A 109,135-nucleotide genomic window follows, 5' to 3' on the forward strand; every position below is an offset into this window, starting at 1 on the left:
CCCCCAGATGGCGGACGGCCGCGCCCACGGCCGGCGCCTGCCGGGCCTGATGGTGCACGCCTGGCGGATCGACCCACGCGAGTACGCCCGTCATGAGGCGCGGAGCGGCCGCCGGTACGCGTTCGAGCGGGTGGCCGACGTGGGACGCGTCCGCTCTCGGCCTGCGCGTCGTCATGATCGCGGACGCGAACGCGGCGCCCCGCGACCGGGAGCACAACGCCACGCTGCACACCGTCTACCGCTCCTTCGGCGACGTCCGTCCCGCCGCCGACGTTCTCGCCATGATCAACGCGGGCTAGGCGCGGTTTTGTCAGCAGGCGCGCAATCGGAGGGGCGCGCAGTGTCTGTTTTGTGAGCAGCGGTGGCGGGCGGGTCTACCTAGGCTCTGCCAGGACGGCCGGGGCCTGGACCCCGGGATTCGCCGCGGCGCTGGGGGACGCCCGCAGGAAGGACGGCCATGAGCCCGCACCCCCTCACCCCCCGCCGACGGCGGCGCCTGGCCGCCGGGGTGGCGCTGACCTGCGCCGCACTGGCGGTGCCGGCGGCCGCGTCGGCGCCGTCCGCGCGGGCCGACGCGCTGCGTCCCGACCGGATCACCGTCACCGTGGACGGCGCGCCCGCCTACCGGCTCGACGGCGACCTGCGCTCCGGCGGGATCACCGTCACCGAGGCCACGCCCGACTACAACACCAACAAGGTGCAGGGGCAGGGGACGCTGAGCGGCGCGAACGGCGGGACGGCGACCGTCCGGTTCGGGCTGTCGCGCACCCTCGCGGGCCTGTCGGGCACCTTCAGCCTCGATGACGCCGGAGTGCAGATCTCCGCGACCGTCATCAGCGGCGTGCAGACGCCCTCGGACGGCACGGTGACCTGGCAGGGCCAGGGGACCGTGAAGCTCGGCGGAAAGACGAGCACCCGGACGGTCGGCTTCACCGTCCAGGACCGTCACCCCGACCCGGGCGACCACGCGATCCACCTCGTCCACGCGGGGCAGGCGCGGGTGGCGATCCTCCGGCTGCCCGACGGCTACGACGGCACGCCCCTCCCGGCCCTGTTCCACTTCCCGGGCCTGTTCGAGACGCCGCTGTTCGCCGAGTTCTACGGGCGCATGGCCGACTACGCCAAGACCCGCGGCTTCATCATGATCACCCCGGAGCACTACGGCACGGGCTGGCAGGGCGTCGCCGGCGGCCAGCCGGGCGCCGACGTCGACGACCCGGGCTTCGTGTCCGCGCTCCAGGACGTCCTCGTCCAGCGCTTCAACGCCGACCCGCGCCGGCTCTACGCCTCCGGCATGAGCAACGGCGGGTTCTTCACCAGCAAGCTGGCCTGCGAGAACAAGCGGTTCGCCGCCTACGCGCCGGTCTCCGGCCAGCTCGGGGACCAGGCCGCCTGCCACCCCGGCCGCACCGTCCCCGTCCTGATGATCCACGGCGACGCCGACCCGATCGTCCCGTACTCCACCGCGACGGCCGCCGCCCCGTTCTGGGCCCGCAACAACGGCTGCGCGGCCACCACGACCGACACCGACCTGCCCGACACGCACCCGGACGACGGCACCACCGTCACCAGGCACGACTACGACGGCTGCCCCGCCGGCGCCCCGGTGATCCTCTACCAGATCAAGGGCGGCGGCCATAACTGGCCCGGCGGCACGCCCTACCTGGGGCCGCTGCTCGGCGGCACCACCGAGGACATCGACGCCAACGCCGTCATCTGGGACTTCGTCTCCCGCTTCCGTCTCGGCTGAGCCGGCCGCCGCCGACGGGCCGGAGACGGGCGAGCACGTCGCGGCGGCCCCGGGCGGTCAACCCGATCCCGGTGGCGGCGTCGATCCCGATCACGCCGGTGAGCAGGCCCAGGACGGCGCGGGCCGGGCCCTCCAGGACGAGATCGGGATCGGCGGCGCGTCCGGCGCGGGCCCGGACCTCCCCTCCGCCGATCTCGATCACGGCCTCCTCGCCGGACGCGACGAGCTGGACGACCGCCGGCGGGGCGCCGGGGTCGGCGTCGGCGGCGAACCAGGCGGGGGCGTAGGCGAGCCAGTGCGCCTGGAACGCGTCGTCCGGGCGTTCGGCCTCCATGAGGCGCAGCCCCCACAGCCCGAGCGCCTTCAACACCGGCTCCAGCGCCAGACCGTCGCCGGTCAGGGCGTAGAGGACGGTCGCGACGGGCGGAGGCGCGTCCCCGCGGCTGATCAGCCCGGCGTCCTCCAGCTCCTTCAGGCGGGTCGACAGGAGGTTGGTCGCGACGCCGGGCAGCCCGTTCTTCAGATCGGTGAACCGGCACGGGCCCCGCAGGAGCAGCTCGCGGACGATCAGCAGCGTCCAGCGGTCGCCCACGACGTCGAGGGCCCGGGCGATCGAGCAGTACTGGCCATAGCTTCGCACCCGCCGAGCCTAACGCCGCGCGGTTTACTATAGAAACCATCGAGTTGAAAAATTAAACTGGCACGATGACCTACGAAGAGACCGGCGTCGGCCGGACGATCGACCGGCTCCTGCGCGCGCACCCCGGCCTCGACGCCACCGCCGACGGCGCGCTGGACGACCTCGACCAGTTCCACATCGGCGGCGCCGACGCGGTCGACCTGCTCATCGGAAGCCTCGCCCTCGCCGAGGGGGAGACCGTCCTGGACGTCGGCTCGGGCTTCGGCGGCCCGGCCAGGCAGATCGCCCGCCGCACCGGCAACCACGTCACCGGCATCGACATCACCCCCGCCTACGTCGGCGCCGCCCGCGACCTGACCGCCGGATCGGGGGTCCGCGACCTCGTCCGGTTCCAGGTCGGCGACATCGCCGCGTTCCATCCCGACCCGCTGTTCCAAGCCGCGATCACCGTGCACGTCCAGATGAACGTCCAGGACAAGACGGCCTGGTTCGCGCACATCGCCCGCTGCCTCGCGCCCGGTGCGCGCCTGGCCGTCTGGGAAGCGTGCGGGCCGGGTGAGGCCGGCCTGCCCTGGCCGATGCCGTGGTCGCTCGACGGCACCGACAGCTTCGTCGTCACCGCCGACTCGCTCCACGCATCGATCGAGCAGGCCGGCTTCACCACCACCGAATGGACCGACGAAACGGCCTGGGTCCGGAGCTGGATGGCCGAGACGTTCGCCGACGGCCTGCCCGCCGGCCCGGTGCTGCCGATGCTCCTGCACGACGGCTACACCCGCGTCATCAACTACGCCACCGCACTCACCGACGGCCCCCTCCGGATCTGGCGAGGATCCTTCGTCAGAGCCGGCTGAGAGTGCCCGTCCCGGCGGCCTCGACCAGCCGCTTCGCGGCCACCATCGCCCCGTCCGTGGGGATCGTGCGGGCCAGGGCCTGGGCCCGTGCCCGGGTCTCCGGGGCCAGGGCCGTCCCGAGTGCGGCCGACAGCGACTCGAAGGTCGGCACCGGACCGTTGTGCGCCGCGCCGACGCCCAGTTCGGCCACCCGCGCGGCCCAGTACGGCTGGTCCGCGATCCGGGGCACCACGACCTGCGGCGCACCGGCCCGGGCGGCCGTCCCCGTGGTGCCGGCACCGCCGTGGTGCACGACGGCCGCGACCCGGCGGAACAGGGCCTGCTGGTTGACCTCCCCGACCACGAAGCAGTCGTCCCCGTCGTCGACCGGGGCCAGACCAGCCCACCCGCTGGCCAGGAGCACGCGCCGGCCCCGCGCCCGGCACGCCTCGGTGGCCACCCGGGCGATGCCCTCCGGGGCATGCGCGGCCATGCTGCCGAAACCGACGTACACCGGTGGTTCCCCGGCGTCCAGGAACGCCTCCAGCCCGGCCGGGAGCGGGCGCTCGTCGGGCAGGACCCACGCCCCGGTCTGGACGAGGTCGAAGTCCGTCATGCCCTGCGAGGGGCACAGCACCGCGTCCGCCGCCAGCCACGGCCGGCCGGCGAAGACGTGGTCGCGGACATCGTCCACCGGCGGCAGGCCGATCGCCGCCCGATGGTCATTGAGCGCCTCGCCGTACAGCGCGTTCACCCGCTGGGCGTCCGCCTTCCACAGCACCCGGTTGTCGGTCTCGCCCTCCGGAAGCGGCTTGCCCGGCCGCGACCCCGGCGGGAAGTGCCGCGACGGCAGCCCGAATATGTGGAAGCAGGCGAACACGTAATGGATGCCGAGCTTCTCGGCCACGTCCCGCGCGCCGGCCGGCATCAGCCCGGTCGCCAGCAGCGCGTCGCATCCCTCGGCCGCCGCGGAGAGCGTCTCGAAGCGCGCGGCGACCAGCTCGGGAGCGAGCCGGAAGGCGTCCTGCGCCGACGGCGGCTTTGGACCGGCGACCACCGAGCGCACCGTGGGGCCCAACGGCACCAGCGGCACGCCGGCCCGCGCCAGCAGGTCCGCGAACTCCTCGTCCGGCGGCGCGCAGACCCGCACCTCCGCACCGAGTTCCCGCAACCGCATCGCGAGCCCCGCCAAAGGCTCGACGTCCCCGCGCGACCCCCACGTCGACAGCACAAAACGCATATCGCTGATCCCCCGTTCCTGCCGCTTCCGGTCTCGGCCGCCAATGGTGAGCCATCACCCGGGTCTTGCCGCAAGCCCCCAGGGGCGCTGTAACCTGAAAGTGGCAGGGAGCGGCCTCTCCCTGCTTCTGCTTTTCCAGGCCCGCGCAGCGAAGCCGAGGCAACCCCCGACGGCGCCTCCGCCGAGAAGAGGGCCCTCAGAGCCAGGCTCCGTCCGCCCCCTGGCCGCACCGCCCGCCCACATAAGAGGCCATAACCAAATGTGTAGGTAGCACCACATGTGGTGAGGGTCGGTGTGGTGTAGGTGGGTGTGTATCTGAAGGGCGGCCCAAAACCGGGCCGAGCCCGGTCGGCGGGGCTCCCAACACCGCGTGCTGACCGACGGCCACGGCATTCCGCTCGCCTTGTCGTTGACCGGCGGGAACCGCAACGATGTCACCCAGTTGATGCCGCAACTGGAGGCGGTGCCACCCGTCCACGGCCGGGCCGCACCGCCGAAAAGCTGGGCGGCTGCTGGCCGACCGCGGCTACGACCACGACAAGTACCGGCTCCTGGTGTGGGCCAAGGGCATCAAGCCGGTCATCGCCCGCCCCGGCACCCACACGGGAGCGGGCTGGGCGTCCACCGCTACGTCGTTAAGCGCACCATCGGGCTGCTGCACTGGTTCCGCCGCCTCGATGGGCCAAGCGATGGAGACGAACCGGTGGTGTGGGGGGTGGGTTTACGCGGCCCAGTTGGCGGTGGTGTCGGGTGGGCCGATCGTGCCCGGTGGCCCGCTACCCGTCCGGGATCTTGATCGGGCGTCCGGCGGTGGGAGCAGCCGGTACACATATCGCCCGTCGAGGTCTTTGCTGATGCCGATCTGGTTTGGGCTGGTGTGTTTGAAGCGGTTGTGCCATCCGCAGGTGAGGGCGAGTTGGTCGATGTCGGTGGGGCTGTTTCCCAGGGCCCAGCCGTTGACGTGGTCGACCTCGCACAACGTCCCGGGGATCTCGCACTCCCGCACCGCGCACGTCGGATACAGGGTTTCCAGGACCTGCCGTTGGGCAGCGCTGGCGAACCGCTCCCGATACCCCAGGTACAGCGGTGTGTGCCCCCGCCCGAGCAGGAGGGGTGACACTCCTGCCGATAGGGCGATGCGGCGGGCTTGGGCGGCGGGGATCGGTGTCCCGTCGGTGAGACGGGCGGGAGCGTTGCCGCCGGTGAGGGTGTCCAGGTCGCAGATGACGGTGACCTTGGTGGCCTTGTGCCCGCCGGACAGGACGCTGGACAGGGCGGCGGCGGTGCGTTCGCCGACGTCGCGGGTGTCCTCGGGCCCGGCTGGCTTGGCCAGCGGAGCCAGAGTCCCGTCCCAGATTGCGGCGTCTTCGGCGTTCAGCCAGCCCTTGATGTACCGGCCGCCGTCCAGGGAGCCGGTACTGGTGATCCACGACTTGGCGTACCCGCGCTTGGCGTCCTCGCCGGGTGCGGTGTCGGTGCCGTCGCGTTCGGCGATGACGTCGCAGATACGGCGGCCGAACACCCCCACCTTCGCCGCCGAGAACCCTTGGTCGACGAACCCCAGCAGGGTGGTCTCGGCTTCGGCGCAGTCGCCGTCCTCCAGCCTGGCCACACTCTGCGCAACCGTGGCCGCATACCCATACGACAACTCCCCGGCCGCCAACCGCTCCGCGACCTGCGGGAGGCGGTGCCGCTGCCGGGCCAGGATCAGGCGTTCGGTGGTGCGGTTCTCCCGCATGCCAAGCCGGGACCGCAGCCATGCCCGGGTGGAGGGGTACCCCCACCGCTTCTGTTCACCTGTGACATCGACGCGGCGGATGAAACCGGCGAGTGCGCTTTCCTGGATATCGCAGGTGGCGGCCAGCGTCTCGGTGAGTTCCAGGCATGCTGCTGCTGATTCGGGGACGTCTCGAGTGGCGAGTTCAGCGGCGATCGCTGAGACCGCGTTCACCAATTGCATGGTGGACGCGGCCTCCAGGTCGACCGTCACTGATTGCATAGGTAAAGCGTACCCTAAGTGGCTGGCATTCGCGGCTTGAAAGGGATCGTATTCTGTGGCTCCGGGGATAGGTATGGCTGGGTATACCTCCGGCGCCTCAGGCCTGTGCAACCGTTTGTTACTTGTTTTGCTGACCCTTCGTGTTGAGTGGGCGTGCTGGGGTCGGTGCTTTGTCCCCAATGGAGTGGAGCGCATGGTGCGCGTCTATCTTTTGCTCGTCTCGCGCGAGGCACGCGAGCCTGTTCCGCCGGTCGGTCTGCGGGCGACGCGGCGTGCGGTGCGCGAGGCGTTTCCCGTGCCGCAGGACGTGATCGCGGCGGTCGAGTGGTCGGCCCCGGACGGTCAGGTCGCGATGTTCGGCTGGTCGAACGAGCCGGGGCACGAGCTGCTTCCCGAGACCGTGGTGCAGGGGGCGGGGCACCGGCTCGGATACTGCGGCTATCTAGCGGAGCCGAAGCGGGACGGTGACCTCCTGCTCACCGAGCCCGACCTCGGTGCGGCGGTGAGTCCCGTGGCGTGAGGGTCGTGGGCAGCCGGGCTTTGCTGGTTCATCTGGTGGCGCGGGCGGTGGAGACCGGGTTGGAGGACCCGGAGGTCGATATCCCGGTGCGCGGACGAGCGTCCGGCAGCAGCCTCTGCCGGAGGCGCGGAAGACGCCGGGGCGCGCGAAGGACCGGCGGAGGTTGATCGGGCCGCTCGCCGAGGCGCTGGTGGACGCGGCGGCGCCGCTTGGGCGGCATCCCGAACCGGTTGAGCTGGTGCTGTCGGGCGGACGGGACAGCCGGCTGATGGCGGCGGTGCTGAAGGCCGCCGGAGTCCCGTTCACCGGCGCCACCCATGGGTTCGCGGACGACCCGGACGTCGTCCTCGCCCGGCGGGTGGCGGAGGAACTCGGGATCGAGCACCACGTGGACCTGACCGTCCCCGAAGGGCACAAGGAGTCGGTGACCGTGCGCGCGGACGCACGACATCGTGCGGATGTGCGAGGGGATGAACTCGGCGTACGAGAGCGTCAACAGGTACCGGCCTTTCGATCCGGTGCCGAGGACGTCCGGGTCCGACGGTGAGACGTTGCGCGGCGGCTTTCTGTACGACCAGGACGACGTCAGCGCGGACGGCCTCCGCGGATGTTCGGCTCATCTTCTTCGCGGTGGAGCGGCTGATGACCGGGGAGGCGAATGCCGAGCTTTATTTGTACTATCGCACCGGCCGGTGGATCGTCGGGTCGCACACCGCCACGCTCATGAACGCGCCCTATTACCACCCGTTCTTCGACAACAGGGTGGTGCGGGAGGCGCTCGGTCTCGCACCGGAATGGCGGCGCAGCGAATTTCCCTTCTACCTGCTGATCCGGGAACTCGCGGGGCTGGCGGACGTCCTTCGACGACGGCTACGCGGTCGCGGACGCGCTGCGCGATGCGCCGAAGCGGTGGGCGAAGCGTCCTGATGCGGGGGGGGGGGGGGGAGTGGCGGCGGCCCCTGCCGGAGCTTCCGCCGGTAGTGATCCCGATCCCGGGCTGAAAGGCGTCATGCCGGGGCGTGCCGCCGCCACCCGGTCAGGACGGTGCCGGTGACGACGAGGGCCAGGCCGCATCCGGCGGCGATCAGCGGAAGGCCCGTCGGGATGCCCAGGTAGGTGGTGATGCCGAGGATGCGCGACAGGCCCCAGGGGAGCAGCGCCATCTGGTCGTTCCAGATCGTGAGTGCGCGCTCCAGGCCGATGGCCGCGATCAGGCCGCCGAGCACCGCCAGGGGCGCGCCGGCGCTGATCAGCGTCACGCCCGTCGCGCGCCGCCGCGACAGGGCGCCCCGCGAGGTGAGGAGCGCGACCGCGAGTACCCAGAGGAACGCCGCGAACGCGACGGTGATGTAGAACGAGCGCAGCGCGGGCGCGGTCCAGAAGTCGTACCAGTAACGGCCCGGGCCGCGTCCTACCAGCGCGAGCAGCAGGATCGCGGTGCGCAGCAGCGCGGCGCCGCCGACCGCGGCGCTCAGCGCGAAACGGTCGCGGCCGTGCGTGAGCCACCGCAGCGCGGCGGCGAACACCGCCCAGGCGCCGAGGGTGAGGACGAGATGTGCCGGCGCCGCGAACCAGGTGTGAACCGCCCGGCTGAGGACGAGCATGGCGGCGGGCAGGAGCCAGACGAGCGTCCGGTCGACCCGTCCCGCCGGGGCGACCGTGCCGGCCAGCCACGGTCGCGTCATTCCCAGCCAAAGGGCGCGCAGTGCCGCCGAACCGGGCGCGCCGTGCAGCAGCCGCTGTCCCGGGGATGTGCCCAGCACGGCGGCGGCCACCAGAGCGAGCAGCAATCCTCGGGCCAGCCATGCCATCGCGATGTCGCGGTCCGCGCGGTGCATGCCGATGTTCGCGGCGGTGAAGTTGTACGCCGGTAGCGCGACGTTGCCGCCGTACCGCCGCTGGTGCGCCCGGGCATCTTCACGGAATTGCTTCTCGGCCGCCTTCCATTGGGCTTTCGCCTTGGCCGAACCGGTGTCGAGCCATTGGACGTGCCGCAGCGTCATGGCGCGGTACGAGGAGAGCGTGGTGAACAGGTCCACCTCGTAGGCCATCGTGTCGGCGAACTGCTGCCGCAGCCGAGGATCACGCCAGGACGAGGCGGGCGTCGCGTCGATGAGCGCCCGCATCCGGCGGGCCAGCGCCACCGCGTCCCGGCCCTCGGTGATCGCCTCGCCGATCCTCGGCCTGGCGACCCGGTAGATCGTGTCGAGCGCCGCGGAGTCCCCGGTGACGATGTCCCACTCGAAGATCCACATCATCGGCGGCGGTTCCAGCCCGAGGGCCCTGACCCGGTGGCCGGCGTAGGGGCCGATGTAGAGGCCGTCTGTCACCATGCGCCGGGACGACGCCATGACCTGCGCGATCGCCGACACGGTCGCGGGATCGGCGGAGAACGTCTGCCGGATCCAATCGCGCGTGGCCGCCGCTGTGTCGAGGTCCGGGTCCCAGGCGAGCCGCGCGGTCAGGTAGACGTTGACGTCCCACATCTGCCAGAACCCGGTGCGCAGGTAGAGGGTCATCGGGCCCGCGCGCAGTGGGCCGCCGTCCTGCGTCCAGTCCCATACGCCGACGATGTTCGGGTTCGCGGCGAGCAGCGTCCGCAGGGCCCGCTGTTGGAGGTCGCCGAGGTCGTTCGGCAGCGCCCCGAACCCTTCGAATTCGCGCCGCGCCTGGAATTCCACGATGCGCCGCTGCCGCCCGGTCGAAAGCGTCGTGTTGAGAGGAAGTTCGCTGTAGAAGTCGCCGAGGCCGTATTTGGTCGAGACGATCAGATGGTCGTCGTCGATGCCGTCCAGCACTTGGTGATAGGACGCGGGATCGGTGTGCATGTCGCCGACCGCGCCGACCCCGACGCTCCACGTGCGGAAGATCAGGTCGCGGTCGTCGGCGTCCGCCTGGGCGAGCAGCGCGGTGAGCATCGCGCGCACCTGCGGGACGGTCGTCACCCTGATCTCGGAGCGGTAGTCCCAGCCGGCGAGCTTGTAGGTGCCGCCGCCCTCGCCGATCCGCACCATCGCCCCGTCCGCGTACGGCAGGGCCGTGAACAGTTCGTGCAGACCAGCGCGGTAGACCGACCACAGCCTGGGGCTGGAGGTGTCGATATCGCCGAGGTAGCGCTTCAACGGCGGAGAGAGCGCCAGCATGTCGGTCTGGAAGAACACTTTCATGCCCATGTCGTGGGCGTACTGCCAGATCGGCCCGAAAACCGAGCGCATCGCCCGCGCCCGAGCGATATGCGCATCGCCTTCGCGGTAAACGGCGTGGCCGTTGCCCACGCCGTCGAAGGTGACGTATTCCAGGAAACCCGGTACGACGACGCCGTTGTACCCGTACGCCAACGCGTGGTCCACGAACTGGCGGAACTGTGCTCCGATGCGTCCGGCGGCCTCGGCGTCCACCCAGGGGGCGTGCCCCAGCAGCGCCGGACCGACCGCATCTGTGTTCAGCCCGTAGTCCGTGCCCTTCGCGAATTCGGCGCTATCGGCCTCCAGGCCCACCGATCCGTGGTCGGTCAGCCGCAGCGGCAGTCGCGGTGCGACGACACGGCCATTCTCGGCCGCGGAAAGCACGGCCGTGCCGGAACGGATCCGGTCGGCGACCGCGTACAGGCCGTTGGCCGCTCCGGCGATGTCCGCCGCGTCCAGCACATACCCGTGACCGCGGCTTCGCAGCCGGAACGCCTGATCAGCACCGCCGGACACAGCGCCGGGCAGCGACCGGGCCAAGCGCACGTCCAGCACCGCCCCGCCGGCCGATCTCTTCTCGACGACGCGGGGCTTCGGGCGCCCGCGTCCCTCCAGTGCCGATGCCACGGACTGGGCCGCGAGCAGTATCCGCCTGCGTTCGAGCGCGGTTCCCGACGCCGGCAGCGACACGGTGTCCAACTCCGGCGCCGCGACCAGGCCGGCCACCGGCGCGGCCCGCGTCGCCTCCGCCGGCACCGCCGCAGGGGCGGACTCCAGCCCCAGCGCACCGTTCACGCCCGCCGCGACCAGGACGCCCGCGACGAGCACGACCAGCGCCGCGACCGCGAAGGGCCATCGCCGCGTCCGCGCGCCACCACCCTCGTCCGGCACGGCGCAATCGTAGATCAACCCGGCACGTTCCTTCTCCGCTCCGCCATTGTCGCCGGAAAGCGATCGGGTCGCGTCTTCCCGGGCGTTGTGGCGAGCCGGTGTGCCTCCGGTCGGATTCGAACCGACACTTCGACTCTTTTAAGGAGTTGGCCTCTACCGTTGGGCTACGGAGGCGGGCGGTGATGTCACGGACCGGAGCGAGAGCCGGCCGGGCGGGTGCGGGCGGATCAGGCCGCCCCGGCCGAATGGCTGCGTCGCGTAATCGCGCAATGGCCGGCCGTGGCCGGATCGCGCTTTCCCGGGATTCCTCGTTCGAGCATGGAAACCACAGTGCCCTAGAACGCGCTTAGCTTCCGTATATTTTCTGTATAAGGTAAAAGTGCACACGGGGGACCGGCTGGGGACGCGGGCGAATGCCCGGCTCCGCCGTCGCCGGTCGATCGGGGGGCCGCCAATGGAGTTCCGGGTGCTGGGCCCGCTGGAGGTCGTCGCGCACGGCCGGCGGCTGCATTCGGGCGGTCCCCGGCAGCAGGCCGTCCTGAGCGCGCTCCTGCTCGAAGCGAACCGGGTGGTGCCGGTCGACCGCCTGGTCGACGCGGTGTGGTGGGGGACGCCGCCGCCCTCGGCGACGGCCAACGTCCGCGGGTACGTCGCCGGGCTCCGCCGCGTCCTGCGCAGGACGGGGCGGCCGTCGGAGCGGCTGGTCACCCGCGCGCCCGGCTACCTGCTGAGGGTCGAGCCGGGTGAACTGGACCTCCACTGCTTCGAGGAGCTGTTCGCCCGGGGGGAGGCGGCGCTGCACGGCGGGACGCGGCACCGGGCCGCGCGGGACTTCGAGGCCGCGCTGCGCCTGTGGCGCGGGCAGCCGCTGGAGGCCATGCGGCTGGGCGGCGCGTTGCAGGCCGAGGTGCGGCGGCTCGAGGAACGCCGCCTCCTGCTCATGGAGCGGTACGCCGACACCTGCCTGCTGCTGGGACGCTCCGACGCGCTCCTCCCGGACCTGCGGCGCCTGGCCGCCCGGCACCCGCTGCACGAGGGGCTGTGGGAACGCCTCATGCTCGCCCTCTACCGCGTGGGCCGCCCGGCCGACGCGATCGAGGCGTACGCGCTGGTGCGCGGCCGTCTCGCCGACGAGCTGGGCATCGACCCCGGCGTGCGGCTGCGGCGGCTCGCGCAGCGGATCCTGAACGCCGACCCCGGCCTGGACGGCGCCGTCCAGGGCGAACCCGGCCCAAGGGAGGAACCCCGTCCGCGCGGGGCGGACGTGTCGTGCCACCTCCCGATGGACATCGCCGAGTTCACCGGCCGGGCGGACGAACTGCGCCGGCTCGGCGAGCTCGCCGATTCCGCCCGCGGCGGCACCGCGCCGACCGCGGTCGTCATCGAGGGCATGGCCGGGGTGGGCAAGACCCGGCTGGCCGTCCGCGCCGCGCACCAGATCGCGCGCCGGGGCCGGTTCGGCGAGGTCCGGCTCTTCGCCGACCTGCACGCGGCGGACCCGCGGCACCGCCCCGCCGACCCGGCCGACGTCCTGGAGACGTTCCTGCGGCTGCTCGGGGTCCCCGCCGCGGCCGTCCCGGACGGGACGGAGGGCCGGGCCGCGCTCTTCCGCGCCCGCCTGCACGGGCGGCGGGCGCTGCTCGTGCTGGACGACGCCGCCGACGAGGAGCAGGTGCGGCCGCTGCTGCCGGGCGACCCGTCCTGCCTGGCGCTGCTGACCAGCCGGCGCAGGCTGGCCGGGCTGGACGGCGTGCACCGGCTGGACCTCGGCGTCCTGCGGCCGGCGGAGGCCGCCGGCCTGCTCAGGAAGGTCGTCGGTGCGGACCGGGTCGACGCCGATCCGGACGCCGCCGCGCGGATCGCCGCGCGCTGCGGCGGGCTGCCGGTCGCGTTGACGCTGGCGGCGCGGCGGCTGCAGACGCGTCCCGCGTGGTCGCCGGCGGGGTTCGCCGAGCGCCTCGGCGACGACCGGCGGGCCCTCGACGAGTTGAGCCTTCGCGACCGCTCCGTCAGCGCGACGTTCGCGCCGTCGTACCTGGCCTTGCCCGAGGAGCGGCGGCGCGTGTTCCGGCTGCTCGGGCTGCATCCCGGTTCGACGTTCACCGCCGCCTCCGCGGCGGCGCTGGCGGGCGTCCCGGTGGCGGACGCCGAGGAGGCGCTGGAGTTCCTGCTGGACGAGCATCTCCTCGAACACGCGCCGGAGGGCCGCTACCGGTTCCACCCGCTCCTGCGCGCCTACGCCCGGCAGGTCGCCGAGGCGGAGGAGGAGCCGGCCGAACGCGCGGCGGCGGTGGGCCGCGTCGTCACCTGGTCCGTGCGCGCCGCCGAACGGCGGCCCGGCGCCGACCCGCGCCGGCTCCCGATCGGCGCCGGCACTCCGGGACGGGCCGGCCGCGCGGGCCGTCCGGACCCGGTCGCCTGACGGCGGCGGCGAACTCCGGGCGAGCCCTGCCGGCGACGGTGACTCAGGCGGTCACCTTGTCGAGGAAGGCGTGGAGGTTGCCCTGGGTGCGGGCGATCTTCTCCTCGACGGTGAGGGACTCGTCGAGGTCGCCGCCCACCGCCGCCTGCTTCTTGCCGCGCAGGTAGAGCGGGCAGGCGAGGTCGGCGCAGAAGTACTGCCCGACCGTGTTGCCCTGGCGCCCGGCCTCGCCCGTCCGCCGCGCCGTCATCAGGGCGACGCCGCCGCTGGAGTGCGTCGTCAGGCACAGCGAGCACATGCTGCGGGAGGTGAAGCCGCGGAACGTGCCGGACGATCCGCGCAGCGCGATCCCGACGAGGCGGCCGTCGCGCTCGGCGACCAGGTACGCCCGCCCGGCCGCCCCCGGATCGCGCCAGCCGAGGAAGTCGAGGTCGTCCCAGGGGCGTTCCGCGAGGTCGCGGGGGAGGCCGAGGCGCTTGGCCTCGCCCTTGGAGCAGTTGACGAAGGACGTGCGGATGTCCCGTTCGGTCAGGGGTCTCATGCTCGCGACGCTAGTTTCCCTAGAGCTATTAGGCAAATAGTTAATCATCCTAGGGTGGTCGGGCGCCGGGGTCCGGGCGGTCGCGCCGGGACGGGCGGGCGGCCCGGCGGGATAAGATTGTGAGGATAGCTAACAATCTCCGCGGGGCGATGGGGAGGAACGCGAACTGCTGCCGGACGACGCGCGGCCGAGGGGCCTGGAGGCCCTGCGCCGCATGAAGAGGTCGTTGCTCGCCTGGGATCTCGGCCTGGCGCGCCTGCAGGCCGCGCGGCGGATGCTGGTCAGCCTCCCGGCCGGGATGGCGGCCGGGTACGGCGTCGCGGAGGCGCTCGGCGAGCCGGCGTTCATCGGGCTCATGCTCGGCACGCTGCCCGCCATGCTGACCTCGCTGCTGATCGCCGACAACGGGGTGGGCCGGGCGACGGTCCGGTCCGCGGTCGTCTACGTGCCGTTCGTCATGGCGCTCTACCTGAGCATGACGCTGCACCCGCACCGGTTCCTGGGGCTGGCGGCGCTCGTCCCCGTGCTCTTCACGCAGTTCTACGCGGCGCGCTTCGCGCCGTGGGGCAACGACGCAGGCGCCGTGCTGTTCGCGGGGTACCTGAGCGGCCTGCTGCTGCCGATGCCGCTGACGGAGTTCAGGCCCATGGCGGCGATCGCCGCGGCCGGGCTCGCCGCGTCCATCGCCGCCCGGCTCGCGCTGGCCCGTCCCGCGCCCGCCAAGGCGCTGGCCCGGATCCAGCGGGCGTTCCTGGCGTGCGCCGCCGACGTGACCGGCGCCGCCGCCGACCTGCTGGACGCCCCGGACACCGGCTCCGGCCGCGAGCGGGCGCTGCGGCGGCTGCGGCGCAGGCAGGCCCGGCTGAACGAGTGCGCCCTGGTCGCCGACGGCCTGCTGGCCCGGCCCGGCACCACCGGGGAGGCCGAGCGCCTGCACCGGCTGCTGTTCGAGACCGAGCTGGTGGTGCAGGCCGTCGCGAGGGCCGTCCGCGAGCTGGACGACCACGATCCGCCGGGCGACCTGCGCCGCCACGTCACCGCCGCGCTCCGCTCCCACTCCGCCGGCGGCCTGGGGGAGGAGTACGCGGCCCATGACCTGGTGGGCTGGCTGGACCGGCGGCGGGCGAGCGGCCCGCCCGCCGATGTGGGCACCTCCTCGCTGGTCCACCACCTGGCGGTGCTGCTGACCGACCTGTCGCGGACGTCCCGGACCTGGGTGGACGCCGGGCGGGCCGCGCCGGGCAAGGGCGAGGAGGCGCCGTTCCAGTCGCCGGTCGTGCTGAGCGCCGGCCAGGCGGTGCTCGGGTCCGGGCCGGTCGCCGAGCAGATCCTGGCCTCCGGCGGCCCCGGCGGGGGGTGGCGCCGCCTGCGGGTGTCCCCGCACCTGCGGACCGCGCTGCAGGTGGCCGTCGCGATCTCGATCGCGGTCCCGGTCGGCGACCTGATCAGCGGCCGGCGCTTCTACTGGGCCGCGATCGGCGTCATGATCATCTTCACCGGGACCAACACCACCCACGAGCGGGTCCGCAAGACCGGGCAGCGCGCGCTCGGCACCGTCGCCGGCGGGGTGCTCGGCGTCGCGTCCTTCGAGCTGCTCGGCGCCGACCACCCGTGGATCAGCCTGCTGCTGGTGATCGCCGGGCTGACCGTGGGCGCCTACTCGATCGCCTCGCACTACACCTGGTGGGTGATCGGCCTCGTCGTCGCGCTCGTCCAGCTGTACGCGTTCACCACCGACTTCCACACCTCGCTGATCGTCCTCCGGCTCGCCGAGAACATGGTGGGGGCGCTCACCGCCGTGCTGGTCGGGCTCGTCCTGCTGCCGATCGGCACCCGCAGGATGATCGACGAGGCGGTCCGCGCGCATCTGGCCGCCGTCCGCGACCTGATCGCGGACGCGGGCGCGCAGCCGTGGGCGGGCGGGGACGTCCGGCTGAGCAGCGCCTCGCGCGCCGTCGACCAGGCCCTGTTCCGGCTGAACACGATCATGCGGCCGATCGTGCGCCGGCCGACCGGCGGCGCTGGCCGCGCCGACGCCGAGACGCTGATGGCGCTGACCACGATCACCGGGTACGTCCGCGAGATCGCCGCCGCCCCGCCGGCCGTGCCCGCGCAGGCCGAACGGATCCTGCACGCGGTCACCACCCGGATGGCGCTCTCCCTGGACGCGCTGATCGGCGCGTTCGCCGGGGAGACCGGCGGCGTGTGGCGCCGCTCGGGCGAGGCCATCGACCGCCTCGACCAGGCCCTGGTGCACGATCCGGACGCCCTCGTCCTGCGCAACCGCCTGCAGTTCCTCGCCCTCACCGACGACGCGCTCGCCACCCTCGCCGAGCGGCGGGGCATGCGGGTCATGGGCATGGAGTACGCGAAGGTGGCGCCCGAACGCCGCCTCCAGCTCGCCTCGCTCCGCTCCCGCCGCCGTCTCACCGGCATCCGCTGACCGCCGCCGGGGTCAGGCGGGCGGGCGGCCGGTCAGGCGGGCGGTGAGGGCGCCGGCCGTCCGCCGGACGCCGGCGGCGAGCGCGGGCCAGGTCTCGGGGGGATGCCGGTCGCGGCGGAAGGTGATCGTGACGGCGGCGGCCGGGTGCCCGGTGTGGTCGAACGCGCAGGCGGCGATGCTGGCGAAGCCCTCGGTGATGTAGCCGTCCTCGGACGACCAGCCGCGCCGGGCGTCCTCGGCGAGGACGCGGCGCAGCTCGCCGAGCGAGCCGGGGCCCTGCCCGGTGCGGTTCACGAAGCGGCCCGGGAACAGGGCCCTGACCTGGGCGGGCGGCAGGTGCGCCAGGAGGGACAGGCCGCTGGCGGTGAGCTGGGCGGGCATCCGGACGCCGACGTCGGTGACGAGGGTCGCGTGCCGGGGCGGCTGCTCCTTGAGCAGGTACAGCGTCTCCGCGCCGTGCAGCACGCCGAGCTGGGCGATCTCGCCGACCCGGTCGACGAGGCGGCGCAGCAGCGGGCGGGCGAGCCGTTCGAGCGGCTCGTGGCGCAGGTAGGCCGAGCCGATCTCGAAGGCGGCGACGCCGAGGCCCCAGCGGCGCTCCTCGGGGATGGCCGTGACGAAGCCGTCCTCGGCCATCGCCGTGAGCAGGTGGTACGTGCTGGAGCGCGGCAGGTCCAGGGCGCGGGCGATCGCGGCGGCGGGCAGCGGGCCGGGCGCGGCGGCCAGCAGGCGCAGCACCGCCAGCGCGCGGCGGACGGCCGGGACCTGGCTCATACCGCCAGTGTCTCGTATCCGAGACAGAAACGGCGGTCCGGCCCTGCCCCCGGCGGCCCCTGCCGGGTGGAATCGTGGGTATGGGTTTCGTCATGGCAGACAACAGTGTTCGGGTCGGTCCGGATCCGCTGTCGTTCGAGCAGGTCGCGGCGGTGGCGCGGGACGGCGCGGCGGTCTCGCTGACGGACGAGGCGCTGAAGCTGATCGGGGAGTCGCGGGCGCACATCGAGGAGCTGTCGTCGCGCCCGCTGCCGGTCTACGGGGTCTCGACGGGGTTCGGGGCGCTCGCGACCCGGCACATCCCGCCGGAGATGCGCGCGCAGTTGCAGCTCAACATCGTCCGGTCGCACGCCGCCGGGTCCGGGATGGAGGTCGAGCGGGAGGTCGTCCGGGCGCTGATGCTGCTGCGCCTGCACACCCTCGCGACCGGGCGGACGGGCGTGCAGCCCGTCACCGCGCGGACGCTCGCCGGCCTGCTGAACGCGGGGATCACGCCGCAGGTGTTCGAGCACGGCAGCCTCGGCTGCTCCGGCGACCTCGCGCCGCTCGCGCACGTCGCGCTCGCGCTGATCGGCGAGGGGCAGGTGCGGGACGCGTCCGGCGAGCTGAGGCCGGCGGCCGACGTGCTCGCCGAGCACGGCATCGCGCCGGTCAAGCTCGGCGCCAAGGAGGGCCTCGCCCTCCTGAACGGGACCGACGGCATGCTCGGCATGCTCGTCCTCGCCGTCCGCGACCTGCACAGGCTGCTCACCGCCGCCGACCTGGCCGCCGCGATGTCGGTCGAGGCGCTGCTCGGCACGGACCGGGTGTTCGCCGCCGACCTGCAGGAGCTGCGGCCGCATCCGGGGCAGGCCGCGTCGGCCGCCAACCTGCGGGCCCTGCTGGCCGCCTCCGAGATCATGGAGTCGCACCGCGGCCCCGACTGCACGCGCGTCCAGGACGCCTACTCGCTGCGCTGCTCGCCGCAGGTCAACGGCGCCGCCCGCGACACCCTCGCGCACGCCGAGCTGGTCGCCGGCCGGGAGCTGGCGTCCGCCGTCGACAACCCGGTGGTGCTGCCGGACGGCCGGGTCGAGTCCAACGGCAACTTCCACGGCGCCCCCATCGCCTACGTGCTCGACTTCCTCGCCATCCCGACCGCGGACGTCGCGTCGATGTCGGAGCGCCGCACCGACCGGATGCTCGACAAGGGCCGCTCGTCCGGGCTGCCCGCCTTCCTCGCCGACGACCCCGGCGTCGACTCCGGCCACATGATCGCCCAGTACACGCAGGCCGCGATCGTCTCCGAGCTGAAGCGGCTCGCCGCCCCCGCGTCCGCCGACTCCATCCCGAGCTCGGCGATGCAGGAGGACCACGTGTCCATGGGCTGGAACTCCGCCCGCAAGCTGCGCCGCGCCGTCGACGGCCTGACGCAGGTGGTCGCGATCGAGATCCTCACCGCCGCGCGGGCCCTCGACCTGCGCAGCCCACTGCGCCCGGGGCCCGCGACCGCCGCCGTCGTCGCGAAGCTGCGGGAGGCCGTCCCGCCGCCCGGCCCGGACCGCTACCTCGCGCCCGAGATCGCCGCCGCGACCGCCATGGTCCGGGACGGCTCGCTCGTCGCCGCCGCCGAAGCCGTCACCGGCCCCCTCTCCTAAGGAGCCCGCACATGTCCGGTCCCCGTCCCGTCCGCGCGCCGCGCGGCACGAAGCTCACCGCCGCGAAGGGCTGGCCGCAGGAGGCCGCCCTGCGCATGATCCAGAACAACCTCGACCCGGAGGTCGCCGAGCACCCCGACGAGCTCGTCGTCTACGGCGGGTCGGGGCGGGCGGCCCGCAGCTGGGACGCCTTCGACGGCATCGTCCGGTCCCTCGCGGACCTGGAGGGCGACGAGACGCTGCTCGTCCAGTCGGGCAAGCCGGTCGGGATCTTCCGGACGCACGAGTGGGCGCCGCGCGTGCTGATCGCCAACTCCAACCTGGTGCCGCAGTGGGCGACCTGGGAGGAGTTCCGCCGGCTGGAGTCGCTCGGGCTGACGATGTTCGGCCAGATGACCGCCGGGTCGTGGATCTACATCGGCACGCAGGGCATCCTGCAGGGCACCTACGAGACGTTCGCGGCCGTCGCGGAGAAGCGGTTCGACGGGACGCTCGCCGGGACGATCACGCTGACCGCCGGGCTCGGCGGGATGGGCGGCGCGCAGCCGCTCGCCGTCACGATGAACGGCGGCGTCGCGATCTGCGTCGAGTGCGACCCGTCCCGCATCGAGCGGCGCGTCGAGCACCGGTACTGCGACGTGAAGGCCGACTCCCTGGACGACGCGCTGCGCCTCGCGGAGGAGGCGCGGGACGCCCGGCGGCCGCTGTCGATCGCGGTGCTCGGGAACGCCGCCGACATCGTCCCCGAGCTGCTGCGGCGCGGCGCGCCGATCGACATCGTCACCGACCAGACCAGCGCGCACGACCCGCTGATGTACCTGCCGAGGGGCGTCGCGTTCGACGACATGGCCGCCGAGCGCGACAAGGACCGCGACGGGTTCATCGCCAAGGCCCGCGCGTCGATGGCCCGGCACGTCGAGGCGATGGTCGGGTTCCAGGACGCGGGCGCCGAGGTCTTCGACTACGGCAACTCGATCCGCGGCGAGGCGCAACTCGCCGGGTACGCGCGGGCGTTCGAGTTCCCCGGGTTCGTCCCGGCCTACATCCGGCCGCTGTTCTGCGAGGGCAAGGGCCCGTTCCGGTGGGCGGCGCTGTCCGGCGACCCGAAGGACATCGCGCGCACCGACCAGGCGATCCTCGACCTGTTCCCCGAGAACGAGCCGCTGACCCGGTGGATCCGGATGGCGCAGGAGAAGGTGCACTTCCAGGGCCTGCCGTCCCGGATCTGCTGGCTCGGCTACGGCGAGCGCGACAAGGCCGGCGAGGTCTTCAACGACCTCGTCGCGCGCGGCGAGATCAGCGCGCCGATCGTGCTCGGCCGCGACCACCTCGACTGCGGTTCCGTCGCCAGCCCGTACCGGGAGACCGAGGGCATGAAGGACGGCTCCGACGCCATCGCCGACTGGCCGCTGCTGAACGCGCTGCTCAACACCTCGTCCGGCGCGACGTGGGTGTCCATCCACCACGGCGGCGGCGTCGGCATCGGCCGCTCCATCCACGCCGGGCAGGTCTGCGTCGCCGACGGCACGGCCCTCGCAGGCGAGAAGCTCCAGCGCGTCCTGACCAACGACCCCGGCACCGGCGTCATGCGCCACGTCGACGCCGGCTACGACCGCGCCGCCGAGGTCGCCGCCGACCGCGGCGTCCGCATCCCCATGCAGGGCTGATGAGCTTCGAGGAGATGTGGGCGGACCTGCTGCCCATCGGGCGGGACACCGATGGCGGCGGGTACCACCGGTTCGCGTGGACGCCGCCGGAGCTGGAGTGCCGCGCCTGGTTCGCCGGCGAGGCGCGCCGCCGCGAGTTGCCGGTGGAGCACGACCGCAACGGCAACATGATCGCCTGGTGGTACCCCGAGGACGGCGCGCGTGATCAGGCCGTGCTGACGGGGAGCCACCTCGACTCGGTGCCCGGCGGCGGGGCGTTCGACGGGCCGCTCGGGATCGTGTCGGCGTTCGCCGCCGTCGACCTGCTGCGCGAGCGCGGTGTCGTGCTGCGGCGGCCCGTCGGGATCGCGGCGTTCGCCGAGGAGGAGGGCGCCCGGTTCGGGGTGGCCTGCCTCGGGTCGCGGTTGCTGGCCGGGGCGATCGACCCGGCGCGGGCGCGAGGGCTCACCGACGGGGACGGGCGTACCTTCGCCGAGGTGCTGCATGGCGCAGGGCTCGATCCCGATGCGATCGGGCCGGATGAGGAGTTGCTCGGACGCGTCGGGTGCTACGTCGAACTGCACGTCGAACAGGGACGGGCGCTCCGCGAGCCGGTCGGCGTGGCCGGCTCGATCGTCCCGCACGGGCGCTGGCGGATCGCGTTCGCGGGCGAGGGCAACCACGCCGGCACGACCGCGCTCGCCGACCGCCGCGACCCGATGATCCCGTTCGCCGGGATGGTCCTCGCCGCCCGCGACGCCGCCGAACGCAACGGGACGGTGGCGACGGTCGGGAAGGTCCGGGTCGTCCCGGGCGGGGTGAACGCGATCGCCTCGTCCGTCACCGCCTGGCTCGACGCGCGCGGGCCCGCCGACGGCGCCGTCCGCAGGACCGTGGCGGAGGTCGGCGCGGCGGCGCGCGCGGCCGCCCGCCCGCACCGGGTGACGGTGGAGCTGGCCGAGGAGTCCTACACCGAGATCGTCGACTTCAACCTGGCCCTGCGCGACCGGGTGGCCGGGACGCTGGGCGGCGCGCCCGTCCTGCCGACCGGCGCCGGGCACGACGCGGGCGTCCTGTCGGCCCGGCTGCCGACCGCGATGCTGTTCGTCCGCAACCCCACCGGCGTGTCGCACGCCCCCGCCGAACACGCCGAGACCGCCGACTGCCTCGCCGGGGTGGACGCCCTCGCGGCGGTACTGGACGACCTGGCCTGCGGGTAGGGATCCCGATATGCAATGGCATGCCCAGTTCGCCTGGCTCGGAGACGCGGTGGCGGCCGACGTCCTCATCGAGGCCGACGGCGAGCGGATCACGCGCCTCACCCCCGGCGTCCCCGCCCCGCCGCACGCCCAGCACCTGCCCGGCCTGACGCTGCCGGGCCTCGCGAACGCGCACTCCCACGCGTTCCACCGCGCCCTCCGCTCCCGCGTCCAGGAGAACCGGGGCACCTTCTGGACGTGGCGCGAGCAGATGTACAAGGTCGCCGACCGCCTCGACCCCGACTCCTACCGGGCGCTGGCCCGGGCCGTGTTCGCGGAGATGGCGCTCGCCGGGATCAGCTGCGTCGGCGAGTTCCACTACCTGCACCACCGTCCCGGCGGCGCGCCCTATGACGCGCCGAACGCGATGGGCGAGGCGCTGATCGCGGCGGCCTCCGACGCCGGTATCCGGATCACCCTCCTGGACACCTGCTACCTCACCGGCGGCATCGGGCAGCCGCTCAAGGGCCCGCAGCTGCGGTTCGGCGACGGCACCGCCGGCAACTGGGCCCGCCGCGTCGACAGCCTCTACGAGCAGACCGACAAGGCGGGCCGGCTGCACGCCCGCGTCGGCGCCGCGATCCACTCGGTCCGCGCCGTGCCGCGCGAGCAGGTGCGGGCCGTCGCGTCCTGGGCCAAGGAGCACCGCGCGCCGCTGCACGTCCACCTGTCGGAGCAGCCCGCCGAGAACACCGCGTGCCTCGACGCCTACGGCGTGACGCCCGCGCGGCTGCTCGCCGAGGCGGGCGCGCTCGGCCCGCTGACCACCGCCGTCCACGCCACCCACCTCACCGACGACGACATCGGGCTCCTCGGCGCCACCACGACCGGCGTCTGCATGTGCCCGACCACCGAACGCGACCTCGCCGACGGCATCGGGCCCGCCCGCGGCCTCGCCGACGCCGGCGCGCCCATCTGCCTCGGCTCCGACCAGCACGCCGCCATCGACCTGTTCGAGGAGGCCCGCGCCGTCGAGCTGGACGAACGCCTCCGCACCCGCGTCCGCGGCCACTGGACCGCCGGCGAGCTGCTCGCCGCCGCCACCTCCGCCGGGCACTATGCGCTCGGCTGGCCGGAGGCGGGGCGCCTCGAACCCGGCGCGTACTGCGACCTCGTCACGGTCGCGCTCGACTCCGTCCGCACCGCCGGCGCCGGCGCGGCGCACGCCGCCGAGGCCGCCGTCTTCGCCGCCACCGCCGCCGACGTCCGGTACGTCGTCGTGTCCGGCCGCCAGATCGTGCACGACGCCCGCCACCTGCTGGTGGACGACGTGCCCGCCGCCCTGGCCACGGCCATCGAGTCCGCCACCCGCGAGGAGCCCGGTTGAGCACCGCCATCACCGACATCGGGGAACTGGTCACCAACGATCCCGGCCGGGGCGACGGGCCGCTCGGCATCGTCCGGGACGCCGCGCTGGTGATCGAGGACGGCGCCGTCGCGTGGACGGGCCCCACCGCCGAGGTCCCCGCCGCCGACGAGGTGTTCGACGCCGGCGGACGCGCCGTCCTCCCCGGCTTCGTGGACTCCCACGCCCACCTCGTCTTCGCCGGTGAACGCGCCGAGGAGTTCGCCGCCCGCATGAGCGGACGCCCCTACGCCGCCGGCGGCATCCGTACCACCGTCGAACGGACCCGCGCCGCGTCCGACGACGCCCTGCGCGCCAACCTCCGCCGCCTGGTGGACGAGATGGCGCGGCAAGGCACGACGACCGTCGAATGCAAGTCCGGGTACGGCCTCACGGTCGACCAGGAGGAACGCGCCGTCCGCATCGCCGCCGAGATCGCGGACGAGGTGACGTACCTGGGCGCCCACGTCGTCCCGTCCGAATACGGCGACGACACCGCCGCCTACACCCGGCTGGCCGCGACCGACATGCTCGCGGCCTGCGCGCCCCACGCCCGCTGGGTCGACGTGTTCTGCGAGCGGGGCGCCTTCGACGCCGACCAGGCCCGCGAGGTCCTGCAGGCCGGGATCAAGGCCGGGCTGACGCCCCGGCTGCACGCCAACCAGCTCACGGAGGGCCCCGGCGTCCGCCTCGCCGTCGAGCTCGACGCCGCGTCCGCCGACCACTGCACGTTCCTCAGCGACGAGGACGTGGACGCGCTCGCCTCGTCCCGCACCGTCGCGACCCTGCTGCCGGGCGTCGAGTTCTCCACCCGGCAGCCCTATCCGGACGCCCGCCGCCTCCTCGACGCCGGCGCCGCCGTAGCCCTCGCCACCGACTGCAACCCCGGCTCCTGCTACAGCTCCAGCATGGCGTTCTGCGTCGCCGTGGCCGTCCGCGACATGCACATGACGCCGGCCGAAGCCGTGTGGGCCGCCACGGCCGGCGGTGCCCGCGCCCTACGCCGCACCGACGTCGGCCACCTCGCCGTCGGCGCGCGCGCGGACGTCCATGTGCTGGACGCCCCGTCCCACATCCACCTCGCCTACCGTCCCGGCGTCCCTCAGACCTTCGCCGTGTGGAAACAGGGCCACCGGGTAAACGCTCCCGAGTAACCGACCCCGGGAGGCAACGGAATGGCCGAGTTCCTGACGGACATCAAGACCCTGCGCGAGCGCGCCCGCCAGGAGATCGAGAAGGGCCCGATCACCGAGGCGTACGGCGCCGACGTCACGCGGGTGATCCAGGTGTGCAACGAGGCCCTCGCCACCGAGATCGTCTGCACGCTGCGCTACAAGCGCCACTACTACACCGCCACCGGCATCCACGCCGAGGCCGTCGCCGGCGAGTTCCTCCAGCACGCCGCCGAGGAGCAGCAGCACGCCGACATGCTCGCGGAGCGGATCGTCCAGCTCGGCGGCGAGCCCGACTTCGCCCCCGACACCCTCACCACCCGCTCGCACGCCGAGTACGACGCCAGCCGCGACCTCGTCGCGATGATCAAGGAGGACCTGGTCGCCGAGCGCATCGCGATCGCGTCCTACACCGAGATCGTCCAGTGGATCGGCGACGGCGACCCCACCACCAAGCGCGTCTTCGAACGCATCCTGGAGCAGGAGGAGGAGCACGCCGACGACCTGCGCGGCATGCTCGAACGCCTGCCGGCCACCGAGAGGCGCTAGGCGGGCAGGTAGCGGCGGTTGACCCTGATCAGGGGCTTCCGGTCGCGGGAGATGTAGTCGGTGGAGAGGACTTCGGCGGCGAAGAGGACGTGGTCGCCCACCTCGATGCGGCGGCGCGTCTCGCATTCGAGGGCCGTGACGCCCGACTCGGGGATCAGCGCGCCGGACAGCTCGCCGCGGTGGTGCGGCTCGCTCGCCAGGAGGATGCGGGCGCCGGGGCGGCCCTCGGCGGCGAACCGGCCGGCGAGGGCGCGCTGTTTCGCGCCGAGGACCGTCGCGGCCCAGCGGTCCGTGCGCGACAGCACCTCGGCCAGGTAGGACGAGGACGCCACGCCGGCCAGCACCATCGGCGGCTCCAGCGACACCGACATGAACGAGGTCACCGTCGTGCCGAGGTCGTCGCGGCCGTCCCGGACGGTCAGCACGACGACCCCGGTGGCGAACCCCGCGACCGCATCGACGAAATCGGTGCCGGTCAGCGGATCTCCCAGGAGCCGGGCAGGGTGAGCGGGCCGGCGGACGGGAGGCCGAGGCGGGCGGCGAGGCCGCCGAGCGAGCCCCAGCCGTCGAACCGGGCGGACGCGGCGGCGCGGTCCTCGCTGGACTCCGGCGGGCGCAGCCGCTCCAGCGGCGACGTGTGCGGGTAGGAGCGGACCGGCGCGTCGGCGGGCAGCCCGGCCTTCTTGCGGGCCAGGTCCAGCGCCCTGTCGATGCCGCCCAGCTCGTCGACGAGGCCGCGCTCGCGGGCGTCGGCGCCCGTCCAGACCCGGCCGCGGGCCAGCTCGTGGACGCGCTCGCGGGACAGGTCGCGGCCCTCGGCGACCTTCGCGGTGAAGTCGTCGTAGATCTTGTCGAGGGAGGCGTTGACGCGCTCCCACTCGGAGTCGCTGAAGTCCTTGGTGGCGCTGAACATGCGGGCGTGCTCGCCGTCGGCGACCGAGCCGAGGCCGATGCCGATGCGGTCCAGCAGGTCGTTCACCACGGCCTTGCCGACGACGACGCCGATCGACCCGGTGATGGTGCCGGGCTGCGCGACGATCGTGTCGGCGGCCATCGCGACGTAGTAGCCGCCGGACGCGGCGACGTTCCCCATCGACACGACCACCGGCTTGCCGGCGCGGCGGGCCAGCACCACCTCGCGCCAGATCGCGTCGGACGCGACGGCGGACCCGCCGGGGCTGTTGACGCGGAACACGATCGCCTTGACCCGGTCGTCCTTCACGGCGGCGCGGAACGCGGCGCCGACCGTGTCCGAGCCCATCGCGGGGCCCGAGTTCGGCAGCGGGCCGCCGCGGCCGCTGCGGCCGAGCCGGATCGGGCCCTGCCCGTTGATCAGCGCGACGACGTCCTGGCGGCCGGGCTGCGGGATGCGGCGGGTCAGGCCGTGCGTGCGGTTGTAGCGGGAGACGTAGCGCAGCTGCGCCCCCGCGCCGAACTCCTTGCGCAGGAAGGCGTACACCTCGTCGCGGTAGCCGAGGTGGTCGACCAGGCCCTCGTCCAGGGCCTCGCCCGCCAGCAGCGGGCCGCGGTTCGTCAGGTCGCGGACCTTGTCCTCGGGCAGGTCGCGGGCGGCGGCGATGCCCGCGGTGATCTGCTCGCCGAGGGAGGTGACGAGCCGCTGCGACGACTCCTCGTGCTCGGGCGTGTACGTCTTCTCCATGAACGTGTTCGCCATGGTCTTGTACTCGTAGCGTTTGGCGAACCGGGGCTGCACGCCCGCCTTCTCCAGCGCGCCCGCGAAGAACGGCTCCTCCAGCGCGACGCCGGTCAGGCCGACCTCGCCGGTCGGCTGCAGGTAGACCTTGTCGAACCCGGTGGCGAGGTAGAACGGGACGGTGCCGTGGCCGCCCTCGCCGAACGTCTCGGCCCAGGCGATGGTGAGCTTGCCGGCGTCCCGCAGCGCCTGGACGGCCTCGCGCAGCTCCTGCGCGAGCGCCAGCCCGACCCCGCCGGTCACCTTCACCACCAGCGCCTTCACCCGGTGGTCGGAGCGGGCGCGGCGCAGCCCGTCCAGCACGTCGCGCAGGCTCGTCCGGCGCATGGACAGGATCGCCGAGACGGGGTCCGCGGGCGCGGTCTCCACGATGCCCTCGGTGAGGTCCAGCTCCAGGATCAGCGGTGCCGTCCGCCGGTCCCGGGCCTGCTTGATGACGTTGACGACTGTGCCGGGATCCACCATGGCACCAGCCTATGCGTTCGCTCGCGGGGCCCTCGTACGCCCCGGGTCCAGCGTGCTCTCCGCCGCGAGGACGAGGCTGGCGGCGCGTGAAGACGGGGCCGGCGGCGCGCAAGGACGGAGTTAGCGGCGCGCGAAGGCCTTGTTCGGGAGCACGCTGGCGGACGCCTGCGCGACGGGGCGGCCCTGCGCGTCGCTGATGACCGCGTTGGCGACCATGCGGGTGCGTCCGGGGTGCACGCACGTCCCGGCGACGGTGTAGGTCTCGCCGGCGCGGACGCCGCGCAGGTAGTCGACGTTCAGGCTGAGGGTGAGCATCGGCATGAAGTGCTCGCAGGTGCTGCTGCCCGCGAGGCAGACCGCGTTGTCGAGGATCATGGCGATGTAGCCGCCGTGGACGGTGCCGCCGGGGTTGCACAGCTTCTCGGTGGGCGTCCAGGAGATGCCGACGCGGCCGGGCTCGGCGGACGTGATGACCTGCCCGATGTGGTCGTTGATGTCGGAGATCTGGGGGAAGTGTCCGTCGGCCATCGCGCGGATCAGCTCCGCGCCCGTGAGCGTGTCCCACATCCGGGCCGTGTCCTCGGCCGCCGCCGGTCCCGCGTCGACGCTCAACTCGTTCTCCCTGATGATTCGACGTCCAGACACCGAATGATATTCGGGGTGGGGTGCGGGCGGCACTGTGCCCTTCGTCACCGGGCACGCCAGCCGGTCTCGTGCTCAGCCGGTCTTATGGAGCGTGCCGCTCGTGGTCCCGATGCCCGTGGAGGTGTACTCCAGCCCGCCGGACACCTGCTTCAGCGACACCGGCCCGCCCGTGCAGAACCCCTCGCTCCCGGTGCTGCGTATCGCCGTCTCGTCGAAGTCGACCTGCGCGCCGGACACGGCGGAGACCGTCAGCCGGGTCTGGCAGCCCCAACGGTCGTAGTCGGCCGTCCCGCCGTCACCGCCCCCGGTCAGGTGCATCGTCACCTTCGTGCTGACGTCGCCGATGGTGATGCCGCCCTTCTGCGTCAGCGTGCCCTCCCAGGTCCCGCCGAACGCCGCCGGCAGCGACCGGCCGCCGGACGAGGCCCCGCCGGACGGCGTCCCGCCGCCCGACGCCCCGTCCGTCGGCGTGGCCGGGGCACTGGTCTGCCCGATGGTCCGGCCGGACGAGTCGTCCGACGGCTTGCCGTCGCCGTCGCCCTTGTAGATCAGCCCTGCCACGCCCCCGATCAGGACGAGCGCCCCGAGGGCGGCCACGGCCATGCGCACGCGCCTCCCGGAGACGCGGCCCCCGCCGTCCGGGCCCGGGGGCGGCGAAGTGGTGAGAAGCGGCGGATGGGGCTGCGTCGGGTCGCGCGGCGGGAGCGGGTTCGTGGACGGCCCGGACGCCCCGCCGCCCGGATACGGGCCGGGCGGAGGCGGAACCGGGACGGGCGGCCCGGGGTACGGCTGCGGCTGCGTGACGTCCCGCCGCGACAGCGGCGCCTGAGGCGGCGACGGGTCGATGAGCCGCATCGCGAGGTCGCGGGAGGACGGCCGGCGGTCCGGGTCCTTGGCGAGGCATTCGGCGAGCAGCGGGCGCAGCGCGTCCGGCACCCCGGTGAGGTCGGGGTCGGCGGTGGCGATCCGGTGCATCATGGCCTCGACCGTCACGGCGCCGCCGAACGGCGGCCGCCCGGTCGCCGCGAACACCATGGTCCCCGCCCACGCGAACACGTCCGACTTCACCGTCGGCGGATGGTCGCGCAGCCACTCGGGGGCGAAGTAGGCGGGGGTGCCGACCATCTGCGTGCGGGTCTCGGCGTCGATCGCGCGGGCGATCCCGAAGTCGACGACGCGCGGGCCGTCCGGGCCGAGCAGCACGTTCGCGGGCTTGAGGTCGCGGTGCACGATCCCGGCGGCGTGGATGGCGGCCAGCGCGCTCGCGGTGTTCACCGCCAGCCGCTGCACGTCGCCGCCGCGCAGCGGGCCGCGGTCGGCGACGCGCTCCTGCAGCGACGGCCCGTCGACGAACTCGCTGGCGACGTAGGGGAGCGGGCCCTCGGCGGAGGAGTCGAGGACGGCGGCGGTGGCGAACGGCGCGACCAGCCGCGCCGCGTCCATCTCCCGGGCGAAGCGGGCGCGGGCCCGCTCGTCGGCGTTCTTCAGGACCTTCACCGCGGCGCGCTCCCCGGACGGCCCCTCGCCGAGGTAGACGACGCCCTGGCCGCCCTCGCCGAGGCGTCCGGTCAGCCGGTAGCGGCCGATCTCGCGGGGATCGCCGGGGGCGAGGGGCAGAGCGGGCATCTTCGGTTCCTCCGGGCATGGTCGCCTGCGTCGGCCCCCCGAACGACGACACCACCGTACTTCGGTCACCGAGCGGATATCGTCGGCTCATGGGCGATGGGGACGGCTGGGCCGAGTGCGACCAGGGGCACACGCACTGGGGACGCTTCGGCGCGGCGGGCCTGCTGGCCTACCACCGCGACGCGGACGGCCAGATGTGGATCCTCCTCCAGCAGCGCGCCTGGTGGGGTCTCGGCGGCGGCACGTGGGGCATGTTCGGCGGCGCGACGCACAGCCATGAGGACGGCGTGACGGGCGCGCTGCGGGAGACCGCGGAGGAGTGCACGCTCGACACCGGGCTCGTGCGCGTGCGCGGTACCCGGGTCGAGGACCACGGCGGCTGGGCCTTCACCTCCGTGATCGGGGCGCTGGACGAGAAGGTCGAGGTGAAGCCCGCGTCGCGGGAGACGCGCCGCGCCGAGTGGGTCCGCCTGGAGGAGGTGGACGACCGCAAGCTGTTCGCGCCGTTCGAGCGGTCGTGGCCCCCGCTGCGGGAGGCGATGAAGGGCCTGGTCCTGGTCGTGGACGGCGCCAACGTCGTCGGGTCCCGGCCGGACGGCTGGTGGAAGGACCGGGCGGGCGCCAACGCCCGGCTCCGCGACTCGCTGAAGGCCCTCAACGAGGGCGTCCGCGGCCTGCCGCCGGGCCCGGTCGCGTTCGACCTCTGCTTCCCGGAGATCGTGCTGGTCGTCGAGGGGGCGGCGCGTCCCGTCGCGGACGAGCCGGTGGACGGCGTGCGGGTGGTCGCGGCGCCCGGCAGCGGCGACGACCACATCGTGGACCTCGTCCGGCGGCCGGAGCCCGACACCGAGTACCTGGTCGTGACCGCCGACCGGGAGCTGCGCGCCCGCTGCGCGGAGGCCGGCGCGTCCGTCACCGGTCCCCGCTGGCTCCTCGATCGGGTCGCCCGTCGCTGACCCGGTGCCCGGCGTCGCGCAGGGCCCGCGCCGCGTCCTCCAGCCGGTGGTCGGGGACCAGGACCAGGTCGGCGTGGAAGGTGGACGCCACGAACACCGGCACCCCGGCGGCGGCGAGCGGCCCGACGACCGCGGCGAGCATGCCGGGCAGGTCGAGGCCGTGGCCGGCGTCGCCGTAGAAGCCGACCCAGCGCTCCGCCTCGGCGAACGGCGACGCCTCCCGCACGACGGTGAGGCCCTCGGGGGCGCGGACCAGCGCGATCCACTCGTCGTCCTCGGGGAACGTCGCGTTCGGCAGGTGCTCCACCATGAACTCGGACGGGACGATGTGCAGGTGCTGCGCGGCGCTCATGGCGCCACTCTATTCAGGGCGGCACCGGGCGGGCGTCGCTCCGGGACGGGCGTTCCCCGGGACGGGCGTCACTCCGGGACGAGCCAGACGGCGCCGAGCGGCGGCACGCGCAGCGTCGCCGAGGCGGGCAGGCCGTGCCACGGTTCGGCGGTCGCCTCGACGCGGCCCAAGTTCCCTACGCCGCTGCCGCCGTACTCGTAGGCGTCGGTGTTGACGACCTCCCGCCAGCGGCCTTCCCGGGGCAGCCCCACCCGGTAGTCCTCGTGCGGGTTGCCGGCGAAGTTGACGACGCACGCCACCACGGGCCGTTCGTCACCGTCCTTGGACGCCCCGTAGCGAAGGTAGGACAGCGTGTTGCCGCCCGCGTCGTTGCCGTCGATCCAGCGGAACCCCTCGTGGTCGCTGTCGCGCGACCACAGCGCCGGCTCGGCGCGGTAGGCGTGGTTGATGTCGCGGACGAGCTTCTGCAGCCCGACGTGCAGGGCGCCCTCGGCGGCGTTGTCCAGCAGCCACCAGTCGAGCGGGCGCTCCTCCGCCCATTCGGCGCCCTGGCCGAACTCCTGGCCCATGAACAGCAGCTGCTTGCCGGGATGCGACCACATGTAGGCGAGCAGGGTGCGCAGCCCGGCGAACTGCTGCCAGGTGTCGCCCGGCATCTTGCTCAGCAGCGAGCCCTTGCCGTGGACGACCTCGTCATGCGACAGCGGCAGGACGTAGTTCTCCGAGAACGCGTACACCAGCGAGAACGTGATCTCGTTGTGGTGGTAGTTCCGGAACACGGGCTCGTGGCGGAGGTACTCGAGCGTGTCGTGCATCCAGCCCATGTTCCATTTGAAGCCGAAGCCGAGGCCGCCGAGATGGGTCGGGCGGGACACGCCCGGCCAGGCCGTCGACTCCTCCGCGACGGTGAGGACGCCCGGGTTGCGCTTGTAGACCGTCGCGTTCATCTCCTGGAGGAACGAGATGGCCTCCAGGTTCTCGCGCCCGCCGTAGATGTTGGGCGTCCACTCGCCCTCCTTGCGCGAGTAGTCCAGGTAGAGCATCGATGCGACCGCGTCCACGCGCAGGCCGTCGATGTGGAACTCCTCCAGCCAGAACGACGCGTTGGCCACCAGGAAGTTGCGGACCTCGGCGCGCCCGAAGTTGAACACCAGCGTGCCCCAGTCGGGATGCTCGCCGCGCCGCGGATCCTCGTGCTCGTACAGCGCGGTGCCGTCGAAGCGCGCCAGCGCCCACTCGTCCTTGGGGAAGTGCGCCGGCACCCAGTCGATGATGACGCCGATACCGGCCTGGTGCAGCTTGTCGACGAGGTAACGGAAGTCGTCCGGGGTGCCGAAGCGGGACGTCGGCGCGTAGTAGGACGTCACCTGGTAGCCCCAGGACGGGCCGTAGGGGTGTTCCGCCACCGGAAGGAACTCCACATGGGTGAACCCCATGTCCTTCACGTACGCGGTCAGTTCCTCGGCGAGTTCGCGGTAGCCGAGCCCGGGACGCCACGAACCGAGGTGCACCTCGTACACGCTCATCGGCTCGTGCAGCCACTCGTGCTCCTTGCGGCCGTCCATCCACTCGGCGTCGTCCCACTCGTAGGACGAGGTGTAGACGCGCGACGCTGTCGCCGGGGGACGCTCGGTGTACTGCGCCATCGGGTCGGCCTTGGCGCGCCACCGGCCGTCCGCGCCGAGGATCTCGAACTTGTAGCGCGTGCCGTCGCCGACGCCGGGGACGAACAGCTCCCAGACACCGGTGGAACCGAGCGACCGCATCGGATGCGCGCGGCCGTCCCAGTGGTTGAAGTCGCCCACCACGCGCACGCCGCGCGCCGTCGGCGCCCACACCGCGAAACCGGTTCCGGACACGGTGCCGAACGCCGACGCGTAGGTCCGTACGCGCGCCCCCAGCGCGCGCCACAGCTCCTCGTGCCGGCCTTCGCTGATCAGGTGCATGTCGAGCTCGCCGAGCGTCGGCAGATGCCGGTACGGGTCGTCCTGCACGGTCTCGGCGCCGTCCCCGTACGTCACGGCCAGCCGGTAGTCGGGGACCGCGAGGGGCGCCTTGCCCTTGTCGGCGCCGGCCAGCGACGCCGACTTCGGCAGCGTCCCGGCGAACACGCCCTGGTGGAAGTGGCGCAGCGGGTGCCGGTCCCCGTTCGGGAGCACGACCTCGACCTTCTCGGCCAGCGGCCGCAGCGCCCGCACGGTGACCCCGTCCCGGCCCGGATGCGCCCCGAGGACGCCGTGCGGATCGTGGTGGTCGCCTCCGACGAGCCGGTCGATCTCCGCGCGCGTCACCCGTGCCATGGCGTCATGGCCTCCTCGTCTGGGGTCCCGGGACCCGGGGGGCGGCCCCCGGAATGAACACTGATGCCGTTTCCCAGTAGGAGTGCCCGGAGATCGGCCGGACTCACATGGCGGAAGGAGCTGTTTCGGCGAGATCTGCGACCGCACGGACGGCACGACTCTTTGTCGGGGGTCGCGACGAATGTGCCGTCCATGCGGTCACGTCTACCTGGCCCCAGGGGTGACGGTGACCCCGCCGCCCTGGGCTCCACTCCTGTGTCACCTGAGCGACACAGGTACCTTCCGTACCGGAGCGTCCCGGCCCGGTCCGCCCCCGCCCGCGGACCGGGCCGCTCCGCTCCCCGCCGCGCCTCGTCACGGCCGCCCTCACGCGTCACCGCGCGGCTGCTCGCGGAGCAGCCCGCGCAGCCCCGCCGGATCGTCCGCGGCCACCGTCATCGCGCATCCCGCCTGCAGTTGCGCGTCGGTCAGATCGCCGCTCCGGGTCGCGTACCAGCGCCCGGCGTCGCTGCGCCAGACCTGCCAGCCCGGAAACTCCCCCTCGATGGCCGTCTTCAGATCCTCGAAGTCGCCCATCAAGGTCGTCCTTTCCCTGAGGCGCTCTTCTGTATACAAAAGTCTTACTCGGTCTGAGAGGTGTCAAGCTGTCCGTAAGCGGACCGTGCCCCCGCGGATAGCGTCCGGCTAGGTATGAGTGACGGTGAGGAGGCGGCGAAATCGAACACCGCGTCGAACGACCGGGGGGCGCGCCTGAACGAAGGGGAGGTGACGCCGGTGCCGGACCGTCCCGCCTACCTGCGCATCGCCGACACGCTGCGAGAGGGGATCCGGGACGGCGGCCTTCCGCCGGGGACCCGGCTGCCGACCATGGCGGAGCTGTGCGCCGAGCACGGCGTCTCGGAGATCGTCGTGCGCCAGGCGATCGCGCTGCTGCGCACCGAGGGTCTCGTCGAGACCCGCCGCGGCGGCGGCACCGTGGTCCGGCTCGTGCCGCCGGCCCGCCGGGTCGCGATGGAGCGCTACCGCGCGGTCACCCGGCCGCTCGCGGTTCCCGAGACCACCTTCACCCGCGACCAGAAGATCAGCTGGCAGGAGTACCGGCTCGACAAGGAGTACTCCCGGGTCCGCGCCGACGACGCCCTCGGCGCGCTGTTCGAGCTGCCCACCGGCACCGAGCTGCTGCGCCGCCGGTTCGTGTTCCACGCCCGCGGCGAGCCGCAGCAGATCTCCGTCAACTACCTGCCCTGGGACCTGGTCGGCGGCACCCCCGTCGCCGACCCCGCGCGCGAGCCGTGGCCCGGCGGCACGCTCGCGCAGCTGGCCTACCTCGGCCACCCGCCGACCCGCGTCGAGGAGTCCGTCCGCTCCCGCATGCCGACCCCCGAGGAGGCCGAGGCGCTCCGGATGGGCGGCGGCGTCCCCGTCATCGCCATCACCCGCCGGCTGCTGTCGCGCGCCGCGGTCATGGAGGTCTGCCGCGACATCGTGCTGCCCGCCGACCGCGTCGTCCTGGACTACGCCATCGACCTGTGACGGCTCCCGCGCCCGCCCGCGCCCGCCCCGCCCGGCGCGGGCGGCGCGGTCAGCCGGCGAGGTGCGCCAGCGATTTCAGCGGCACCGGCAGCCAGGACGGCCGGTTGCGCGCCTCGTAGCGCACCTCGTAGACCGCCTTGTCGAACTCGAACGCCCGCACCAGCGCCGCGTGCGCGGCCGGATCGGGGCCGCCCGCCGCCGCGTACCCGGCGCAGAACGCGGCCCGGTTGCGCTGCGCCCACGCGCGGGCGCGCAGCTCCAGCACGTCCGCCGTCTCGGGCGCGAGGTTCCCGTCCGCCGCGAGCATGAACCGCGCGGCGTACTCGAACGAGCGCAGCATCCCGGCGACGTCGCGCAGCGGGTGCGCGGGCGCGCGCCGCTCGGCGGCCGGACGGGCCGGCTCGCCCTCGAAGTCCAGCAGCACCCAGCCGGTGTCGGTGCGCAGCACCTGCCCGAGGTGGTAGTCGCCGTGCACCCGCTGGAACGGCAGCTCCCCGGCCGACGCGGCCACCTCGTCGAACACCGCGCGGATGGCGGCGGCGTGCGGGCGCAGCCCGGGGACGGCCGCGGCGACCGCGTCCAGCTGGTCGTGCATCCCGGCGGCCAGCTCGCGCAGCCGCTCGGGCGGCTCGGTCGTCACCCCGAACGCGCGGCCGAGGTCGCGGTGCACCTGCGCGGTCGCGGCGCCGAGCCGCTCGGCCTCGGCGGCGAAGTCGCCGCCCGCGGCGCCCGCGTCGTCCGGTGTGAACGCGGGCGGCGGGCCGGGCGGGACGGGCTGGGCGAACCAGTCGCGCACGCTGGTGATCGCCAGCTGCCAGCCGTCGGTGGCGCTGCGCAGGTACTGCGACAGCAGCGCCAGCGTGATGGGCTCGCCGCCCGCCCCGTCCCCGCCGGGCGCCAGCTCGATCCAGCCGTGCACGGCCGGGACGTGGTCGCAGCCGGCGCGGGTCAGCGCGAGGTTGACCTCCAGGTCGGGGTTCACGCCCGGGGACAGCCGGCGGAACAGCTTGCACATGTACGCGTCGCCGAAGACCAGCGAGGTGTTGCTCTGCTCGGCGGTGGACGGCGTGCCGTCGAGGTCGGTGCGGATGCCGGTGCCGGGCGCGCGGCGGAACCGCAGCGGCCCGATGACCGATTCGCCGGCCATGTGGGACAGCAGCGGGCGGGTCAGCTCGGGGTCGTGGGCGGCGTCGTAGGCGTGCCCGGTGATCCCGGTGGTCCCGGCGAGCAGGCCGATCTCGTGCGGGCGCAGCCGCTCGGGCAGGTCGCGGCGGACGCCGAGGAGGAGCTGGTAGTGCTCGGTGGCGCCGTTCTGGCGGACGTCGAGGACCAGGTGGTGCAGGCCCGGGTCACCGGTCTGCAGTTCGGTGGCGGTGCCGATGGACAGCTCCTCGATCGGGCTGTCCTTGCCGCCGAACCAGCGCTGCCGGGGGAGCCAGCCGGCGAGCAGCCGGACGAGGGACGGGTCGCCGGCGCGTCCTGGACCGTCCGGCACGGCTACCTCACCCCTTCGCGGCCCGGCTCGTCGGGCGGGGGCGGAAGCAGGAACCAGTAGAAGCCGTGGCCGGGCAGGGTGAGCAGGTAGGGCAGTTCGCCGATGGCGGGGAACTGCACGCCGCCCATGCACTCGATCGGCGCCGAGCCGCGGAACCGCCGCAGGTCCAGCTCCACCGGCTGCGGGAAGCGCGACAGGTTGTTCACGCACAGGACCGTGTCCGTGCCGCCCCACTGGTTGGTGTCCCCGCCGTTGATCTCGCGGGTGAAGGCGAGGACGGAGGGGTTGGAGGCGGAGAGTTCGACGTAGGAGCCGACGCCGAAGACGGGGTGGCGTTGCCGGATCTCGATCATTTTGCGGGTCCAGTGCAGGAGTGATCCGGGGTTGTTGGTCTGTGCTTCGACGTTGACGGCCTGGTAGCCGTAGATGGGGTCCATGATGACGGGGAGGTAGAGGCGGGCGGGGTCGCATTGGGAGAAGCCGGCGTTGCGGTCGGGGGTCCATTGCATGGGGGTGCGGACGGCGTCGCGGTCGCCGAGCCAGATGTTGTCGCCCATGCCGATTTCGTCGCCGTAGTACAGGACGGGTGAGCCGGGGAGGGAGAGCAGGAGGGCGGTGAACAACTCCAACTGGTTGCGGTCGTTGTCCAGGAGGGGTGCCAGGCGGCGGCGGATGCCGATGTTGGCTTTCATGCGGGGGTCTTTGGCGTATTCGGTGTACATGTAGTCGCGTTCTTCGTCGGTGACCATCTCCAGGGTGAGTTCGTCGTGGTTGCGCAGGAAGATGCCCCATTGGCAGGATTCGGGGATTTTGGGGGTTTGGGCCATGATTTCGGAGATGGGGTAGCGTTGTTCGCGGCGGACGGCCATGAAGATGCGGGGCATGACAGGGAAGTGGAAGGCCATGTGGCATTCGTCGCCGCCGGCGCCGGGGTCGCCGAAGTATTCGACGACGTCGGCGGGCCATTGGTTGGCTTCGGCGAGTAGGACGCGGTCGGGGTAGAGGCGGTCGACTTCGGCGCGGACGCGTTTGAGGTAGGCGTGGGTTTCGGGGAGGTTCTCGCAGTTGGTGCCTTCGCGGGCGTACAGGTAGGGGACGGCGTCGAGGCGGAAGCCGTCGATGCCCAGGTCGAGCCAGAAGCGCAGGACTTCGAGCATGGCGTCCTGGACGGCGGGGTTGTCGTAGTTGAGGTCGGGTTGGTGGGAGAAGAAGCGGTGCCAGTAGTACTGGCCGCGGACCGGGTCATAGGTCCAGTTCGACTGCTCGGTGTCGACGAAGATGACGCGGGCGTCGGGGTATTTCTCGTCGGTATCCTCCCACATGTAGAAGTCGCCGAACGGTCCGTCGGGGTCGGTCCGGGACGCCTGGAACCAGGAATGCTGGTCCGAGGTGTGGTTCATCACCAGGTCCGCGATGACGCGGATCCCTCGCGCGTGCGCCTGTTCGATCAGCTCGACGAAATCGCCGAGTTCCCCGAAGTCGGGCAGGATCCTCGTGTACTCGGAGATGTCGTAGCCGCCGTCTTTGAGCGGTGACTGGTAGATGGGCAGCAGCCACAGGCACTCGACGCCGAGCCATTCCAGGTGGTCGAGTTTGGAGATGAGGCCGCGCAGGTCTCCGTAGCCGTCGTTGTTGGAGTCGGCGAACCCGCGCACCGACACCTCGTAGAACACGGCCGTCTTGAACCAGTGCGGGTCGCGCGGCGTCTCCGGGCTGAACGCGTCGGGGACGGGTTCGGACGACGCGGGAACGGCGTCGGGCGGGATCTCGGTGACGGGTTCCTCCCTCGGCACCGGTCCGGGCGTCGGGCCGGGTGTCGGGGAGGGTGCCTGCGGTTCGTTCGGTCCACTCAACTCTCGCTGCTCCGGAACGTGAAGATGTGCGCCGGTCGGGTCTGCGGGTCCAGGTAGACGTAGTTGGCCTTGCGCCAGGTGTACGTCGCACCGTCCAGTTCGTCGTGGACGGCGAAGGGTCGGTCGGGGTCGTTGGGGAGGCCGAGTGCGGTGAGGTCGAGGTGGACGGTGGCCTCGCGCGGTTGGTGGGGGTTGAGGTTGACCACCGCGAGCACCACGTCGTCCATGTGGCGTTTGGAGAAGGCGAGCAGTTCCGGCTGGTCGATGTCGTGGAAGCTCAGGTTCCGCAGGAGTTGGAGTGCGGGGTGGGAGTTGCGGAGCGTGTTGAGCCGGGTGATGAGGGGGGCGATGGTGGTGTTGTCGCGGTCGGCGGCTTCCCAGTCGCGGGGGCGGTACTGGTATTTCTCGGAGTCGCGGTATTCCTCGCTGCCGGGGCGGACAGGGGTGTTCTCGCAGAGTTCGTAGCCGGAGTAGATGCCCCAGGTGGGGGAGAGGAGGGCGGCGAGGATGGCGCGGATTTCAAAGGCGGGCCGGCCGCCGTGCTGGAGGTATTCGTTGAGGATGTCGGGGGTGTTGGTGAAGGCGTTGGGCCGCATGTAGGCGGCGGCGTCACCGGCGAGTTCGGTGAAGTAGTCGCGGAGTTCGTCGGCGGAGTTGCGCCAGGTGAAGTAGGTGTAGGACTGGTGGAATCCGATTTTGGCCAGGGTGTGCATCATGGCGGGGCGGGTGAAGGCCTCGGCGAGGAAGAGGACGTCGGGGTCGGTGGTGTGGATGTCGGCCAGGAGGCGTTCCCAGAAGTCGACGGGTTTGGTGTGGGGGTTGTCGACGCGGAAGATCCGGACGCCGTGGTCCATCCAGTGCCGGATGACCCGTTTGACTTCGGTGTAGAGGCCGTTGGGGTCGTTGTCGAAGTTGAGGGGGTAGATGTCCTGGTATTTCTTGGGCGGGTTCTCGGCGTAGGCGATGGTGCCGTCGGCGCGGGTGGTGAACCATTCGGGGTGGGTGTGGACCCAGGGGTGGTCGGGGGAGCATTGCAGGGCCAGGTCGAGGGCGATTTCGATGCCGTGGTCGGCGGCGTAGGCGACGAAGGCGTCGAAGTCGGCGATGGTGCCCAGGTCGGGGTGGACGGCGTCGTGGCCGCCGTCGGGGGAGCCGATGGCCCAGGGGGAGCCGGGATCGTAGGGGCCGGCGTCCAGGGTGTTGTTGGGGCCTTTGCGGTGGGTGGTGCCGATGGGGTGGATGGGGGGCAGGTAGACCACGTCGAAGCCCATGTCGGCGATCGCGGGCAGGCGTTTCATCGCGGTGCGGAACGTTCCGGAGATGGGCCCGCGTCGCCCCAGCGGGTCGAAGGTGGCGCCCTCGGAGCGGGGGAAGAACTCATACCAGGCGCCGTACAGGGCGCGTTGGCGGTGCACCACCAGGGGATGCCAGTCCGACACCGTCAGCAGATCCCGCAACGGATACCGCTCCAGCACGTCCGCCACATCGGGATCGGCCGCCGCCTCCATCCGGTCGCCGACCGGGATCGTCTCGTCGCCGAGCCGCTTGGCCAGCCGCGTCAGGGTCGAGCGGTCCTTGCTGGGCACCGCCTCGGCCGCGCGGGCGAACAACTGCGCGCCTTCGGTGAGCATGAGTTCGACGTCCTGGCCGCGCGGGATCTTGATCTGCGCGTCGTGCCGCCAGTGCGCGATCGGATCGCCCCACGCCTCGACCCGGAACGACCACTCGCCCAACTGCGTCGGCGTCACCCGCGCGGCCCACCGGTCCAGACCCGTACCGACCTCGCTCATCGGCGCACCGGGCTGCTCGGTCCCGTCCGGCGAACGCAGCACCACCGCCGCACCCAGCATCTCGTGCCCCTCACGGAACACCGTCGCCGACACCTCGACCGTCTCGCCCACCACGGCCTTGGCCGGCCACCGGCCACCCCCGACCACCGGCGCCACATCCAGGATCGGGATGCGCCCGAGCCTCGGAATACCGGTCATATTGGACGTTCCGGACCCGACTTGCATGTGCCACCCCTACCCGTTCGAGACCTCCGAAACGTCCATGCCCGGGATGCGGTGCCACTCGTCATCCAGTTTCCGATAACTTTGCGCGACCGTCCGGGCGCCGCTCCGCGACCGCCCCGTAACGATCTTTCCCAGGCGCCCGCCGGTGAGAGGCGATCGTGACCAGGGGTTTCCTACGCGGCGCGAACTCGGCGCGGCGGCGGATCGTTGGACCGGCGTGCCCGATGATGTGCCGATGGAGGTGGTGCGCCCGCTGGCGCTCTGGGCGGTGATCGCGGTGGCGGTGGTCCTGCTGCGGCGGCCGGTCGCGCGGCGGACCGGGTGGGCTCCGCTGCCGGCGCTGGCGCTGCTCGCGTGGACGGGCCTCGTGCTGGCGATCACGCTGCCGGCGGACGTCGCGCCGGGCGCGGGCGGCCGGCTGGAGCACTGCGTCGCGACCCCGGTGTCCGACATCGCCTGGTCGCTGCGCGTCTTCGGGTCGCGCGGCCTGGAGGACGTCATGAATGTGGCGTTATGGATACCTTTGGGTTTCCTCGGCGTCCTGCTGACGGGCCGCCCCGCCGCCGCGACCGCAGCCTTCTCGGCGGGGTTCGTTCTGGTCGAGTTCTTGCAAACTCTCGATCCGGGCCGCGAATGCGATCCCGGCGACATGGCGTACAACTCGCTCGGCGTGGCCGCGGGAGCCCTTGCGGCGTCGGCGTTCCTGCGCGTCCGGGCGCTCGTGGCCGACCGGTCCGCGAGGTGACGAAACCCCTCCCGGCTGTCGCGCCATCGCATCGCATTGCATAGCGTGACGTTGCGTGAAGGCAATCCGACGATTCACGGTCCGCACCGTCCTTCCAGAGCCGCTCCGGCAGCTCGAGGAGCTCGTCCTCAATCTGCGCTGGTCGTGGCACCACGAGACGCTTGACCTGTTCCGCGCCGTGGACCCTGCGCTGTGGGAGGCCGTCCACCACGACCCGGTCCGGCTGCTCGGCGAGGTCGCGCCCGAACGGCTGGCGCAGCTCGCCGAGGACCGGCGCTTCCTCCGCCGGCTCCAGGACACGGCCGAGGACCTGCACGAGTACCTGACCGCACCGCGCTGGTACCAGTCGCTGACCGGCGCCCCGTCGTCCATCGCCTACTTCTCGCCGGAGTACGGGATCACCGCGGCGCTGCCGCAGTACTCCGGCGGCCTCGGCATCCTGGCCGGCGACCACCTGAAGACCGCCAGCGACCTCGGCGTGCCGATCATCGCGGTCGGCCTGCTGTACCGGCACGGGTACTTCTCCCAGTCGCTGTCGCCGGACGGCTGGCAGCTGGAGCGCTACCCGCCGATCGACCCCAACGGGCTGCCGCTGACGCTGCTGCGCGAAGCCGACGGCAGCCCGGTCCGCGTCGCGATCGGCCTGCCCCCGGCGGGGGGACGCGGCACCGGCGCCGGCGAGCAGGGCGGCGCCGGGAGCGGCGAGCTGCACGCGCAGGTGTGGCTGGCCAGGGTCGGCCGCGTCCCGCAACTGCTGCTGGACTCCGACATCGAGGACAACGACCCCGCCGCGCGCGACGTCACCGACCGGCTGTACGGCGGCGGCGGCGACCACCGGCTGCTGCAGGAGATGCTGCTCGGCATCGGCGGCGTCCGCGCCATCCGCGCGTACTGCCGCATCGCCGGGCACCCGGCCCCCGAGGTGTTCCACACCAACGAGGGCCACGCCGGGTTCCTCGGCCTGGAACGCATCCGCGAACTGGTGTCCGAGCACGCCCTGACGTTCGACGAGGCGCTGGAGGCGACGCGCGCGGGCACGGTGTTCACCACCCACACCCCGGTGCCGGCCGGCATCGACCGGTTCCCGCGCGACCTGATCGCCCGCTACTTCGGCGGCGCCAACGAGGACCCGTACGTCCCCGTCGAACGGGTCCTCGCGCTCGGCGCCGAGGACTATCCCGGCGGCGACCGCACGGTGTTCAACATGGCCGTCATGGGGATGCGGCTCGCGCAGCGCGTCAACGGCGTCAGCGAGCTGCACGGCGAGGTCAGCCGCGAGATGTTCGGCGGCCTGTGGGGCGGCTTCGACACCGCCGAGGTCCCGATCGGCTCCATCACCAACGGCGTGCACGCCGGCACCTGGGTGGCGCGGGAGGTCCTCGAGCTGGCCGCCCGCGAGATCCCGGCGCTGATGGCGTCCGGGCGCGGCTGGGAGGAGGTCCGCGACGTCCCCGAGAGCGAGATCTGGCGGATCCGCGGGCTGCTGCGCGAACGGCTCGTGCTGGACGCGCGGCGCCGGCTGCGCGAGTCGTGGCGGCAGCGCGGCGCCAGCGAGGCCGAGATCTCCTGGATCGACGACGCCCTCGACCCGAACGCGCTGACCTTCGGGTTCGCGCGGCGCGTCCCGTCCTACAAGCGGCTCACGCTGATGATGAGCGACCCCGACCGGCTGCGCCGGATCCTGCTCGACCCCGACCGCCCGGTGCAGATCGTCATCGCCGGGAAGGCGCACCCGGCCGACGAGGGCGGCAAGCGGCTCATCCAGGAGATCGTCCGGTTCACCGGCGAGGAGGACGTCCGGCACCGCATCGTGTTCCTGCCCGACTACGACATGGCGCTCGGGCGGCTCATGGTGCAGGGCTGCGACGTGTGGATGAACAACCCGCTGCGGCCGCTGGAGGCGTGCGGCACGTCCGGGATGAAGGCGGCCCTGAACGGCGGGCTGAACCTGTCCATCCGGGACGGCTGGTGGGACGAGTGGTACGACGGCCAGAACGGCTGGGCGATCCCGTCCGCCGACGGCCTGGCCGCCCCCGACCGGCGGGACGCGCTGGAGGCCGCCGCGCTGTACGAGCTGATCGAGGACCACGTCGCGGTCACCTTCTACGACCGCGACTCGGCCGGCCTGCCGCGCCGCTGGCTGGAGATGGTCAAGCACACCATCGCCACGCTCGGCCCGAAGGTGCTGGCGAGCCGGATGGTCCGCGACTACGTGCAGGACCTGTACACGCCGGCCGCCGCGTCGGAACGCGAGATGGTCGCCGACAAGTACGCGGGCGCCCGCGCGCTGGCCGGCTGGAAGCAGCGGGTCGCCAAGGCGTGGCCGGGCGTCGCCGTCGAGCACGTGGAGTCCAACGGCGGGGAGAGCCCGCAGGTCGGCGCGCGGCTCACGGTGAAGGTCGTCGTCGCGCTCGGCGGCCTCGATCCCGACGACGTCGCCGTCGAGGCCGCCTACGGCCGCGTCGACGACGCCGACGCGCTGATCGACCCGGCGTACGTGGAGCTGGGCGGCGCCGAGCCGGCGGGCGACGGGCGGCTGCGCTACACCGGCGAGGTCCCGCTCGGGCGCAGCGGCGCGTTCGGGTACGGCGTCCGGGTCGTCCCGAACCATCCGATGCTGTCCGGACGGGCCGAGATGGGGCTGGTGGCGCTGCCGCCCGCGCCGCCCGGCATGACGAACGGCGACCTGCGCTAGGCGGCGGCGTCGTCGTCCTCGTCGTCGGGTGGCGGGTCGGGCAGCCGCCACCCGGCGACGAGGACGGGCAGCAGCATGTGCGTCTCGAACAGCGCGACCACGCCCACCACGACGGCCGCCATCGGGACGCGGTCGGTGCCGCTCGCCATCACCGCGACCACCACGGCGACGAGCACCCCGAGCATGATCCGGTGCGCGGCGGTGAAGGCGCGCAGCCGGTCGGCGACCTGCCGCTCGTCCAGCCGGTGCTCGGCCAGCGACATCGTCCCGCGGGTGGCGATGTTCAGCAGCGCCACCACCGGCAGCGTGACCACCACCGACACGGCCAGCAGCGTGATCGTCACGACCATGGCGGTGTCGCTCGGCGCCAGGTGCCACGACACGACCGTGCCCGCCCAGATCATGGCGAGCCCCGCCAGGCCGGCCGCGGCGAGCCCGCGCCGCCGGCGCCGGGTCGTGTACCAGGACGGCAGCACGTCCGACTGCAGCACCTCTTCCCGGTGGCGCGACCACCGTTCCCACATTCCGCGAGCTCCTCTTTCCGGGACGGGCATCAGGCGCTCCCCAGCCGGGGGAACGGCGCCAGCGAGAACACGACCTCGACCGGCACCTCGAAGAACGCGGCGATCCGCAGCGCGAGGTGCAGGCTCGGGCTGTACTCGCCGCGCTCCAGGTAGCCGATCGTCTGGTAGTGGACGCCCAGCGCCGTCGCCAGCTCGCGGCGCGACACGCCGCGTTCGGCGCGCAGCACCGCGATCCGGTTGTGGACGTGCTCCTTGTCCGCCCTGCCGCCCGCCCTGCCGTCCGCCACCGGCACAGTCTCCCGCACCCGTGGATCAGAACGCGCCCTGGGCGGCGCGGCGCTCCCGGCGCGCCGCCAGCCGCGCCCCGGACTCGCGCCGCGTCGCGCGCAGCAGCAGCCACGGCGCGACCAGCAGGCCCGCGACGGCCCACGCGCCGAGCATCCCCGCCGTCTCCAGCGGGCGCCAGCTCCCGCCGATCTCCCCGGCGAGCATCGCGTCCGGCAGGAACGCCGACCGGAGCCCGAGCCCCTCCCAGTACAGCGGGAACGCCTGGGCGATCCACTGCACCTGCGCCGGCAGCGACGTCACCGGGAACAGCACCCCGGACACGACCATCAGCCCCATCACCGGCAGCGACAGGATGCTCGCGGCGTTGCGCGGCCCCGGCAGCAGCGTGCCGAGCGCCGCGCCGAAGGGGACGACCGCGAGGGTCCCGAGCGCCAGCACCCACAGCAGCGTCAGCCACCGGCCCGGGTCGGACGGCAGGTCGAGGCCCGCGAAGGCCACGCCCGCCACCAGCATCAGCACCACGTACGTGACGATCTGCAGCAGCACCGAGACGGCCCGCCCGACCAGGTAGGCGGCGACGCCGCCGGGCACGGTGCGCAGGCGCAGCAGCGTGCCCTCCTCCCGGTCCGCCGCGATCATCATGGCGAGGTTCATCAGCCCGGTCGAGAACACGCAGAACGCGACGAAGCCCGCCGCGAGCAGCACGGCCTCCGACACGCGCGTCCCCTCCGCGTCGTGGCCGCCCTGCCAGCGCACCATCAGCACGAAGACGCCGACCGTCCCGGCCAGCCCGGTGAGCAGCTCCCGCCGGTTCCGCAGGGAGTGCACGTGCTCCGCCCAGCCCCGCCGGGCCCCGATCCCGATCACCCTGGCGTTCACGCCGCCGTCCTCTCCTCGACCTCGACCGCGGCCGCGGCCTCCGCGCCGGCGCCCGCCTCCACGCCGGCGTCCGCGCCGGCGACCAGGTTCAGGTAGCTCTGCTCCAGCGTCGGCCGCCGGATCTCCAGGCCCGGGACCGGGCCGCCGAACCGCCGGTGCAGCTCGTACGCCAGCCGCGACGGGTCCGGCGTGCGCTCGGTGCGGGGCGCGCCGTCCTCCAGCCACCGCACCTCCGACGCGGCCTGCACGATCGACGCCAGCCCGGACGGGGTGCCGCTCACCGTGACCTCGCCCCGCACGAGGATCGCGATCCGGTCCGCGAGCCGCTCGGCCTCGGCGAGGTCGTGCGTGGTCAGCAGGATCGTCATGCCGTCCTCGCGGGCGAGCCGCCCGACCAGCTCGTGGAACTCGCGGCGCGCCTGCGGGTCGAACCCGGCCGTGGGCTCGTCGAGGAACAGCACCTCGGGGCGGCCCACGATGCCGAGCGCGACGTCCAGCCGGCGGCGCTGCCCGCCCGACAGCCGCGCGACCATCTGCCCGGCCTGCGCCGTCAGTCCCATGACCGCCAGCAGCTCGTCGGGGTCGCGCGGCCGGTCGTAGAAGCCCGCGATGTGCGCCAGCAGCTGCCGGACGCCCCACCGCGGGTGGTCCTGCCAGTCCTGCAGGACGATCCCGAGCCGCGCCCGCCACGCCGCGCCGCCCGTGCCGGGATCCTCGCCGAGCACCCGCGCCTCGCCGGACGACCGGCGCCTGAACCCCTCCAGGATCTCGATGGTCGTGGTCTTGCCCGCGCCGTTCGGGCCGAGCAGCGCGGCCACCTCGCCCGCGCGGACCTCCAGGTCCACGCCGCGCAGCACCTCGGTGCGGCCGTAGCGCATCCGCAGGTCGCGCGTCCGGATCACCGGCTCGTCCATGCGCCCCCCGTTCGTATGGAAACTTCGTTCGTTGATAGTAGAAGTACTACATCTCATCGCAGAGCCGCAAGACGGGGAACCTGGCAGGATGGAGCCGTGCGCGCACCAGCCCCCGCCCGGGACCGCGCCGCGACCGCGCTCCGGTGGCCGCCGCGCGGCCGGTTCGCCGACGCGCTGCTGGCCGCCGCCTGCTTCGCCGTCCTGACCGTGATCGCCCTGATCGCGACCTACGCGCTGGGTCGCGGCACCATGTCGTTCTACGGCTGGGCGCTGCTGCTGATCGCCTGCGGCGCGCTGGCCTTCCGCCGCAGCCACCCCCGCACCGTCGCGCTCGTCACTTTCGTGGCCTGCGGCGTCTACTACCCGGTCACCTCACCGGACGGCCCGATCATCATGACCTTCGTCATCGCGCTCTACACCGCGGCGGTCGAAGGCCACATCGCGGCGGCGTCCGCGCTCGCCGCGGTGGCGATGGCCGCCACCCTCTACGGCAACGACACCGACAAGGTCAACCACCTCGCCGACGCCGCCACCTTCCTGCTCGCCGGCTGGTTCGTCGCCGTCATCGCCATCGGCGGCTTCGCCCGCAACCGGCGCGCCTACCTGCGCGAGGCCGAGCACCGCCTCGCCGCCGCCGAGCGCTCCCGCGAGGAGGAGGCCCGGCGCCGCGCCATCGAGGAGCGCCTCCGCATCGCCCGCGAACTGCACGACGCGCTCGGCCACAACATCTCGCTGATCCACGTCCAGGCCACTGCCGCGCTGCACGTCCTGCCCCGCGAGCCCGGCCGCGCCGAGGACGCGCTCGCCGCGATCAAGGACGCCAGCAAGGACACCCTCCGCGAACTGCGCGCGACCCTCGGCGTGCTCCGCCAGGTCGACGCCCCCTCGGCGGACGCCCGGCCCGGTCTCGCCCGGCTGGACGATCTGACCGGCGGCATCACCGCCGCCGGCCTCACCGTCCGCACCGAGACCGAGGGCACCCCCCGCCCGCTGCTTCCCGCCGCCGACCACGCCGCGTACCGCATCGTCCAGGAGGCCCTCACCAACGTGACCCGCCACTCCGGCGCGGCGTCCGCCGTCGTCCGCGTCCGCTACGGCGCCGGGGACGTCACCGTGACCGTGGACGACGACGGCGCCGGCGCCGCGTCCGCCCCGGGTGAAGGCAGCGGCATCCGCGGCATGCGCGACCGCGCCGAGACCCTGGGCGGCACCCTGGAAGCCGGCCCCCGTGCCACCGGCGGCTTCCGGGTCCAGGCCCGCCTGCCCGGCTGAGGTCCCGGTCAGTTCTGCCGGGCGTAGAGGTGGAGTGCGAGCGGCGCGCACACCGCGGTGAGGACGGCCGTCGCGACGAGCGACCAGGCGACGGGACCGCCGGTCCCGCCCGTGTCGTTCATCAGGGCGCGGGCCGCGGTCGCGACGTGGCTGAGCGGGTTGACGTCGACGAAGGCCCGGAGCCAGCCGGGCATCGTCCCGGGCTCGACGAAGATGTTGCTGGCGAACGAGAGCGGCATGAGCACGATGTTGGCGATGCTGATGACGACCGCCGGGTCGCGCGTGAGCAGGGCGACCACCGCCCACAGCAGCGACAGCGACAGCCCGAACGCGACGATCAGGGCCACCGCCGCCAGCACGCCCACCGCGCCGCCGCCGGGCCGGTACCCCATGACCAGTCCCAGCCCCACCACGATGGCGGAGGCGAACAGGTAGCGGACGGCGTCGCTCAGCAGACCGCCGAGCACGAACGCGCCGCGCCATACCGGCAGCGACCGGAAGCGGTCGAAGGCCCCCGTCGTCACGTCCTGCGCCAGGCGGGCACCGCCGTACATGGTGACGATGGCGATGCTCATGCTGAGCGTGCCGGGCAGCAGGAGCTTGAGGTAGCTGCCGGACGAGCCGCTGATGGCGCCGCCGAACAGGTACGTGAACAGCACCGTGAACAGGACCGGGATCGCGATCGAGTCCACCAGCTGCTTCGGGTCGTGTTTGAGCTTCAGCATGGCGCGCCGCCCGAACGTCGCGGACGCGGCGAGCGCCCCGGCGCGGCGGCGGGGTCCGCCCCCTTTCAGCAGTACGTCGATCGGGTCGGTTTTCGCGGGGGCGACGGCCTGAGCGCTCATGCGCTCACCTCCTCGTGATCGGTGGTGCGGCCGGTCAGGGCGAGGAACGCCTCGTCCAGGCTGGGCTGGCCGAGCGCGACCTCGGCGACCCCCACGCGGGCGTCGGCGAGCAGCGTCATGGCGCGCCCGACCAGCCGCGCCGTGTCGCTCGCCCCGGTGACGAGCATCGACAGGGCGAGCGGGTCGGCCGCGAGGCGCACGGTCCCGTCCAGGGCGCCGGCCAGGACGTCCCGCGCCCGGGCGCGCTGCCCGCCGTCGAGCAGCCGGACGTGCAGGGTGCCCGTGCCGACCCGCGCCTTGAGCTGGGCACTGGTGCCCTCGGCGACGATCCGGCCGTGGTCGATGACGGCGATCTGGTCCGCGAGCTGGTCGGCCTCTTCGAGGTACTGGGTCGTGAGCAGCACCGTCGTGCCCGCGTCGGCGATCCGGCGGACCGTCTCCCACACCCGGCCCCGGCTGCGCGGGTCGAGCCCCGTCGTCGGCTCGTCCAGGAACAGCAGGTCGGGCGGCACGATCAGGCCCGCCGCGATGTCCAGCCTGCGGCGCATCCCGCCCGAGTAGCCGCCGACCGGGCGGTCGGCCGCGCCGGTCAGCTCGAAGGCGGTGAGCAGATCGTCGGCCCGCCCCCGGCAGGCCGCGCGGGAGAGGCCGTGCAGCCTGCCGAGGACGGTCAGGTTCTCGCGCCCGGTCAGATCCTCGTCCAGGGCGGCGAACTGGCCGGTCACCGCCACCCGGGCGCGGATCGCCTGCCGCTCGCGCACCAGGTCGTGCCCGAGAACACGGGCGGTGCCGCCGTCGGGCCGGGTCAGGGTGGCCAGGATCCGGATCGTCGTGGTCTTGCCCGCGCCGTTTGGGCCGAGGAACCCGAACACCTGACCGCGCCGGACGGTGAGGTCGATCCCGTCGAGCGCCCGGTTCCCGCCGTAGACCTTGACCAGGCCGCGCGCCTCGATCGCCGGGCCGTCCCCGCCCGCGCCGTTCTTTGACATGCTGTAAGAGTTGGCTATCTCTTACGGTTTGTCAAGGTTCTGTGCGGGCGGTGATATCTTCACCGGAATGGACGACAAGGCCGCCGCACCGGCCAGACCCCGGCGGTCCGACGCCCGGCGCAGCATCGACGCCATCCTCGAAGCGGCCCGCACCGTCCTCGGCGAGCGGTACGACGCGAGCATGGAGGAGATCGCCACCGCGGCCGGCGTCACCCGCCAGACCGTCTACGCGCACTTCCCGTCGCGCGACGCCCTGATCGCCGCCCTCATCGAGGCCGGGGCCGCCGAGTACTCCGCGCTGCTCGACGCCGCCGACCTCGACACCGCTCCGCCCGCCGACGCGCTCGCGAGGTTCCTCGACGCCGGCTGGCGGTTCCTGAGCCGCTACCCCCTGCTCCTCGACCCGACGCTCACCGGGATCCCGCGGCCGAAGACCAACGACCCCCACGACGTCGTCCCCCCGCGCCTCGAACGGCTCATCGGCCGGGGCCAGCGCGCGGGCGACTTCGACCCGGCGCTCTCCGCCGCCTGGCTCACCGCCGCCGTCATCGGGCTCCAGCACACCGCCGCCGCGGAACTCTCCGCAGGCCGCCTCACCGCCCAGGAAGCAGCGGCCCTCTGCCTCCAAAGCAGCCTCCGCCTCTGCGGCACCGGCAAGTAGCCGACCCCGCCCACCGGCGACCTCCCGGCCCGAGCCTCCAGCGCACTGCGCGCTTGAGGCGTCAGCCCGGCGAACAAGAACACCGGCTCACGGCGTCACCTCGAACCAGACGTTGGACGAACCGCTGCATCCCGGAAGGACGCCCCACCGATCTGCCAGCCCGGCCACCACCAGCAGCCCCCGTCCGAGCCGCCGTCGTCCTGGATCGCCACTCGCAGCCGGCCGGACGACACCAGCACCGTCACCCACACCCCGCCGCCCGGCTCGCCGCTGGCGCTGTACCGGACGGCGTTGGTGACGATCTCGCAGACCATCAGGTCCACGTCCCGCAGGTCGAAGCGGTCCGCCGAGCGGGACAACATCCGTCGAACCTGCGCCCGGACGACCCGCACGTCCAGCACCTCGGACGACGAGATGCGCTCGGTGCGCACCTCATCCCAGACGATCACCGCCCGGCCTCCGCGATCTGCCGGGCCGCCAGCAGCACCGAGGCCACCGGCATCCGGCACGTCGCGTCCCAGACGTAGGCCCACCCGCCGCCGTGCTCCTGGACGGCGAACACCGCCATTGACCGCCGCCGCGCCGCGACCGGAACCGAGAGCACCGGCTCGGCCGTCCCGTCCAGATACAGCACCGACCCCCGCCCCAGCCCGCGCAGCGCCCACATCAGCCGAACAAGCAGCCAAAGACGCTCCCTCGTCACGCCCCGCCGTGCATTTCCGACTCCCGGAAACGGGGATTTCGGTACATTGCTCACAGGTCCGACCTCCATTGTCGGGCCGAGGCCCCGGGACCGGTGTTCGCAGCACCGGCCGGGGCCGCCTTGTTCTGCATAGGGGACGAGAGGCGGCGATCTCTCCGTGCCCTGCGGCTTCGCAAGCGACCAACGTGCGTCCTCGCGGTCACGATGATCGGCAATTGAGCGGGACGTCTGAATACCGTTCGCAGGACGTCCGGGTCGTTTCCGGGTTGCATTGGGGGAACGTTCCATACGTCCGGTCGTTGTGGGCAACGACGCACTACGACAGGCCATGAGCAATGCGAGACTGACAGAGCAGGAACTCGCGGAAGCGTGTCAAGTGGATGTGAAGACGGTGGGTCGATGGGCGGCCGACGAGGGACGTATGCCGCATCCCCGGCACCGCTGGGCCGCATCGGACGTTCTTGGGGTGGAGGAGAGCATGCTCTGGCCTGATGCCGTCAGGAAGAACCTGAAGACCGGGGTGGACCGCGAGGTCATCGCGGTCTATCCCTACCGGTCCGCGTGTCCGAAGTCGGTCTGGCGCCGTCTCATCGGCGATGCCGACAAGGAGTTGACCTTCGCCGGTTACACGAACTATTTCCTGTGGCTGGAGATTCCCAACCTGCGGGCCGCGCTCCGCCGCAAGGCCGAGCGCGGTTGTCGCGTGCGCTTCCTGATCGGCGATCCGGACAGCGAGGTCACGCGCCGGCGTGAGGAACTCGAAGCCGTGCCGCTCACGGTCGGAACCCGCATCAAGATCACTTTGGACGAGTTGTCCAAACTGGCGGACTCGCCGGGGATCGAAGCGCGCCACAGCGATGATCACGTGGCCATGAGCGTCTTCGTGTTCGATGACGAAATGCTGGTGACGCCGCACCTGGCCCATCTGGTGGGGCATGACTCGCCGATGTTCCACATCCAGCGATGCCAGGAGGACGGGATGTTCGACCGATTCGCCGGCCATGTCGCCGAACTATGGAACGCCGGTCGCCCGGTAACGGACCCCGACAACCACTGACGGTGCGCCAAATAGACTTGTTTTTGACCACTTGAGGGCGCCCGCGCAGAGTCCCAGCGAGTTAACGCGGATCCTGCGCGAGGCGGCGCAAGGCTTCGCCTAGCAACCGGTCCAGAAAGGTGCGGTTGACCATGCAGAGGGACAAGGCGGCTATTGCTCACGTCACCTGGCGTAAGAGCAGTTACAGCAGCGGCAATGGCCAATGTGTCGAAGTCGCCTCCATAGGCGATGGCGTGGCGGTCAGGGATAGCAAGGACGCCGACGGGCCCGTGTTGACGGTCTCCATCGACGGCTGGGCCGCGGTTGCCCATACGATCAAGGCCGGCGTGTACGACCTTTAGTTCTGTGAGCGTGTGAGGACTTGCGCGGGGTAAGCGCCGGCTCGGATCCTGCGATCAGCTGTCGCCGTAGGCGAGGAAGGTGACGGTGGCGTCGCGGCCGATGCCGACCAGTGCGCAGTCGAGCGTGTGGCCGGTTACCGGGTTGGAGCCGAAGGTGTCGTTGAATTCGCCGTGCTCCCAGTTCCACGCCTCGTAGTGCACGTTGGTCCACCACTGAGCGTCCGGCTGTAACAGCGAGACGAGGCGCTCGGACGGTGGTCGCGCGGTCTCCGGAGTCCATGGTCCTGTGGGGCCGCCATAGGCCATGTCTTGAGTGGAGATGTGCACCAGGAAGGCCGGCATCTGTTCTGCGGTGGCCGGTACGGCGCTCAACGCCCTGGTGATCTCATCCAGCGTGGAAGTTGCGAAGTTCACGAAAGGGCCTCTGTCGAATGCGGGGTCGAAGAGGACCGGGTGCAGGAGTTCGGCCGGGGTGAGGGTGGGGTCGTCACCGACGTGGATGCGCAGAAAATCGTCGCCGTCGGTGATGAGGGGAGCGAGCAACTCGCGGATCTGGATTTGCGTGTTCAGTTCAAGCCTCGGCGGTCACTGCAGGGCTGATGCGTTCTCGCATCGTGGGATGACCGGCGGGTGACCTGCGGCACCGTCGTGGGCCCGGCGCTGGCGGGCTGGGCAACGAAATGACACCCGACTTGGCCCACGATGATGGCATCCCAGCAGGCGCGAGCCGTTGACCTGTTGGTTTGTTGATGTAGGCGTGCGGATCTGCACACTGAGAAAATTCCAACCTGAGTCCGCAGGTCACGGGCCGGTTGCGTCCCGCGCGGCGTGAGCGACGACAAGAGAGCTCCTGGTAGATCGAGACTTGCGACGATCTTGACCACCAGGAGCTCCGATGCTGTTCTATCGCGCTGCCCTCGATCTGTCTCGCTCGGCCCGCAGGTTCGTGGCCGATCTGATCCGCAGGCATCGGCGCCGGGTCGGGTCACGCTGGCGGCGGTTGCCGCCAGGCCGCCAAGCGCTGCTGGTCCTGGTGCACCTGCGCCGCAACGAGACCTTCGCCGGCCTGGCGGCGGCGTTCGGCGTCGGTGCCGCGACCGCGCACCGCTACGTCACCGAGGTGATCGAACTGCTCGCCGACCTGGCTCCCGACCTGCGGCAGGCCATGCGGATCGCACAGGGCAAGGCGTACGTCATCCTGGACGGCACGCTGGTGGCCACCGACCGGCTGTCGGGCGCAGGCGCCCGGCTCCACTACTCAGGCAAACACCGCCGCCATGGCGTGAACGTCCAGTTCCTCACCGATCCGCACGGCGAACTGATCTGGGCGTCGCCGGCCCTACCGGGGTCCACCCACGATCTGACCGCAGCCCGCGAGCACGGCATCATCGACGCTCTGACGGACCGGGCGATCGCCTGCTCCGCCGACAGGGGGTTCCTCGGCGCCGGCGGCGCGGTCGGTACCCCCTACAAGCGCAAGAAGCATCGCAAGCTGGGAAACGTAAGAAGCTGTTCAACCGGCACCACGCCAAGGTCCGCGCCTTGGGCGAGCGAGGCGCCGCTGCTCTCAAGGGCTGGCACATCTTGCGGAAGGCCCGCTGCTCACCCAGCCGCCTAACCGCCATCGTGCAGGCCATCCTCACCCTCCATCACCAGGACCGATGAGGATGGAATCAGCTCACTAATCGTGGGCTGGCGGGCTCGGGGAGCGCGTGTGCGCGGTTGGCGGTTGTGATGCGCTGGGGATTTACACGATCATTGCTGCCCATGTCCGCATTCGACCCTCCCGAAGGCCTGAGTGGTCGTCTGATCACGCCGGAACTCTCGGTGTTCGATGACTCACCTCCAACCGAGCCGGTGTTGTGGATCACCGACGACCTGCTGGATGTGGATGAGGCGGGTCGGCTCTGGGCCAGTCTTCTTCGTCACCATCGCGAGACCGGCCAGTGGCCGCTACTGCTGGGGGCCCGCGATCGCAGTGGCAGGCCGTGGCACACGGGCGAGCTCAACAACCCTCTCGCGCAGGGCAGGGTGGAGGGGGTCGACGTAGAGGCCTATCTCGCCGAAGAATGGACCGAGGCGTTCGACGACGAGGAGCCCTCCCCCTTCGACGCGTGGCCCGGCCCGGCTCCTGCGAGTGAGCCTGGACCCGACCCCGATCAGTGGGCCGTCGAGGTGGCGACCAGCCCGTCCGGTATCCGCGACATGCTCACCTGGCTCGACCAGGGTCCCTATCTCGGCCTCGTGCACGCCCGCGACGGCGCCGAGGCCGTCCTCGCGTCCGGCTGGCCGGCGGACGTGATCCACGAGGCGCTCACCGCGGTGCTGCGCACCTGGCAGGAGCGGTACGGCGTGCGCGTCTGCTCCCTTGGCGGCGCCAGCCTCAACGTCACCGTCGCCTGGCCGCCCCAGAGCCTCGAACACGCCCGCCGCGTCGCCGCCGAGCACCACGCCTTCTGCCCCGATCTCAGACAAGAGTTCTTCGACTTCGAGGAGTATGCGGAGGCCATCGTGGGCGCCCCGGTCTGGTCATTCTGGTGGGACTGAAGTCGCCCTCTGACGTGCGGATGACGGCTTGGACTCGGCGCAGCCCGCCTACGCAACGCCTCGCACTGATCACCTGACCGGTCGGTGCACACTAAATTGAGCCAACTCCAGTCGTGGGATGACCGGCGGGTGAGCTGCGGCACCGTCGCGGGCTCGGCGCCGGCGGGCTGGGCAACGAAATGACAGTAACGAACGAGCGCGACCTCAGATGATCAAGGTTGCCTAGACCAGTCGATCATGAACTGGGTCGCGCTCGCATGCCATCTTCCCTGCTCGACAACCTCGTGCGCCACTGCCAGGACGTCGTCCTGCCCGGGAGGCCGGCGCCAGATGTCGTCGGCCTTCCCGTACTGGCCGAGGTGCTGGACCGGGTTCCTGACCAGCGCGATCGCTGGCCCAGGTCTGCCGATGGGCGCGCTCGTGCGATCCGGTGATCTGGGCCGCACTGGGGTTCACTCTCACCAGTGGCGGGCAGGCACGGCTGCCGGTGGCCACCACGCTTGGCCGGATCCTGGCCGGCGTGGACGGCGACGCCCTCGATGATGCCCTGGGCAGCTACCTCATCGCGCTCCTGAACAGCGAAGACATCGGGAACGGGCGCCCTGGACTGGCCGTGGACGGCAAATCGGTGCGTGGTGCCCGCCGCTCTGACGGGAACCGCCCGCACTTGGGCGCCGCCGCCACCCACGAGGGTGTCGTGCTCGCTCAGCGCCAAGTCGCCGCCAAGAGCGGCGAGACCAGCTGTTTCACCGACCTGCTGGGACCATTGAACCTGCACGGCACGGTGGTCACCGCCGACGCACTGCACACCGTCCGCGAGCACGCCGACTGGCTGGTGGAGCACAAGCACGCCGACTACATCATGGTCACAAAGGGGAATCAGAAACACCTCCACGCCCAGCTCAAGCGGCTGCCCTGGCGTGAGGTCCCGCTGGGCGAGCGGACCCGCGACCACAGCCACGGGCGGGACGAGATCCGCCGACTGAAGGTCTGCACCGTGAGCGGGCTGCTGTTCCCGCACGCCGCCCAGGCGATCCAGATCAAGCGCCGCCGCGCCAACATCGCGACCGGCAAGACCACCATCACCACCGTGTACGCGATCACCAGCCTGGCAGCCGAGCAGACCGGCCCGGCCGAACTGGCCCGCGACATCCGCGGCCACTGGCAGCTCGAGGCTCTGCACCACGTCCGCGACGTCACCTTCGCCGAAGACGCCTCCCGTGTCCGCACAGGTCAAGCACCACGTGTCATGGCCAGCCTGCGCAACCTGGCCATCGCCCTTCAACACGCAATGGGCTGGACCAACCACGCTGACCGCTGCCGCATAGCAACCGGTGTCCACGATCAAGGTGGAAGTCCCCGCGCCCTGACGACGCCTTTCAGCTACTCGGTCTCGCCATGTGAGAATGCATCAGCCCTGGGGGTCACTGGTTGGGGTTTGTGGGGGTGGGGGTTGATTCGCTTGGTCGTAGGCGTGTTGTGACGCTGACACGTCGCTGAGGTGTGCGATCGACCATTCCTCCAGCGCGCGCAGCGGCTCGCGCAGAGTGCGGCCCGCTTCGGTTAGCGCGTACTCGACGCGGACCGGGACCTCGGGGTGGACGGTGCGGCGCACGAGCCCGTCCCGTTCGAGCCCCCGGAGCGTCTGGGTGAGCATCTTCTGCGAGATGCCCTCAATGCGTCGGCGCAACTCCGAGAAGCGAACCTCGCCGTCCCAGAGGGCGCCCACTATGAGCACGGTCCAGCGATCGCCGATGCGATCCAGGATGCGGCGGGTCGGGCAGTCCGCGCGGTAGGGGCTGCCGTGGAGGACCGACTCGGCCGGGGTGGTTACCACCAAGTGCCTTCTTCCCGTTGGAGAGCTGCTCTCATAACGTAACCGCTGTGCGTCGCCAGACGCTCCTCGTTCAGGAGAAAGGCACCTCATGTCTCGCATTACCGTCATCGGCGGCACCGGCTATGCAGGTTCTGCCATCGTCGCGGAGGCCGCTGCCCGTGGTCACCAGGTCACCGCACTGAGCCGCTCGCTCCCCGACGCGCCGATCCCGAACGTGACCTATGTCCAAGGCGACGCCACCGACGAAGCAACGCTCTCTGCACCTATCGAGGACGCGGACGTCGTCGTGGCCGCGGTCGCCCCACGCGGTTCGGTGGCCCGCACCTGGCGTGACGTCCACCGCACCATCGCGCGTGCGGCCGATGCCGCGGGCGTACCCCTGTTCATCGTCGGCGGCTTCTCGTCGCTGCGCCCCGCACCCGGGGCCGATCGCTTCGTCACGGACCTCAGCGACATCCCCGCCGAGTTCCACGACGAGATCCGCGCCGGGGCGGCGTTCATCATCGAGGACCTCCCGGCCGCGCCCGCGACACTCGACTGGGTCTTCGTGAGCCCGGCGCTCAGGTTCGGCGCGCATATGCCCGGCGAACGACTCGGCCGTTACCGGCTCGGCGACGACGTCGCGGTTCAGCCCGCGGACGGCGGCGCGATCTCCGCCGCGGACTACGCCCTCGGGCTCGTCGATCTGATCGAGAAAGGCGACCACCACAGGGCGCACGTCAACCTCGGCCACTAGTCGGAGGGGTCGGTGGCCAGGGCTTCGTAGGCGGGGAGCAGGGCGTCCGTCAGGGGGCGGCGGCGGATCTTGACCGGGGGCGGTGTCGCCACCTGGAGGATGAAGCCCGGGGGGACCGGGGGAGCGGGCGGGCGGTCGCGGAGGCGGGCGAGGCCGGACGGGGTCGTCCAGAAGTCGGTGGCCGACAGGGGCTCGTCCTCCATCGCGAACGGGTCGGGGGCGGCGGCGGGGCCGCGGCGCAGGGCGGTGAGGAGCTGGTCGCGGCTGCGGCCGTTCCATTCGAGGATGAGGAACGGGTCGTCGTCGAACGCCTCGGCGAGCAGGTAGAGGACGGCGGCGGCGTGCTTGCACGGGTCGCCCCAGTCGGGGCAGTCGCACATCAGGTGCAGGTCGGAGGCCGTGTTGGGGAAGAGGGCGAGGCCCAGTTCGGCGAAGACCCATTCGATTTCCGGGGGCATTTCGCCGGCGAGGAGGCGGGCGCGGAAGACGGCGCGGGATGCCAGTTCCTTCTCGACGGCACGCCAGTTCCTGGGCTCTATTCCTTCGATGCCGAGGGCCACCTCATAGGGCTCGGGGAGTGAGCCCCTGACTTTCGCGGTGACCTCGTAAGGGGTGACGCGGAGGTCGTAGACCTGGCCTTTTCGGGCGTAGGTGCGCCCGCGGGACAGGCGGCCCTGGTCGGCGAAGGATTCCAGGAGGTCGATGAAGCGGCGCGACCACCATTGCGCGCCGATCGAGCCGCGCTTGGTGCGGGCCTTGATTCCCTCGTCGTCCATCAGTCGCTCACCGCCTCGGGGGACAGCCGCAGGACGTCGCGGAGTTCGGCGACGGACAGCTCGGTCAGCCATTCCTCGCCGGTGCCGACGATCGATTCGGCGAGGGCCTTCTTGCGCTCGATCATCTCGTCGACGCGCTCCTCCATCGTGCCGACGCAGATGAACTTGCGGACCTGCACGTTGCGGGTCTGGCCGATGCGGAACGCCCGGTCGGTGGCCTGGTCCTCGACGGCGGGGTTCCACCAGCGGTCGACGTGCACGACGTGGTTGGCGGCGGTCAGCGTGAGGCCGGTGCCGGCGGCCTTGAGGGAGAGCAGGAAGATCGCCGGTTCCCCGTCGCTCTGGAAGTGCTGGACGAGGTCGTCGCGGGCCTGCTTGGACGTGCCGCCGTGCAGCCAGAGGACGGGACGTTCGAGCCGGGCCGCGAGGTACGGCTGGAGCATCGAGCCGAACTCGGCGTACTGGGTGAACACGAGCGCCTTCTCGCCCTGGTCGAGGACCTCGGCGCAGATCTCCTCGAGCCGTTCGAGCTTGCCGGAGCGGCCCGGCAGGCGGGAGCCGTCCTTCAGCAGGTGCGCGGGATGGTTGCAGACCTGCTTGAGCTTGGCCATCGTCGCCAGGACGAGCCCGCGCCGCTTCTTGTCGTCGGCCTCGGCGATCTGCTCCAGCATGTCGTCCACGGTCGCCTGGTAGAGGGACGCCTGCTCGGTGGTGAGGTTGCAGTAGACCTTGATCTCCTGCTTCTCCGGCAGGTCCGAGATGATCGACTTGTCGGTCTTGAGGCGGCGCAGGATGAACGGCTGCGTGGCGCGCTTGAGGGCGAGCGCGGCCTGCTCGTCGCCCTCCTTCTCGATCGGGACGGCGAACCGCTGCCGGAACGCGGCGCGCGGCCCGAGCAGCCCCGGGTTGGCGAACTCCATGATCGACCAGAGTTCGGTGAGGTGGTTCTCGACGGGGGTGCCGGTGAGGGCGATCCGGTTGCGGGCGGGGATGCTCCGCACCGCCCTGGCCTGCCGCGTGCCGCTGTTCTTCAGGGCCTGCGCCTCGTCGCAGACGACCCGCTCCCATTCGACGGGCGCGAGCATTTCGGCGTCGCGGGTGGCCGTCCCGTAGGTGGTCAGGACGAGGTCGGCGTTGCCGGCCGCTTCGATGAGGTCGTCGCCGCGGTGCCGGCTCGTCCCGTGGTGGACGTAGACGCGCAGCTTCGGGGCGAACCGCGCCGCCTCCCGCTGCCAGTTCCCGACCAGCGACATCGGCAGGATCGCCAAGGTGGGGCCGGGCCGGGCGCCGTTCTCCCGTTCATGGACGAGAAGGGACAGAACGGAGATCGTCTTGCCAAGCCCCATATCGTCCGCAAGAAGGGCGCCCAGCCCCAGATCGTCCATGAAGGTCAGCCAGGCCAGGCCGCGTTCCTGGTAGGGGCGCAGTTCGGCGTCCAGGTCGTCCGGCGTGCGCATCGGGGTGAGGCGGCGGTCGGCCTCGCCGGACAGCAGGTCGCCGAAGGTGCCGTCGGCGTCGACGGCGGTCAGCGGGAGGGCGTCGTCGCCCGCGTGGACGATCGCGCGGATCGCCTCGGCCGCGGCCATCCGGCCCTGGCGCGGGTGCCGCAGGAAGTCGAGCGCGGCCTCCAGCTGCTCCTCGTCCAGCTCGACCCACTGGCCGCGCAGCCGGACGAGCGGCGTCTTCAGCCGGGCCAGTTCCTCCAGCTCGGCCTCGTCGATGCTCGCGTCGCCGATGGCCAGGTCCCACCGGAAGTCGACCATGCCCTTGAGGTCGAAGCCGGACGGCGCGGCGGCGCCCGAGGAGGCCTCGGGGTCGTCGGCGCGGGTCGTCAGCTTCATGCCGAGCTTGGCCTTGCCCGCCCACTGGGGGAGCAGGACGCCGAACCCGGCGGCGGCCAGCATCGGCGCCGCCCGGCGCAGGAAGCGGAACGCGCCGGCGGTGTCGAGGATCAGCTCGGCGGGCGCCGGGCCGTCGAGCGCGGGCGCCATGTCGGGGAACAGGCGGAGCGCCCGGCCGAGGCCGGTGAGGAGCGTCTCCTCCGCGTCCTGGACGGAGGTCGCCTCCCCGTCCCACACCATCGCGGCGGGCACGTAGAGGCTGGGGTCCTCGGTGCCCTGGAGGGCGAACTCGACCCGCCAGGTGTCGCCGGGCTCGTCCTGCTCGTCCTTATCCTCCCCTTCGGGGAACGGGTCGGCGGTGAACTCCGCGGCGCCCGGTTCGGCGAGCCGGAAGCAGACGCGCAGCGGCCCGGACGGGCGGCGCGCGGCGGCGGCCCACGCGTCCAGCTCGGCGACGAGCTCGTCCGGGTCGTCGCCGGGTTCCCGGGCGACCTCGGCGGACGGGCCGGTCAGCGCCTCCGCCCAGCGTTCGGCGAGCGGCAGCCGGTCGGGGACCTTGCCGCGCCGGGGCGGCAGCAGCGGGTGCGGGACGACGCCCCGGACCGCGGTGTCGACCAGCCCGGACAGCGCCTCCCGCAGCACCTGCGCGGCGGGCCGCCCCCCGTCGGCCGCGCGGCACGCGGCGGGCATCGCGCGGGCCAGCGCGCGGAACCGGGCCGGGTCGTCCAGGACGGGCCGCCAGCGCGCGACGAGGTCGCCGTCCTCGCGCAGCAGCGCCGGGAGCACCTGGCCGCGCCCGGCGAGGTGCACGGCCTCCTCCGCCAGGACGCACAGGAACCGCAGGTCGGAGCCGGGGACGACGTCGCCGCTGTGCTCGGCGGCCTGGAGCAGCGCCATCGCGGGGAACGGCTCCAGCACCAGCGCCGGCACCCGCCACGGCCGCAGTTCGGGCTCCCCGGGCACCGGCTCGGGGCCGAGCTCGGCGGACGGCAGCGGATGGTCGCCGTGGGTCGGCAGCGCCATCGTCAGCTCGACGCGGAACGCGGTGCGCAGGAGCGGCTCGTAGGACGTCCCGGCGAAGTCGCGGGTCGCGAACGGGTGGACGTCGGGATCGTGCTGGTACGGGCCGGTGCGTTCGGCCCAGAGACAGAGCGCGCCGGCGTGCCAGGTGGCGTGGGCGACGAGCATGGTCCCCGAAGTTACCAGCCGTCCCGGACGGTCCGGCGACGCGCGCGAACGGCGCCGCTGGTTAGGCTCGGGGCGTCGGTCGACCGGAGGATCTTGGAGGCGTTCGTGGGCGAGTTCGTGCGGGTGGAGGCCGAGGACGGCGTCGCGACGATCAGGCTGGACCGTCCGAAGATGAACGCCCTCGACGCGCGGATGCAGCGGGAGCTGATCGGCGCGGCCCGGCAGGTCACCGAGGACGACCAGGTCGGCGCGGTGGTGCTGTACGGCGGGGAGCGGGTGTTCGCGGCGGGCGCCGACATCAAGGAGATGGCGCCGATGTCCTACGCGGAGATGGCGGCGGGCCACTCGCGGCTGCTGCAGGACTTCACCAGGGCGCTCGCGGCGATCCCGAAGCCGGTGATCGCGGCGATCACCGGGTACGCGCTGGGCGGCGGGCTGGAGGTCGCGCTCACCGCGGACCTGCGGGTCGCGGGCGAGGGCGCGAAGGTCGGGCAGCCGGAGATCCAGCTCGGCATCATCCCGGGCGCGGGCGGCACGCAGCGGCTCGCGCGGCTGGTCGGCCCGTCCAAGGCCAAGGACCTCATCTTCTCCGGGCGGCACGTCAAGGCGGACGAGGCGCTCGCCATGGGGCTGGTGGACCGGGTCGTCCCCGACGCCGACGTCTACACGGCCGCGAAGGAGTGGGCGGCGACGTTCGTGGGCGGGCCCGCCATCGCGCTGCGCGCCGCCAAGCAGGCCATCGACTCCGGCCTGGAGGTCGACCTCGCCACCGGGCTGGAGATCGAACGGGTGCAGTTCGCCGCGCTGTTCGCCACCGAGGACCAGAAGAACGGCATGAAGTCCTTCATGGAGGAGGGGCCGGGCAAGGCGAAGTTCACGGGCCGCTGAGCGCGCCCTCCTGTGTCGCGGCGCGTTCCTGCGCGTCCACGACGTCGGCGGCGTAGCGCTCGGTCCAGCGGCCCAGGGCGTTCAGGGGTTCCAGCATCCCGCGTCCCGGGCCGGTCAGCTCGTACTCGACGCGCGGCGGCGCCTCGGCATAGCGGCGGCGGACGACCAGCCCGTTGTGCTCGAGGCGCCGGAGCGTCTCGGTCAGCACCTTGTGGCTGATGCCGCCGATGCGGTCCTGGAGTTCGCCGGGACGCAGCGGGCCGTGCTGAAGCGTCCACAGCACGACGCCGGTCCACGTGCCGGACAGCAGGTCGAGGCCGAGCCGCGTCTGGCAGTCGGCGATGAACTCGGGATCGTCCATTCTGCCCCTCCCGATACGCACCCGATGGTGCGGAACGAACCGCTTAGCGTCCCGTCCGACGGTAATCGACACGGGAGGTCGTCATGCGGATCGGTGTGCTGGGTGCGGGCAACATGGCGGACGCGCTCGCCACGCAATGGGCGCGCAAGGGACACGACGTCCGGATCGGGGCGCGGACGCCGGAGAAGGCGGTCGCGCTGGCGGGACGCATCGGCCACGGCGCGGAAGGCGGGACGTTGCGGACGGCGGCCGAGTTCGGGGACGCGGTCCTGCTGGCCGTCACCCATGAAGGTGTCGAGGACGCGTTGCGCCAAGCGGGGCCCCTCGCGGGACGCGTCCTCATCGACTGCACGAACCCGATGGAACCGCCGTTCGAGCGGTTGAAGACCGACGGCGGCCCTTCGGCGGCGCGCCGCGTCGCCGACCTGACCGGGGCGCGGGTGGTGAAGGCGTTCAACACCTGCCCGGACCCGGTGTGGCGGATGACGCCGCCGGCTTTCGGCGGGCGCCCGCTCGGCGTCCCGCTGTGCGGCGACGACCCGGACGCGCTGGCCGTGGCGCGCCGCCTGGTGACCGACCTCGGCTGCGTGCCGATGGACGGCGGCGGCCTGGACCGGGCGGCGCTGCTGGAGGCCGCGACGGCGTTCCTGGTCGGGCTGTGGACGGCCGGCGAGGACCCGCTGGCGATGCTGCCCCCGGCCGCCGTGGTCATGGCCCGGGCGCCGCAGCGGACGTCCGAACCCGCCGGCTGACGGCGTGGCGCGGGGGGGGGGGGGGGCCTCCGCGCGGGGGCCGCCCCGCCACCCCGGCTCAGGGGCGCTCGCCCTCCTTCGCCACCGGGGCCTTGACGAGCTGCGCGGACAGGCTGGTGACCGTGCCCGCCGGGGCGGTGCCCGTCGGCTTCGGCCGCCAGTTGTCGAGCCGCTTGCCCTGGCCTCTGTCCGGGTACTCCACCTGGGGCGTCAGCGACACCGTCCGGTGGCCCATGTAGGCGTAGGTCTTCGGGTTGAGGATGATCTCCTCGCGCTGGCCGCCGCCGTTCACCGCGAGCGCGAACGCGATGCCGCGCCGGCCGGCGGCGTCCGCCACGTTCCGCTCCAGCGTGACGCCCTTGAGGCGGGGCAGCACCCGGTAGAAGGCGGCCTGCAGCTTCGGCGACGGCGCGCCGTAGTCCATGAGGCTGCGGACGAGGAGGAACGCGGCCGTGTCGGGTCCCTGCCACGGCGCGGCGAAGTCCGGCGGGTTCTTGAACAGGGACCTGTTCTCGAGCTGGCCGATCAGGACGTTGGGATTGGTGGAGTATCGCCCGAGGTTCGCCCATTCGGGGTCGGGAGGCATGCGCACCGTCCGCCCCTCCCGCTGGACGTCGTGCGCCCGGCCGTTGTACTTCGCCCACCGCTCGCTCGTGGACCGCTTGCCCGTGATCCTCGTGGAGCCGTAAGTGCTGCCGGCGTCCATGGTCTTGATGTACGTCCACTGGCCCGGGGCGACGGCGGTGCCCGTCTCGGCGGCCTTCGCCGCGCGGGTTCCGAGCTCCTTCACGTTGGCGACCGGGGCGAAGTTCTTCGGCCCGTTCCCGGTTCCGCCACCGGATCCGCCGGTCATGGCCACCGCGGTGACCGCGGCGGCGGCCGCGGCGACGGCGGCCACCGCTCCGGCCCGCCACGCCGGCCGGGCCCAGAACGGCCGCGGCCGGACGGCCGGGCCGGCGGCCGCGGCGAGCGGCCGGCCCGTCGCGCCGGCCTCGGCGAGCAGCAGGTTCCGCGCGGCCTCGGCCGCGTCCGGCGTGATCGGCGGCGTCGCCGACCGCAGTTCGCGCAACTGGGTCATCTCGTCCATCACTCCGCCTCCGGTGCGGTCGGGTCGGCGCCGCCGAGGGCGGCCTTCAGCTTGCGGCGGACGCGGTTCAGCCGGGAGCCGACGGTGCCCGGCGGGATGCCGAGCGCCTCGCCGACCTCCTCGTAGCCGAGGTCGCCCCACGCGACGAGCAGCAGGACGTCGCGGTCGCCGGCCGGCAGCTCCGCCAGCGCCCCGCCGAGCAGCCGCTCCTGCTGCTGCGCGGTGACGCGCGCCACGACGGCCTCCGCCTCCGGCTCGGGCAGCGGGTCGATCCCGGTCCGCTGCAGCGCCCGGTAATGCCGTTCCTCACTGCGGTGGTGCCGCGCGACGAGCGTGGTGGCGATCCCGTACAGCCAGGGCCGCGCGAGGGGGCGGCCCGGGTCGTACGTGCCGCGCTTGCGGAACGCGGTGAGGAACGTCTCGGCCACGATGTCGTCCGCCGCCTGCGTGCCGAGCCGCCGGGCGGCGTAGCGGTGGATCTGCGCGGCGTACCGGTCGAAGAGCACGGCGAAGCGTTCCGGGTCGTGCACCGAACGGCGGATGACCTCGGCGTCGCTGGCGTACGCGCCGGCCGCCTCTGCGTCCGGGGCGACGCCGGCCCGCTGCCGGGACCGGATGGCCGTCATACGGGTCCTCTTCGTGAGGCCATGGTGGGCTCCTGTTGGGGGACTGGCGATGGGACACCCGTTGTCTCCCGCAGTGCCGCCTCCTCTTCACGGTCCACTTCGCACCAATTGTGAGGCTATTTCGGCGAGTGCCGCCGGGCGCGGCCAAGATCGCCGCTAGCATCTGCCGCCATGCGACACGCGTACCGAACCGCGCTCGTGACCGGCGCCTCCAGCGGGATCGGCGAGAGCTTCGCCCGCATCCTGGCCGCCCGCGGCACCGACCTGGTGATCGTGGCCCGCCGCGGCGACCTGCTGGACGGGCTCGCCCGCGAGCTGGTCGAGCGGTACCGGGTCGCGGTCGAGGTGCTCGCGGCCGACCTCACCGATCCCGGGCAGCGCGCCGAGATCGAGCGGCGGCTGCGCGCCGAACCCGTCGAGCTGCTGGTCAACAACGCGGGGCACGGCGCTTTTGGAGCGTTCGCGGAACTGCCCGTGGAGGACCACCTCCGGCAGCTGGAGCTGAACGTCACCGCGCTCGTCCGGCTCACCCACGCCGCTCTGCCGGGGATGGTCCTGCGCGGACGCGGCGGAGTGCTGAACGTCGCGTCCATGGCCGGGTTCACCCCGTCGCCCGGCAGCGCGACCTACGGCGCGACCAAGGCCTACGTCGCGTCCTTCTCCGAGAGCCTGCACGCGGAGGTCGCCTCGAAGGGCGTCCACGTGACCGCGCTGTGCCCCGGCTTCACCCGCACCGAGGACGACGCCCCGACCAACCTGCTGTGGCTGCGCCGCGACGACGTGGCCAGGGCCGGTCTGGACGCGGTGGCGGCCGGACGCGCGCTCAGCGTCCCCGGCGTCCAGTACAAGGCGGCGCTGCCCGCGCTGAAGCTCGTCCCGCGCCCGCTGCTCAGGGCCGCGGTGAACCGGATGTGGCACCAGGCGGCCGACACGCGGTGACGAAAGCGGACGGCCGGTTTCACTCCGATCTACAAAACACCCCCGGGCCTGATTGTCACGGGGGTGACTTGACGCGGGTCGGGTGGACTGGCGACCATCGAACCTACGCTTGAGTAGGTTAGAACGGCCTGCTGGGCGCCCCATTCCGTGCCGCGGGCGCGGCGGCACCGTCCGGCACTCCGACACGTCCAGCGAAGGAAGCGCATGTCCGTGACCCCCGAAGAGAAGTTCCAGACCGATCTCCTGCTCGACCTCGAGCCGGTGGTCGAGACGGAGCTCAACCGGCACATGTCCATGGCCAAGGAGTGGTTCCCGCACCAGTACGTGCCGTGGAGCGAGGGCCGCGACTTCGACGGGCCGCTGGACGGCGAGCCGTGGTCGATCGAGCACTCGAAGGTGACCCCGGAGGCGCGCGAGGCCCTCATCGTCAACCTGCTCACCGAGGACAACCTCCCCGGCTACCACCGCGCGATCGCCACCGTCTTCGGCCGCGAGGGCGCCTGGGGCACCTGGGTGAACCGGTGGACGGCCGAGGAGAACCGGCACGGCATCGTCATCCGCGACTACCTCACCGTCACCCGCGCCGTCGACCCGATCGCGCTGGAGCGCGCCCGGATGCGCCACATGGAGGCCGGCTACGAGGCCGACCACGGCGAGTCGTTCCTGCACGGCACCGCCTACGTGGCGTTCCAGGAGCTGGCGACCCGCGTGTCGCACCGCAACACCGGCAGGGCGTCCGGCGACCCGCTCTGCGAGCAGATGATGGCGCGCGTCGCGGCCGACGAGAACCTGCACATGATCTTCTACCGGAACCTCATGGGCGCCGCGCTCGACATCGCGCCGAACGAGACGATGCGGGCCGTCACCGACGTCGTCAAGGCGTTCCAGATGCCCGGCCACAGCATCGACGGGTTCCTGCGCAAGTCCGTCGTCATCGCCAACGCCGGCATCTACGACCTGCGCCTGCACCACGACGACGTGCTCACCCCGGTGCTGCGCAAGTGGGGCGTCTTCGACCGCACCGACCTGACCGGCGACGGCGACAAGGCCCGCGACGAGCTCGCCGAGTTCCTGGAGGGCCTCGACTCCGCCGCCGCCAAGTTCGAGACCCGCCGCGAAGAGCGCCGCGCCCGCCAGGCGGCCCGCAAGGGCTGAACCGCCAGGGCTGAACCGCCAGGAACGCGGGCGCCGTTTCCGGCGTCTCAGTGTTCATGGGGACTCATCGGCGGCTGGGCGAGTATCGGTTGCTGGACGAGATCGGCCGGGGGAGCACCGCGGTGGTGCACCTGGCCCTGGACTCCGGGGGCCGCGAGGTCGCGGTCAAGGAGCTGTGCCCGCAGATCGCGGGCGAGCCGGAGGCGCTGGCGCGGCTGGCCCGCGAACTGGCCGTCCAGGCGCGGGTGAACAGCCGGTACGTCGCCCGGCTGCTGGACGGGCGGGTGTCGGCCGAGCGGCCGTACGTGGTGATGCAGTACGTCCCGGGCTGCCCGCTGAACGAGCTGGTCCGGGCGTACGGGCCGCTGGAGGCGGGCCGGCTCGTCCGGTTCGCGCGGCGGCTGGCGCTGGCCGTCGCCGACGTGCACGACGCGGCCGTGCTGCACCGGGACGTCTCGCCCGGCAACGTGATCGTGATGGGCGACCGGCCCACGCTGATCGACTTCGGCATCTCCCACCAGGCCGGGATGGAGCAGATCACCCGGCGCGGGATGGTCGTGGGGACGCCCGCCTACCTGGCGCCGGAGCTGATCGAGGGGGAGCGCGCCACCACCGCGTCGGACGTGTTCTCGTGGGCGGCCGCCGCGGCGTTCGCGGCGACGGGCCGTCCGCCGTTCGGGCGCGGCTCGCTGCACGGGGTGTGCTTCCGGATCCTGCGCGGGCAGGCCGACCTGGACGGGGTGCCGGAGCCGCTGCTCGCCGTGCTGCGCCGGGCGCTGGCGCGGGACCCGGCGGAGCGGCCGTCCGCGCGCTGGATCGCGGGGGCGCTCGCGCAAAGTGACGACCCTATCACGGTTCGCGGCCGGATTGCGGCGGCCTGAGATGACCGTTGGATCCTTCCGGCGGGGGCGGCGAAGGTAGGGTTTCGGAAACGATGGAGGGAGCAGTCACGTCCGGGGACCGTATCGGCCACTACAGCGTGCTCCAGACCCTCGGGGAAGGGGGCATGGGCGTCGTCTACCTCGGCGCCGACCCCGAGGGGCGCAACGTGGCCATCAAGGTGCTGCGGCCCGCGGTGGCGGGCGACGCCACGGCGCGCCGCCGGCTGGCCCGCGAGGTCGACTCGATGCGGCGCGTGCACAGCCCCCACGTCGCGGAGATCCTCGACGCCGACGTCACCGCCGACCAGCCGTACATCGTCACCCAGTACGTGCCCGGCCGCACGCTGGAGGAGGTCGTCGAGGAGAACGGCCCCATCTACGGGCAGGGCCTGCAGCGGCTGACCGTCGGGCTGGCGTCGGCGCTGTCGGCGATCCACGGCGCCGGGATCGTGCACCGCGACCTCAAGCCCGGCAACGTGATGATCGTGGACGGCGAGCCGGTCGTCATCGACTTCGGCATCGCGCAGGGCGCGGACGCGACCCGGCTGACCGCCACCGGCATGGTCATCGGCACCCCCGGCTACCTCGCCCCGGAGATCATCGAGGGCGAGGACGCGGGCCCGCCGTCCGACGTGCACGCGCTCGCCGGCACGGTCGCCTACGCCGCGACCGGCCGCCCGCCGTTCGGCTCCGGCACCTTCGAGTCGATCTTCTACAAGATCATGCAGGGCACGCCCGACCTGGACGGCGTACCGGACGCGCTGCTGCCGCTGCTGCGTTCGGCGATGGCCCGCAACCCGGCCGAGCGGCCCACCGCGGTCAACCTCGTGCAACTCGGGCGGCGCATCCACCTCGAGGCGACGATCACCGACCAGACGCGGGTCGACCAGCACTACACCCGCCCGGACGGGACGGCGCAGCCGGTCGAGCGGCCGGCGCCCGACCACGCCCGGCAGTTCGCCATGCCGCCGAGCGAGACGACCGGGCGCACCGGCGGACGCGCGAGCGGGCAGACCGCCGCGCCCGCGCCGGCCCCGCTTCCCGCGCCCGCGCCCGTCCCGGCGCAGCCGAAGGACTTCGTCGGGCAGTTGCCGCCCGCCGCGCCGCCGCCCGTCCCGCCGCCCGCGCCCGGCCCCTACGACGCCGCGCCGCGGTACGGGACGCAGAACTACGGGCCGCAGAGCACCTACCCGCCGGCCGCCTACGGCCCCTACAACCAGCCGCCGGCCCAGCCGCCGCCGAACGCGCTGCAGCGCGGGCCGCAGCAGGGCGGCCCCTACGACCCGCAGCAGGACGCGCAGCGCCGCCGTCCGGAGCCCCCGCGCGACGAGCGTGACCGGCACGAGAGGGACAGGGAAGCCCGCAAGCCGTACGGCTGGTACCGGGTGCTCGGCTTCATCGTGCTGGTGGCACTGCTCGGCTTCGCCAACATCGCGCCGCTGCTCGCGGTCGGCGTGACGATCGCGGGCGTGCTGGTGCTGCGCAGCGCCGACAAGGCCGCCCAGGGGATGGAGGGCAAGCGGACCCGGCGCGGCCCGCGCTCCGGCGACGTCGTCGCGGCGGCGTTCCGGACGCCGCTGCACCTGCCGGGCGCGGTCATGGTCACCGCGCTGCTGTCGGCGCTCAGCCTGTTCGCCGGGTTCGTCCTGCTCGGCGTGCTGATCTTCACCAAGTCCGACATGACCGCGTCCCGGGCGATCGCGTACTCGGCGATGGCGGTGATCGGGCTGCTCTGCCTGGCGCCGGGCAGCGGCGCGCCGCGCCGGCAGCTGGCCCGGATCTGGGGCGCGACGCTCCCGCGCACCGAGGCCGCCCTCGCCGCCGCCCTCATTCTGGGGATCTTCGCGGCCGTGCTGGTCGGCCTCTCCCAGAAGCAGCCCCCCGACACCACCCCGCTGGACGGTATGAGCCAGAACCTGGAGAGCCTGCGCAGCGATGTCCACGACCTCGTCACCGGGTTCCCGTTCGTCTGACGGAGCCTGGGTCCCCCCGCCGCCCGAGCCGCCAGGACCGCCCGAGCCGCCGGCGCCGTCCGGGGCGCCCGACGGCCCGCCGCCGTTCGCGGCCGCCCCGGTCCCCGCGCCGCCGCTCCCGCAGGACGCCCTCCCGGCCGATGCCCTCCCGCCCGCCGCGCCCTCCGCATCCGCACCCGCCGCATCCGCTGAGCCCGCACCCGCCGGGCCGGTGGACGAGGACCAGGCCGAGATGATCGGCCCGTACCGGCCCATGCAGCTGATCGGCTCCGGCGGCATGGGGCAGGTGTTCCGCGCCCGCGACCCGCGCGGCGGCACGTTCGCGGTCAAGACCCTGCACCCGCACCTGGTCGACGCCGCCGACTCGCGGGCCCGGCTGCGCCGCGAGGTCGAGACGATGGGCCGGGTCACCAGCCCCCGCGTCGCCGAGGTCGTCGAGTTCGACGTCGACGCCCGCGTCCCCTACATCGTCACCCGGTACGTGGAGGGCCGGCCCCTGCTGGACGAGGTCCGCGGCGCCGGCGCGATCACCGGCGCGGCGCTGTGGCGGATCGCGGTCGGCACCGCCGAGGCCCTCGAGGCCGTGCACCGCGCCGGCGTGGTGCACCGTGACATCAAGCCGGGCAACGTGCTGCTGGAGGCCGGCGAGCCGGTCGTGATCGACTTCGGCATCTCGCAGGGCGTCGACGACACCCGGCTGACCCACACCGGCGGCGGGCGGTCCGGTACCTGGCGGTATCTCGCGCCCGAACTGCTGGAGGGCGCGGACGCCGGCCCGCCCGCCGACGTGTTCGCCTGGGCGGCGACGATCGCGTTCGCGGCGACCGGCGTCGACCTGTACGACGCGCCCAACGACGCCGCGGTCTGTGTGCGGATCATCCGCGGCGACCACGACCTGAGCGGCGTCCCGGACGAGCTGCGCCCCCTGCTCGCCGACGCGCTCGCCGCCGACCCGTCGGCCCGCCCCTCCGCCGAGGCGCTGGTGCGGCGGCTGCGGGCGCTGCGCCCCGACTCGGCCGGGCTGAGGGTGTCCAGCGGCAGCGGCCCCGCCGTGTCCACCGGCGGCCCCATGCCCGGCGGGCGGCCCCGCCCGCTCGCGCCGATCGGCCCGTACCGCCCGCTGCAGCGGCTCGGGCGCGGCGGCATGGGCGACGTCTTCCTCGCCCGCGCCGACGACGGCCGGATGGTCGCGATCAAGACGCTGCACCCGTTCCTGCCCGCCGAGTTCCAGGCCAAGGACCGGCTGCGCCGCGAGGTCGAGGCGATGCGCCGGATCCGCAGCCGCAACGTCGTCGAGCTCGTCGACCACGACGTGGATGGCGACCCGCCCTACATCGTCACCCGCTACGTCGAGGGCACCTCGCTGCTGGAGACCGTGAAGGGGCGCGGCCCGCTGCCCCGCGACGGGCTGCTCCGGCTGGCCGGCGGCCTGGCCAACGCGCTCGCCGCCGTCCACGAGGCGGAGAGCGTCCACCGCGACGTCAACCCGGGCAACGTGATGCTGGTGTCCGGCGAGCCGATCCTGATCGACTTCGGCATCGCCTACCTCACCGGGGCGGCGCGGCTGACCCAGGGGCCCGTCGGCACGCCCGGCTACGTCTCGCCCGAGGTGCTGGAGGGCAAGCCCGCCGCCCCGCCGACCGACGTGTTCGGCTGGGCCGCGACGATCGCCTACGCCGCGACCGGGCGCCGCACCTACGAGGCGACGAGCCCGGCCGCGTTCGTCCGCCGCGTCCTGACCGGATGGCCGGACCTCGCCGGGATCGACCCCGACCTGCGCGAGGTGCTGGAGGACGCGCTCGACCGCGACCCCGACGTGCGGCCGGACGCCTCGGAGCTGGCCGCGCGGTTCGCCAACCCCGGCTCGATCGCGCCCCGGCTGAAGCTCAAGCCCGAGCCGAGACCGGAGCCGCCCCCGCCGCCGAAGCCCGAGCCGCCCGCCGACCGGGTCGTGGCGGGCCGCGCCGCGTTCGCGCAGGCCGGCCTCGCGCTGACGGTGTCGGTGATCGAGGTGTCGCTCGCCGATGCCAAGCGGGAGCTCGTCGCCGCCGAGCGCAGCCACGCCATCGGCGGGACGTGGTCGGAGCACACCGCCGGCTACGCCCGCAAGTCGCTCGCCGCCGCCACCCGCGCCGCCCGCGACGCGCAGACCGGCACCGGCGTCCCCGCCAACGGCCCCCGCCTCGCCGAGATCTACCGGGCGGCGAGCCTGTACGCGCGGCACGCGCAGGGCCTCCTGCAGGGCCGACCGGTGATGCCGGGGCAGCTCGCGGACGTCCGCCGCGTCGTCGCCCTGCTCGGCACCGCCCGCTTCACCCGCGCCCGCTTCAAGGAGGGCTACGACCCCGCCGAGGTCGACGGCTTCGTGGGCCGCGTCCGCGCGTGGCTGGTCGGTGACCGCCGCGCCCTCGCCGAGGTGATCGGCGCCGACGACGTCCGCGCCCGCGCCTTCACCCTGCGCCGCCTCCGCGAGACCTACGACAAGGACGAGGTCGACGCCTTCCTCGCCGCCCTGGAAACCGAACTCCGCCGCACCGGCTACCTCTGAGGCCGGAGCGCTGCGGGGCGGTAGGGGCGGTCGGTAGGGTGGCGGGCCATATGAGCGGCGAGACGAGCCACCAGGAGCACATCGGTCCGTACCGGCTGCTGTCCCGGCCGGGCGACGGGACCGGCGTGCACCGGGCCACCGGCCCGGACGGCCGCGATGTGGCGATCAGGCTGCTGCCGCCGGGCGCCGCGCCCGACATCGAGCGGATGCGCGCGGTGCTCAGCCCCTACGCGGCGGACGTCCTGGACGGCGAGTCCGGCGTGCGCCGGCCGTATGTGGTGTCGCGGTTCGTGCCGGGGCGTCCGCTGGGGACGGTCGTCGCGGAGCAGGGGCCCATGTCCGGCGACGCGCTGCGGCGGGTGGCGGTCGGGCTGGCGAAGGCGCTGGCCGCCGTGCACCGGGCGGGGCTCGCCCACGGGGAGCTGGGGCCCGAGACGGTGCTGGTGGTGGACGGCGCTCCCGTCGTGGTGGATTTCGGGCTGGCGGCAGGGGCGCACGGGCCCGGTGACGTGCACGCGTGGGCGGCGACGGTGACGTTCGCGGCGACCGGGCGGTTCGAGGTGCCCGCTGACGCGCTGCCCGCCGATCTGCGTCCGCTGGTGGCGGCGGCCGCGGACCCCGATCCGGCGGCGCGGCCGGACGCGGAGCGGCTGGCGGAGGCGGCGTCCCGGCTGGAAGTGCGGCCGGCGCGGGCCGTCCCGGCGCCGGCGCCGCCGGTGGCGGAGGAAGGCGTGCCGGCGGTGGCGTCCGCGCCCGTCCGGGAACCGGTGAAGGCGCAGGAACTTGCGGTGGCGCAGGGGTGGGCGCGGCTGCTCGCGGCGATGGTGGTGGTCATCGGGGTCGGCGTCGCGGTGATGATGCCGATCGTCGGGCTGCTGCTGACGCTGGTGGCGGTGACGCTGCTGCGGACGGCCATGTCCGACACGGTGGCGGGCTGGGCGTGGGCGCTCGGCCGGACCGCCCTGACCGTCCCGTATGCGGCGGCGCTCACGGTGGCGGTGCCGCTCGGGCTCGCCGCGGCGTCCGTCATCGGCGGGGAGATCGACTCGCTGGGCGCCTGCGCGTTCGGCGCCGGGGCGGGCGCGGCGGTGCTGTGGACGGCGCCGGGCGTCAGCGCGCCGCGCCGGCAGCTGGAGCGGATGTTCATGGCGGTCGCCGGCAGTCCGCGGCACATCGCGGTCGCGGGGGTGGCGCTGGGGGTGCTGGCGCTGCTCGCGGTGGTCGGGGCGATGTCGCTGACGCCGAGCTTCGCGCCGATGTACGGGTGGCAGAGCTCGCTGGAGCGCTCGATCGACCGGTTGCAGAACGCCATGGACCGCGGGTGAGTATGAGCTGCGTCACGCCGCCCGCTGGGCGGGACGGGCGCCGTGAACCGGGCGGGCACGTGGGTAAGGTCTCACGAACTGGGATTTGCCAGTAGGCTACCGATGAGTAACATTTGTCGTGCACGGCCGAACCGGGGACCCGGCTCCGAAGCACGTTCGGGTGTTTGGCAGGCTGTGACCACGAAAGCGCATGCCCGCGTCGACCCGTCATGGGCGGCGCCCCTCTGTCCGCTTACCCCAGCGGCCAACTGAGTGCAGGGAGGTCGGCCACCGGCCATGAACATCGTCGTCCTGGTGAAGCAGGTTCCCGATACGGAGAGCCCGCGCAAGCTGAAGTCCGATGACAGCACGCTCGACCGCGCTGCCGCGGACGGTGTCATCAACGAGCTCGATGAGTACGCCATCGAAGAGGCGCTGCGCATCAAGGAGGCCCAGGGCGGCGAGGTGACCGTTCTGACCATGGGCCCCGACAAGGCCACCGACTCCATCCGCAAGTCGCTGGCGATGGGCGCCGACAAGGCCGTCCACCTCCTCGACGACGCCCTCGCCGGCTCCGACGCGCTGCAGACCTCCTACGCGATCCAGCAGGCGCTCGGCCGCACCGGCTTCGACCTGGTGATCCTCGGCTCGGAGTCCACCGACGCGCGCACCGGCGTGCTCGCCGCGATGCTCGCCGAGCGGCTCGGCGTGCCGCAGGTCTCGCTGGCCAACAAGGTGGAGATCGACGGGTCGTCCATCAAGGCGCAGCGGGTCACCGACTACGGCTTCGACCGCGTCGAGGCGACCCTGCCCGCCGTGGTCAGCGTGGTCGAGAAGATCAACGAGCCTCGCTACCCCTCGTTCAAGGGGATCATGGCGGCCAAGAAGAAGCCGGTCGAGACGCTCGGCATCGCCGACGCCGGCATCGACGCCGCGCAGGTCGGCCTGGCGAACGCCGCCACCGAGGTGGTCGACTTCGCCGAGGCGCCGCCGCGCGCGCAGGGTCAGATCGTCACCGACGAGGGCGACGGCGGCGCGAAGATCGCCGAGTTCCTCGCGTCGAAGAAGTTCGTCTGACCGAGGAAGGGGATTAAGGAACCATGGCTGAGATTCTCGTCCTCGTCGACCACGTCGACGGTGAGGTCAAGAAGGTCACCCTCGAGCTGCTGACGCTGGCCAACAAGCTGGGCGAGGCCGCCGCGGTATGGATCGGCCCGGGCGCCGACGGCGCCAAGGACAGGCTCGGCGAGTACGGCGCAGGCAAGCTCTACGTCGCGGCCGACGAGGAGCTCACCTCCTACGTCGTCGCGCCGAAGGCGGCGCTGCTGGCCCAGCTCGTCGCCGACAAGTCCCCGGCCGCGGTGCTGGTCTCCGCGACGGCCGAGGGCAAGGAGGTGGCCGGCCGGCTGGCCGTCAAGACCGGCTCCGGCGTCCTCACCGACGTGGTGGACGTCGCCGACGGCTTCGTCGCCGAGCACTCCATCTTCGGCGGCGGCATCATCGCCCACGCCAAGGTGAAGACCGGCACGCCGATCATCGCCGTGCGGCCGAACTCCGTCGCGCCCGAGGCGTCCCCGGCCACCCCGGCCGAGGAAGCGGTCTCGGTGACGCTGTCGGACGCCGACAAGGCCACCAAGGTCGTGGAGAAGGTCGTCCAGGAGAAGGGCGAGCGCCCGGACCTGACCGAGGCCGCGATCGTGGTCTCCGGCGGCCGCGGCGTCGGCGGCGCCGAGAACTTCAAGATCATCGAGGACCTGGCCGACTCGCTCGGCGCGGCCGTCGGCGCCTCCCGCGCCGCGACCGACGCCGGCTGGTACCCGCACTCGTTCCAGGTCGGCCAGACCGGCAAGACCGTGTCGCCGCAGCTGTACGTCGCGGTCGGCATCTCCGGCGCCATCCAGCACCGGGCCGGCATGCAGACCTCGAAGACCATCGTCGCCATCAACAAGGACCCCGAGGCGCCGATCTTCGAGCTCGTCGACTACGGCATCGTGGGCGACCTGTTCCAGGTCGCGCCGCAGCTCACCGAAGAGGTCAACAAGCGCAAGTGACCTCTCGCCGGCGCCCCGCCCCCGGAACGCTCCGGGGGGCGGGGCGTCCGGCGTTTCAGGACCTGGCGGGCGACGGGTACGGGACGGCCTTCAGCAACTCCGGCTTGAGCATGTCCGCGACCTCCGCGTAGGGGACCGTCGTGTCCTCCTCGCCGCACGCGGATTCGTAGCCCAGAACGGAGCCGTAGAAGGCCACCCGGAGCCCGGCCGGCGTCAGCGCCATGCTGACGTCCCCGGACTTGACGAACGCGGACGGGTTGTCGGTGCCGTGCGGCCTGATGCCCCCGGTCCCGGGATCGACGTCGCTGTAGCAGTAGGTGCCGTGGGGCAGGTGCGCCTTGATCTTCTCGTCCAGCGGCGCGAGGCCCCGCTCGGTCGGGACGCGGAACAGGTCGAACGGGCGGTAGGCCGCGCCGGTCCGCAGGTCGACGGTCACGGCGGGCGAGTGGTCCCAGCCGGTTCCGCGCTCTCCCTGCAGGTTGACGGTGTACCAGACCGACAGCAGCCGGTCGTTGCGCATCAGGATCGCCGGCTTCACGACGTCGGTGTAGGCGCCCCGGCCGGATCCCCCGGTGAGGCCCTTGAGGGTCTTGGCCCAGCGCTCCTCGAGCGGCGCCCGCAGCGCCCGGTCGATCTTCCGGACGAGCGCGGGCCGCCCGTCCGCGACCGTGACGACCTGGCCCCGCGCCTGGAAGGTCACGCCCTGGCCGAGGTCGCGCCGCGGCTCGTTCAGCGCGGTGAGCGAGGCGACCAGCGGCTTCGGCTCCGGCTTGTCCTTCGCCTCGGCGACGTACACGGCGGCGCCGGCGCCCGCCGCGATGACGGCCGCGCCGCCCACGGCGGCCGCGGCGCCCTTCGCGCCGAGCGCGCCGATGACGCCCTTGCCCGCCGTGGCCGTCCCGGCCGTCCCGGAGGCTCCGGCGCCCGCACCGGCCCCGCCCGCACTGCCCGCCGCGCCCGCACTGCCCGCGGCGCCCGCACCGCCCGCGCCTGCACCGCCTGCCGCCGCGCCGGCTCCGATGCCGCTCGAACCGAGGCCGAGCGCCGTGAGCGGGAACAGCATGGACAGCGCCGCCGCGGCGCCGGCCAGGGTGCGGACGCCCAAGGTCTCCCAGTCGGCGCCATAGGCGCCGGACGCGGCGGACTCCAGTTCGGACACGAAGGCGGCGGCGCCCAGCGGACGGTCCCAGGCGCTCTTCGCCAGGCCGCGTTCCAGCAGCGGGCGCAGCGGCTCGGGGACGTCCTGGACCGGGATGGGCGCGGTCAGGTGCCGGCCCATCAGCCCGGCCTGGTCCTCGGCGGTGTAGGGACGCCGTCCGGTCACGCACTCGTAGAACACGCACGTCGCGGCGTACACGTCGGTGGCGGGGGAGGCGGGTTCGCCGCGCCACTGCTCGGGCGCCATGTAGACCGGCGTGCCCGACCGGCCGGCCTCCCCGGCCTCGGCCGCGATCCCGAAGTCGATGAGCTTGCTGAGGCCGTCGGCGCGCACCATCACGTTGGCGGGCTTGTAGTCGCGGTGGACGATGCCCAGGTCGTGCGCGGCGGCCAGGCCCAGCAGCGAGCCCTTCAGCACGGTCAGCGCGGCCTCGGGTTCCAGCGGGCCGCGTTCGGCCAGGACGGCCTTCAGCGGCGCCCCGTCCACCGCCTCCATGACGATCGCGGCGCCGTCGGGCGTCTCGACCAGCCCGTACAGGCGCGCGACGAACGGGTTGTGCAGCCGCCGCAGCAGGTCGGCCTCGCCGCGGAACCGCTCGCGGAACTCCGCGTCGCCGGCGAGCGGCCCGGCGAGGTACTTGATCGCTGCGGGGCGGCCGGTGCCGTCGTGCCTGGCCAGCACGACACGGCCCTGCGCGCCCTCCCCGAGCACCCGCAACTCGCTGTAGCCCGGCACTTGCCAGCCGCCCATGCACCGCCCCGTTCGTCGATCCAAAGGGCGTTATACACCGGATGGGCCGCCGCACGTCAGGGGTGCGGCGGCGGGACCACGCCCCGCCGCCGCCCCGAAGGGGGCGTCGGCGGAGCGGCGGCGGGTCCGGGTCAGGCCGCGATGGGCTCGGGACGCGTGCCGTTCGGGTCGTCGCGGGACGGGCCGCCCGGCATCTCCGCGGCGGCGACCGGCGCCTCGGGGGAGTGCGCCGAGATGTCGGAGGACGTCCGGAGCGGGACGAACCGGGCCCCGGCCGCGATCAGCAGCGCCAGCACGACCACCACGCCGACGCCGACGCGCAGCGACGTCGCGTCCGACAGGAAGCCGACCACGACCGGGCCGAGCAGCAGCCCGCCGTAGCCCATCGCGCCGACCTGCGCGACCGCGGCGGCCGGGCGGCCCGGCGCGGCGGTGCCCGCCAGCGAGATCGTCGTCGGGACGACCGTGCAGACCACCAGCCCGGTCACGAAGAACCCGGCGATCGCGACGGGCGCGGACGGCGCCAGCACCACGGCCGTCATGCCGAGCGCGGTGCCGATCCCGGCGCCGGTCAGCAGCCGGCGGGTGCCGAGCCGCATCCGGACCCGGTCGCCGACCAGCCGGCCGAACAGCATCGCCAGCTCGAACATCGGGTAGCCGAGCGCCGCCAGCGCCTGCGTGGCGTGCAGCTCGTCGTGCAGCAGCAGCCCGCTCCAGTCCGCGATCGACCCCTCGGTCATGAACGCGATGAACGCCAGCACGCCGATCAGGTAGACGGCGGGCGGCAGCCGGCGGGCGGCCCGTCCGGTCCCGGACGCGGCGGGCGCCGCGGGGACGGCGCCGATGTCGATCGGGTAGGTGTCGGGCAGGTAGGTGCGGCCGAGCGCCAGCCCGAGCGGCACCGCGGCCAGCGCGGCGATCAGCACGGTGGCGGTGAACCCGAGCCCGGCCGCCGCGGTCGCGACGCCGTACAGGCCGCCGCTCATCGCGCCGACGCACCAGCCGGCGTGCATCCCGCTCATGATCGACCGGCGGTACGCCTGCTCCACCACGCTGCCCTGGGCGTTCATCGCGATGTCGGTGATCCCGAAGGTCATGCCGAACAGCGCGACGGCGCCGAGCAGCGTCCCGTAGGTGGGGGCGAGCGCCACGGCGACGTAGGACAGCGCGGTCAGCGGCAGCGCGACGCGCAGCACGCCGCGGCTGCCGGCCCGGGCCATGACGCCGCGCAGCACCTGCATGGCGACGATCGCGCCGAGCCCCCAGACGAGGACGACGATGCCGATCTCGCCCTCGCTCGTCCCGAACTTTCCGGCCAGCGCCGGCATCCGGGCCACCCACACTCCGGTGAGCAGGCCCGCCAGAGCGAAGGTCAGGAACGTCCCCGAACGGGCGCGGAACAGCATGGTTCACCTCTTTCTCGGCTCGTCGCGCATGCGGTGCGTGCGCGCGCAGGTGCGCGTGGTGCTTCTGTGACAGGGATCCGGGCGTCATGGAACGCTCCAGACCCGAAAGGGGCCGGGAGCGTCTCGGACGGTGCCGGGTGGGCGCCAAAGGAGGCGCCCGGTGTCGTCGGCGTGCTACGGCAGGAGCGCCAGCAGCCGCCGTTTCAGTGCCTCGAGCTGCTCCCCGTCGTACAGCTCGGGCGCGTGGCTCACCACTTCCCACAGGCCCTCGGCCGCCAGCCGGACGACCTGCGCGGCGCCCGGGTCCGGGTCGTCGGCGGGATCGCGGCCGTGCCAGCGCCGCATCGCCTCGTTCAGCGGCTCGGCCTGCTCCGGATCCGCCGCGGCGGCCGTGATGGCCGACCATCGCCGGTACGCGCGGGCCTCTCCGCCGAGGATCTGGAACGTGGCCTCGACGTAGGCCCGGGTGTAGGAGCCCGGCGTGCCGTCGTCGAAGGCGGCGATCAGGCCGTCGAACTCCTCGATGACCCGCGCCACCATCGCCTTGACCAGTGCTTCCTTGGTGGGGAAGTGGTAGAGCAGCCCGCCCTTGCTGACGCCGGCGCGGTCGGCGACCGCGGCGAGCGTCAGCGCCTGCGTGCCGTGCTCGAACAGCACGGACTCCGCGGCGTCCAGGAGGGCTTCTCGTTTCATGGCGCCTCCACTGTACCGGCCGGACGGTATACAGGCCAACCGCGGTCCCCCCGCGGCTATTCCCAGGTCCCGGCGGCCGCACCCGTCCCCGCCCGGCATCCGGCCGGGCGGCGGCGAGGAACAGGGGCCGCGCGGATACTGTTGAGCGCGTGGTGACCTACCTCGACCATGCGGCGACGACCCCGATGCTGCCCGAGGCCATCGAGGCGATGACCGCGGAGCTGCACGAGCTCGGCAACCCCTCCTCGCTGCACGCGGCCGGCCGGCGGGCCCGCCGGGTCGTCGAGGAGTCCCGCGAGATCATCGCCGAGGCGTTCGACGCCCGGCCGAGCGAGGTCGTGTTCACCTCCGGCGGCACCGAGGCCGACAACCTCGCCGTCAAGGGCCTCTACTGGGCCCGCCGCGCCGCCGACCCGGCCCGCGTCCGGGTGCTCGCCGGCGCCGTCGAGCACCACGCCGTCCTCGACGCCGTCACCTGGCTCGGCGACCACGAGGGCGCCGCCGTCGAATGGATCCCGGTGGACGGCCTCGGCCGCGTCCGCCCCGACGCGCTCCGCGCTGCCCTCGGCACCGGCGACGACGTGGCGCTCGCCACCGTGATGTGGGCCAACAACGAGGTCGGCACCGTCCAGCCGGTGCCCGAGCTGGCCGCCGTCGCCCGCGAGCACGGCGTCCCGCTGCACACCGACGCCGTCCAGGCCGCCGGCCACCTGCCCGTCCGGTTCGCGGCGAGCGGCGCGCAGGCCCTCACCATCACCGGCCACAAGCTCGGCGGCCCCGTCGGCGTCGGCGCGCTCCTGCTCGCCAAGCCGAAGGAGCCGCTGTTCCTCGACCCGGTGCCGCTGCTGCACGGCGGCGGCCAGGAGCGCGACGTCCGGTCCGGGACGCTCGACACCCCCGCGATCGCCGGGTTCGCCGCCGCCGTCCAGGCGTCCGTCGCCCGCCGCGACGCCGAGGCCGGCCGCCTCGCCGACCTGCGCGACCGGCTCATCGAGGCCGTCCGCGCCGCCGTCCCCGACGCGATCCTCAACGGCGACCCGGGCGACCGGCTCCCCGGCAACGCCCACTTCTCCTTCCCCGGCTGCGAGGGCGACGCCCTGCTCATGCTCCTCGACGCCCGCGGCATCGCCTGCTCCACCGGGTCGGCGTGCTCGGCCGGCGTGTCCCAGCCGAGCCACGTCCTGACGGCGATGGACGCCGGCCCCGAACGCGCCCGCGGATCGCTGCGCTTCACCCTCGGCCACACCTCCACCGAGGCCGACGTCAAGGCGCTCGCCGACGCGATCGGCCCCGTCGTCGAACGCGCCCGCCGCGCCGGCCTCTCCTAGCCCTGGAGCCGCCCGGGGTTTGGCCATTTCTTGAGCGGGGACAGGCCAGCCGGTTAGGGAAGGCGGCAATGGCAGCGAGCGACGCGGCGCGCGACATCGGGCGGCGCGCGGCCGGACATCCCTGGTTCCGCCACCTCTCCCGCGCCGGGCTGGGTGCGCGCGGCCTGCTCTACCTGCTGATCGGCTGGCTGGCGTTGCTGATCGCACTGGGGCACGGCGAGGAGGAAGCCGACCGGAAGGGCGCGCTGCGGACCGTCGCGGCCACCCCGGGCGGGTGGATCGTCCTCCTCCTGCTCGGAGTGGGTTTCGCCGGACTGGCCCTGTGGCAGTTCGCCGAGGCCCTGTACGGCCGGCCTCTGCCGAAGGGGCGGCGCAAGCGGATGCGTTTCCCCGCCCTGTTCCGCGCGCTCACCTACGTCGCGGGATGCGCGGGGACGATCGGCTTCCTGTTCGGGCAGAGCGGCGCCTCCAGCGACCAGCAGTCCAGGGCCCTGTCCGCGCGCGCGATGGCCGAACCCGGAGGACGGTGGGTGGTCCTCGCAGCCGGTGCCGGCTTCCTCGTCTGGGGCGGTGTCACCCTCGTCAACGCGGCCCGGCGCGCCTTCAGGGACGAGCTGAAGACCGGGGAGATGGGGACGGCGGCGCACTGGATCGTCCAGCCGCTCGGCGTGATCGGCAATGTCGCGCGCGGACTGATCGGCGGGGCCGTCGGCGCCTTCCTGGTCTATGCGGCGATCTCCTTCGCGCCGGACCGGGCGGAGGGGCTGGACGGTGTGCTGCGCGAGTTCGCCGCGACCCCCGCCGGCGGCTGGGGGCTGGTCGCGATCGCCGTGGGGCTGGCGACCTTCGGGCTCTACTCCTTCTGCGAGATCCGGTGGCGCAAGATCAAGGACGTCGAGCCGGTCGAGGGCCGCGACGGCGGCGCTTGAGCTGCACTTTGCCGGAGTTTGACCCGGTCGCTGCGGGGCACAGCTCTGCCGTCCACGACGAGAAGGGGCGGAAATGACCTCCAATGTGGCCGAGGGCGGCATGCGCCGCGCGGGCCGTCGGGTGGCGGGGAACTCGGCCTTCCACCTGTTCTGCCGGGCCGGCCTCGTGGCGCGGGGCGTGCTGTACCTGCTGATCGGCTGGCTGGCCGTGCAGATCGGGATGGGCGAAGGCGGCCAGGAGGCCGACAAGAAGGGCGCGCTCCAGACCGTAGCGGACAAGCCCGGCGGTACGGCGATGCTGTGGGTCATGGCGGTGGGCTTCGCCGGGCTGGCCCTCTGGCGCTTCTCGGAGGCGGCCTTCGGGCAGCCCTTCGCCGACGGCCGCAAGGCCGGCAAGCGGCTCGCGTCGTTCGGCCGCGGCGTGTTCTACACCGGCGGTTTCATCACCATGCTGAACTTCGTGCTGGGCGAGGGCGGCAGTTCCAGCAACGAGCAGTCCAAGACCTACACGGCGCGGGCGATGGAGCACTCCGGAGGGCGCTGGCTCATCCTGGCGATCGGTCTCGGCTTCGTGGCCTGGGGGATCGGCAACGTCGTCAACGCCGTCCGCCGCAAGTTCCTCGAACGGCTGAACACCGGCCAGATGGGGCGGCGCACCCGCGCCGTCGTGCAGCCGCTCGGGATCGTCGGACGCGCCTCCCGCGGCATCGTCTTCGGCGGCGTCGGGGTCTTCCTCGTGTACGCGGCGGCCACCTTCGACCCCGGCAAGGCCAAGGGGCTGGACGGCACGCTGCGCGAGTTCGCCGGGACCCCGGCCGGCCCGTGGCTGCTGGTCGTCGTCGCCGCCGGGCTGCTGGTCTTCGGCGCCTACTCCTTCTGTGAAGCGCGCTGGCGCAAGGTGGAGGCCGTCCGGAGCGGCTTGCGCGGCCGGACGGGCCGCGGCGGCGTGCGGCGGCTGCTGCCTCAGGGCCGGTAGGTCCTCACGGCTGGTAGGGCGCGAGCGCCTTCCAGCCGGGGTCGGCGGTGGAGGCGACCTTGGCCTTGCCCTCGCCCCAGCCGGCGGCGAGCTGGTCGAGCTCGCCGATCACGCCGGAGTCCGGGTCGGCGTACAGGTGGAAGACCCGCAGGCCGTCGCCGGTCTCCCGGACGGCGAGGACCGCGCGGTCGCCGAGCTTGGCGAGCTTCTTCTCGAACGCGCGCAGCGCCCCCGCCGACGGCTCCACGGGCAGCCGGTCGGGGTTGCTGTTGGCGTAGGGGACCGTGATCGCCACGTGCAGGTCGCACAGCGGGTAGTCCTGCCGGTGCAGCGGGAACCGGGCGCCCAGCCGGGCGGGGTGGCCGCGCGGGGTGCGGCCCTCGCCGGTCAGCCAGGCGGGCTCGCCGAACGGCTCGGCGACCTGCTCCACGACCGCGGACAGCATCGAGGGCGGCAGCGAGTCGATCGGCGTCTCGGTCGCGATCGCGACGTCGCCGATCCAGCGGGCCACGTCGTCCTCGCCGAGCGCCCAGTCCAGGACGTGCAGGGCCACCGCCAACCGCTGCTCCTCCGACACGAACAGGAAGTCGGGGTGGTAGGCGGTGATGTGCACCCGGGCCCGGTCGGTGTCGGCGCGCATGCCGAGCCGGACGTACTCCAGGTCGAACTCGTGGTCGCCGAGCACGAGGTCCTGCGAGAGCATCTCCAGGTCCGCCTGGCGGGCCGGGTGGAACGTCCACCCGCCGGCCGCGGCGCCGGACGGCCTGGCCCGGAACCAGCGCTCGGCCAGCCCGCGCAGCTCGGGGTCGCCGGCGCCGGTGACCGTCAGCGACGGCGCCCGGTCGGCGCCGCCGATCTCCCACTGCAGGTCCGCGTGGATCTTGTGGACGCGCCGGGACAGCTCCTCGATCGCCTCCGCCGACAGGCCCTCCCCGGGCACCGGCCCGGCGGACTCCTCCGGCTCGGCTCCGGAGGCGGCCAGCGACGCCTCGATCGTCGGGCGGGCCTGCGCCCACCATTCCCAGAACTCGCTGATCGCGGGCGGTGTCGCGGCGGAGGACTCGCGAGGGCGGCGGAAGATTCCCATAACCCGCCTCATCGTACGCGGAATTGACAACGGCCGACCCTGCGACGCCGCGTACGCTCGTAGGCATTATGACTCTGCGCGTACTCGCCGCCATGTCGGGCGGCGTCGACTCCGCGGTGGCCGCGGCCCGCGCCGCCGAGGCGGGGCACGACGTCACCGGCGTCCACATGGCCCTGTCCAGCAACCCCCAGTCGTACCGGACGGGGGCACGCGGCTGCTGCACCCTGGAGGACTCCCGGGACGCCCGCCGCGCCGCCGACGTGATCGGCATCCCGTTCTACGTCTGGGACCTCGCCGAGCGCTTCCACCAGGACGTGGTGGAGGACTTCGTCAGCGAGTACGCGGCGGGCCGCACCCCCAACCCGTGCCTGCGCTGCAACGAGAAGATCAAGTTCGCGGCGCTGCTGGACCGGGCCATGGCGCTCGGCTTCGACGCGGTCTGCACCGGGCACTACGCGCGGCTGGACGGCGGCGTCCTGCGCCGCGCGGTCGACGAGGGCAAGGACCAGTCGTACGTGCTGGCGGTCTGCACGCCCGAGCAGCTCGCGCACGCGATGTTCCCGCTCGGCGACACCACCAAGGCCGACATCCGGCGGGAGGCGGAGCGGCGCGGCCTCCAGGTGGCGGACAAGCCCGACAGCCACGACATCTGCTTCATCGCCGACGGCGACACCCGGGGGTTCCTGGCCGAGCGGCTCGGCTCGGCGCCGGGGCCCATCGTCGACGCCGACGGGACGCGCGTCGGCGAGCACGAGGGCGCGTACGCCTACACGATCGGGCAGCGCAAGGGCCTGCGGCTCGGCGTCCCCGCGCCGGACGGCAAGCCCCGCTACGTCCTGGACATCTCGCCGGTCACCAACACCGTCACGGTGGGCCCGCGCGAGGCGCTGGACGTCCACGAGATCGTCGGCGAGCGCCCGGTGTGGCTGGGCGAGGCGCCGGCCGGGCCGTTCGCCTGCCACGTCCAGCTCCGCGCGCACGGCGAGGTGTACGCCTGCACCGCCGAGCCGGACGGCGACGCGCTGCGCATCAGCCTCGCCACCCCCGCGCGCGGAGTCGCGACCGGCCAGGCCGCCGTCCTCTACGCGGGCGACCGCGTCCTCGCCTCCACCACGATCGCCGAGACCACGCGCGTTCCCGCCTGACCCGCCCTGGGCGCACGTCGGCGCGGGTCCACGCGCCGCCGTGACGACGACTCGCCGTGAGCCGGCGTCCTGCGGTGGCATTAGGGTCGTCGGTGATCTGCGCTTGGAGGGTGCTGTGAAGTTCGGTGTTTCGACGTTCGTGACGGATGACGGGATCGGGCCGGCCGCGCTGGGGCGGGGCCTGGAGGAGCGCGGGTTCGGGTCGCTGTTCGTGGCCGAGCACACGCACATCCCGGTGAAGCGGGAGTCGCCGTGGCCGGGCGGGGACGAGCTGCCCCGGCACTACTACCGGACGCTCGACCCGTTCGTGACGCTGACCGCCGCCGCGGCGGCGACCGAGCGGCTGCGGGTCGGCACGGGCATCGCGCTGATCGTCCAGCGCGACCCGATCGTGCTGGCCAACGAGGTCGCCTCGCTCGACCTGGTCTCCGGCGGGCGGGCCGTGCTGGGCGTCGGCGCGGGCTGGAACCGGGAGGAGATGCGCAACCACGGCACCGAGCCGAAGACCCGGATGCGGCTGCTGCGCGAGCGGGTCCTCGCGGTGAAGGAGCTGTGGACGCAGGAGCAGGCGGAGTTCCACGGGGAGTTCGTCGACTTCGACCCGGTGTTCTCCTACCCGAAGCCGGTGCAGGACCCGCATCCGCCGGTGCTGGTCGGCGGGTCCGGGCCGACGACGTTCGACCGGGTGGTCGAGTTCGGCGACGGCTGGATGCCGATCTTCGGGCGGGGCACCGACGCGCTGGCGGCGCAGATCGCCGAGCTGCGCGAGCGGGCCGGCCGGCGGGTCCCGGTGACGCTGTTCGCCGTCCCGCCGAAGCCCGAGGTGATCGAGGGGCTGGAGGGCGCCGGCGTCGACGAGGTCCTGTTCAACCTCCCGACCGAGCCCGAGGACGACACGCTGCGGCGCCTCGACGGGCTGGCGGGTCTGCTCTGATCGTTTCGTCGGTAGGGTTCGGTCCGTGACGAGTGACTTTCCGTGGCAGGCGGGGACGGCGACCGGGGTCGGGTCCTATCCGGGGGACGACCCGGTCGAGGCGCTGCGGATCGTCCTGGGCGAACTGCCGGAGCTGCCGCATCTGCCGGAGCTGCCCGCGCGCGGGCCGGGCGCCGACCTGACCGGCCGGACGGCCGGGCTGCTGGTGGACATGCCGGTGCGGGTGGAGCCGTCCGGCTGGCGGTTCTCCGACCGGCCGGGCCGCGACACGCTGCGCTCCCTCGACCACCTCGCGCGGGACCTGGACGTCCTGGAGGAGGTCGCGGGCGGCCACGACGGCCCGTTCAAGATCCAGGTGTGCGGGCCGTGGACCCTCGCCGCGACGATCGAGCTGCGGCACGGCGACCGGGCGCTGAAGGACCCGGGCGCCGTCCGCGACCTGGTCGCGTCGCTGGCCGAGGGCGTCGCCGCGCACGTCGCGGACGTCCGGCGGCGGCTCCCGGCCGCGACGATCGTCCTGCAGCTGGACGAGCCGGGCCTGCCCGCCGCGCTCGCCGGGACGGTCCCGACCGCCAGCGGGTTCTCGCGGCTGCGGGCCATCGAGGCGCCCGTCGCCGAGGAGGCGCTGCGGCAGGTGATCGACGCGGCGGACGCGTTCCCGGTCGTGCACTGCTGCGCCCGGAACGTCCCGTACGGCCTGCTCCGCGCTGCGGGCGCGAAGGCGATCTCGGTGGACCTGGGGCTCGTGCCGCGGCGCGACGACGACGCGGTGGGCGAGACGATCGACGCGGGCGTCGGCCTGTTCCTCGGCGTGGTACCGGGAACGGACGCCGCGCTGCCGTCCCTCCGGGCGACCGCGGAACCGGTGAAGGAGCTGTGGCGCCGGTTCGGCTTCCCGCCCGCGCGCCTCGCGGAGCAGGTGGTGATCACGCCGGCGTGCGGGATGGCGGGAGCGTCGCCGCGCTACGTCCGCGATGCCCTGAAACGCTGCCGCGACACCGCCCGCATGCTGCACGAGGCCGCCGAGTAAGCAGCCGGGCAAGCCGCTGGGCAAGCAGGCGTGCCGGGCGTCATATTGTCGTTGGCAGCGGCGAGAATAGGCCCATGACCACCAGCGAGGGCGTTCCGACGGAGGCGGCTCAGCGGCATCTGGAGCTGAGCGAGCGGATCGACGAGGCCAATTACCGGTACTACGTGCTCGACCAGCCGACGGTCACCGACGCCGAGTACGACCGGCTGATGCGCGAGCTGCAGGCGCTGGAGGCCGAGCATCCGGCGCTGGTCACGCCGAAGTCGCCGACGCAGCGGGTGGGCGCGCCGATCACCACCGACTTCGCGACGGTCGAGCATCTGGAGCGGATGCAGAGCCTCGACAACGCGATGAGCGCGGACGAGCTGCTGGCGTGGGACGAGCGGGTGGTCAAGGAGGTCGGCGAGGTCGCCGGCTACCTGTGCGAGCTGAAGATCGACGGCCTGGCGATCGCGGTGACCTACGAGAAGGGGCGCCTGGTCCGCGGGGTGACCCGCGGCGACGGCCGCACCGGCGAGGACGTCACCAACAACATCCGCACCATCGACGCGCTGCCGGACCGGCTGGCCGGGGAGGGCTGGCCGGACGTGCTGGAGGTGCGCGGCGAGGTCTTCCTGCCCGTGGAGGGGTTCGAGCAGGTCAACGCGGTGCAGATCGAGGCGGGCAAGGAGCCGTTCGCGAATCCGCGCAACGCGGCGGCGGGCTCGCTGCGGCAGAAGGATCCGCGGGTCACGGCGCACCGTCCGCTGAGCATGCTCGTGCACGGCTTCGGCGCGTGGGAGGGCGGCAGGCGGCCCGAGAGCCAGTCCGGCGCGTACGAGATGATGCGCGAGTGGGGGCTGCCGGTCAGCGACCGCTACAAGGTGGTGGGCGGGCTGGACGCCGTCCGCGAGTACATCGCCTTCTACGGCGAGAACCGGCACGACCCGGCGTACGAGATCGACGGCGTGGTGGTGAAGGTCGACCAGTTCTCGCTGCAGCGGCGGCTGGGGTCGACGAGCCGGGCGCCGCGCTGGGCGATCGCGTGGAAGTACCCGCCGGAGGAGGTCAACACCAAGCTCCTGGACATCAAGGTCGGTGTCGGGCGGACGGGGCGGGTCACGCCGTACGGGGTGATGGAGCCGATCCAGGTCGCGGGGTCCACGGTCGAGCGGGCGACGCTGCACAACGCCGGCGAGGTCAGGCGCAAGGGCGTGCTGATCGGCGACACGGTCGTGCTGCGCAAGGCCGGCGACGTGATCCCGGAGATCGTCGCGCCGGTGACCGGGCTGCGGGACGGCTCGGAGCGCGAGTTCGAGATGCCGTCGCACTGCCCGGAATGCGGGACGGAGCTGGCGTACGAGAAGGAGGGCGACGCCGACATCCGCTGCCCGAACGCGCAGTACTGCCCGGGGCAGCTGCGCGAGCGGCTGTTCTTCGTGGCCGGCCGCAACGCCCTCGACATCGAGGCGCTCGGGTACGTGGCGGCGACGGCGCTGACGCAGCCGCTGGAGCCGAGCGACCCGCCGGTGAAGAACGAGGGCGACCTGTTCCACCTGACGGTCGACCAGCTGCTGCCGATCCGCAGCCACGTCCTCGACCAGCGGACCGGGACGACGAAGACCGACCCGAAGACCGGCGAGCCGAAGGTGGTGTCGTTCTTCGCCAATAAGGAGGGCGAGCCGAAGAAGACGGTCGAGGTCCTCTTCCAGGAGCTGGAGAAGGCCAAGGGGCAGCCGCTGTGGCGGGTGCTGGTGGCGCTGTCGATCCGGCACGTCGGGCCGTCCGCCGCGCGGGACCTCGCCCGCGAGATGCGGTCGATGGACGCGATCGCGAACGCCACGGAGGAGGAGCTGGCGGCGGTGGACGGCGTCGGCCCGACGATCGCCGCGTCGATCAGGCGGTGGTTCGAGGTCGACTGGCACCGCGAGATCGTGGACAAGTGGCGGGCCGCGGGCGTCCGGATGGAGGACGAGGGCGCGGCGGGCCCGCGGCCGCTGGAGGGCGTCACGGTGGTGATCACCGGGTCGCTGGAGGGGTTCAGCCGGGACTCGGCGACGGAGGCGGTGCAGCGGCTCGGCGGGAAGGTGTCCGGGTCGGTGTCGAAGAAAACGGGCTTCGTGGTGGTGGGCGACAGCCCGGGGTCCAAGTACGACAAAGCCGTCAAACTCGGCGTACCGGTCCTGGCGGAGGACGGGTTCCGGGTGCTCCTCGCCGATGGGCCAGAAGCGGCCAAAAATGTAACTTTGCGCGCGGAGGCATGACCGGGCGTGGTTAAGCGCCCCCTCACCAGTGTCGCGTTACTCAGGGGTACACTTCAGCTACCGACAGGTGAGGGGACGGCACGGAAAGGGCATAACGGAACGTACGCAACCGGTTTCGCGAAGTTGAGCAAAGGCCGTACTCTCCCTGACATCACGACCCACCTGAATCTCCGGACGCACCACCCGGGAGGAGTCCCCCGAGGTCCGGCACGTCCGGTGCCGGGGGACGGCCCCCCGAACCCCCCGAGGATGTGATGAAGGACCCGAACAACACGCGGAACACGGCCCCGCGCCGCGGCTCCCCGTTGTGGATCTACTTCGTCGCCGTCATCCTGCTCGGCGTCACCGCCTGCGCCGCCGCGTTCGCCGGGCTCACGGCCGCCGACCTGGACGCGCTCGCCGGCAATCCGGTCTTCTGGATCCTCGGCTGCTTCATCGTCTTCGGCGAGCTGCGCCCCATCATCACCCCCGGCTCCACCGAGAACAACGGCGCCACCACCTCCACCACGTTCGCCTTCGCCGCGCTGCTGTACGCCGGGCTGCCCGTCGCCGCCGCGCTCCAGGCGATCGCCGTGGTCACCTGCGGGGTCTTCCGCGGCCGCACCCCGCACCGCATCGCCTTCAACGCCGCCCAGTACACCCTCAGCCTCGGCGCCGCCCAGCTCGTCCTCGCCCTCTTCGGCGACCTCGCCACCCCGTCCGGCACCTGGGTCCCCGACGGCGCCGACCTGCCCGCCATCGCGCTCGCCGGCGCCGTCTACTTCGTCTGCAACGACACCCTCGTCGGCTCGGCCGTCGCGCTGCACGAGCGGGTCTCCCTGGTCAAGGCGCTGCGCTGGGACCTGGCCTACCAGGTGCTGGTGCACCTGGCGCTGCTCGGCCTCGCCCCGATGATGGTCATCGCGATGGACCGCTCCGCGCTGTTCGTCCCGCTGATCCTGCTGCCGTTCATCGCCGTCTACCTGAACGCCTCCGTCGCCGTCCGGCGCGAGCACCAGGCCCTGCACGACGGCCTGACCGGGCTGCCCAACCGCAAGCTGCTGATCGTCCGGACCGAGGAAGCGCTCGCCGAGGCGCGCGGCGCGGAGAAGCGCCGCGCGGCCCTCCGCCGCGGCGCGGCGTCGATCAAGCCGTCGCGGCGCCGCGCCGCCACCGAGGAGCGCGACCAGCGCGCCGGGCTCTTCCTGCTCGACCTCGACCGGTTCAAGGAGGTCAACGACACCCTCGGGCACCCCACCGGCGACCGGCTGCTGCAGCTGGTCGCGCACCGGCTCACCCACAGCGTCCGCCCCGGCGACCTGGTCGCCCGGCTCGGCGGCGACGAGTTCGCGGTGCTGCTGCCGTCCGTCCGCGACGAGGCCGCCGCCCGCGAGGTCGCCGCCCGGCTGCGCGCCGCCCTCGGCGAGCCCGTCCGCCTCGACGGCATGTCGTTCGACCTGGAGGCCAGCGTCGGGATCGCGCTGTTCCCCGACCACGCCCCCGACTTCGAGCTGCTCCTCCAGCGCGCCGACGTGGCCATGTACAACGCCAAGGAGGGCCGCACCGGCGTCGAGGTCTACTCGCCCGCCCGCGACCGCAACTCCCCGGAGCGGCTCACCATGCTCGGCGACCTGCGCCGCGCCATCGACCGGTCCGAGCTGGAGCTGTTCTACCAGCCGAAGGTGTCGCTGCGGGACGGCCAGCTCGTCGGCATGGAGGCCCTGCTGCGCTGGCGGCACCCCGACAAGGGCCTGCTCGAACCGGAGGCGTTCCTGTCGATCGCCGAGCAGACCTACCTGATGCGCTCGATCACCCACCACGTCGTCGAGGCCGCCCTCGCCCAGACCGCCGCGTGGTGGCGCGAGGACCTCGCCGTCCAGGTCGCGGTGAACGCCTCCGGCCGCGACCTGCTCGACACCGGCCTCACCGAGACGATCGAGGAGGGCCTGCTCGCGCGCGGCCTGCCCGCCGCCGCGCTCCAGCTGGAGATCACCGAGCGGATCCTGATGAACGAGCCCGCCTACGCCTCCGACACCGTCGCCAAGCTCGCCGAACTCGGCATCCCGCTCAGCCTGGACGACTTCGGCACCGGCTACTCCTCGCTCGTCCGGCTGAAGCGCCTCCCGGTCGAGGAGATCAAGATCGACTCCTCGTTCGTCGGGCGGCTGACCGAGTCCACCGACGACGCGGTGATCGTCCGCTCGATCGTCGACCTCGTCCGCACCCTCGGCCTGCGCTCGGTCGCCGAGGGCGTCGAGGACCCGCAGACCGCGCGGATGCTCCGCGAGATGGGCTGCGACGCCGCCCAGGGCTGGCACTTCGGCCGCCCCATGGACGCCGACACCGCCACCGACTGGCTCCGCCGCAACGTCCAGCGAGCCCCCGAACCCGCCGCGTAGAAGCCCTCAGTAGCGGCGGCGGGGCTCGTAGGGGTCGTCCTCGTAGTAGTGCTCTTCGCGCACGGCGGGCGGAGGACGGCGCTCCACGGTGCGGCGCGCGGAGACGATCCGGACGATCCCGACGACCAGCCCGATCAGGCCGCCGATCATCAGGATGACACCGACCAGCCGGATGTCGATGCCGCTGAACTGGTAGTTGACCGCGTATGCCAGGATCGCGCCGATGATGATCAGGGCGATGCTGCCGCCGATGGTCACGGCGGGCTCCTCTCGTCGTCCCGGGGGTGGACGTGGGGAGCGTTCCCCGCACCAGGATCTGAAACGGCGCGGCGGGCGGCGCGGGGTAAACCGTTCGGGCGGCGCGGGTGCGGCCAATAGGATGGCGGGTATCCCAATCGATCGCAGGAACGGTTTCTCATCATGTCCGCCATCACCCGTGACGAGGTCTCGCACCTTGCCCGGCTGTCCCGGCTGGCGCTCGGCGACGATGAGCTCGACCATCTCGCCGCCCAGCTCGACCAGATCATTTCCGCGGTCGCGCGGGTGCAGGAGGTCGCCGCGGAGGACATCCCGCCCACCTCGCACGCGCTGCCGCTGACCAACGTGTACCGGCCCGACGAGGTGCGGCCGTGCCTGACGCCGGAGCAGGCGCTCGCCTGCGCCCCGGCCAGCGAGCAGCAGCGCTTCCGCGTACCGAGGATCCTGGACGAGGAGGCCTGATGGGCGAGCTGTTCCGCAGGAGGGCCGCGGAGCTCGGGGAGCTGCTGGCGGCCGGCGAGGTGTCGGCGGTCGAGGTCGCGCAGGCGCACCTGGACCGGATCGCCGCCGTCGACGGGCAGGTCAACGCGTTCCTGCACGTCGACGCGGAGACCACGCTGGCGCAGGCGCGGAAGGTGGACGAGCGGCGCGCGGCGGGGGAGGAGCTCGGCCCGCTGGCCGGCGTCCCCATCGCGCACAAGGACGTGTTCACCACCACGGACATGCCGACCACGGCCGGATCGAAGATCCTCGAGGGCTGGCGGCCGCCGTACGACGCGACGGTGACCAAGCGGCTGCGCGAGGCCGGCCTGGTGATCCTCGGCAAGACGAACATGGACGAGTTCGCGATGGGCTCGTCCACGGAGAACAGCGCGTTCGGGACCACGCACAACCCGTGGGACCTGACGCGCATCCCGGGCGGGTCGTCCGGCGGGTCGTCGGCGGCGGTCGCGGCGTACGAGGCGCCGCTGTCCACCGGCACCGACACCGGCGGCTCGATCCGGCAGCCCGCCGCCGTCACCGGCATCGTCGGCACCAAGCCGACCTATGGCGGTTCGTCCCGGTACGGGATCATCGCGTTCGCGTCGTCGCTGGACACTCCGGGCCCGTTCGCCCGGAACGTGCTGGACGCGGCGCTGCTGCACGAGGCGTTCAGCGGCCACGACGTCATGGACTCGACCTCGATCGACCGGCCCGTCCCGTCCGTGGTGGAGGCCGCGCGCAGCGGTGACGTCGACGGCCTGCGGGTCGGCGTCGTCAAGGAGTTCGGCGGCGACGGCTACGAGCCGGGCGTGTCGGCCCGCTTCACCGAGGCCGTCGAGCTGCTGGAGTCGCTCGGCGCGAAGGTCGTCGAGGTGTCGTGCCCGCACTTCGCGTACGCGCTGCCCGCCTACTACCTGATCGCGCCGTCGGAGGCCTCGTCCAACCTGGCCCGGTTCGACGCGATGCGGTACGGGCTGCGCGTCGGCGACGACGGCACCCGCAGCGCCGAGGAGGTCATGGCGCTGACCCGCGCGGAGGGCTTCGGGCCCGAGGTCAAGCGGCGGATCATGCTCGGCACCTACGCGCTGTCGTCCGGCTACTACGACGCCTACTACGGCAAGGCGCAGCAGGTCCGCACGCTGGTCAAGCGCGACTTCGACGCGGCGTTCGAGCAGGTGGACGTGCTGGTCTCGCCGACCACGCCGACCACCGCGTTCCCGATCGGCGAGCGCGCCGACGACCCCATGGCGATGTACCTCGCCGACCTGTGCACGATCCCGGCGAACCTCACCGGCAACGCCGCGATCTCGGTGCCGTGCGGCCTGGCCGACGGCCTGCCGGTGGGCCTGCAGATCATGGCGCCCGTCCTCGGCGACGACCGCGTCTACCGGGTGGGGGCCGCCGTCGAGCGGGCCCTCGAAGAGCGCTGGGGCGGCCCGCTGCTGGCCAAGGCCCCCGAACTGGCGGAGGCGAAGTGAGCACCCCGACACTCATGCCGTACGACGAGGCGCTCGCGAAGTACGAGCCCGTCCTCGGCCTGGAGACGCACATCGAACTCGGCACCGCGTCGAAGATGTTCTGCGGCTGCCCGACCGCGTTCGGCGCGGACCCGAACACCCAGGTGTGCCCGGTCTGCCTGGGGCTGCCCGGGTCGCTGCCGGTGACGAACCACGCCGCGATCGAGGGCATCATCAAGATCGGCCTGGCGCTGAACTGCACGATCGTCGAGTGGTGCCGGTTCGCCCGGAAGAACTACTTCTATCCGGACATGCCGAAGGACTTCCAGATCTCCCAGTACGACGAGCCGCTGTGCGTCGACGGCCACCTGGAGGTCGAGGTCGAGGGCGACACGTACCGGATCGAGATCGAGCGCGTCCACATGGAGGAGGACACCGGCAAGTCGCTGCACGTCGGCGGCAGCACGGGCCGCATCCACGGCGCCGACCACTCGCTGGTCGACTACAACCGGGCCGGCATCCCGCTGGTGGAGATCGTCACCAAGCCGATCCCCGCGACCGGCGACAAGGCCCCGCTGGTGGCCCGCGCCTACGCGACCGAGCTGCGCGAGCTGGTGCGCTCCCTCGGCGTTTCGGACGTCCGCATGGAGGAGGGCTCCATGCGCTGCGACGTGAACGTGTCGCTGATGCCGCGCGGCGCGTCGGAGTGGGGCACCCGCACCGAGACCAAGAACGTCAACTCGCTGCGCTCGGTGGAGCGCGCCGTCCGCTCGGAGATCGAGCGGCAGGCGGGCGTGCTGGACGCGGGCGGTCGGGTGATCCAGGAGACCCGCCACTTCAGCGAGGAGACCGGCCGCAGCACCAGCGGGCGCAGCAAGGAGGAGGCGCAGGACTACCGCTACTTCCCCGAGCCCGACCTGGTGCCGATGGCGCCGTCCCGGGAGTGGGTGGAGGAGCTGCGCGCGACCCTGCCGGAGCTGCCCGCCGCCCGCCGCCGCCGCGTCCAGGGCGAGTGGGGGCTGTCGGACCTGGAGCTGCGGGACGTCGTCAACGCCGGCGCCGTCGACCTCATCGAGGCCACGATCGCGGCGGGCGCCGACGCCGGCGCGGCCCGCAAGTGGTGGATGAACGAGCTGTCGCGGCGCGCGACCGAGCAGGGCGTGGAGCTGGCCGAGCTGCCGATCGCGCCGGAGCAGGTCGCGCGCGTCCAGGCGATGGTGGCCGCCGGGGAGCTGAACGACAAGCTGGCCCGCCAGGTGTTCGAGGGCGTCCTCGCGGGCGAGGGCGGCCCGGACGAGGTCGTCGCCGCCCGCGGCCTGAAGGTCGTCAGCGACGAGGGCGAGCTGGCCTCGATCATCGACCGGGTCATCGCCGACAACGCCGCCGTGGCCGACAAGATCCGCGCCGGCAAGGTCGCCGCCGCCGGCGCCCTCGTCGGCGCCGTGATGAAGGCCACCCGGGGCCAGGCCGACGCCGGCCGCGCCCGCGAGCTCATCCTCGAAAAGCTCGGCGCCTCCTGACCGGCCCGCCGTCCCGCGGAACCCCGCGGGACGGCGGAATCCCGGCGCCCCGCGCGTCGTGGAGAGTTCTGGTGGGCCTAGCGGAGCGGGACGGTGATGATGCGGTCGTCGTCCTTCGCGGGGTCGCCGCGGCCGTCGCGGTTGCTGGTGGTGAGCCAGAGGGAGCCGTCGGGGGCGCGGACGGCGGCGCGCAGCCGGCCGTAGTCACCGGTGAAGCGGGCGATCGGGCGGCCCGCCTTGCCGTCGGCGGACAGCGGGACCTGCCAGAGGCGCTCGCCGCGTAGCGCGGCGGCCCACAGGGAGCCGTTCGCGTAGGCGAGGCCGGACGGGGACGCCTCGGACGTCTTCCAGGTCAGCAGGGGGTCGGTGAAACCCTTGCGGTTCCCGAAGCCCTCGACGTCGGGCCAGCCGTAGTCGCGGCCCTTCTCGATGAGGTTGATCTCGTCGAAGCGGTCCTGGCCGAACTCGGTGGCGTACAGGCGGCCCACGGCGTCCCAGGCGAGGCCCTGGACGTTGCGGTGCCCGTAGGTCCAGACGCGGGTGCCGAACGGGTTTCCGGGCGCGGGCCTCCCGTCGGGGGTGACGCGCAGGATCTTGCCGGCGAGGGAGCCCTTGTCCTGGGCCGGGTCGCCCGCGCCGGTCTCGCCGGTGGTGATGTACAGCATCCGGTCGGGGCCGAAGGCGAGGCGGCCGCCGTTGTGGATCTCGCCCTTGGGGATGCCGGTGACGATCGGCCGCGGGGCGCCGAGCCCGCCGTCGTAGCCGATGCGGGCGACGCGGTTGTCGCGGGAGGCGGTGTAGTACACGAAGATCTGGTGGTCGCGGGCGTAGCCGGGGGAGACGGCGACGCCGAGCAGCCCGCCCTCGCCCGCGGGCGAGACGCCGGGGACGGTGCCGATGGGCGTGACCCCGCCGGCGGGCGTGACGCGCAGCAGCCGGGCCGAGTCACGTTCGGTGACAATCGCGTCACCACCGGGTAGGAACGCCATCGCCCAGGGGATCTTCAACCCGGTGGCCAGAACCCGGGGCGTCCCGGGCGCCGCGGTGCCGCCGGACGGCAGCGGCGGCGGCGTGCGGGCACCGCCGGTGTCCTTCGCCGGAGACGACGAACAGCCCGCGAGGAACAACGCGACAAGGACGATCAGGTGCTTTCGCATGAGAACGCCTCCCGCACCCAGGATGGCATTCCGATGCCGTGCGGATCACGCCGTCCCCCACAGCGGACGGCGGGGGACAACGGGCGCACCCGGCCGCTCGGACCCCCGAAAGCGGTCACTCAGCGTGATGCCGGGCAAGGCGCCGATTCGGTGACGATCGCGTTTCGGTCGTCCCGAACGGATCGCCGACATGGCGGTTCGTCGCCATGAGGACGCCCGGTCTCAATCGGTCCGTGACCTACGGAACGTACATTGAGCATCACGGTGATCCCGCAGTGCAGCAACGTCGCTGATCTCCGGCCGGCGCAGCCGATGCGCTCGCCGCCTCGCGCCGACCCTGCGCGGGGCACGATCCACGACCCTCCGGGCGTTATCCCTGCGACCGGTGAGGTCTCCGGACCCACGTCCCCTCTGGCGCGCCGCCGCGTCCGCGAGGGACCGTCAGCTCCCCGCGGGGCAGGAAGGGACACGGCGCGATGAGCGGCGAGAACGCCAGGCGGATGCCGCCGCGGGCGGTGCCGGTCGCCATGGCCGCGATCGTCGGCGTGCTGTACGCCACCGGGTCGCTGCTCGGCTGGGGCGGCACGGCCTTCATCGCCTGGACCGAGGCGGTCGCCGCCGGCGCCGCCGCGGTCTCGCTGCTGATGTCGGCCGGGCGGCCGAAGGGCGCCGCGGCGGACGCCGGCGACGCCGGGATCATCCGGCGGGTGTCCTCGGGCGGGATCTGGCGGGCGTCGTGGCGCTGGTACGGGGTGGCCGCGGCCGGCTGGTTCGCGGGCGCGGTCGGCAGCGCGGTCGCCGACAACGTCTCGCGCAGCGCGCTGTCGCTGTCGGTGCCGGACCTGTTCTACCTGCTGGCCGTGGTGGCGCTGGTCATCGGCCTGATCGTGCCGGTGCGGCTGTCGCGCGACGTCGGGATGTGGCTGCGCTACCTGGCCGACACCTACGTCTGCGCGTGCGCGGTGTTCGTGCTCGGCTGGGTCGCGATCTTCGGCTCGCTGTACCACCAGTCGGGGGAGTCGGCGTCGGAGTACCTGCTGGAGCTGCTGTACCCGCTGATCGACGTGGTGCTGGTGTGCGGGGCGCTGCCGTTCGCGCTGGGCGCGGCGCGCGGGCACCGGCGGCTGGCGTGGATGGGGTTCGGGGCGCTGGCGGCGTTCGCGACCGCCGACGTGGTGACGACGTTCGTCCGGCTGGACGGCGGCGGGCCGTCCGACGACCCGTCCGACATCCTGCGGCTGGCCGGGCTGCTGCTGCTCCTGCTGGTCCCGTGGACGGGCCCCGCGCCCGAGGCGGCGCCGGACGGCCCGTCCGACGACATCCCCGACGGCGTCCCGGCGGACGCGGCGCCGGGGCCGGAGGAGCGCGGCCGGATGACCGGCCCGGGGCTGGCTCCGGCGGCGGTGGCGGCGGCGGCCTCGCTGTTCGTCGCCGGGCACTCGCTGACCGGCGACAACGGGCTCGAGCCGGTGGTGTCGGTGGTGGCGGGCTCGGCGGCGCTGGTGCTGCTCGCGCGGCTGGCCGGGCTGCTGCGGGAGAACGACGGGCTGCGCCGCGCCGTGGAGACCGGCGAGGAGCACTTCCGGGCGCTGTCGGAGAGCAGCAACGACGCGGTGCTCATCTGCGACCTCGACGCGACCGTCCAGTACGCGAGCGCGGGCGCGCTGCGGACCTACCACTACACGCCCGAGGAACTGCTCGGCCGGCCGCTGCACGAGATCATCCACCCGGAGGACCTGCCGCGCGTGCAGGAGGCGTTCACCGAGTTCCTCGACGAGGAGGACGCGGCCGGCGCGGACCGTCCGGGCGCCGCCGGGTCGCTGCGGGTGTCGTGCCGTGTGCGCGCGGCGGACGGCACGTGGCTGCCGACCGAGTCCACGATCTCCCGGTACGCGGGGACGGGCGAGGCGCCGGGCCGGCTGCTGGTCACCACCCGCGACCTGAGCGAGCAGGCGGCGCTGCAGCGGCAGGTCGCGCACCTGACGTTCCACGACGGGCTGACGGGCCTGCCGAACCGGTCCTACTTCGAGGAGCGGACGCGGGAGGTGCTGGCGCAGCAGCGGCCGGGCGGCCGGGTCGCGGTGGTGTTCGTCGACATGGACGGGTTCACCGACGTCAACGACTCGGCCGGGCACGCGGCGGGCGACCAGGTGCTGGCGCAGGCGGCGCGGCGGCTGCGCGCCAACGTGCAGGCCGACGACACGGTGGCGCGGTGGGGCGGCGACGAGTTCGCGGTGCTGGTGCAGCTGCCGTCCGACGACCGGGAGACCCGCGCGGCGGTGGAGCTGGCGGGGCGGCTGCTGCGGGTGCTGTCGGTCGACCCGTACCAGGTGGGCAGCAAGCAGATCGTGCTGACGGCGAGCGTCGGGATCGCGTTCGCCGGGGACGAGGAGGCGCCGGCGGACCCGGTGAAGGCCCGGGGCGCGGACGCGGGGCGCCGGCTGCGCCGCACCGCCGCCGACCTGATCCGCAACGGCGACCTGGCGATGGCGCGGGCGAAGGAGCTGGGCGGCGGGCGCGTCGAGGTCTTCGCGCCGCACATGCACGCCGACGTGGTGCGGCGGCTGGAGCTCGGCAGCGACCTGCAGCGGGCGCTGGCCGAGGAGCAGTTCGCCGTGGAGTTCCAGCCGGTGGTGGACCTCGCGACGTCCCGGGTGACCGGGGTGGAGGCGCTGCTGCGCTGGTGGCGGGGGAGCGAGTCGGTGCCGCCGGAGGAGTTCATCGGCCCGGCGGAGGAGTCGGGGCTGATGATCCCGCTCGGCGACTGGGTGCTGCGGGAGGCGTGCCGGGAGGTGGCGCGGTGGCGCCGCGACTCCTGGGACGTGGGCCTGTCGGTGAACTTCACCGCCCGGCAGATCGCCGCGCCCCGGTTCGTGGAGTCGGTCGCGGCGGCGCTGGCGGAGACGGGGCTGCCGCCGCAGGCGCTGACGCTGGAGGTGCGCGAGGAGGTGCTCGTCGAGGACGGCGGGCAGAACGTGGCGCGGCTGTCGGAGCTGCGCGACCTCGGCGTGCGGCTGGCGATCGACGACTTCGGCACCGGGTACGCGTCGCTGGCCTACCTCGGCCAGCTCCCGGTGGACGTCATCAAGATCGACCCGTCGTTCGTGGCGGGCCTCGGCTCGGACGAGACGCTGTCGCTGCTGACCCGGACGATCGTCCGGCTGGGTCGCGACCTCGGGCTGACCGTGGTGGCGGAGGGCATCGAGCGGCCCGAGCAGCTGGAACTGCTGCGCGCGATGGACTGCCCGCGCGGGCAGGGGTTCCTGGTGGCGCGGCCGATGGCGGCCGGGCGGGTGGAGTCGCTGGTCCGCACGAACCTGGCCGCACAGGATCTTTCGGGCGATCTTCCGCTGCCGCTGCCGGGCTGACCTCGCACGCTTTGCCGTCTCATATGACGAGATTTATTGTCCACGGATTTGACGGTGGGCGGGATCTCGGCGAAAGTGGCTCCGTGCAGAACACCATCAGCGGCATCCTCGTAGTACTTGGTCGGCGCGCAGGCTGACCAAGCTCACCGACCTGCGCGCCTCCCCTCGACCGCTTCCGGCGGCGGGGGTTTTTTGTTGCCCCGGCGAGCCCAGACCTTCTCTCCCAAGGACACTCAGACATGACGACCGAACAGATGACGGGAGCCCAGGCGCTGGTCCGCGCCTTGGAGAACGTCGGCGTCGACACCGTGTTCGGCATCCCGGGCGGCGCGATCCTCCCGGCCTACGACCCGCTGTTCGACTCGAACAAGCTGCGCCACATCCTCGTCCGGCACGAGCAGGGCGCCGGCCACGCCGCGCAGGGCTACGCGATGGTCACCGGCAAGGTGGGGGTCTGCATGGCCACCTCCGGCCCCGGCGCCACCAACCTGGTCACCGCGATCTCCGACGCCTACATGGACTCGGTCCCGATCGTGGCGATCACCGGGCAGGTGGCGACCTCCCTCATCGGGACGGACGGCTTCCAGGAGGCCGACATCGCCGGCATCACGATGCCGATCACCAAGCACAACTTCCTGGTCACCAAGGCCGAGGACATCGCCCGCACCATCGCCGAGGCGTTCCACATCGCCGGCACCGGCCGCCCCGGCCCGGTCCTGGTCGACATCGCCAAGGACGCCATGCAGGCCACGGTCGACTTCCAGTGGCCCGTGCAGATGCAGCTCCCCGGGTACCGTCCCGTCACCCGGCCGCACTCCAAGCAGGTCCGCGAGGCGGCCCGGCTGATCGCCGGGGCGGAGCGCCCGGTGCTGTACGTCGGCGGCGGCGTGCTGAAGGCCGGCGCGGCCGCCGAGCTGAAGGTGCTCGCCGAGCTGACCGGCGCGCCCGTCGTCACCACGCTGATGGCCAAGGGCGCGCTGCCCGACAGCCACCCGCTGCACATGGGCATGCCGGGCATGCACGGCAGCGTCGGCGCGGTCGGCGCGCTGCAGCGCGCCGACCTGCTGATCGCGCTCGGCGCCCGGTTCGACGACCGGGTCACCGGCAAGCTCGACGGGTTCGCCCCGCACGCCAAGGTCGTGCACGCCGACATCGACCCGGCGGAGATCTCCAAGAACCGGCACGCGGACGTCCCGATCGTCGGCGACGCCCGGGAGGTCATCGCCGACCTGATCGTCGCGGTGCAGAACGAGCACGAGAACGGCCACCGGGGGAACTACGAGGACTGGTGGCGCCAGCTCAACGCCTGGCGCGACACCTACCCGCTGGGCTACGACACCCCCGAGGACGGCACGCTGTCCCCGCAGTACGTCATCGAGCGGATCGGGCAGATCGCCGGCCCGGACGCGTACTACGTCGCGGGCGTCGGCCAGCACCAGATGTGGGCGGCGCAGTTCATCAAGTACGAGCGGCCGGGCGCGTTCCTGAACTCCGGCGGCGCCGGGACGATGGGGTACTCGGTCCCGGCGGCGATGGGCGCCAAGGTCGGCGCGCCGGACACCACGGTCTGGGCGATCGACGGCGACGGCTGCTTCCAGATGACCAACCAGGAGCTGGCCACCTGCGCGATCGAGGGCATCCCGGTCAAGATCGCCGTGATCAACAACGGTAACCTCGGCATGGTCCGGCAGTGGCAGACGCTGTTCTACGAGGGCCGGTACTCCAACACCGGCCTGCAGCCCCGCGCCGGGCACGCGGCCAAGCGCATCCCCGACTTCGTCAAGCTCGCCGAGGCCTACGGCTGCGTGGGCCTGCGCTGCGAGAAGGCCGAGGACGTGGACGCCGTCATCGCCAAGGCGATGGAGATCGACGACGCCCCCGTCGTGATCGACTTCGTGGTGCACAAGGACGCGATGGTCTGGCCGATGGTCGCCGCCGGCACCACCAACGACGACATCAAGATCGCGCGGGACATGGCGCCCGAGTGGGAGAACGGAGACTGACATGAGCTCGCACACCCTCTCGGTCCTGGTGGAGAACAAGCCGGGCATCCTCGCGCGCGTCGCGGCCCTGTTCTCCCGCCGCGGCTTCAACATCGAGTCGCTCGCGGTCGGCACCACCGAGCACCCGGACATCTCCCGGATGACGATCGTGGTCAACGTCGCCGAGCTGCCGCTCGAGCAGGTCACCAAGCAGCTGAACAAGCTGATCAACGTGCTGAAGATCGTCGAGCTGGAGCCGGCGGCGTCGGTGCAGCGCGAGCTGGTCCTGGTCAAGGTCCGCGCGGACGCCGAGACCCGCTCCCAGGTCCTGGAGACCGTCACGCTGTTCCGTGCCAAGGTGGTGGACGTGGCGCCCGACGCGGTCACGATCGAGGCCACCGGCAACCGCGACAAGCTCGACGCGTTCATCAAGGTGCTGGAGCCGTTCGGCATCAAGGAGCTGGTCCAGTCCGGCATGGTGGCCATCGGACGCGGCGCCCGGTCCATCACCGACCGCTCGCTGCGCGCCATCGAACGCAGCGCCTGACCGGAAAACACATCGAAGAAAGGCAACAGCACTGTGGCTGAGATGTTCTATGACGACGCCGCCGACCTGAGCGTGATCCAGGGCCGGCACGTCGCGATCATCGGGTACGGCAGCCAGGGGCACGCGCACGCCCTGTCGCTGCGCGACTCCGGCGTGGACGTGCGGGTCGGGCTCCGCGAGGGGTCGGCCAGCCGGGAGAAGGCCGAGGCCGAGGGCCTGCGCGTGGTCACCCCGGCGGAGGCGGCCGAGGAGGCCGACCTCGTCATGCTGCTGGCCCCCGACCACCACCACCGCGAGATCTTCGAGAAGGACATCAAGCCGGCCCTCGTCGAGGGCGACGCGCTGTTCTTCGGCCACGGCTTCAGCATCCGCTACGGCCTCGTGCAGCCGCCGGAGGGCGTGGACGTGGCGATGGTCGCGCCGAAGGGCCCGGGCCACCTCGTCCGCCGCCAGTTCGTCGCGGGCCGCGGCGTCCCGGTGATCGTCGCGGTGGAGAAGGACCCGACGGGCAACGCCTGGCCGCTGGCGCTGTCGTACGCCAAGGGCATCGGCGGGCTGCGCGCGGGCGGCATCAAGACCACCTTCACCGAGGAGACCGAGACCGACCTGTTCGGCGAGCAGGCCGTGCTGTGCGGCGGCGCGTCGGAGCTGGTCAAGGCCGGTTTCGAGGTGCTGACCGAGGCCGGCTACCAGCCGGAGGTGGCCTACTTCGAGGTGCTGCACGAGCTGAAGCTGATCGTCGACCTGATGTACGAGGGCGGCATCTCCAAGATGTACTGGTCGGTGTCCGACAACGCCGAGTACGGCGGCTACAGCCGCGGCCCGCGCGTGATCACGCCGGAGACCAAGGCCGCGATGAAGAAGATCCTCGGCGAGATCCAGTCCGGCGAGTACGCCAAGGAGCTGGTGGAGGAGTTCGAGGGCGGCCAGGCCCAGTTCGGCAAGTACCGCGAGCAGCTCGCCGAGCACCCGGTCGAGAAGACCGGCGCGGAGCTCCGCCCGATGATGAGCTGGCTCAACGACTAGCAGGGGTTTGGACGGGGGCGGGCGCGCGGTGCTCGCCCCCGTCGGTGTTTCAGCGGGGCGCGGTCCGGCGGGTGAGGCGGCGGCGGATGCGGGCGCGCAGGGGCGCGGCGCCGGCGTCCTCCCGGATCACCAGCGCCAGGTGGCCGCCCTTGGTGAAGTAGACCGAGACGTGGTGGGGGCCCACGGCGCGCCGCTGCGGCGCGGTCTTCAGGCCGTCCGCGCGGCGGGAGCCGAAGCGGGCCTCGCGGGTCACGCCGTGCGCGGTCGCGGCGACGTGCACGTCCCAGCGGCCCGGTTCGACGCCGGACGGGTCGGCGAACGCCTCGAAGCCGCCGCCTCCCGTGTCCGCGGCTTGACGCGGTCCGGCGGGGAACACGTGCTCCTTGCCGGTCGTCCGCTCGCGCAGGATGACGTCCACGGCCGTCCGGTTGGTCTCGACGCGCTCCAGCAGGGCGGTGCCGCGGACACGGACCCGCCTCCCGTGCCAGGACACCGCGTCGAGGCGGTGCTCGACGCCGACCTCGGTGGTGATGTCGGCGTCCTGCCGGGGGACGCCGCGCAGGTAGGGGTACATCGCGTAGATCCGGCCGCCGACCACGACGGCGCCCGCCGGGCTGCCCTCCACCTCGTCGCGGATCAGCCGCTCCAGCTCCTCCCGCAGGCCGTACTGGATGCAGAACGCGCGCAGCCGGTCGGCGGCGGGCAGCGCGGCGCGGGCGGCGTCGCTCAGGCCCTCCTCGCCGATGACCCGGCGGGTGCCGTCGACGAGGCGGTCCCGCTGGCGGCGGTCGAGGTCGAGGTACCGGTGGTCGTAGACGCGCAGGACGTCGCGCAGGACGCTGATCGTGCTGTCCGAGGTCACGCTTCTCTCCTGATCGGCCGGGGACATCGTCACGGTAAGGCGCGCGGTCGCTGCGCACAGTGAAATTCCGGTAGCGTGTCCTCCGGGATGCATACTCGGTATTGCGCTGCGCATACCGGGTATGCATACTCGGTGATCATGTCCATCCGTCACGGCCTGCTGGCGCTGCTCGCCCGGGGCCCCCGCTACGGCTACCAGCTGCGCGCCGAGTTCGAGGCGTCCACCGGCGCGTCGTGGCCGCTCAACATCGGGCAGGTGTACTCCACGCTGGCCCGCCTGGAGCGCGACGAGCTGGTGGTCCGCGACGGCGCCGACGGCGAGGGCCGGTTCGTCTACCGGATCACCCCGGCCGGCGAGGCGGACGCGCGGCGCTGGTTCGCCACCCCGCTGGGCCGCGCCGACCGGCCCCGCGACGAGCTCGCGATCAAGCTCGCGATGGCCGTCACCGCCCCCGGCGTGGACGTCCGCCAGGTCGTCCGGACGCAGCGCGCCGCCACCCTGCGCGGGCTGCGCGACCTCGACCGGCAGAAGGCCGTGGCCAAGGGCGGGCCCGGCGGCCCGGAGGAGGGCGGCGGGCGCGACGCCCGCGCGTGGCGGCTCGTCCTGGAGGCGATGATCTTCCAGGCGGAGGCCGAGGTCCGCTGGCTGGACCACTGCGAGGCGTCGCTGACCGGCCCCGCCGCTCTGTGAGGGCCGCCGTGTGACGGTCCCCGCGTGAGGGTCCCGCCGCGGCGGCGGCGCCGCGCGCCTGGGCAGGGGCCTGCGGCTGGTAGCGTCCGGCCCGTGGCGGAGGTCGAGGCGGTGGCGGCGCCGGGGGCGGCGGACGGCGCTCCAGCGGACCGGGCGGCGCGCGGGCGGCGGCGGGCCTGGGCGCTCGCCGCGCTGGTCGCCGCGAGCGCCGCGCTGAACTCCGCGTTCGCGCTGCTGCGCCTGCACGCCTTCCGGACCAGCACCTACGACCTGGTGATCTTCGACCAGGCGGTCCGGTCCTACAGCCGCTTCGGTGCCCCGGTGGCGATCGTCAAGGGCGTCCACAACGGGTTCGGGCCGGGCTTCTCCGTGCTCGGCGACCATTTCTCGCCGATCCTGGCGGTGCTCGCGCCGCTGTACTGGATCCACGACGGCCCGGGGACGCTGCTGGTCGCGCAGGGGATGCTGTTCGCGCTGGCGATCGTGCCGATCTGGCGGTTCACCGAGCGGCGGCTCGGCGCGGGCGCCGGGTATTGCGCGGCGGCGGCCTACGCGCTGTCCTGGCCGGTCGCCGAGGCGCTCGCGTTCGACTTCCACGAGGTCGCGTTCGTCCCGCTGCTGTCGGCGGTGATGATCGAGCGGTACGACGCCGGGCGGCGCGGCCGGGCGGCGCTCGCCGCGTTCCTCCTCCTGCTGGTCAAGGAGGACATGGGGCTGCTGCTGGCGGGGTTCGGCCTGTTCCTGCTGACCCGCCGCGGCGAGCGGCGCGCGGGCCTGGCCCACCTGGCGGTCGGCGTGGTCGCGACCGCCGTGTGCTCCAAGGTCGCCATCGCCGTGTTCGGCGGCGACAACGACTACTACTGGGCCTACACCTCGCTGGGCCCCGACCTCCCGCACGCCGCCGTGCACGCGCTGACCCACCCCTGGGACGCCGCCGCGGAGATCGGCAGCCCGCCGGCCAAGCTCGCCATGATGGGGCTCCTCGTCCTGCCCCTGCTGCTGCTCCCGCTGGCCTCGCCGCTGACGCTGGTCGTCCTGCCGCCGCTGATCGAGCGGATGCTCGCCGACCGGTTCGCCAACTGGTGGGCGCCCCACTACCACTACAACGCCTTCATCGTCGCGGCGCTCGTCCTGGCCGCCGTGGACGGTGCCGCACGGCTGCGCCGCAGCGACCGGCTGCGCGCGCGCGTGCGCCTGCGCGGGCGGCTCGGGGAGGGGCTGAGCCCGCCCTGGGTCCCGGCGGCCGGCCTGCTGGCGGCGGCGATCGTCGCCGTGCCGTTCTTCGCCTTCGGCGCGCTCGGCGACCCCGCGCTGTATCGGCGCAACGAACGGGCATCGGCCGCCGCGGCGGCGGTGGCGAGGGTCCCCGACGGGGCGCTCGTGGAGGCCGCCAACGGCGTCGGCCCGGGCCTGACCGCCCGTACCCGCGTCCTGCTGTGGGACTGGCAGCCGCGCAACGCGCCCTGGGTCGTGGCGGACGTGCGGCGGCGGACGTTCCCCTTCACGTCGGTGGCCGAGCAGCAGCGGCGGGTCGCCGAGCTGACGGCGTCCGGCTACCGGGAGGTGTTCGGCCGGGACGGCTACGTCGTGCTGCACCGGGACGGCCCGGACCCGTGGTGAGGGAGCCCGCCCGCGCCTGGAGTTAAAGGCGATCGATCGTTTGGACAGATTGTCCAGTGACCCTTGTGCGGCCGGGTGGTCAGAATGCCGGTGGAGATGGCCTGAGGGGTAAAAGAACCTATCCTTTTGGCCCACGTTGCCGGATACTTGAAGAAAGTCGCGACGGCCGTGGCCGGCGCGGGAGCACCTGCGCGAACACTCACGTGGCCGCCGCCGGAGCGGCGTTGGGGCGAGTCCATGAGTGGTGAGAGGCTGTCAAGGATCCTCTCGGGGCGGCCGGCCGGGCGCGCGGCGCAATTCATCACCGGCGCGGCAATGCCGCGGGCAGGAGAACACCCGTTCCGCATTGGCGGTGATCGGGCCGGCAATGGCGCGGAGAGATGACGTGCAGGCGCGAGGGGACAACGGCGTCCGGCGCTGGGAGACGTGCGGGAGGGCGTGGATCGGCGTCCTGCGGCACGTGTGGGCGGCCGGAGTGGCCGGCATGGAGGACGTGGGGCCCATCATCGAGGGCCCTCCGCTGCTGTTCGAGATCAACTCGCTGAGCTGGCAGGACCCGCTCCTGCTCGAGTACGGCGACCGCGACCGGATCGCGCGCCGCGCCCGCGAGCGCGCCCGGGACGCGGCGGCCGGCCGGTACGGGCCGCGGCTGCGCGACCTCGACGGCGTCGACCAGCTGCGCTGGGTCGTCGGCCTGCTGCGGGCCCGGCCGTGGACGACCAGCGCGTGGATCTCGCTGACGCTGCCGGGGGAGGACGCCGCCGCGGTGCCGTGCCTGACCGCGTTGTCGTTCCGCATCCGCGGCTACCGGCTGATCATGACCGGGATGTTCCGGTCGCAGGACGTCTTCCGGGGCTACCTGGCCTACGTCCCGCTGCGCGAGGTCCAGCTCCAGGTGGCCGAGGAGCTGGGCCTGCCCGCGGGGCCGCTGCGGGTGTTCGTGGACGTCCCGCATGTCCGGGTCGCCGACGCCGAACGGGTCGCCGCCGTGCTGGCCTCGGTGCCCGAGCCGAACGCGGCCTGACCGGCTTCGGCCTGAACCGGATCCGGCCTGGCTGCGGCCTGGATCCGGCCTGGATCCGCAGGCCTGCGGGCCCGCCGGAGGTAAGGGCGGGCCCGGCACGGCCGACACAGGGGAGTTACCGGCCGGTGTTTCCCTGCCGCGAACCCGGCCGCCCGCCGGGGGATAGACTCGCCGCTGGGGGCGAGGGCACGACGAGGTGACTCGCGACTTCACCTGCACATCAGCCGAACATCCGACTTCCCGAAGGACTGTTTCCTTGAGCAAGCCCGTCGTCCTCGTCGCAGAAGAGCTCTCCCCGGCCGGCATCGCCGTGCTGGAATCCGACTTCGAGGTCCGTCACGTCGACGGCAGCGACAAGGCCAAGCTGCTGCCCGCCGTCGCGGACGTCGACGCCCTGATCGTCCGCAGCGCCACCAAGGTCACCTCCGAGGTCTTCCAGCACGCCAAGAGGCTGCGCGTGGTCGCGCGCGCCGGCGTCGGCCTGGACAACGTCGACGTCGAGGCCGCCACCAAGGCCGGCGTCATGGTCGTCAACGCGCCGACCTCCAACATCGTCACCGCCGCCGAGCACGCGATCGCGCTGCTGCTGGCCACCGCGCGGAACGTTCCGCAGGGCCACGCCGCCCTCAAGCAGGGCGAGTGGAAGCGCTCGAAGTACACCGGCGTCGAGCTGCAGGGCAAGACCGTCGGCGTGCTCGGCCTCGGCCGCATCGGCGTGCTGGTCGCCCAGCGCCTCGCCGCGTTCGACATGAACGTGATCGCGTTCGACCCGTACGTGCAGGCGGCCCGCGCGGCGCAGCTCGGCGTCAAGCTCGTCACCCTCGACGAGCTGCTCCAGCAGAGCGACTTCATCACCGTGCACCTGCCGAAGACCCCCGAGACCCTCGGCCTCGTCGGCGACCGCGAGCTGCACCAGGTCAAGCCGAGCGTGCGGATCGTCAACGCCGCGCGCGGCGGGATCGTCGACGAGGAGGCGCTCGACCTCGCGCTGAAGGACGGCCGGGTCGCGGGCGCCGGCATCGACGTGTTCAGCAGCGAGCCCTGCACCGACAGCCCGCTGTTCGTGCACGACAACGTCGTGGTCACCCCGCACCTGGGCGCCAGCACCCACGAGGCGCAGGAGAAGGCCGGCACGCAGGTCGCCCGCTCGGTGAAGCTGGCGCTGTCCGGCGAGTTCGTGCCGGACGCGGTGAACGTCCAGGGCGGCGCGGTCGCCGAGGACGTCAAGCCCGGCCTGCCGCTGGCCGAGAAGCTCGGCCGCATCTTCACCGCGCTGGCCGGCGGGGTCCCCGTCCGGCTGGACGTGGTGGTGCGCGGCGAGATCGCCGAGCATGACGTCAAGGTGCTGGAGCTCGCCGCGCTCAAGGGCGTGTTCGTGGACGTGACCGAGGAGGCGGTGACCTTCGTCAACGCGCCGCTGCTGGCCCGCGACCGCGGCGTCGAGGTCACCCTCACCACCAGCGAGGACAGCCCCGACTGGCGCAACGTGGTGCAGGTGCGCGGCACGATGGCCGACGGCGCCGTGGTGTCGGTGTCCGGCACGCTGACCGGCCCGAAGCACGCCGAGCGGATCATCGAGATCAACGGCTACAACATGGAGCTGGTCCCGACCGCGCACATGGCGTTCTTCTCCTACGTCGACCGCCCCGGCATCGTCGGCGCGGTGGGCAAGCTGCTCGGCGACGCCGCGGTCAACATCGCCGGCATGCAGGTCGGCCGGGACGCCAAGGGCGGCAAGGCGCTGATCGCGCTGACCGTCGACTCGGGGATCCCGGCGCAGCTCGTGGACGCGATCACCGCCGAGGTGGGCGCCGACATGGGCCGCCGCGTGGACCTCGACTAGCACGAGGGCGCCCGGTACCGGGAGCAGCTCGGGACAC

At 73.0% G+C, this 109,135-nt stretch carries 91 protein-coding genes, 1 tRNA gene and 2 pseudogenes; 55 read left to right on the forward strand and 39 right to left on the reverse strand.

What is annotated here, in order from left to right:
• Window positions 1–92: 92 nt before the first annotated feature.
• Both ACA514_RS41340 and ACA514_RS41345 read left to right on the forward strand, forming a co-directional pair.
• Window positions 93–299: a hypothetical protein gene (locus ACA514_RS41340; RefSeq protein ID WP_375046814.1), complete on the forward strand. Its 207-nt coding sequence runs from the start codon at window positions 93–95 to the stop codon at window positions 297–299.
• A gap of 158 nt (window positions 300–457) precedes the next feature.
• A complete protein-coding gene (locus tag ACA514_RS41345) occupies window positions 458–1,750 on the forward strand; it encodes an alpha/beta hydrolase family esterase (protein ID WP_375046816.1) in 1,293 nt (430 codons plus the stop codon).
• On the opposite strand, the gene ACA514_RS41350 is transcribed toward ACA514_RS41345, so the two are convergent.
• Window positions 1,713–2,390, reverse strand: coding sequence for a winged helix-turn-helix transcriptional regulator (locus tag ACA514_RS41350; protein WP_375046818.1), 678 nt, complete (start codon window positions 2,388–2,390; stop codon window positions 1,713–1,715). The genes ACA514_RS41345 and ACA514_RS41350 overlap by 38 nt on opposite strands.
• A 65-nt stretch (window positions 2,391–2,455) precedes the next feature.
• Between ACA514_RS41350 and ACA514_RS41355 the strand changes: the two genes are divergently transcribed.
• Window positions 2,456–3,244, forward strand: coding sequence for an SAM-dependent methyltransferase (locus ACA514_RS41355; protein WP_375046820.1), 789 nt, complete (start codon window positions 2,456–2,458; stop codon window positions 3,242–3,244).
• On the opposite strand, the gene ACA514_RS41360 is transcribed toward ACA514_RS41355, so the two are convergent.
• Complete coding sequence (locus tag ACA514_RS41360; protein ID WP_375046822.1) at window positions 3,231–4,463, reverse strand: glycosyltransferase; 1,233 nt, start codon at window positions 4,461–4,463, stop codon at window positions 3,231–3,233. The two genes, ACA514_RS41355 and ACA514_RS41360, sit on opposite strands and share 14 nt — an antisense overlap.
• 721 nt (window positions 4,464–5,184) lie before the next feature.
• Window positions 5,185–6,462, reverse strand: a complete 1,278-nt coding sequence (locus ACA514_RS41365) for a DUF222 domain-containing protein (protein ID WP_375046824.1) — start codon at window positions 6,460–6,462, stop codon at window positions 5,185–5,187.
• A gap of 193 nt (window positions 6,463–6,655) precedes the next feature.
• Here ACA514_RS41365 and ACA514_RS41370 point away from each other — a divergent pair, with 193 nt between their 5' ends.
• The 3 genes from ACA514_RS41370 to ACA514_RS41380 all read left to right on the forward strand — a co-directional run bounded on the left by ACA514_RS41370 (window position 6,656) and on the right by ACA514_RS41380 (window position 7,909).
• Entirely contained in the window at window positions 6,656–6,982 is a 327-nt protein-coding gene (locus ACA514_RS41370; RefSeq protein WP_375046826.1) for a hypothetical protein, read from the forward strand.
• A gap of 163 nt (window positions 6,983–7,145) precedes the next feature.
• Window positions 7,146–7,529 (forward strand): asparagine synthase-related protein, encoded by a 384-nt coding sequence (locus ACA514_RS41375; protein WP_375046828.1) that lies wholly within the window; start codon window positions 7,146–7,148, stop codon window positions 7,527–7,529.
• 83 nt (window positions 7,530–7,612) lie between these two features.
• Entirely contained in the window at window positions 7,613–7,909 is a 297-nt protein-coding gene (locus ACA514_RS41380; protein ID WP_375046830.1) for a hypothetical protein, read from the forward strand.
• 80 nt (window positions 7,910–7,989) lie between these two features.
• Here ACA514_RS41380 and ACA514_RS41385 read toward each other — a convergent pair whose 3' ends face one another.
• Both ACA514_RS41385 and ACA514_RS41390 read right to left on the reverse strand, forming a co-directional pair.
• The gene (locus ACA514_RS41385) at window positions 7,990–11,058 is read right to left on the reverse strand and encodes a hypothetical protein (protein WP_375046832.1); all 3,069 of its coding nucleotides are present in this window, start codon (window positions 11,056–11,058) and stop codon (window positions 7,990–7,992) included.
• 101 nt (window positions 11,059–11,159) lie between these two features.
• Window positions 11,160–11,232: transfer RNA gene (locus tag ACA514_RS41390), tRNA-Leu, on the reverse strand.
• Window positions 11,233–11,524: 292 nt separating this feature from the next.
• On the opposite strand from ACA514_RS41390, the gene ACA514_RS41395 reads away from it, so the two are divergent.
• Entirely contained in the window at window positions 11,525–13,480 is a 1,956-nt protein-coding gene (locus ACA514_RS41395) for a BTAD domain-containing putative transcriptional regulator (protein WP_375046834.1), read from the forward strand.
• 43 nt (window positions 13,481–13,523) lie between these two features.
• On the opposite strand, the gene ACA514_RS41400 is transcribed toward ACA514_RS41395, so the two are convergent.
• The gene (locus ACA514_RS41400; RefSeq protein ID WP_375046836.1) at window positions 13,524–14,021 is read right to left on the reverse strand and encodes an FBP domain-containing protein; all 498 of its coding nucleotides are present in this window, start codon (window positions 14,019–14,021) and stop codon (window positions 13,524–13,526) included.
• 214 nt (window positions 14,022–14,235) lie between these two features.
• On the opposite strand from ACA514_RS41400, the gene ACA514_RS41405 reads away from it, so the two are divergent.
• Window positions 14,236–16,464, forward strand: coding sequence for an FUSC family protein (locus ACA514_RS41405; RefSeq protein ID WP_375046838.1), 2,229 nt, complete (start codon window positions 14,236–14,238; stop codon window positions 16,462–16,464).
• A 12-nt stretch (window positions 16,465–16,476) separates the two neighbouring features.
• Here ACA514_RS41405 and ACA514_RS41410 read toward each other — a convergent pair whose 3' ends face one another.
• The gene (locus ACA514_RS41410; protein WP_375046840.1) at window positions 16,477–17,238 is read right to left on the reverse strand and encodes an IclR family transcriptional regulator; all 762 of its coding nucleotides are present in this window, start codon (window positions 17,236–17,238) and stop codon (window positions 16,477–16,479) included.
• Window positions 17,239–17,330: 92 nt separating this feature from the next.
• Between ACA514_RS41410 and hutH the strand changes: the two genes are divergently transcribed.
• Genes hutH through ACA514_RS41440 form a run of 6 tightly spaced genes read left to right on the forward strand, consistent with a single transcriptional unit; the run spans window position 17,331 to window position 24,846 of the window.
• Entirely contained in the window at window positions 17,331–18,875 is a 1,545-nt protein-coding gene (gene hutH, locus ACA514_RS41415; RefSeq protein WP_375046842.1) for a histidine ammonia-lyase, read from the forward strand.
• A gap of 11 nt (window positions 18,876–18,886) precedes the next feature.
• A complete protein-coding gene (gene hutU, locus ACA514_RS41420) occupies window positions 18,887–20,542 on the forward strand; it encodes a urocanate hydratase (protein ID WP_375046844.1) in 1,656 nt (551 codons plus the stop codon).
• Window positions 20,542–21,741 (forward strand): allantoate amidohydrolase, encoded by a 1,200-nt coding sequence (locus tag ACA514_RS41425; protein WP_375046846.1) that lies wholly within the window; start codon window positions 20,542–20,544, stop codon window positions 21,739–21,741. The genes hutU and ACA514_RS41425 overlap by 1 nt, the downstream gene beginning before the upstream one ends.
• Window positions 21,742–21,751: 10 nt before the next feature.
• A complete protein-coding gene (locus tag ACA514_RS41430; RefSeq protein WP_375046848.1) occupies window positions 21,752–23,107 on the forward strand; it encodes a formimidoylglutamate deiminase in 1,356 nt (451 codons plus the stop codon).
• Window positions 23,104–24,279: an imidazolonepropionase gene (gene hutI, locus ACA514_RS41435; RefSeq protein ID WP_375046850.1), complete on the forward strand. Its 1,176-nt coding sequence runs from the start codon at window positions 23,104–23,106 to the stop codon at window positions 24,277–24,279. Before ACA514_RS41430 ends, hutI begins: the two co-directional genes overlap by 4 nt.
• Window positions 24,280–24,300: 21 nt before the next feature.
• Window positions 24,301–24,846 (forward strand): bacterioferritin, encoded by a 546-nt coding sequence (locus ACA514_RS41440; RefSeq protein ID WP_375046852.1) that lies wholly within the window; start codon window positions 24,301–24,303, stop codon window positions 24,844–24,846.
• Here ACA514_RS41440 and ACA514_RS41445 read toward each other — a convergent pair.
• From ACA514_RS41445 to ACA514_RS41460, 4 genes are all read right to left on the reverse strand, one after another.
• Window positions 24,843–25,337 (reverse strand): flavin reductase family protein, encoded by a 495-nt coding sequence (locus ACA514_RS41445; RefSeq protein WP_375046983.1) that lies wholly within the window; start codon window positions 25,335–25,337, stop codon window positions 24,843–24,845. The genes ACA514_RS41440 and ACA514_RS41445 overlap by 4 nt on opposite strands.
• Window positions 25,322–27,025, reverse strand: coding sequence for a signal peptide peptidase SppA (gene sppA, locus ACA514_RS41450; protein ID WP_375046854.1), 1,704 nt, complete (start codon window positions 27,023–27,025; stop codon window positions 25,322–25,324). Before sppA ends, ACA514_RS41445 begins: the two co-directional genes overlap by 16 nt.
• A gap of 120 nt (window positions 27,026–27,145) precedes the next feature.
• On the reverse strand, window positions 27,146–27,637 hold the full coding sequence (locus tag ACA514_RS41455; RefSeq protein WP_375046856.1) for a PaaI family thioesterase: 492 nt from the start codon (window positions 27,635–27,637) through the stop codon (window positions 27,146–27,148).
• A 105-nt stretch (window positions 27,638–27,742) separates the two neighbouring features.
• Window positions 27,743–29,296, reverse strand: coding sequence for a serine/threonine-protein kinase (locus ACA514_RS41460; RefSeq protein ID WP_375046858.1), 1,554 nt, complete (start codon window positions 29,294–29,296; stop codon window positions 27,743–27,745).
• An 89-nt stretch (window positions 29,297–29,385) separates the two neighbouring features.
• Here ACA514_RS41460 and ACA514_RS41465 point away from each other — a divergent pair, with 89 nt between their 5' ends.
• Window positions 29,386–30,252, forward strand: coding sequence for an NUDIX domain-containing protein (locus ACA514_RS41465; protein WP_375046860.1), 867 nt, complete (start codon window positions 29,386–29,388; stop codon window positions 30,250–30,252).
• On the opposite strand, the gene ACA514_RS41470 is transcribed toward ACA514_RS41465, so the two are convergent.
• The 3 genes from ACA514_RS41470 to ACA514_RS41480 all read right to left on the reverse strand — a co-directional run bounded on the left by ACA514_RS41470 (window position 30,209) and on the right by ACA514_RS41480 (window position 33,480).
• Window positions 30,209–30,604, reverse strand: a complete 396-nt coding sequence (locus ACA514_RS41470; protein WP_375046862.1) for an ACT domain-containing protein — start codon at window positions 30,602–30,604, stop codon at window positions 30,209–30,211. The genes ACA514_RS41465 and ACA514_RS41470 overlap by 44 nt on opposite strands.
• A gap of 68 nt (window positions 30,605–30,672) precedes the next feature.
• Window positions 30,673–32,904, reverse strand: a complete 2,232-nt coding sequence (gene glgB, locus ACA514_RS41475) for a 1,4-alpha-glucan branching protein GlgB (RefSeq protein ID WP_375046864.1) — start codon at window positions 32,902–32,904, stop codon at window positions 30,673–30,675.
• Window positions 32,905–33,270: 366 nt separating this feature from the next.
• Window positions 33,271–33,480, reverse strand: a complete 210-nt coding sequence (locus ACA514_RS41480) for a hypothetical protein (protein ID WP_375046866.1) — start codon at window positions 33,478–33,480, stop codon at window positions 33,271–33,273.
• Window positions 33,481–33,594: 114 nt separating this feature from the next.
• On the opposite strand from ACA514_RS41480, the gene ACA514_RS41485 reads away from it, so the two are divergent.
• Window positions 33,595–34,437 (forward strand): GntR family transcriptional regulator, encoded by an 843-nt coding sequence (locus ACA514_RS41485; protein ID WP_375046868.1) that lies wholly within the window; start codon window positions 33,595–33,597, stop codon window positions 34,435–34,437.
• A 49-nt stretch (window positions 34,438–34,486) separates the two neighbouring features.
• Here the strand turns inward: ACA514_RS41485 and ACA514_RS41490 are convergent, their stop codons facing one another.
• The 3 genes from ACA514_RS41490 to ACA514_RS41500 are packed head-to-tail and all read right to left on the reverse strand — an operon-like array spanning window position 34,487 to window position 39,773.
• Window positions 34,487–35,932 (reverse strand): phosphotransferase, encoded by a 1,446-nt coding sequence (locus ACA514_RS41490; RefSeq protein ID WP_375046870.1) that lies wholly within the window; start codon window positions 35,930–35,932, stop codon window positions 34,487–34,489.
• 2 nt (window positions 35,933–35,934) lie between these two features.
• Window positions 35,935–37,725 (reverse strand): maltose alpha-D-glucosyltransferase, encoded by a 1,791-nt coding sequence (gene treS, locus ACA514_RS41495; RefSeq protein WP_375046872.1) that lies wholly within the window; start codon window positions 37,723–37,725, stop codon window positions 35,935–35,937.
• A gap of 56 nt (window positions 37,726–37,781) precedes the next feature.
• Window positions 37,782–39,773, reverse strand: coding sequence for an alpha-1,4-glucan--maltose-1-phosphate maltosyltransferase (locus tag ACA514_RS41500; protein ID WP_375046874.1), 1,992 nt, complete (start codon window positions 39,771–39,773; stop codon window positions 37,782–37,784).
• 262 nt (window positions 39,774–40,035) lie between these two features.
• Here ACA514_RS41500 and ACA514_RS41505 point away from each other — a divergent pair, with 262 nt between their 5' ends.
• Together ACA514_RS41505 and glgP are read left to right on the forward strand one after the other, a co-directional pair.
• On the forward strand, window positions 40,036–40,545 hold the full coding sequence (locus ACA514_RS41505; RefSeq protein ID WP_375046876.1) for a VanZ family protein: 510 nt from the start codon (window positions 40,036–40,038) through the stop codon (window positions 40,543–40,545).
• Window positions 40,546–40,600: 55 nt separating this feature from the next.
• Window positions 40,601–43,240: an alpha-glucan family phosphorylase gene (gene glgP, locus ACA514_RS41510; protein ID WP_375046878.1), complete on the forward strand. Its 2,640-nt coding sequence runs from the start codon at window positions 40,601–40,603 to the stop codon at window positions 43,238–43,240.
• Here glgP and ACA514_RS41515 read toward each other — a convergent pair.
• From ACA514_RS41515 to ACA514_RS41530, 4 genes are read right to left on the reverse strand one after another with little or no spacing between them, the layout of a single operon-like run.
• Window positions 43,237–43,764 (reverse strand): hypothetical protein, encoded by a 528-nt coding sequence (locus ACA514_RS41515; protein WP_375046880.1) that lies wholly within the window; start codon window positions 43,762–43,764, stop codon window positions 43,237–43,239. The genes glgP and ACA514_RS41515 overlap by 4 nt on opposite strands.
• A gap of 29 nt (window positions 43,765–43,793) precedes the next feature.
• Complete coding sequence (locus ACA514_RS41520; RefSeq protein ID WP_375046881.1) at window positions 43,794–44,069, reverse strand: helix-turn-helix transcriptional regulator; 276 nt, start codon at window positions 44,067–44,069, stop codon at window positions 43,794–43,796.
• Between the two features lie 7 nt (window positions 44,070–44,076).
• Entirely contained in the window at window positions 44,077–44,931 is an 855-nt protein-coding gene (locus ACA514_RS41525; protein ID WP_375046882.1) for an ABC transporter permease, read from the reverse strand.
• Window positions 44,928–45,845, reverse strand: coding sequence for an ABC transporter ATP-binding protein (locus tag ACA514_RS41530; protein ID WP_375046883.1), 918 nt, complete (start codon window positions 45,843–45,845; stop codon window positions 44,928–44,930). Before ACA514_RS41530 ends, ACA514_RS41525 begins: the two co-directional genes overlap by 4 nt.
• 96 nt (window positions 45,846–45,941) lie before the next feature.
• Here ACA514_RS41530 and ACA514_RS41535 point away from each other — a divergent pair, with 96 nt between their 5' ends.
• Window positions 45,942–47,117 (forward strand): sensor histidine kinase, encoded by a 1,176-nt coding sequence (locus tag ACA514_RS41535; RefSeq protein ID WP_375046886.1) that lies wholly within the window; start codon window positions 45,942–45,944, stop codon window positions 47,115–47,117.
• 8 nt (window positions 47,118–47,125) lie between these two features.
• Here the strand turns inward: ACA514_RS41535 and ACA514_RS41540 are convergent, their stop codons facing one another.
• Together ACA514_RS41540 and ACA514_RS41545 are read right to left on the reverse strand one after the other, a co-directional pair.
• Window positions 47,126–47,962 carry an ABC transporter permease gene (locus tag ACA514_RS41540; RefSeq protein ID WP_375046888.1) on the reverse strand — a complete coding sequence of 279 codons (837 nt, stop codon included), beginning with the start codon at window positions 47,960–47,962 and terminating at the stop codon, window positions 47,126–47,128.
• A complete protein-coding gene (locus ACA514_RS41545; protein ID WP_375046890.1) occupies window positions 47,959–48,951 on the reverse strand; it encodes an ATP-binding cassette domain-containing protein in 993 nt (330 codons plus the stop codon). Before ACA514_RS41545 ends, ACA514_RS41540 begins: the two co-directional genes overlap by 4 nt.
• Before the next feature lie 67 nt (window positions 48,952–49,018).
• On the opposite strand from ACA514_RS41545, the gene ACA514_RS41550 reads away from it, so the two are divergent.
• Window positions 49,019–49,612, forward strand: a complete 594-nt coding sequence (locus ACA514_RS41550; protein ID WP_375046891.1) for a TetR/AcrR family transcriptional regulator — start codon at window positions 49,019–49,021, stop codon at window positions 49,610–49,612.
• 95 nt (window positions 49,613–49,707) lie between these two features.
• Here the strand turns inward: ACA514_RS41550 and ACA514_RS41555 are convergent, their stop codons facing one another.
• Window positions 49,708–50,061, reverse strand: a complete 354-nt coding sequence (locus ACA514_RS41555; RefSeq protein ID WP_375046893.1) for an ATP-binding protein — start codon at window positions 50,059–50,061, stop codon at window positions 49,708–49,710.
• The gene (locus ACA514_RS41560) at window positions 50,058–50,279 is read right to left on the reverse strand and encodes a hypothetical protein (protein WP_375046895.1); all 222 of its coding nucleotides are present in this window, start codon (window positions 50,277–50,279) and stop codon (window positions 50,058–50,060) included. Before ACA514_RS41560 ends, ACA514_RS41555 begins: the two co-directional genes overlap by 4 nt.
• Before the next feature lie 364 nt (window positions 50,280–50,643).
• Here ACA514_RS41560 and ACA514_RS41565 point away from each other — a divergent pair, with 364 nt between their 5' ends.
• Window positions 50,644–51,372, forward strand: coding sequence for an XRE family transcriptional regulator (locus tag ACA514_RS41565; RefSeq protein ID WP_375046897.1), 729 nt, complete (start codon window positions 50,644–50,646; stop codon window positions 51,370–51,372).
• A 131-nt stretch (window positions 51,373–51,503) separates the two neighbouring features.
• Entirely contained in the window at window positions 51,504–51,713 is a 210-nt protein-coding gene (locus tag ACA514_RS41570) for a DUF397 domain-containing protein (RefSeq protein ID WP_375046899.1), read from the forward strand.
• A 54-nt stretch (window positions 51,714–51,767) separates the two neighbouring features.
• On the opposite strand, the gene ACA514_RS41575 is transcribed toward ACA514_RS41570, so the two are convergent.
• Window positions 51,768–52,256 (reverse strand): hypothetical protein, encoded by a 489-nt coding sequence (locus tag ACA514_RS41575; protein ID WP_375046901.1) that lies wholly within the window; start codon window positions 52,254–52,256, stop codon window positions 51,768–51,770.
• Between the two features lie 352 nt (window positions 52,257–52,608).
• Between ACA514_RS41575 and ACA514_RS41580 the strand changes: the two are divergent.
• The 3 genes and pseudogenes from ACA514_RS41580 to ACA514_RS41590 all read left to right on the forward strand — a co-directional run bounded on the left by ACA514_RS41580 (window position 52,609) and on the right by ACA514_RS41590 (window position 55,743).
• Window positions 52,609–53,378: pseudogene (locus ACA514_RS41580) on the forward strand (transposase family protein).
• 102 nt (window positions 53,379–53,480) lie between these two features.
• Window positions 53,481–54,260, forward strand: coding sequence for a DUF4253 domain-containing protein (locus ACA514_RS41585; RefSeq protein ID WP_375046903.1), 780 nt, complete (start codon window positions 53,481–53,483; stop codon window positions 54,258–54,260).
• Window positions 54,261–54,690: 430 nt separating this feature from the next.
• Entirely contained in the window at window positions 54,691–55,743 is a 1,053-nt protein-coding gene (locus ACA514_RS41590) for an ISAs1 family transposase (protein ID WP_375046905.1), read from the forward strand.
• On the opposite strand, the gene ACA514_RS41595 is transcribed toward ACA514_RS41590, so the two are convergent.
• Window positions 55,672–56,097 (reverse strand): winged helix-turn-helix transcriptional regulator, encoded by a 426-nt coding sequence (locus ACA514_RS41595; RefSeq protein WP_375046907.1) that lies wholly within the window; start codon window positions 56,095–56,097, stop codon window positions 55,672–55,674. The genes ACA514_RS41590 and ACA514_RS41595 overlap by 72 nt on opposite strands.
• Window positions 56,098–56,185: 88 nt before the next feature.
• Here ACA514_RS41595 and ACA514_RS41600 point away from each other — a divergent pair, with 88 nt between their 5' ends.
• Window positions 56,186–56,833: an NAD(P)-dependent oxidoreductase gene (locus tag ACA514_RS41600; protein ID WP_375046909.1), complete on the forward strand. Its 648-nt coding sequence runs from the start codon at window positions 56,186–56,188 to the stop codon at window positions 56,831–56,833.
• Here the strand turns inward: ACA514_RS41600 and ACA514_RS41605 are convergent.
• Both ACA514_RS41605 and ACA514_RS41610 read right to left on the reverse strand, forming a co-directional pair.
• Window positions 56,830–57,609, reverse strand: coding sequence for an SWIM zinc finger family protein (locus tag ACA514_RS41605; protein ID WP_375046911.1), 780 nt, complete (start codon window positions 57,607–57,609; stop codon window positions 56,830–56,832). The two genes, ACA514_RS41600 and ACA514_RS41605, sit on opposite strands and share 4 nt — an antisense overlap.
• Entirely contained in the window at window positions 57,609–60,638 is a 3,030-nt protein-coding gene (locus ACA514_RS41610; RefSeq protein WP_375046913.1) for a DEAD/DEAH box helicase, read from the reverse strand. Before ACA514_RS41610 ends, ACA514_RS41605 begins: the two co-directional genes overlap by 1 nt.
• A 105-nt stretch (window positions 60,639–60,743) precedes the next feature.
• On the opposite strand from ACA514_RS41610, the gene ACA514_RS41615 reads away from it, so the two are divergent.
• The gene (locus tag ACA514_RS41615) at window positions 60,744–61,526 is read left to right on the forward strand and encodes an enoyl-CoA hydratase/isomerase family protein (protein ID WP_375046915.1); all 783 of its coding nucleotides are present in this window, start codon (window positions 60,744–60,746) and stop codon (window positions 61,524–61,526) included.
• Here ACA514_RS41615 and ACA514_RS41620 read toward each other — a convergent pair.
• Window positions 61,513–61,887 (reverse strand): winged helix-turn-helix transcriptional regulator, encoded by a 375-nt coding sequence (locus tag ACA514_RS41620; RefSeq protein ID WP_375046917.1) that lies wholly within the window; start codon window positions 61,885–61,887, stop codon window positions 61,513–61,515. The genes ACA514_RS41615 and ACA514_RS41620 overlap by 14 nt on opposite strands.
• A gap of 83 nt (window positions 61,888–61,970) precedes the next feature.
• On the opposite strand from ACA514_RS41620, the gene ACA514_RS41625 reads away from it, so the two are divergent.
• Entirely contained in the window at window positions 61,971–62,639 is a 669-nt protein-coding gene (locus ACA514_RS41625) for an NADPH-dependent F420 reductase (RefSeq protein ID WP_375046919.1), read from the forward strand.
• Between the two features lie 58 nt (window positions 62,640–62,697).
• Here the strand turns inward: ACA514_RS41625 and ACA514_RS41630 are convergent, their stop codons facing one another.
• Both ACA514_RS41630 and ACA514_RS41635 read right to left on the reverse strand, forming a co-directional pair.
• Window positions 62,698–63,726: a CU044_5270 family protein gene (locus ACA514_RS41630; RefSeq protein ID WP_375046921.1), complete on the reverse strand. Its 1,029-nt coding sequence runs from the start codon at window positions 63,724–63,726 to the stop codon at window positions 62,698–62,700.
• Window positions 63,726–64,352: an RNA polymerase sigma factor gene (locus tag ACA514_RS41635; protein WP_375046923.1), complete on the reverse strand. Its 627-nt coding sequence runs from the start codon at window positions 64,350–64,352 to the stop codon at window positions 63,726–63,728. Before ACA514_RS41635 ends, ACA514_RS41630 begins: the two co-directional genes overlap by 1 nt.
• 171 nt (window positions 64,353–64,523) lie before the next feature.
• On the opposite strand from ACA514_RS41635, the gene ACA514_RS41640 reads away from it, so the two are divergent.
• The 8 genes from ACA514_RS41640 to ACA514_RS41675 all read left to right on the forward strand — a co-directional run bounded on the left by ACA514_RS41640 (window position 64,524) and on the right by ACA514_RS41675 (window position 75,203).
• Window positions 64,524–65,291: an SDR family NAD(P)-dependent oxidoreductase gene (locus ACA514_RS41640; RefSeq protein ID WP_375046925.1), complete on the forward strand. Its 768-nt coding sequence runs from the start codon at window positions 64,524–64,526 to the stop codon at window positions 65,289–65,291.
• Window positions 65,292–65,495: 204 nt separating this feature from the next.
• Window positions 65,496–66,446 (forward strand): acyl-ACP desaturase, encoded by a 951-nt coding sequence (locus ACA514_RS41645; protein ID WP_375046927.1) that lies wholly within the window; start codon window positions 65,496–65,498, stop codon window positions 66,444–66,446.
• A 56-nt stretch (window positions 66,447–66,502) separates the two neighbouring features.
• Entirely contained in the window at window positions 66,503–67,327 is an 825-nt protein-coding gene (locus tag ACA514_RS41650; RefSeq protein WP_375046929.1) for a serine/threonine-protein kinase, read from the forward strand.
• Window positions 67,328–67,380: 53 nt separating this feature from the next.
• Complete coding sequence (locus ACA514_RS41655) at window positions 67,381–69,300, forward strand: serine/threonine-protein kinase (RefSeq protein ID WP_375046930.1); 1,920 nt, start codon at window positions 67,381–67,383, stop codon at window positions 69,298–69,300.
• Between the two features lie 211 nt (window positions 69,301–69,511).
• Window positions 69,512–71,848: a protein kinase gene (locus ACA514_RS41660; protein WP_375046933.1), complete on the forward strand. Its 2,337-nt coding sequence runs from the start codon at window positions 69,512–69,514 to the stop codon at window positions 71,846–71,848.
• Between the two features lie 50 nt (window positions 71,849–71,898).
• The gene (locus tag ACA514_RS41665; protein ID WP_375046935.1) at window positions 71,899–73,173 is read left to right on the forward strand and encodes a hypothetical protein; all 1,275 of its coding nucleotides are present in this window, start codon (window positions 71,899–71,901) and stop codon (window positions 73,171–73,173) included.
• A 276-nt stretch (window positions 73,174–73,449) separates the two neighbouring features.
• Window positions 73,450–74,229 (forward strand): electron transfer flavoprotein subunit beta/FixA family protein, encoded by a 780-nt coding sequence (locus ACA514_RS41670; RefSeq protein WP_375046937.1) that lies wholly within the window; start codon window positions 73,450–73,452, stop codon window positions 74,227–74,229.
• A gap of 23 nt (window positions 74,230–74,252) precedes the next feature.
• Window positions 74,253–75,203 carry an electron transfer flavoprotein subunit alpha/FixB family protein gene (locus ACA514_RS41675; RefSeq protein WP_375046939.1) on the forward strand — a complete coding sequence of 317 codons (951 nt, stop codon included), beginning with the start codon at window positions 74,253–74,255 and terminating at the stop codon, window positions 75,201–75,203.
• Window positions 75,204–75,258: 55 nt separating this feature from the next.
• On the opposite strand, the gene ACA514_RS41680 is transcribed toward ACA514_RS41675, so the two are convergent.
• The 3 genes from ACA514_RS41680 to ACA514_RS41690 all read right to left on the reverse strand — a co-directional run bounded on the left by ACA514_RS41680 (window position 75,259) and on the right by ACA514_RS41690 (window position 79,211).
• Window positions 75,259–77,112 (reverse strand): serine/threonine-protein kinase, encoded by a 1,854-nt coding sequence (locus ACA514_RS41680; RefSeq protein WP_375046941.1) that lies wholly within the window; start codon window positions 77,110–77,112, stop codon window positions 75,259–75,261.
• A gap of 131 nt (window positions 77,113–77,243) precedes the next feature.
• Window positions 77,244–78,518 carry an MFS transporter gene (locus ACA514_RS41685; RefSeq protein ID WP_375046943.1) on the reverse strand — a complete coding sequence of 425 codons (1,275 nt, stop codon included), beginning with the start codon at window positions 78,516–78,518 and terminating at the stop codon, window positions 77,244–77,246.
• Between the two features lie 174 nt (window positions 78,519–78,692).
• Entirely contained in the window at window positions 78,693–79,211 is a 519-nt protein-coding gene (locus tag ACA514_RS41690) for a TetR/AcrR family transcriptional regulator (RefSeq protein WP_375046945.1), read from the reverse strand.
• A 152-nt stretch (window positions 79,212–79,363) separates the two neighbouring features.
• Here ACA514_RS41690 and ACA514_RS41695 point away from each other — a divergent pair, with 152 nt between their 5' ends.
• The 3 genes from ACA514_RS41695 to ACA514_RS41705 all read left to right on the forward strand — a co-directional run bounded on the left by ACA514_RS41695 (window position 79,364) and on the right by ACA514_RS41705 (window position 82,444).
• Window positions 79,364–80,539, forward strand: a complete 1,176-nt coding sequence (locus ACA514_RS41695) for a cysteine desulfurase family protein (protein ID WP_375046985.1) — start codon at window positions 79,364–79,366, stop codon at window positions 80,537–80,539.
• A 68-nt stretch (window positions 80,540–80,607) separates the two neighbouring features.
• Window positions 80,608–81,468 carry a DUF1206 domain-containing protein gene (locus ACA514_RS41700; RefSeq protein ID WP_375046947.1) on the forward strand — a complete coding sequence of 287 codons (861 nt, stop codon included), beginning with the start codon at window positions 80,608–80,610 and terminating at the stop codon, window positions 81,466–81,468.
• Between the two features lie 73 nt (window positions 81,469–81,541).
• Entirely contained in the window at window positions 81,542–82,444 is a 903-nt protein-coding gene (locus ACA514_RS41705) for a DUF1206 domain-containing protein (protein WP_375046949.1), read from the forward strand.
• Between the two features lie 4 nt (window positions 82,445–82,448).
• Here the strand turns inward: ACA514_RS41705 and ACA514_RS41710 are convergent, their stop codons facing one another.
• Window positions 82,449–83,531 (reverse strand): DUF695 domain-containing protein, encoded by a 1,083-nt coding sequence (locus tag ACA514_RS41710; RefSeq protein ID WP_375046951.1) that lies wholly within the window; start codon window positions 83,529–83,531, stop codon window positions 82,449–82,451.
• A gap of 68 nt (window positions 83,532–83,599) precedes the next feature.
• Here ACA514_RS41710 and mnmA point away from each other — a divergent pair, with 68 nt between their 5' ends.
• The 5 genes from mnmA to ACA514_RS41735 all read left to right on the forward strand — a co-directional run bounded on the left by mnmA (window position 83,600) and on the right by ACA514_RS41735 (window position 91,261).
• On the forward strand, window positions 83,600–84,676 hold the full coding sequence (gene mnmA, locus ACA514_RS41715) for a tRNA 2-thiouridine(34) synthase MnmA (RefSeq protein ID WP_375046953.1): 1,077 nt from the start codon (window positions 83,600–83,602) through the stop codon (window positions 84,674–84,676).
• A gap of 115 nt (window positions 84,677–84,791) precedes the next feature.
• Window positions 84,792–85,610, forward strand: coding sequence for an LLM class F420-dependent oxidoreductase (locus ACA514_RS41720; RefSeq protein ID WP_375046954.1), 819 nt, complete (start codon window positions 84,792–84,794; stop codon window positions 85,608–85,610).
• 25 nt (window positions 85,611–85,635) lie between these two features.
• Window positions 85,636–86,640, forward strand: a complete 1,005-nt coding sequence (locus ACA514_RS41725) for a methionine synthase (protein WP_375046956.1) — start codon at window positions 85,636–85,638, stop codon at window positions 86,638–86,640.
• Window positions 86,641–86,714: 74 nt separating this feature from the next.
• A complete protein-coding gene (gene ligA, locus ACA514_RS41730; RefSeq protein WP_375046958.1) occupies window positions 86,715–88,883 on the forward strand; it encodes an NAD-dependent DNA ligase LigA in 2,169 nt (722 codons plus the stop codon).
• Window positions 88,884–89,137: 254 nt separating this feature from the next.
• A complete protein-coding gene (locus ACA514_RS41735; protein ID WP_375046960.1) occupies window positions 89,138–91,261 on the forward strand; it encodes a putative bifunctional diguanylate cyclase/phosphodiesterase in 2,124 nt (707 codons plus the stop codon).
• Between the two features lie 6 nt (window positions 91,262–91,267).
• On the opposite strand, the gene ACA514_RS41740 is transcribed toward ACA514_RS41735, so the two are convergent.
• Window positions 91,268–91,519, reverse strand: a complete 252-nt coding sequence (locus ACA514_RS41740; RefSeq protein ID WP_375046962.1) for a DUF6458 family protein — start codon at window positions 91,517–91,519, stop codon at window positions 91,268–91,270.
• A gap of 162 nt (window positions 91,520–91,681) precedes the next feature.
• Between ACA514_RS41740 and gatC the strand changes: the two genes are divergently transcribed.
• From gatC to gatB, 3 genes are read left to right on the forward strand one after another with little or no spacing between them, the layout of a single operon-like run.
• Window positions 91,682–91,981 carry an Asp-tRNA(Asn)/Glu-tRNA(Gln) amidotransferase subunit GatC gene (gatC, locus tag ACA514_RS41745; RefSeq protein WP_173099435.1) on the forward strand — a complete coding sequence of 100 codons (300 nt, stop codon included), beginning with the start codon at window positions 91,682–91,684 and terminating at the stop codon, window positions 91,979–91,981.
• Window positions 91,981–93,480 carry an Asp-tRNA(Asn)/Glu-tRNA(Gln) amidotransferase subunit GatA gene (gatA, locus tag ACA514_RS41750; protein WP_375046964.1) on the forward strand — a complete coding sequence of 500 codons (1,500 nt, stop codon included), beginning with the start codon at window positions 91,981–91,983 and terminating at the stop codon, window positions 93,478–93,480. The genes gatC and gatA overlap by 1 nt, the downstream gene beginning before the upstream one ends.
• Before the next feature lie 14 nt (window positions 93,481–93,494).
• Window positions 93,495–94,979 carry an Asp-tRNA(Asn)/Glu-tRNA(Gln) amidotransferase subunit GatB gene (gatB, locus tag ACA514_RS41755; RefSeq protein ID WP_375046987.1) on the forward strand — a complete coding sequence of 495 codons (1,485 nt, stop codon included), beginning with the start codon at window positions 93,495–93,497 and terminating at the stop codon, window positions 94,977–94,979.
• A 77-nt stretch (window positions 94,980–95,056) separates the two neighbouring features.
• On the opposite strand, the gene ACA514_RS41760 is transcribed toward gatB, so the two are convergent.
• Window positions 95,057–96,136 (reverse strand): PQQ-dependent sugar dehydrogenase, encoded by a 1,080-nt coding sequence (locus ACA514_RS41760; RefSeq protein ID WP_375046966.1) that lies wholly within the window; start codon window positions 96,134–96,136, stop codon window positions 95,057–95,059.
• Between the two features lie 476 nt (window positions 96,137–96,612).
• Between ACA514_RS41760 and ACA514_RS41765 the strand changes: the two genes are divergently transcribed.
• From ACA514_RS41765 to ilvC, 4 genes and pseudogenes are all read left to right on the forward strand, one after another.
• Window positions 96,613–99,504: a putative bifunctional diguanylate cyclase/phosphodiesterase gene (locus tag ACA514_RS41765; protein ID WP_375046968.1), complete on the forward strand. Its 2,892-nt coding sequence runs from the start codon at window positions 96,613–96,615 to the stop codon at window positions 99,502–99,504.
• A 236-nt stretch (window positions 99,505–99,740) separates the two neighbouring features.
• A pseudogene (locus ACA514_RS41770) lies at window positions 99,741–101,507 on the forward strand (acetolactate synthase large subunit); the annotation flags it as partial.
• Between the two features lies 1 nt (window position 101,508).
• Window positions 101,509–102,033, forward strand: coding sequence for an acetolactate synthase small subunit (gene ilvN, locus ACA514_RS41775; protein WP_375046970.1), 525 nt, complete (start codon window positions 101,509–101,511; stop codon window positions 102,031–102,033).
• Window positions 102,034–102,075: 42 nt separating this feature from the next.
• Window positions 102,076–103,059, forward strand: coding sequence for a ketol-acid reductoisomerase (gene ilvC / locus ACA514_RS41780; protein WP_344270129.1), 984 nt, complete (start codon window positions 102,076–102,078; stop codon window positions 103,057–103,059).
• A 49-nt stretch (window positions 103,060–103,108) separates the two neighbouring features.
• On the opposite strand, the gene ACA514_RS41785 is transcribed toward ilvC, so the two are convergent.
• A complete protein-coding gene (locus tag ACA514_RS41785) occupies window positions 103,109–103,921 on the reverse strand; it encodes a hypothetical protein (RefSeq protein ID WP_375046973.1) in 813 nt (270 codons plus the stop codon).
• 138 nt (window positions 103,922–104,059) lie between these two features.
• Here ACA514_RS41785 and ACA514_RS41790 point away from each other — a divergent pair, with 138 nt between their 5' ends.
• The 4 genes from ACA514_RS41790 to serA all read left to right on the forward strand — a co-directional run bounded on the left by ACA514_RS41790 (window position 104,060) and on the right by serA (window position 109,098).
• Complete coding sequence (locus tag ACA514_RS41790; RefSeq protein ID WP_375046975.1) at window positions 104,060–104,611, forward strand: PadR family transcriptional regulator; 552 nt, start codon at window positions 104,060–104,062, stop codon at window positions 104,609–104,611.
• A gap of 93 nt (window positions 104,612–104,704) precedes the next feature.
• A complete protein-coding gene (locus tag ACA514_RS41795; protein WP_375046977.1) occupies window positions 104,705–106,231 on the forward strand; it encodes a DUF2079 domain-containing protein in 1,527 nt (508 codons plus the stop codon).
• Between the two features lie 385 nt (window positions 106,232–106,616).
• Window positions 106,617–107,255, forward strand: coding sequence for a hypothetical protein (locus ACA514_RS41800; protein ID WP_375046979.1), 639 nt, complete (start codon window positions 106,617–106,619; stop codon window positions 107,253–107,255).
• A 256-nt stretch (window positions 107,256–107,511) separates the two neighbouring features.
• On the forward strand, window positions 107,512–109,098 hold the full coding sequence (gene serA / locus ACA514_RS41805; protein ID WP_375046981.1) for a phosphoglycerate dehydrogenase: 1,587 nt from the start codon (window positions 107,512–107,514) through the stop codon (window positions 109,096–109,098).
• Window positions 109,099–109,135: the final 37 nt, after the last annotated feature.

This window comes from Actinomadura sp. NTSP31 (assembly GCF_041951385.1).
Classification (GTDB): domain Bacteria; phylum Actinomycetota; class Actinomycetes; order Streptosporangiales; family Streptosporangiaceae; genus Spirillospora; species Spirillospora napierensis.

Coding starts and splice junctions, on each gene's coding strand:
- ACA514_RS41665 (WP_375046935.1), top strand. CDS start 71,899: ATGAGCGGCGAGACGAGCCACCAGGAGCACATCGGTCCGTACCGGCTG.
- hutH (WP_375046842.1), top strand. CDS start 17,331: ATGGCAGACAACAGTGTTCGGGTCGGTCCGGATCCGCTGTCGTTCGAG.
- ACA514_RS41610 (WP_375046913.1), bottom strand. CDS start 60,638: ATGCTCGTCGCCCACGCCACCTGGCACGCCGGCGCGCTCTGTCTCTGG.
- glgB (WP_375046864.1), bottom strand. CDS start 32,904: ATGGCACGGGTGACGCGCGCGGAGATCGACCGGCTCGTCGGAGGCGAC.
- ACA514_RS41705 (WP_375046949.1), top strand. CDS start 81,542: ATGACCTCCAATGTGGCCGAGGGCGGCATGCGCCGCGCGGGCCGTCGG.
- ACA514_RS41530 (WP_375046883.1), bottom strand. CDS start 45,845: ATGGACGAGCCGGTGATCCGGACGCGCGACCTGCGGATGCGCTACGGC.
- ACA514_RS41460 (WP_375046858.1), bottom strand. CDS start 29,296: ATGCCCGCTCTGCCCCTCGCCCCCGGCGATCCCCGCGAGATCGGCCGC.
- ACA514_RS41405 (WP_375046838.1), top strand. CDS start 14,236: ATGAAGAGGTCGTTGCTCGCCTGGGATCTCGGCCTGGCGCGCCTGCAG.
- ACA514_RS41480 (WP_375046866.1), bottom strand. CDS start 33,480: ATGGGCGACTTCGAGGATCTGAAGACGGCCATCGAGGGGGAGTTTCCG.
- ACA514_RS41650 (WP_375046929.1), top strand. CDS start 66,503: ATGGGGACTCATCGGCGGCTGGGCGAGTATCGGTTGCTGGACGAGATC.
- ACA514_RS41585 (WP_375046903.1), top strand. CDS start 53,481: ATGTCCGCATTCGACCCTCCCGAAGGCCTGAGTGGTCGTCTGATCACG.
- ilvC (WP_344270129.1), top strand. CDS start 102,076: ATGTTCTATGACGACGCCGCCGACCTGAGCGTGATCCAGGGCCGGCAC.
- ACA514_RS41600 (WP_375046909.1), top strand. CDS start 56,186: ATGTCTCGCATTACCGTCATCGGCGGCACCGGCTATGCAGGTTCTGCC.
- ACA514_RS41670 (WP_375046937.1), top strand. CDS start 73,450: ATGAACATCGTCGTCCTGGTGAAGCAGGTTCCCGATACGGAGAGCCCG.
- ACA514_RS41760 (WP_375046966.1), bottom strand. CDS start 96,136: ATGCGAAAGCACCTGATCGTCCTTGTCGCGTTGTTCCTCGCGGGCTGT.
- ACA514_RS41550 (WP_375046891.1), top strand. CDS start 49,019: ATGGACGACAAGGCCGCCGCACCGGCCAGACCCCGGCGGTCCGACGCC.
- ACA514_RS41430 (WP_375046848.1), top strand. CDS start 21,752: ATGCAATGGCATGCCCAGTTCGCCTGGCTCGGAGACGCGGTGGCGGCC.
- ligA (WP_375046958.1), top strand. CDS start 86,715: ATGACCACCAGCGAGGGCGTTCCGACGGAGGCGGCTCAGCGGCATCTG.
- ACA514_RS41360 (WP_375046822.1), bottom strand. CDS start 4,463: ATGCGTTTTGTGCTGTCGACGTGGGGGTCGCGCGGGGACGTCGAGCCT.
- ACA514_RS41505 (WP_375046876.1), top strand. CDS start 40,036: ATGGAGGTGGTGCGCCCGCTGGCGCTCTGGGCGGTGATCGCGGTGGCG.
- ACA514_RS41565 (WP_375046897.1), top strand. CDS start 50,644: ATGAGCAATGCGAGACTGACAGAGCAGGAACTCGCGGAAGCGTGTCAA.
- ACA514_RS41765 (WP_375046968.1), top strand. CDS start 96,613: ATGAGCGGCGAGAACGCCAGGCGGATGCCGCCGCGGGCGGTGCCGGTC.
- sppA (WP_375046854.1), bottom strand. CDS start 27,025: ATGGTGGATCCCGGCACAGTCGTCAACGTCATCAAGCAGGCCCGGGAC.
- ACA514_RS41340 (WP_375046814.1), top strand. CDS start 93: ATGAGGCGCGGAGCGGCCGCCGGTACGCGTTCGAGCGGGTGGCCGACG.
- ACA514_RS41365 (WP_375046824.1), bottom strand. CDS start 6,462: ATGCAATCAGTGACGGTCGACCTGGAGGCCGCGTCCACCATGCAATTG.
- gatB (WP_375046987.1), top strand. CDS start 93,495: ATGCCGTACGACGAGGCGCTCGCGAAGTACGAGCCCGTCCTCGGCCTG.
- ACA514_RS41515 (WP_375046880.1), bottom strand. CDS start 43,764: ATGTGGGAACGGTGGTCGCGCCACCGGGAAGAGGTGCTGCAGTCGGAC.
- ACA514_RS41700 (WP_375046947.1), top strand. CDS start 80,608: ATGGCAGCGAGCGACGCGGCGCGCGACATCGGGCGGCGCGCGGCCGGA.
- ACA514_RS41560 (WP_375046895.1), bottom strand. CDS start 50,279: ATGTGGGCGCTGCGCGGGCTGGGGCGGGGGTCGGTGCTGTATCTGGAC.
- ACA514_RS41675 (WP_375046939.1), top strand. CDS start 74,253: ATGGCTGAGATTCTCGTCCTCGTCGACCACGTCGACGGTGAGGTCAAG.
- ACA514_RS41690 (WP_375046945.1), bottom strand. CDS start 79,211: ATGAAACGAGAAGCCCTCCTGGACGCCGCGGAGTCCGTGCTGTTCGAG.
- ACA514_RS41500 (WP_375046874.1), bottom strand. CDS start 39,773: ATGACCGGTATTCCGAGGCTCGGGCGCATCCCGATCCTGGATGTGGCG.
- ACA514_RS41635 (WP_375046923.1), bottom strand. CDS start 64,352: ATGACGGCCATCCGGTCCCGGCAGCGGGCCGGCGTCGCCCCGGACGCA.
- gatA (WP_375046964.1), top strand. CDS start 91,981: ATGGGCGAGCTGTTCCGCAGGAGGGCCGCGGAGCTCGGGGAGCTGCTG.
- ACA514_RS41685 (WP_375046943.1), bottom strand. CDS start 78,518: ATGCTGTTCCGCGCCCGTTCGGGGACGTTCCTGACCTTCGCTCTGGCG.
- mnmA (WP_375046953.1), top strand. CDS start 83,600: ATGACTCTGCGCGTACTCGCCGCCATGTCGGGCGGCGTCGACTCCGCG.
- ACA514_RS41655 (WP_375046930.1), top strand. CDS start 67,381: ATGGAGGGAGCAGTCACGTCCGGGGACCGTATCGGCCACTACAGCGTG.
- ACA514_RS41410 (WP_375046840.1), bottom strand. CDS start 17,238: ATGAGCCAGGTCCCGGCCGTCCGCCGCGCGCTGGCGGTGCTGCGCCTG.
- ACA514_RS41400 (WP_375046836.1), bottom strand. CDS start 14,021: ATGAGACCCCTGACCGAACGGGACATCCGCACGTCCTTCGTCAACTGC.
- ACA514_RS41465 (WP_375046860.1), top strand. CDS start 29,386: ATGGGCGATGGGGACGGCTGGGCCGAGTGCGACCAGGGGCACACGCAC.
- ACA514_RS41485 (WP_375046868.1), top strand. CDS start 33,595: ATGAGTGACGGTGAGGAGGCGGCGAAATCGAACACCGCGTCGAACGAC.
- ACA514_RS41440 (WP_375046852.1), top strand. CDS start 24,301: ATGGCCGAGTTCCTGACGGACATCAAGACCCTGCGCGAGCGCGCCCGC.
- ACA514_RS41545 (WP_375046890.1), bottom strand. CDS start 48,951: ATGTCAAAGAACGGCGCGGGCGGGGACGGCCCGGCGATCGAGGCGCGC.
- ACA514_RS41645 (WP_375046927.1), top strand. CDS start 65,496: ATGTCCGTGACCCCCGAAGAGAAGTTCCAGACCGATCTCCTGCTCGAC.
- ACA514_RS41370 (WP_375046826.1), top strand. CDS start 6,656: ATGGTGCGCGTCTATCTTTTGCTCGTCTCGCGCGAGGCACGCGAGCCT.
- ACA514_RS41630 (WP_375046921.1), bottom strand. CDS start 63,726: ATGGACGAGATGACCCAGTTGCGCGAACTGCGGTCGGCGACGCCGCCG.
- ACA514_RS41570 (WP_375046899.1), top strand. CDS start 51,504: ATGCAGAGGGACAAGGCGGCTATTGCTCACGTCACCTGGCGTAAGAGC.
- ACA514_RS41355 (WP_375046820.1), top strand. CDS start 2,456: ATGACCTACGAAGAGACCGGCGTCGGCCGGACGATCGACCGGCTCCTG.
- ACA514_RS41345 (WP_375046816.1), top strand. CDS start 458: ATGAGCCCGCACCCCCTCACCCCCCGCCGACGGCGGCGCCTGGCCGCC.
- hutU (WP_375046844.1), top strand. CDS start 18,887: ATGTCCGGTCCCCGTCCCGTCCGCGCGCCGCGCGGCACGAAGCTCACC.
- ACA514_RS41540 (WP_375046888.1), bottom strand. CDS start 47,962: ATGAGCGCTCAGGCCGTCGCCCCCGCGAAAACCGACCCGATCGACGTA.
- ACA514_RS41620 (WP_375046917.1), bottom strand. CDS start 61,887: ATGGACGATCCCGAGTTCATCGCCGACTGCCAGACGCGGCTCGGCCTC.
- ACA514_RS41470 (WP_375046862.1), bottom strand. CDS start 30,604: ATGAGCGCCGCGCAGCACCTGCACATCGTCCCGTCCGAGTTCATGGTG.
- ACA514_RS41605 (WP_375046911.1), bottom strand. CDS start 57,609: ATGGACGACGAGGGAATCAAGGCCCGCACCAAGCGCGGCTCGATCGGC.
- ACA514_RS41680 (WP_375046941.1), bottom strand. CDS start 77,112: ATGGGCGGCTGGCAAGTGCCGGGCTACAGCGAGTTGCGGGTGCTCGGG.
- ACA514_RS41710 (WP_375046951.1), bottom strand. CDS start 83,531: ATGGGAATCTTCCGCCGCCCTCGCGAGTCCTCCGCCGCGACACCGCCC.
- ACA514_RS41425 (WP_375046846.1), top strand. CDS start 20,542: ATGAGCTTCGAGGAGATGTGGGCGGACCTGCTGCCCATCGGGCGGGAC.
- ilvN (WP_375046970.1), top strand. CDS start 101,509: ATGAGCTCGCACACCCTCTCGGTCCTGGTGGAGAACAAGCCGGGCATC.
- ACA514_RS41640 (WP_375046925.1), top strand. CDS start 64,524: ATGCGACACGCGTACCGAACCGCGCTCGTGACCGGCGCCTCCAGCGGG.
- ACA514_RS41625 (WP_375046919.1), top strand. CDS start 61,971: ATGCGGATCGGTGTGCTGGGTGCGGGCAACATGGCGGACGCGCTCGCC.
- ACA514_RS41790 (WP_375046975.1), top strand. CDS start 104,060: ATGTCCATCCGTCACGGCCTGCTGGCGCTGCTCGCCCGGGGCCCCCGC.
- ACA514_RS41735 (WP_375046960.1), top strand. CDS start 89,138: ATGAAGGACCCGAACAACACGCGGAACACGGCCCCGCGCCGCGGCTCC.
- gatC (WP_173099435.1), top strand. CDS start 91,682: ATGTCCGCCATCACCCGTGACGAGGTCTCGCACCTTGCCCGGCTGTCC.